General features: G+C 67.3%; 100 protein-coding genes and 1 riboswitch (1 of these 101 cut by a window edge). Of the genes, 42 read left to right on the top strand and 58 right to left on the bottom strand.

Annotated features, from left to right (window positions below):
- A protein-coding gene (mprF, locus tag AC5P8R_RS15675) for a bifunctional lysylphosphatidylglycerol flippase/synthetase MprF (protein WP_180834825.1) crosses the window boundary here: on the top strand, positions 1–510 show its 3' end. The gene continues 2,055 nt to the left of window position 1, outside the view; the window shows 510 of its 2,565 coding nt (coding positions 2,056–2,565); its start codon lies beyond the left edge, outside the window; the stop codon is at positions 508–510.
- Positions 511–634: 124 nt separating this feature from the next.
- On the opposite strand, the gene AC5P8R_RS15670 is transcribed toward mprF, so the two are convergent.
- The 4 genes from AC5P8R_RS15670 to AC5P8R_RS15655 all read right to left on the bottom strand — a co-directional run bounded on the left by AC5P8R_RS15670 (position 635) and on the right by AC5P8R_RS15655 (position 3,499).
- On the bottom strand, positions 635–1,981 hold the full coding sequence (locus AC5P8R_RS15670; RefSeq protein ID WP_032958666.1) for a virulence factor family protein: 1,347 nt from the start codon (positions 1,979–1,981) through the stop codon (positions 635–637).
- A gap of 78 nt (positions 1,982–2,059) precedes the next feature.
- Positions 2,060–2,677 carry a DUF998 domain-containing protein gene (locus AC5P8R_RS15665; RefSeq protein ID WP_014647965.1) on the bottom strand — a complete coding sequence of 206 codons (618 nt, stop codon included), beginning with the start codon at positions 2,675–2,677 and terminating at the stop codon, positions 2,060–2,062.
- Positions 2,674–2,847 carry an oxidoreductase-like domain-containing protein gene (locus tag AC5P8R_RS15660; RefSeq protein ID WP_032958663.1) on the bottom strand — a complete coding sequence of 58 codons (174 nt, stop codon included), beginning with the start codon at positions 2,845–2,847 and terminating at the stop codon, positions 2,674–2,676. The genes AC5P8R_RS15665 and AC5P8R_RS15660 overlap by 4 nt, the downstream gene beginning before the upstream one ends.
- 49 nt (positions 2,848–2,896) lie before the next feature.
- The gene (locus tag AC5P8R_RS15655) at positions 2,897–3,499 is read right to left on the bottom strand and encodes an HD domain-containing protein (RefSeq protein WP_014647966.1); all 603 of its coding nucleotides are present in this window, start codon (positions 3,497–3,499) and stop codon (positions 2,897–2,899) included.
- 229 nt (positions 3,500–3,728) lie between these two features.
- On the opposite strand from AC5P8R_RS15655, the gene AC5P8R_RS15650 reads away from it, so the two are divergent.
- Positions 3,729–4,880 (top strand): tetratricopeptide repeat protein, encoded by a 1,152-nt coding sequence (locus AC5P8R_RS15650; protein WP_014647967.1) that lies wholly within the window; start codon positions 3,729–3,731, stop codon positions 4,878–4,880.
- A 7-nt stretch (positions 4,881–4,887) separates the two neighbouring features.
- On the opposite strand, the gene AC5P8R_RS15645 is transcribed toward AC5P8R_RS15650, so the two are convergent.
- Entirely contained in the window at positions 4,888–5,223 is a 336-nt protein-coding gene (locus AC5P8R_RS15645; RefSeq protein WP_010482882.1) for a zinc ribbon domain-containing protein YjdM, read from the bottom strand.
- 192 nt (positions 5,224–5,415) lie between these two features.
- Between AC5P8R_RS15645 and AC5P8R_RS15640 the strand changes: the two genes are divergently transcribed.
- The 3 genes from AC5P8R_RS15640 to AC5P8R_RS15630 all read left to right on the top strand — a co-directional run bounded on the left by AC5P8R_RS15640 (position 5,416) and on the right by AC5P8R_RS15630 (position 7,494).
- A complete protein-coding gene (locus tag AC5P8R_RS15640; RefSeq protein WP_164077475.1) occupies positions 5,416–6,777 on the top strand; it encodes an Hsp70 family protein in 1,362 nt (453 codons plus the stop codon).
- A gap of 229 nt (positions 6,778–7,006) precedes the next feature.
- Complete coding sequence (locus AC5P8R_RS15635) at positions 7,007–7,300, top strand: YkgJ family cysteine cluster protein (RefSeq protein ID WP_053462562.1); 294 nt, start codon at positions 7,007–7,009, stop codon at positions 7,298–7,300.
- A gap of 11 nt (positions 7,301–7,311) precedes the next feature.
- Positions 7,312–7,494 (top strand): hypothetical protein, encoded by a 183-nt coding sequence (locus AC5P8R_RS15630; RefSeq protein WP_005410566.1) that lies wholly within the window; start codon positions 7,312–7,314, stop codon positions 7,492–7,494.
- Between the two features lie 49 nt (positions 7,495–7,543).
- Here the strand turns inward: AC5P8R_RS15630 and AC5P8R_RS15625 are convergent, their stop codons facing one another.
- Genes AC5P8R_RS15625 through AC5P8R_RS15615 form a run of 3 tightly spaced genes read right to left on the bottom strand, consistent with a single transcriptional unit; the run spans position 7,544 to position 9,545 of the window.
- Positions 7,544–8,425, bottom strand: coding sequence for a DUF4097 family beta strand repeat-containing protein (locus AC5P8R_RS15625; protein WP_032958651.1), 882 nt, complete (start codon positions 8,423–8,425; stop codon positions 7,544–7,546).
- 11 nt (positions 8,426–8,436) lie between these two features.
- On the bottom strand, positions 8,437–8,970 hold the full coding sequence (locus tag AC5P8R_RS15620) for a hypothetical protein (protein WP_014647970.1): 534 nt from the start codon (positions 8,968–8,970) through the stop codon (positions 8,437–8,439).
- Entirely contained in the window at positions 8,967–9,545 is a 579-nt protein-coding gene (locus AC5P8R_RS15615; RefSeq protein ID WP_032958649.1) for an RNA polymerase sigma factor, read from the bottom strand. Before AC5P8R_RS15615 ends, AC5P8R_RS15620 begins: the two co-directional genes overlap by 4 nt.
- Positions 9,546–9,671: 126 nt before the next feature.
- Here AC5P8R_RS15615 and AC5P8R_RS15610 point away from each other — a divergent pair, with 126 nt between their 5' ends.
- Complete coding sequence (locus AC5P8R_RS15610) at positions 9,672–9,851, top strand: hypothetical protein (protein WP_014647972.1); 180 nt, start codon at positions 9,672–9,674, stop codon at positions 9,849–9,851.
- A 35-nt stretch (positions 9,852–9,886) separates the two neighbouring features.
- Complete coding sequence (locus AC5P8R_RS15605) at positions 9,887–10,480, top strand: mechanosensitive ion channel family protein (protein WP_014647973.1); 594 nt, start codon at positions 9,887–9,889, stop codon at positions 10,478–10,480.
- A 428-nt stretch (positions 10,481–10,908) separates the two neighbouring features.
- Here AC5P8R_RS15605 and AC5P8R_RS15600 read toward each other — a convergent pair whose 3' ends face one another.
- Complete coding sequence (locus AC5P8R_RS15600; protein ID WP_014647974.1) at positions 10,909–11,175, bottom strand: DksA/TraR family C4-type zinc finger protein; 267 nt, start codon at positions 11,173–11,175, stop codon at positions 10,909–10,911.
- 170 nt (positions 11,176–11,345) lie between these two features.
- The gene (locus AC5P8R_RS15595; protein ID WP_014647975.1) at positions 11,346–11,903 is read right to left on the bottom strand and encodes a DUF2058 domain-containing protein; all 558 of its coding nucleotides are present in this window, start codon (positions 11,901–11,903) and stop codon (positions 11,346–11,348) included.
- A 62-nt stretch (positions 11,904–11,965) separates the two neighbouring features.
- Here AC5P8R_RS15595 and AC5P8R_RS15590 point away from each other — a divergent pair, with 62 nt between their 5' ends.
- The 3 genes from AC5P8R_RS15590 (at position 11,966) to AC5P8R_RS15580 (ending at position 14,913) form a co-directional block, all read left to right on the top strand.
- Positions 11,966–12,466, top strand: a complete 501-nt coding sequence (locus AC5P8R_RS15590; RefSeq protein WP_014647976.1) for a M48 metallopeptidase family protein — start codon at positions 11,966–11,968, stop codon at positions 12,464–12,466.
- Between the two features lie 47 nt (positions 12,467–12,513).
- Positions 12,514–13,212, top strand: a complete 699-nt coding sequence (locus tag AC5P8R_RS15585; protein ID WP_046431915.1) for an RNA pseudouridine synthase — start codon at positions 12,514–12,516, stop codon at positions 13,210–13,212.
- A 108-nt stretch (positions 13,213–13,320) separates the two neighbouring features.
- Positions 13,321–14,913, top strand: coding sequence for a phospholipase D family protein (locus AC5P8R_RS15580; RefSeq protein WP_049404698.1), 1,593 nt, complete (start codon positions 13,321–13,323; stop codon positions 14,911–14,913).
- A 3-nt stretch (positions 14,914–14,916) separates the two neighbouring features.
- Here AC5P8R_RS15580 and AC5P8R_RS15575 read toward each other — a convergent pair whose 3' ends face one another.
- Entirely contained in the window at positions 14,917–15,993 is a 1,077-nt protein-coding gene (locus AC5P8R_RS15575) for an HDOD domain-containing protein (protein WP_262088033.1), read from the bottom strand.
- Positions 15,994–16,271: 278 nt separating this feature from the next.
- On the opposite strand from AC5P8R_RS15575, the gene AC5P8R_RS15570 reads away from it, so the two are divergent.
- Positions 16,272–17,369 (top strand): Glu/Leu/Phe/Val dehydrogenase dimerization domain-containing protein, encoded by a 1,098-nt coding sequence (locus AC5P8R_RS15570; protein WP_008264553.1) that lies wholly within the window; start codon positions 16,272–16,274, stop codon positions 17,367–17,369.
- Between the two features lie 47 nt (positions 17,370–17,416).
- Here AC5P8R_RS15570 and AC5P8R_RS15565 read toward each other — a convergent pair whose 3' ends face one another.
- Complete coding sequence (locus AC5P8R_RS15565) at positions 17,417–20,260, bottom strand: autotransporter serine protease (RefSeq protein WP_049404702.1); 2,844 nt, start codon at positions 20,258–20,260, stop codon at positions 17,417–17,419.
- A gap of 182 nt (positions 20,261–20,442) precedes the next feature.
- Here AC5P8R_RS15565 and AC5P8R_RS15560 point away from each other — a divergent pair, with 182 nt between their 5' ends.
- The 3 genes from AC5P8R_RS15560 to AC5P8R_RS15550 all read left to right on the top strand — a co-directional run bounded on the left by AC5P8R_RS15560 (position 20,443) and on the right by AC5P8R_RS15550 (position 22,651).
- Complete coding sequence (locus tag AC5P8R_RS15560; protein ID WP_014647981.1) at positions 20,443–21,618, top strand: thiolase family protein; 1,176 nt, start codon at positions 20,443–20,445, stop codon at positions 21,616–21,618.
- 124 nt (positions 21,619–21,742) lie between these two features.
- On the top strand, positions 21,743–22,084 hold the full coding sequence (locus tag AC5P8R_RS15555; RefSeq protein ID WP_005418203.1) for a hypothetical protein: 342 nt from the start codon (positions 21,743–21,745) through the stop codon (positions 22,082–22,084).
- Positions 22,085–22,240: 156 nt separating this feature from the next.
- On the top strand, positions 22,241–22,651 hold the full coding sequence (locus AC5P8R_RS15550; protein WP_014647982.1) for a hypothetical protein: 411 nt from the start codon (positions 22,241–22,243) through the stop codon (positions 22,649–22,651).
- A 112-nt stretch (positions 22,652–22,763) separates the two neighbouring features.
- On the opposite strand, the gene AC5P8R_RS15545 is transcribed toward AC5P8R_RS15550, so the two are convergent.
- A complete protein-coding gene (locus AC5P8R_RS15545) occupies positions 22,764–24,401 on the bottom strand; it encodes an acyl-CoA dehydrogenase family protein (protein WP_049442339.1) in 1,638 nt (545 codons plus the stop codon).
- 113 nt (positions 24,402–24,514) lie between these two features.
- On the opposite strand from AC5P8R_RS15545, the gene AC5P8R_RS15540 reads away from it, so the two are divergent.
- From AC5P8R_RS15540 to pdeM, 4 genes are read left to right on the top strand one after another with little or no spacing between them, the layout of a single operon-like run.
- Positions 24,515–25,513 (top strand): ligase-associated DNA damage response exonuclease, encoded by a 999-nt coding sequence (locus AC5P8R_RS15540; protein ID WP_014647984.1) that lies wholly within the window; start codon positions 24,515–24,517, stop codon positions 25,511–25,513.
- Positions 25,510–27,117, top strand: coding sequence for an ATP-dependent DNA ligase (locus AC5P8R_RS15535; RefSeq protein ID WP_046431931.1), 1,608 nt, complete (start codon positions 25,510–25,512; stop codon positions 27,115–27,117). Before AC5P8R_RS15540 ends, AC5P8R_RS15535 begins: the two co-directional genes overlap by 4 nt.
- A complete protein-coding gene (locus tag AC5P8R_RS15530) occupies positions 27,114–29,573 on the top strand; it encodes a ligase-associated DNA damage response DEXH box helicase (protein WP_197606545.1) in 2,460 nt (819 codons plus the stop codon). The genes AC5P8R_RS15535 and AC5P8R_RS15530 overlap by 4 nt, the downstream gene beginning before the upstream one ends.
- Entirely contained in the window at positions 29,563–30,204 is a 642-nt protein-coding gene (gene pdeM, locus AC5P8R_RS15525) for a ligase-associated DNA damage response endonuclease PdeM (RefSeq protein ID WP_069116204.1), read from the top strand. The genes AC5P8R_RS15530 and pdeM overlap by 11 nt, the downstream gene beginning before the upstream one ends.
- 1 nt (position 30,205) lies before the next feature.
- Here the strand turns inward: pdeM and AC5P8R_RS15520 are convergent, their stop codons facing one another.
- The 9 genes from AC5P8R_RS15520 to rlmD all read right to left on the bottom strand — a co-directional run bounded on the left by AC5P8R_RS15520 (position 30,206) and on the right by rlmD (position 37,562).
- Positions 30,206–30,475 carry a hypothetical protein gene (locus tag AC5P8R_RS15520; RefSeq protein ID WP_014647988.1) on the bottom strand — a complete coding sequence of 90 codons (270 nt, stop codon included), beginning with the start codon at positions 30,473–30,475 and terminating at the stop codon, positions 30,206–30,208.
- A 180-nt stretch (positions 30,476–30,655) separates the two neighbouring features.
- Positions 30,656–31,924, bottom strand: a complete 1,269-nt coding sequence (locus AC5P8R_RS15515) for an FAD-dependent oxidoreductase (protein ID WP_180834815.1) — start codon at positions 31,922–31,924, stop codon at positions 30,656–30,658.
- Positions 31,925–32,049: 125 nt separating this feature from the next.
- Complete coding sequence (locus AC5P8R_RS15510; RefSeq protein ID WP_005410590.1) at positions 32,050–32,256, bottom strand: cold-shock protein; 207 nt, start codon at positions 32,254–32,256, stop codon at positions 32,050–32,052.
- Between the two features lie 88 nt (positions 32,257–32,344).
- Entirely contained in the window at positions 32,345–33,091 is a 747-nt protein-coding gene (locus AC5P8R_RS15505; RefSeq protein ID WP_006461208.1) for an S-methyl-5'-thioinosine phosphorylase, read from the bottom strand.
- An 82-nt stretch (positions 33,092–33,173) separates the two neighbouring features.
- Positions 33,174–33,728 carry a hypoxanthine-guanine phosphoribosyltransferase gene (locus tag AC5P8R_RS15500; RefSeq protein WP_014038078.1) on the bottom strand — a complete coding sequence of 185 codons (555 nt, stop codon included), beginning with the start codon at positions 33,726–33,728 and terminating at the stop codon, positions 33,174–33,176.
- Positions 33,728–34,735, bottom strand: coding sequence for a beta-N-acetylhexosaminidase (nagZ, locus tag AC5P8R_RS15495; protein WP_014647990.1), 1,008 nt, complete (start codon positions 34,733–34,735; stop codon positions 33,728–33,730). The genes AC5P8R_RS15500 and nagZ overlap by 1 nt, the downstream gene beginning before the upstream one ends.
- A gap of 160 nt (positions 34,736–34,895) precedes the next feature.
- A complete protein-coding gene (locus AC5P8R_RS15490) occupies positions 34,896–35,591 on the bottom strand; it encodes a DsbA family oxidoreductase (protein ID WP_014647991.1) in 696 nt (231 codons plus the stop codon).
- 116 nt (positions 35,592–35,707) lie between these two features.
- Positions 35,708–36,193, bottom strand: coding sequence for a CYTH domain-containing protein (locus tag AC5P8R_RS15485; RefSeq protein WP_227864120.1), 486 nt, complete (start codon positions 36,191–36,193; stop codon positions 35,708–35,710).
- A gap of 34 nt (positions 36,194–36,227) precedes the next feature.
- Positions 36,228–37,562, bottom strand: coding sequence for a 23S rRNA (uracil(1939)-C(5))-methyltransferase RlmD (gene rlmD, locus AC5P8R_RS15480; protein ID WP_032959001.1), 1,335 nt, complete (start codon positions 37,560–37,562; stop codon positions 36,228–36,230).
- A 127-nt stretch (positions 37,563–37,689) separates the two neighbouring features.
- Here rlmD and AC5P8R_RS15475 point away from each other — a divergent pair, with 127 nt between their 5' ends.
- Entirely contained in the window at positions 37,690–38,418 is a 729-nt protein-coding gene (locus AC5P8R_RS15475) for a response regulator (protein ID WP_014647994.1), read from the top strand.
- A gap of 522 nt (positions 38,419–38,940) precedes the next feature.
- Here the strand turns inward: AC5P8R_RS15475 and recO are convergent.
- From recO to rpoE, 9 genes are all read right to left on the bottom strand, one after another.
- Entirely contained in the window at positions 38,941–39,660 is a 720-nt protein-coding gene (gene recO / locus AC5P8R_RS15470) for a DNA repair protein RecO (protein ID WP_495223600.1), read from the bottom strand.
- 18 nt (positions 39,661–39,678) lie between these two features.
- Positions 39,679–40,575: a GTPase Era gene (gene era / locus AC5P8R_RS15465; RefSeq protein WP_014647996.1), complete on the bottom strand. Its 897-nt coding sequence runs from the start codon at positions 40,573–40,575 to the stop codon at positions 39,679–39,681.
- A complete protein-coding gene (gene rnc, locus AC5P8R_RS15460) occupies positions 40,572–41,252 on the bottom strand; it encodes a ribonuclease III (RefSeq protein ID WP_032958999.1) in 681 nt (226 codons plus the stop codon). Before rnc ends, era begins: the two co-directional genes overlap by 4 nt.
- A complete protein-coding gene (locus AC5P8R_RS15455; RefSeq protein ID WP_014647998.1) occupies positions 41,242–41,625 on the bottom strand; it encodes a DUF4845 domain-containing protein in 384 nt (127 codons plus the stop codon). Before AC5P8R_RS15455 ends, rnc begins: the two co-directional genes overlap by 11 nt.
- A gap of 52 nt (positions 41,626–41,677) precedes the next feature.
- Positions 41,678–42,472: a signal peptidase I gene (lepB, locus tag AC5P8R_RS15450; protein ID WP_014038087.1), complete on the bottom strand. Its 795-nt coding sequence runs from the start codon at positions 42,470–42,472 to the stop codon at positions 41,678–41,680.
- A gap of 55 nt (positions 42,473–42,527) precedes the next feature.
- The gene (gene lepA, locus AC5P8R_RS15445) at positions 42,528–44,321 is read right to left on the bottom strand and encodes a translation elongation factor 4 (RefSeq protein WP_495223611.1); all 1,794 of its coding nucleotides are present in this window, start codon (positions 44,319–44,321) and stop codon (positions 42,528–42,530) included.
- A 180-nt stretch (positions 44,322–44,501) separates the two neighbouring features.
- On the bottom strand, positions 44,502–46,034 hold the full coding sequence (locus AC5P8R_RS15440; RefSeq protein ID WP_049420101.1) for a DegQ family serine endoprotease: 1,533 nt from the start codon (positions 46,032–46,034) through the stop codon (positions 44,502–44,504).
- A gap of 74 nt (positions 46,035–46,108) precedes the next feature.
- Positions 46,109–46,984, bottom strand: coding sequence for a sigma-E factor negative regulatory protein (locus AC5P8R_RS15435; RefSeq protein ID WP_126411249.1), 876 nt, complete (start codon positions 46,982–46,984; stop codon positions 46,109–46,111).
- Complete coding sequence (rpoE, locus tag AC5P8R_RS15430; RefSeq protein ID WP_014038091.1) at positions 46,981–47,601, bottom strand: RNA polymerase sigma factor RpoE; 621 nt, start codon at positions 47,599–47,601, stop codon at positions 46,981–46,983. The genes AC5P8R_RS15435 and rpoE overlap by 4 nt, the downstream gene beginning before the upstream one ends.
- A 235-nt stretch (positions 47,602–47,836) precedes the next feature.
- Between rpoE and AC5P8R_RS15425 the strand changes: the two genes are divergently transcribed.
- The 4 genes from AC5P8R_RS15425 (at position 47,837) to AC5P8R_RS15410 (ending at position 52,862) form a co-directional block, all read left to right on the top strand.
- Positions 47,837–49,900 (top strand): 3-hydroxyacyl-CoA dehydrogenase NAD-binding domain-containing protein, encoded by a 2,064-nt coding sequence (locus AC5P8R_RS15425; RefSeq protein WP_069116210.1) that lies wholly within the window; start codon positions 47,837–47,839, stop codon positions 49,898–49,900.
- A gap of 601 nt (positions 49,901–50,501) precedes the next feature.
- Entirely contained in the window at positions 50,502–51,365 is an 864-nt protein-coding gene (locus AC5P8R_RS15420; RefSeq protein ID WP_005410608.1) for a pirin family protein, read from the top strand.
- A 121-nt stretch (positions 51,366–51,486) separates the two neighbouring features.
- Positions 51,487–52,206 carry an aquaporin Z gene (gene aqpZ / locus AC5P8R_RS15415; protein WP_014648003.1) on the top strand — a complete coding sequence of 240 codons (720 nt, stop codon included), beginning with the start codon at positions 51,487–51,489 and terminating at the stop codon, positions 52,204–52,206.
- A gap of 197 nt (positions 52,207–52,403) precedes the next feature.
- A complete protein-coding gene (locus AC5P8R_RS15410; protein WP_014648004.1) occupies positions 52,404–52,862 on the top strand; it encodes a hypothetical protein in 459 nt (152 codons plus the stop codon).
- A gap of 128 nt (positions 52,863–52,990) precedes the next feature.
- Here the strand turns inward: AC5P8R_RS15410 and AC5P8R_RS15405 are convergent, their stop codons facing one another.
- A complete protein-coding gene (locus AC5P8R_RS15405) occupies positions 52,991–53,842 on the bottom strand; it encodes a pirin family protein (protein WP_014648005.1) in 852 nt (283 codons plus the stop codon).
- A gap of 215 nt (positions 53,843–54,057) precedes the next feature.
- Here AC5P8R_RS15405 and AC5P8R_RS15400 point away from each other — a divergent pair, with 215 nt between their 5' ends.
- Together AC5P8R_RS15400 and AC5P8R_RS15395 are read left to right on the top strand one after the other, a co-directional pair.
- Entirely contained in the window at positions 54,058–56,139 is a 2,082-nt protein-coding gene (locus AC5P8R_RS15400; RefSeq protein WP_014648006.1) for a carbon starvation CstA family protein, read from the top strand.
- The gene (locus AC5P8R_RS15395) at positions 56,139–56,363 is read left to right on the top strand and encodes a YbdD/YjiX family protein (protein WP_032958992.1); all 225 of its coding nucleotides are present in this window, start codon (positions 56,139–56,141) and stop codon (positions 56,361–56,363) included. Before AC5P8R_RS15400 ends, AC5P8R_RS15395 begins: the two co-directional genes overlap by 1 nt.
- Positions 56,364–56,480: 117 nt before the next feature.
- Here the strand turns inward: AC5P8R_RS15395 and AC5P8R_RS15390 are convergent, their stop codons facing one another.
- Positions 56,481–57,731, bottom strand: a complete 1,251-nt coding sequence (locus AC5P8R_RS15390; protein WP_053496043.1) for a DUF819 family protein — start codon at positions 57,729–57,731, stop codon at positions 56,481–56,483.
- Between the two features lie 142 nt (positions 57,732–57,873).
- On the opposite strand from AC5P8R_RS15390, the gene AC5P8R_RS15385 reads away from it, so the two are divergent.
- Positions 57,874–58,278: a VOC family protein gene (locus tag AC5P8R_RS15385; protein ID WP_164077722.1), complete on the top strand. Its 405-nt coding sequence runs from the start codon at positions 57,874–57,876 to the stop codon at positions 58,276–58,278.
- Positions 58,279–58,364: 86 nt separating this feature from the next.
- Here the strand turns inward: AC5P8R_RS15385 and AC5P8R_RS15380 are convergent, their stop codons facing one another.
- Entirely contained in the window at positions 58,365–59,651 is a 1,287-nt protein-coding gene (locus AC5P8R_RS15380; protein ID WP_014648010.1) for a sensor histidine kinase, read from the bottom strand.
- Positions 59,638–60,351, bottom strand: a complete 714-nt coding sequence (locus AC5P8R_RS15375; protein WP_014648011.1) for a response regulator transcription factor — start codon at positions 60,349–60,351, stop codon at positions 59,638–59,640. Before AC5P8R_RS15375 ends, AC5P8R_RS15380 begins: the two co-directional genes overlap by 14 nt.
- Before the next feature lie 131 nt (positions 60,352–60,482).
- On the opposite strand from AC5P8R_RS15375, the gene AC5P8R_RS15370 reads away from it, so the two are divergent.
- The 4 genes from AC5P8R_RS15370 (at position 60,483) to AC5P8R_RS15355 (ending at position 67,273) form a co-directional block, all read left to right on the top strand.
- The gene (locus AC5P8R_RS15370) at positions 60,483–62,186 is read left to right on the top strand and encodes an ArnT family glycosyltransferase (protein ID WP_495223599.1); all 1,704 of its coding nucleotides are present in this window, start codon (positions 60,483–60,485) and stop codon (positions 62,184–62,186) included.
- 111 nt (positions 62,187–62,297) lie between these two features.
- On the top strand, positions 62,298–63,065 hold the full coding sequence (locus tag AC5P8R_RS15365; protein WP_041863683.1) for a phosphatase PAP2 family protein: 768 nt from the start codon (positions 62,298–62,300) through the stop codon (positions 63,063–63,065).
- Positions 63,062–64,711, top strand: a complete 1,650-nt coding sequence (locus AC5P8R_RS15360) for a phosphoethanolamine transferase (protein ID WP_495223598.1) — start codon at positions 63,062–63,064, stop codon at positions 64,709–64,711. The genes AC5P8R_RS15365 and AC5P8R_RS15360 overlap by 4 nt, the downstream gene beginning before the upstream one ends.
- A gap of 597 nt (positions 64,712–65,308) precedes the next feature.
- Positions 65,309–67,273, top strand: coding sequence for a M2 family metallopeptidase (locus AC5P8R_RS15355; protein WP_014648015.1), 1,965 nt, complete (start codon positions 65,309–65,311; stop codon positions 67,271–67,273).
- Between the two features lie 120 nt (positions 67,274–67,393).
- On the opposite strand, the gene AC5P8R_RS15350 is transcribed toward AC5P8R_RS15355, so the two are convergent.
- From AC5P8R_RS15350 to AC5P8R_RS15340, 3 genes are all read right to left on the bottom strand, one after another.
- Positions 67,394–67,786: a hypothetical protein gene (locus tag AC5P8R_RS15350; RefSeq protein ID WP_014648016.1), complete on the bottom strand. Its 393-nt coding sequence runs from the start codon at positions 67,784–67,786 to the stop codon at positions 67,394–67,396.
- A gap of 68 nt (positions 67,787–67,854) precedes the next feature.
- Entirely contained in the window at positions 67,855–68,748 is an 894-nt protein-coding gene (locus AC5P8R_RS15345) for a siderophore-interacting protein (protein ID WP_014648017.1), read from the bottom strand.
- 140 nt (positions 68,749–68,888) lie between these two features.
- Positions 68,889–70,115 (bottom strand): multidrug effflux MFS transporter, encoded by a 1,227-nt coding sequence (locus AC5P8R_RS15340; protein ID WP_032960036.1) that lies wholly within the window; start codon positions 70,113–70,115, stop codon positions 68,889–68,891.
- Positions 70,116–70,414: 299 nt separating this feature from the next.
- Positions 70,415–70,517, top strand: a riboswitch (glycine riboswitch).
- Positions 70,518–70,579: 62 nt separating this feature from the next.
- On the opposite strand from AC5P8R_RS15340, the gene gcvP reads away from it, so the two are divergent.
- Positions 70,580–73,447: an aminomethyl-transferring glycine dehydrogenase gene (gcvP, locus tag AC5P8R_RS15335; protein WP_014648019.1), complete on the top strand. Its 2,868-nt coding sequence runs from the start codon at positions 70,580–70,582 to the stop codon at positions 73,445–73,447.
- A gap of 91 nt (positions 73,448–73,538) precedes the next feature.
- Here the strand turns inward: gcvP and AC5P8R_RS15330 are convergent, their stop codons facing one another.
- The 3 genes from AC5P8R_RS15330 to AC5P8R_RS15320 all read right to left on the bottom strand — a co-directional run bounded on the left by AC5P8R_RS15330 (position 73,539) and on the right by AC5P8R_RS15320 (position 76,260).
- The gene (locus AC5P8R_RS15330; protein ID WP_005418291.1) at positions 73,539–73,949 is read right to left on the bottom strand and encodes a VOC family protein; all 411 of its coding nucleotides are present in this window, start codon (positions 73,947–73,949) and stop codon (positions 73,539–73,541) included.
- A gap of 138 nt (positions 73,950–74,087) precedes the next feature.
- Entirely contained in the window at positions 74,088–75,455 is a 1,368-nt protein-coding gene (locus AC5P8R_RS15325) for an amino acid permease (RefSeq protein WP_014648020.1), read from the bottom strand.
- 82 nt (positions 75,456–75,537) lie between these two features.
- Positions 75,538–76,260 (bottom strand): AraC family transcriptional regulator, encoded by a 723-nt coding sequence (locus AC5P8R_RS15320; RefSeq protein WP_014038112.1) that lies wholly within the window; start codon positions 76,258–76,260, stop codon positions 75,538–75,540.
- A gap of 114 nt (positions 76,261–76,374) precedes the next feature.
- On the opposite strand from AC5P8R_RS15320, the gene AC5P8R_RS15315 reads away from it, so the two are divergent.
- Positions 76,375–78,465: a catalase gene (locus AC5P8R_RS15315; protein ID WP_049441934.1), complete on the top strand. Its 2,091-nt coding sequence runs from the start codon at positions 76,375–76,377 to the stop codon at positions 78,463–78,465.
- Between the two features lie 22 nt (positions 78,466–78,487).
- Positions 78,488–78,976 (top strand): hypothetical protein, encoded by a 489-nt coding sequence (locus tag AC5P8R_RS15310; protein WP_495223610.1) that lies wholly within the window; start codon positions 78,488–78,490, stop codon positions 78,974–78,976.
- Positions 78,977–78,984: 8 nt separating this feature from the next.
- On the opposite strand, the gene AC5P8R_RS15305 is transcribed toward AC5P8R_RS15310, so the two are convergent.
- Positions 78,985–79,686, bottom strand: a complete 702-nt coding sequence (locus tag AC5P8R_RS15305) for an alpha/beta fold hydrolase (protein WP_046431979.1) — start codon at positions 79,684–79,686, stop codon at positions 78,985–78,987.
- A 133-nt stretch (positions 79,687–79,819) separates the two neighbouring features.
- Between AC5P8R_RS15305 and AC5P8R_RS15300 the strand changes: the two genes are divergently transcribed.
- A complete protein-coding gene (locus tag AC5P8R_RS15300) occupies positions 79,820–80,107 on the top strand; it encodes a hypothetical protein (RefSeq protein ID WP_032960023.1) in 288 nt (95 codons plus the stop codon).
- Positions 80,108–80,193: 86 nt separating this feature from the next.
- Here the strand turns inward: AC5P8R_RS15300 and AC5P8R_RS15295 are convergent, their stop codons facing one another.
- Positions 80,194–82,317 carry a methyl-accepting chemotaxis protein gene (locus AC5P8R_RS15295; protein WP_046431981.1) on the bottom strand — a complete coding sequence of 708 codons (2,124 nt, stop codon included), beginning with the start codon at positions 82,315–82,317 and terminating at the stop codon, positions 80,194–80,196.
- Between the two features lie 233 nt (positions 82,318–82,550).
- Here AC5P8R_RS15295 and AC5P8R_RS15290 point away from each other — a divergent pair, with 233 nt between their 5' ends.
- The 3 genes from AC5P8R_RS15290 to AC5P8R_RS15280 all read left to right on the top strand — a co-directional run bounded on the left by AC5P8R_RS15290 (position 82,551) and on the right by AC5P8R_RS15280 (position 86,363).
- Positions 82,551–84,548 carry a CARDB domain-containing protein gene (locus AC5P8R_RS15290; protein WP_495223597.1) on the top strand — a complete coding sequence of 666 codons (1,998 nt, stop codon included), beginning with the start codon at positions 82,551–82,553 and terminating at the stop codon, positions 84,546–84,548.
- A 170-nt stretch (positions 84,549–84,718) separates the two neighbouring features.
- Complete coding sequence (locus AC5P8R_RS15285) at positions 84,719–85,681, top strand: L,D-transpeptidase family protein (protein WP_481440819.1); 963 nt, start codon at positions 84,719–84,721, stop codon at positions 85,679–85,681.
- A gap of 4 nt (positions 85,682–85,685) precedes the next feature.
- Positions 85,686–86,363 (top strand): M23 family metallopeptidase, encoded by a 678-nt coding sequence (locus AC5P8R_RS15280; protein ID WP_111206450.1) that lies wholly within the window; start codon positions 85,686–85,688, stop codon positions 86,361–86,363.
- Here AC5P8R_RS15280 and AC5P8R_RS15275 read toward each other — a convergent pair.
- From AC5P8R_RS15275 to hflK, 5 genes are all read right to left on the bottom strand, one after another.
- Positions 86,293–86,955 (bottom strand): hypothetical protein, encoded by a 663-nt coding sequence (locus AC5P8R_RS15275; protein WP_495223609.1) that lies wholly within the window; start codon positions 86,953–86,955, stop codon positions 86,293–86,295. The two genes, AC5P8R_RS15280 and AC5P8R_RS15275, sit on opposite strands and share 71 nt — an antisense overlap.
- Before the next feature lie 116 nt (positions 86,956–87,071).
- Positions 87,072–88,364, bottom strand: coding sequence for an adenylosuccinate synthase (locus AC5P8R_RS15270; protein ID WP_014648029.1), 1,293 nt, complete (start codon positions 88,362–88,364; stop codon positions 87,072–87,074).
- A gap of 879 nt (positions 88,365–89,243) precedes the next feature.
- A complete protein-coding gene (locus AC5P8R_RS15265) occupies positions 89,244–89,429 on the bottom strand; it encodes a DUF2065 domain-containing protein (RefSeq protein ID WP_005414170.1) in 186 nt (61 codons plus the stop codon).
- A gap of 66 nt (positions 89,430–89,495) precedes the next feature.
- Positions 89,496–90,359: a protease modulator HflC gene (gene hflC / locus AC5P8R_RS15260; protein ID WP_014648031.1), complete on the bottom strand. Its 864-nt coding sequence runs from the start codon at positions 90,357–90,359 to the stop codon at positions 89,496–89,498.
- On the bottom strand, positions 90,356–91,489 hold the full coding sequence (gene hflK / locus AC5P8R_RS15255) for an FtsH protease activity modulator HflK (protein WP_005418335.1): 1,134 nt from the start codon (positions 91,487–91,489) through the stop codon (positions 90,356–90,358). Before hflK ends, hflC begins: the two co-directional genes overlap by 4 nt.
- Positions 91,490–91,642: 153 nt before the next feature.
- Between hflK and AC5P8R_RS15250 the strand changes: the two genes are divergently transcribed.
- Together AC5P8R_RS15250 and pilH are read left to right on the top strand one after the other, a co-directional pair.
- Positions 91,643–92,638, top strand: a complete 996-nt coding sequence (locus AC5P8R_RS15250; protein WP_053495211.1) for a YhdH/YhfP family quinone oxidoreductase — start codon at positions 91,643–91,645, stop codon at positions 92,636–92,638.
- A gap of 88 nt (positions 92,639–92,726) precedes the next feature.
- Positions 92,727–93,098 (top strand): twitching motility response regulator PilH, encoded by a 372-nt coding sequence (gene pilH, locus AC5P8R_RS15245; protein WP_014648033.1) that lies wholly within the window; start codon positions 92,727–92,729, stop codon positions 93,096–93,098.
- 98 nt (positions 93,099–93,196) lie between these two features.
- Here the strand turns inward: pilH and AC5P8R_RS15240 are convergent, their stop codons facing one another.
- Positions 93,197–94,084: a DnaJ C-terminal domain-containing protein gene (locus AC5P8R_RS15240; RefSeq protein WP_012511838.1), complete on the bottom strand. Its 888-nt coding sequence runs from the start codon at positions 94,082–94,084 to the stop codon at positions 93,197–93,199.
- 261 nt (positions 94,085–94,345) lie between these two features.
- Here AC5P8R_RS15240 and AC5P8R_RS15235 point away from each other — a divergent pair, with 261 nt between their 5' ends.
- Both AC5P8R_RS15235 and AC5P8R_RS15230 read left to right on the top strand, forming a co-directional pair.
- Positions 94,346–94,828, top strand: coding sequence for a peroxiredoxin (locus tag AC5P8R_RS15235; RefSeq protein ID WP_111206448.1), 483 nt, complete (start codon positions 94,346–94,348; stop codon positions 94,826–94,828).
- Between the two features lie 29 nt (positions 94,829–94,857).
- Positions 94,858–95,433 carry a ferritin-like domain-containing protein gene (locus tag AC5P8R_RS15230; RefSeq protein ID WP_014648036.1) on the top strand — a complete coding sequence of 192 codons (576 nt, stop codon included), beginning with the start codon at positions 94,858–94,860 and terminating at the stop codon, positions 95,431–95,433.
- A 117-nt stretch (positions 95,434–95,550) separates the two neighbouring features.
- Here AC5P8R_RS15230 and pbpC read toward each other — a convergent pair whose 3' ends face one another.
- The 9 genes from pbpC to prpB all read right to left on the bottom strand — a co-directional run bounded on the left by pbpC (position 95,551) and on the right by prpB (position 111,925).
- A complete protein-coding gene (gene pbpC / locus AC5P8R_RS15225; RefSeq protein ID WP_495223596.1) occupies positions 95,551–97,932 on the bottom strand; it encodes a penicillin-binding protein 1C in 2,382 nt (793 codons plus the stop codon).
- A 49-nt stretch (positions 97,933–97,981) separates the two neighbouring features.
- On the bottom strand, positions 97,982–102,889 hold the full coding sequence (locus AC5P8R_RS15220; RefSeq protein WP_495223595.1) for an alpha-2-macroglobulin family protein: 4,908 nt from the start codon (positions 102,887–102,889) through the stop codon (positions 97,982–97,984).
- 228 nt (positions 102,890–103,117) lie between these two features.
- Positions 103,118–104,578 carry a bifunctional 2-methylcitrate dehydratase/aconitate hydratase gene (locus tag AC5P8R_RS15215; protein ID WP_014648039.1) on the bottom strand — a complete coding sequence of 487 codons (1,461 nt, stop codon included), beginning with the start codon at positions 104,576–104,578 and terminating at the stop codon, positions 103,118–103,120.
- 146 nt (positions 104,579–104,724) lie between these two features.
- Complete coding sequence (prpF, locus tag AC5P8R_RS15210) at positions 104,725–105,903, bottom strand: 2-methylaconitate cis-trans isomerase PrpF (protein ID WP_046431995.1); 1,179 nt, start codon at positions 105,901–105,903, stop codon at positions 104,725–104,727.
- A gap of 77 nt (positions 105,904–105,980) precedes the next feature.
- The gene (locus AC5P8R_RS15205) at positions 105,981–106,223 is read right to left on the bottom strand and encodes a type II toxin-antitoxin system ParD family antitoxin (RefSeq protein WP_046432026.1); all 243 of its coding nucleotides are present in this window, start codon (positions 106,221–106,223) and stop codon (positions 105,981–105,983) included.
- A 100-nt stretch (positions 106,224–106,323) separates the two neighbouring features.
- The gene (locus tag AC5P8R_RS15200; protein WP_046431997.1) at positions 106,324–107,028 is read right to left on the bottom strand and encodes a hypothetical protein; all 705 of its coding nucleotides are present in this window, start codon (positions 107,026–107,028) and stop codon (positions 106,324–106,326) included.
- 94 nt (positions 107,029–107,122) lie between these two features.
- Entirely contained in the window at positions 107,123–109,741 is a 2,619-nt protein-coding gene (gene acnD / locus AC5P8R_RS15195; RefSeq protein ID WP_197621462.1) for a Fe/S-dependent 2-methylisocitrate dehydratase AcnD, read from the bottom strand.
- A gap of 97 nt (positions 109,742–109,838) precedes the next feature.
- Positions 109,839–110,996 (bottom strand): bifunctional 2-methylcitrate synthase/citrate synthase, encoded by a 1,158-nt coding sequence (gene prpC, locus AC5P8R_RS15190; RefSeq protein ID WP_005418357.1) that lies wholly within the window; start codon positions 110,994–110,996, stop codon positions 109,839–109,841.
- A 35-nt stretch (positions 110,997–111,031) separates the two neighbouring features.
- Complete coding sequence (gene prpB, locus AC5P8R_RS15185; RefSeq protein ID WP_005418360.1) at positions 111,032–111,925, bottom strand: methylisocitrate lyase; 894 nt, start codon at positions 111,923–111,925, stop codon at positions 111,032–111,034.
- 153 nt (positions 111,926–112,078) lie between these two features.
- Between prpB and prpR the strand changes: the two genes are divergently transcribed.
- Positions 112,079–113,662, top strand: a complete 1,584-nt coding sequence (gene prpR / locus AC5P8R_RS15180) for a propionate catabolism operon regulatory protein PrpR (protein WP_495223594.1) — start codon at positions 112,079–112,081, stop codon at positions 113,660–113,662.
- Positions 113,663–113,721: the final 59 nt, after the last annotated feature.

The raw sequence follows: 113,721 nt of genomic DNA, 5'->3' as shown, positions 1-113,721 counted from the left end.
AACGCGTGGCTGGAAGACAAGGCCGGCGACGAAAAGGGCTTTTCGCTGGGCAGCTACGACCCGGATTACCTGGTGCGGTTCCCGGTGGCACTGGTGGAGGCCGAAGGCCAGATCGTGGCGTTTGCCAACCTGTGGCAGGCACCGGCCGGTGCCGAGCTGTCGGTGGACCTGATGCGCCACGTCAACGAGGCGCCGAAGGGGACGATGGACTTCCTCTTCATCGAACTGTTCCTGTGGGGGCGCGCGCAGGGCTATGCACGCTTCTCGCTGGGCATGGCGCCACTGTCCGGGCTGGCACAGCATCGCCTGGCCGGCCGCTGGAACCGCCTGGCCGGCCTGCTGGCGCGGCATGGCGAACGCTTCTACGGCTTCAGTGGCCTGCGCCGCTTCAAGTCGAAGTTCGACCCGCAGTGGCGGCCACGCTATCTCGCTGCGCCGGGCGGCATGCACCTGCCGGCCGCACTGCTGGATGCCACGCGCCTGATCTCGCTGGACCCGCGGCGCAACTGAAGCCCCGTACCACCAGGCATACCCGGCGCCACCTGCCGCCCGGTAGGTGTCGACCTTGGTCGACACGCTCATCCCCAAGGCGCCCTCAGCCCCAGCGCCGACCAAGGTCGGCGTCTACCAAGCGCTACATACCGCCCTTGAGGATCACCTCGGCCAGCCGATCATAGTCACCACCGAAATGGTGGTCACCCGGCAGCTTCACCTTCTTCACACCGTCATTGGCCGGCAGGTCCGGGCACAGTGCGTCCTCATCCTTGTCGCCGTACACGCACAGCGTTTTCTCCGCCGGCAGTCTGGCCACTTCCGGCGCGATCGGCAGGCCGTCGCCGCCGCCGCCCAGCCAGTTGCTGACGTGGAACTCGAAGTCGGCCTTCTTGCCTACCGACAGCAGCACGATGCGATCCAGCGCTGCACGGGTATCGGCATCGAGCTGGTTGATGGTCGCCGGCAGCACGTCGGCCCCCTGCGAGAAACCGATCAGCATCACCTTGTCGCGGTGCCACTGCTGGCGGTAGTGATCGATGATCTTCTGCAGGTCAGCAGCGAAGCCCTTCGGCGTGCGCTCGCTCCAGAAGTAGCGCAGCGAGTCGATGCCGACCACGGCCACGCCGTGCTCGTTGAGCGACGACGCCACGTCCTTGTCCAGGCCGGCCCAGCCACCATCACCGGAGACGAACACGGCCAGCGTGTCGCCGTTGCCGGTCGACGGTACTTCCACCACCGGCAGGCCCTTCAGCGCGGCCGGCGGCGGTGCCAGGCTGACGCCTGCCTGCGCACCCATCACCCGCGCTGCAGCCACCAGGCCCGGTGAGGCATCACCACGCGCCGTGCGCTTGAACTCGCGCGCCATCGCCACCTGCTGCACGAAACCGCTGGCCTCGCCCGCCTTGCAGCCGTGATCACCGGCTGCACTCAACCACGGGAAGTTCAGTTCGGCGGGTTGCAGCGTGTTGCGCTTCACGCCATCGCCGCAGACCATGCGCTCGTGGTTGTGGTCCGGGCAGAAACCAGTGGTGAGCAGGCCGGCGAACACCTGCGTATCGGCCTGCGCAGCCAGCGCATAGGCCATTTCAGCGCCTTCGCCATCGCCGCCGACCAGCGGCAGGTGGTACCCGGGCAGATGCAGCGAGGCCTGCAGCCAGCGCGAGAAATTCTCGACATCGCCGGAACCGAACGAACAGGTCGGGTTGCCTTCGCGCTTGAGCACGCCGCGCAGGTGCGCGATGTCCACGGCGGCGACCATCGCACCGTCGGCACGCAGGGCCTCGATCGGCAGACGGCTGGTATCGCCACCGGGAGTCGGTTCGTGGAACCAGATCACCACCCGCTGCGGGGTACCGGCCGGCATATGCACCGGAATCTGTTCGAACCGCCCGTGGCTGAACTGCTGCACGGTCGCTGCCGCGGTTGCCGGCAGTGCGGCCAGCGCCAGCACCACGCCCATTACCCTGCCCAGCCCTGCACGCTTCATATCGCAGCCCCGATGGAATGCGCACACGATACGCTGCCTCCACGTGCACGGCACGTACCGGTGCAGGCCGTTGGGGTTTCAGCAGGCTGCGGCGCGACGACTGCGCCGATACAGCGCCAGCGCCAGATACAGCAGCCAGCCCACGATCACCACGATCACCACTTTCTGCCCCAGCCCGCGCGGCGGCCCGCCACGCCACAGCACGTGCAGCCACAGCAGCACGAAGGCCAGCCAGGCCCAGCCCCAGAGCAGGCCGGCGGCGGATTGCCAGCCCGGTTCGCGGCGCAGGTACCAGGCCTGCAGCAGCATGCCGACGCTGGCACACAGGAACGCAGTGTTGGCCGCCAACCCGTGGATGAACGGTGCCAGCAGCGGGGTTGCTTCGGGCAGCCAGCTGTCACCGATGGCGACCGTGGCCAGGCCCAGCGCCGAGACCGTGAACAGCAGCGGCGCCGCCGCGCTGCGCCGCGGGCCGATGCTGCCGCGGTAAAGGGCGATGCCGAGCAGGGTGATCGCCAGTGCCAGCAGGCAGTACGCCGCACGCAACGCCAGCCCCCACGGCCCGTGCAGATAGAGGCTGAGCGTGGCCCGCACCCAGTCCAGGTCGGTGCGTGCGAACTGGGTCCACAGCGCGGTAACCAGGAACAGAACCAGGGCGGCCAGCGCCAGCAGCGCCGCCGGACGCGCGCGGCTCATGCGGAGGCTTCCGGGTGCCGCGCCTGCCATTCGGCCAACGCCTTGCGATAGCGCTGCAGCTCGTCGGCATACAGGTCCAGCACGCACAGCGGGCAACCGCTGCCACAGCATTCGTTGGGACCGGGCTCTTCCGGCGGCAGCGGACGGGGATCGGGATCAGGGACGGACACGGTTGGAAGCGGCAATCGGTGGAAACGGGCCCCAGTGTAGCGGGCTTGCTCAGCGCCCCAGCTGCCGCCGCAGGTTGTCGCGCGCGGCCGCGTCGAGGCGCTGGTGGAAGAACTCGCTGAGGAAGATGCGCGGTGCGCGCAGCAGGCCCTGCAGGAAACGGCGGCGGCCAGCGCGATACAGGAAGCCCGGCACCACGCCCTTGTACTCTTCGGCCACGCCCCGGTCATAGGCGGTGAACACCGGTTCCGGCGCGGCCAGGATCGCCATGTCGCAGTCCAGGAACAGCGCGGCCTCGGCATCGACATCGTCCGGGCCGAGCGCGCCATGGCGGGCGGTCAGCAGGATCAGCTGCTCGACCCGGGCGGCATCGACAGCGGCGAGTTCCGGCGCCTGCGTGATCGCCTGCAGGGCCATCTGCGCCGAACGTGCTTCGTTGTCCTTTCGCCCCGCCACGTAGATCGCATCGTGGTAGAGCACGGCCAGGTAGACCTCGGCCGGCTGCTGCCAGCCGGGGCCGTCGGCAACCTCCTGGCAGTGCTGCAGCACCGCGCGCACGTGGCCGAAGTGATGGTAGGCGCGTGGTGGCGTTGCATAGCTGTCCTGCAGCGCCTGCCACTGCGCCGGAGCGAGCGTCAGCGGGGAAAAGTCCATGCCCGGATCATCCCGCCTGCGCGGTTGACGGGCAAGCTGTCGCTTTTTTCACCACGTCCTCACAACGCCCTTCGCACTAGGCCGCAACGCGGTTGTCCACAGCTTTCCCGAGCGCTGGTCCACACCGGTTGTGGATGAACGTGCGGACCGACCAACGGTCGCTGCAGCGGTGCGCGCACAGGTCTACACTCGCCTCAGGCGGGAGCGCCCGCCGCTGCCGGGAGCCGTCATGTACCGTCCTGCCGCCCGATTCGTTCTGCTCGCACTGGCCGCATTGGCAGCGCCGTCCGCGATCGCACAGGATCATCCGGGAACGGCCGCGCCGCTGGCCGTTGCCAGCACCACCACTCCGGCGATGCCGACGCCGCAGCAGGTGTTCGCGATTCCACCGGCGATGCGCGACATGCTGCGCACGCAGGTGATCAATCACGGTTACTCCCGCGAGCAGCGCCTGCAGGCGCTGGTGGAGATGATCTTCGACCGCCACGGCCTGGACCTGCAGTACGACGCCGATGCGACCTTCACCGTCAGCGAGATCTGGCAGCAGCGGCGCGCCAACTGCCTGGCCTTTACCCTGATGTTCGTCGCGCTGGCACGCGAAGCCGGCATCAAGGCACGCGTGCAGGAAGTCGGCCAGGTCGTGTCGTGGTACCAGGACCAGGCCCAGGGCCTGGTCTACAGCGTCGGCCACGTCAATGCCGGGGTCGGCTTCGCCGGCCGCTTCGCCACCGTCGATCTGGATCGCAACGTGCTGTACGACCGCCGCGGGCCGCTGCCGATCAGCCAGGCACGGGCATTGGCACACTTCTACAACAACCGCGGCGCCGAACGCATGGCCAGCGGCGATCTGGTGGGTGCACGCACCTTCTTCAATGCCGCGCTGGCACAGGACAACAGCTTCGCCGCCACCTGGAACAACCTGGGCGTGCTGGAAAACCGTACGGGCGATACCGCCGCCGCGCGCCGGGCATTGGAAACGGCGCTGCGACTGGACGGCCGCCAGGACGCTGCACTGACCAACGCCAGCGCGCTGTACCGGAAGCTGGGCATGGTCATGCAGGCGCAGGCGCTGGAGCAGCGCCTGCAGTCGGTGCAGCGCGAGGATCCGTTCGCGCAGTACATGCTCGGCGCCGAGGCCGAACGCGCCGGCCGACTGGATCAGGCGATCCGCTATTACCGGCAGGCCGTGCGCCTGTACGACACCGCACACCAGTTCCACTTCGGGCTGGCGCGGGCCTATTTCCTGGCCGGCCAGCTCAGGCGCGCCGATCGTGAACTGCTGCGCGCGCAGGCGCTGGGCGGTGCCCCGCAGCAGGCGCGCTACCAGGCCAAGCTGGACAGCCTGGCCCGCTGGCGCGCACAGCAGCAGGCCAGGCGCTGAAGGCCGGTCAGGCCTTCTTGAGGAAGCAGGTCTTCAGGACCAGGCCCTTGATCTTGTCCGAGTTGCCTTCGATGTGCTCGGCATCGTCCTCGACCAGGCGGATGTTGCGGATCACGGTGCCCTGCTTGAGCGGGATCGAGGAACCCTTCACCTTCAGGTCCTTGATCACGGTGACGGTGTCACCGGCCTGCAGGGTATTGCCGTTGCTGTCACGCACGACCAGGGTCGAACCGGCACTTTCCTCGGCGGTCCATTCGAAGCCGCAGTCGGCGCAGATCCACAGCGCGCCATCGGCATAGGTGTTTTCCAGGGTGCACTGCGGGCAGGCGGGGGCAGAAGACATCAGCAAGTACCTCAAAGTGAATCAACAGCCGCCATTGTAACCGCCCGGCTCGCCTGCCCTTTTCCGGGCGGCGCCCGGCTCCCGGCTTGACCCGATCCGGCCTCCCGATACGGAATGGGAGGCCGCAGGAACTTGCAGTCGGCGGCGAACTGCAGCAGAGTGCGCGGCCCCTGATCGCCCCCGGAACTCCCCATGCGCCTCGGCATCGACTTCGGTACCAGCAACTCCGCCGCCGCCATCGTGCATGAGGGAACACTGCTGCCGATCCGCTTCGGCGACGCCGAGCAGTTCCGCACCAGTGTGTACTTCCCCGGCGTGGTGCCCGACCCGGACGACTTCCAGCTCGACGACGGCCAGGAACACCAGCTGCAGCAGATGATCGACAGCGCCGCGCGCGCGGCGCGTGCCGCCGGCCAGGAACGCGCGCCGCAGGCGCTGCGCCGCGAAGCCCTGCGCGCGCTGCGCCGGGAATGGATGGAAGCCCGCGCCGGCAAGGAACGCAGCGCCAACGACCTGCTGCAGAACGCGGTCTACGGCGACGAAGCGCTGGAAGCCTATTTCGAGGAACACGAAGGCAACCTGGTGCAGAGCCCGAAGTCGATGCTCGGCTACAACCTGCACCCGCGCGCGAAGCAGACCATCACCGGCATCGCCGCGCACATCCTCGAACACATCCGCCTGACCGCCAGTGCCCAGCTCGGCCGGCCGCTGCGCGCCGCCCTGCTCGGGCGCCCGGTGCAGTTCCGCAGTTCGATCGGCGCAGCCGGCAACGACCAGGCGCTGGACATCCTGCGTGAAGCGGCCACCCAGGCCGGCTTCGACCAGGTTGATTTCCTCGAGGAGCCAGCCGCGGCGGCCATGCATTACCACGCCGAAAGCCGCGAGCGGCACCAGGCGGTAATCGTCGATATCGGCGGCGGCACCACCGACATCGCCCATGCCGAAGTCGGCGGCGACGACGCCCCGCGCATCCACCGCGCCTGGGGTATCGCCCGCGGCGGTACCGACATCGACCTGGCGCTGAGCCTGTCCAGCTACATGCCGCTGTTCGGCCGCGGCATCACCCGCGTGCCGGCCCACCACTACGTGGAAGCGGCCACCGTGCAGGACATGACCCGCCAGCGCGAATTCCGCCTGCACAAGTACGACCATGTCGACGCGCCCTGGGGCGACCGCCTGCAGGCCCTGCAGGACACCGGCAACACCGCCCGCCTGTACCGTGACGTCGAACGCGCCAAGATCGCCCTCAGCGCTGCCAGCGAGCACCGCAGCACGCTGGACTACATCGCCCGCGACCTGCATGCCGACAGCAGCGCCGACGGCCTGGCCGCCGCCGCCCATGGCTACCTGGAGCAGATCCGCGAGCTGCTGGCCCAGGTCCGCAGCGACATCGGCGGCGACCCGGATGCCGTGTTCCTGACCGGTGGCATGTCCCGCGCCGGCTACCTGCGCCAGGCGGTGGCGGCCGCCTTCCCGGGCGCCCGCATGGTCCACGGCGAGCCCTCGCTGGGCGTGGTCCAGGGCCTTGCGCTGGCGGCAGCCAGCCAGGATTAACAAAACGTTACGCGGTCTAAGTTACTCTTGGTCGGCTAGAACCCTGCTGCCCCTTCCACCGGCCATGCCGGTGTGTGTCCACGGTGCAGCCTGGCCCGCCCAGCGGGCCTAGCGGCCATGCCTTCCTGGCTCGTTCATGGTCCGCGCAGCACCTGAGCCGCCATTGAGACCCGCTTTGGGCACCCGCCAGGCCCCTGAGGCCTTACAACCTGACGCAGCACCTGCACCCATCGACTGCCGCCGTTGTGACGCGGTCTGTTGCCGGTTGCCCGTGCTGCTGCAGCCCGGCGACCACGTGCCCGGCCAGTTCCTGTCACGCGACACCCACGGCCGTGCCGTGATGGCGCGCAACGAGGAAGGCTGGTGCGCGGCGATCGATCCCTATCACCTGCGCTGCACGATCTATTCGCAGCGCCCGGCGATCTGCCGCCAGTTCTCGATGGGCGGCGATGACTGCCGCCGCGAGCGGCAGGACTACCTGCGCCAGGCCGATGCCTGGGCGCTTTCCTCCCCTTCCACCTGACAGGAGCAACCATGCCCCGCAAGGCAAAGACCCCCGCGAAGGCCAGCAACAGCATCCGCAGCGAACGCAAGGGCGCGGCCGCCAGCACCGTGGTCAGCAGCGATTCGATCGCTTCGGACCTGGCAGCGTTCCGCAAGGCCGGTGGCAAGATCGAAGTCCTCGGCACTACCTGGGCGCTGAAGAAAGCCAGCTGACCCAGCTCCGACCGCGGCGGCGCTGCCGCCGCGGCCTGCCGGACCGCGCTCAGCGATCCAGGCGTACCCGCACACTGCCCGAATGCGACTGGATGCGGATGTCACCGTCGCCATTGCCGAGCCGAGTATCGAGATGGCTGCCCGGGCCGTAGCGCGGCCGTTCCACCTGGCCGGCGTCGCTGTTGATCGACCCGCTGAAGCTGTTCACCGACAGCTGCGCCGAAACCGTGCGTGGCAGGCGCAGGTTGACCGACGCGCTCACCGATTCGACATTGATACGGCCCCCCGGCGCCAGCCCGGCCGCCGACAGGTCGATGCTGCCCGACACGGTTTCCACCGCCAGCCGCTGCACCCGCCCGGCATCGACCTCGACCCGGCCGGATACCGTCTGTGCACCGATGTCACCGGACACGCCGCCGCCGGCTTCGATGCGGCCACTGACCGTGTTCACGTCCAGCTTCGGCGTCTGCAGGCGCGCGATGACACCGCCGCTGACCGTATTGAGCTTGCTGTCGCCGCTGCGACCGGAGGCGCTCAGGCTGCCGCTGACCGTGTCGGCCTGCAGGCGGCGCACATCGATGCCGCTGATGTCCTGGCTGGCACTGACCGTACTCAGCAGCAGTTCCACCGAGCGCGGCACGTTCAGCACCAGCGTCGCGCCGCCGTTGTTGTTGCGACGCGGATACTCGATCTCCCAGCGCACGCGGTTGGCACTCTTCTCCTGGCGCAGCTGCAGGCCATCGCTTAGCGTACCGGTGAGCTGCACGTCGTTGCGGTCCCAGCCACGCACGCTCACTTTGCCGGCCACGTTGCTCAGTTCGATGCGGCCGCCGGCGGCCAGGTTGTGGCGCTCGTCGATCCGGGTGTCAGCCAGGGCCACCGCGGGCAGCAGCAACAGCGCGGCGCAGCAGGTCATCAGGGTTCGTGTCATCGGGGGTCTCCTCAGGTCGTCAGGCCGGACTCGGCGGCATAGGCCGCCTGCCGGGTCAATTCCAGCCGCAACGCATAGGTGCGCTTGAGCTGGCCAAGCAGATGCGGCGCGCGTGGATCCTGCGCCAGCGCGGCCCGGATCTGTGCCGCGCTTTCATCGAGTTCGTGCAGCGCCGGCTGCCATTCCGGCGCCCGGCCTGCGGGCAACGAGGCCACTGCCTGCTGGTACTGCTCGGTCATCGCCGCGGCCTGCAGTTGCAGGGTAGACGGCACCGGCGCGTCCGGTTGCGCATGGCGCCACGGCGCCACCGCGTAGAGCGCCAGGCTTGCGGCCAGTGCGGCCCCCACCGGCAACCACCAGCGCCTGCGCGAACGCCCCGGCAGCACCACCACGTTGCCGGTCGGCGCAGGCGCCGCCTGTGGTTCACGCGGCGGCAGCTGCGCCGACAACCGCGTCCAGCCATCGGCGGGCAGGCCGCGTTCGGAAGGCAGCGCGCGCAGTCGGGCCACCAGATCGTGGTCGGAATCGTGTTCGTGTGTACTCATGTCATGTCTCCCAGCCGTGCGCGCAACAGGCCGCGCGCACGATGCAACTGTGCCTTGGAGCTGCCGACGGCCATCTGCAGCTGCGCGGCGATCTCCTGGTGTTTCCAGCCCTCGATGTCATGCAGCACCAGTACCGCGCGCGCCCTCGGCGGCAGCGTCGCCAGCGCGCGCTCCAGGTCGCGCTCGGTACCGGCGCAGCGGTCGTGTACGGCCAGCTCCTGCAGTCCTCCGTCCACATCATCAAGACTGTCGTGATCCTGCCCGGCGGCGCGCCCACGCAGTTCCATCAGCGCAGCGTTGACGCCCAGGCGATGCAGCCAGGTCGACAGGCTGCTCTCGAAACGGAACCCCGGCAGCGCCTTCCACGCCTGCAGGAAGGCTTCCTGCAAGGCGTCTTCGGCACGCGCCTGCTGGCCCCCGCACAGCCGCCACAGCACGGCGAACACGCGCGGTGCATGCCGCCGGTACAGCAGTTCATAGGCCGAGGTATCGCCGGCGGCGGCCGCCCGCACCAGGGCGGGTTCATCGACGGCGTCGTGGGCGGCAGGCGGCGCGGGCATGGTGGTGTCGAGCATATCGCTTGGATGCGGCGGCCCGGGAAAAGGTTTAGAGCCGGACGACGATCACTGCCGTGCAACCTTTTCGACACCTGCTGCATCCATGGAAGGTCCTTCGCGAAATTGCCGTCCAGGAGTCCTGCCATGTCCAGCCCAACCTGCGCCGCCCTGCTGGTGATCGCCGCCTGCGTCGTGCTGCAGGCACTGGGCCTGTCGCTGCAGCTGCACCCCGGTAACGGCCGTGCCTGCCTGCAACAGCACCGCCAGGCGCTGGTGTGCCTGGCCTGGGCCCCGGCGGTCGAATCCCCGGCACGCGCCGGGTAACATCGAAGGTCGTTATTGCCACCTGTTGTCGCCCCATGATGTTGTCGCTGAAGGATCACCTGCCGCCCTGGACCCACCCGTGGTTGAACTACGCCGGCGTCGCCCTGCAGATCGTAGGGGTGCTTCTGGTCGCGTGGCTCCTGCGCGTGCTCGCCCGGCGCCTGATCCGCCGCTTCGCCGAGCACTACACGTTGCCGCCCGAGATGGTGATGGGCGCGCGCCGGATCACCAGTTTCGTGGTCTATTTCAGTGCCCTGCTGTACATCCTCAGTCTGCTCGGCGCGAAGCCCTCGGTGCTGTGGACCGCGTTCACCGGCTTCGCGGCCGTGGGCGCGGTGGCCTTCTTCGCGGCCTGGAGCGTGCTGTCCAACATCTTCTGCACGCTGCTGATCTTCACCACCCGCCCGTTCCGCCTGCACGACTACATCGAGGTGCTGGAGAACGGCGAGAAGCCGGGCCTGAAGGGCCGGGTGATCGACGTGAACCTGATCTACACCACGCTGCAGGAGACCGGCGAGGGCCACGAGGGCACGGTGCTGCAACTGCCGAACAACCTGTTCTTCCAGCGCACGGTACGGCGCTGGCGTGACCCGGCGCAGGCCCCCGGCGGCATCCAGGGCGACGGTTGAGGGTGGAGTTTTCGGCAGGGCTGCGCCCTGCACCTGCAGAGGCCGAAGCCGAAGCCGAAGCAAGATCAAGAGCGGCATTCCGTGGGATGGCGGGGCGGTGTGGGTGGTCAGGACCGTTGGCGCCATCCATGGCGCCAACGCTCCTAACCACCCCCCCCACCTCTGACAGATTCCGCGCGCTGTTGGTGGGTGCCGACCGTTGGTCGGCACATCTGTCAGATATCGATAGTCAAAATTGGATCCGACCCCGTGCCGACCAACGGTCGGCATCCACCATCAGCAGCAGGTTCCAACAGATCGCGGAAATCTGTCGAAGGCGGGGTGGGTCCGGTTGAGGGGGGCCAGATCAGTGAGCGCCATGGATGGCGCCTTTGATGTTGACGTTGCTTCTGCAGGTGCAGGGCGCAGCCCTGCAATAAAACACCCCTTTACCTCAGCTGGCTGTCCTTGCTGCCACGCCGGTTGTACCCGGCATGCGCCTGGTCTTCGTCGTCCCGCGCCTGCTGGCACGCAACGCACAACCGCACACCAGGCACAGCCTGGCGCCGCGCCAACGGGATCGGCGCGTCGCATTCCTCACAGTGTTCCAGACCGGGTCCCTCGCGCAGCTGGCGCCGCGCGCGGGCGATCGCGTCGTCGACGGTGGCGTCGATCTGGTCCTGGACCGCGCCGTCTCCTGCCCAACCGGTGGCCATGGCTATCCTCCGCAGGTGTGTCGCCCGATATGGGGACGATACACCCCGGCAGAAAGGAAGGCCTTCATGTAGAGCCGAGCCATGCTCGGCTGCTCTTCAGGATGCCAAACAGAATGCCGACGGATCCGATCAGGCCGATTGCGGCTTAATCCCCTCCGTCCCCTTTTTGCTTACCAGACCAGGTCGTCGGGCACCTGGAACTGCGCGTAATAGGCGTCGTCTTCTGCGTTGCCGGTGGAGATCTCGGCGGTCGAGCCCGGCTGGCCGTGGTCGACGATGATTGCTTCGGGTGCGCGTTCACGCACCTTTTCGGCGGCGGCGCGGGGCAGCAACGCATAGCCCTCGCCGTGGGCGACGATGACCAGCACGCCCACCGACAGCGCCTTGCGCAGCTTGGGGTCGATCAGCAGGGTACGGATCGCTGCGCCATCGCTGAAGCGGTACTCGTCGTCGCCCTTGTGGGGTACGGCATGGGCCGTGATGATCTGCCTGGCCTGGGCCTTCTGTTCAGCCTGCCTGGCCTGGGCATTGCGTTCGGCGGCCAGTGCGCGGTCGCGCTCGACCTTCTCGGCGCGGGCACGTTCAGCCTCGCGCTGGACCTCGGCCGAGGTCGATTCGGCCTTGCCCTGGCGGGCCTTGGCCTGCTCGCGTGCGGCGGCGCTGGCCTGCGACTTCTTGGCCAGACCGGCCTTGAGCAATTGTTCCTGCAGCGCGTTGGGCTTTGCCATGGTCGGTGCGTACCGCGTGTAATCTTGGATGCCCCATTCTACCGACGCCCCGCCGGCCCTGCATGGCAGTCCTGAAGTACCTCACCGGTTATCCCGAACCCCTGGTTGCCCAGGTCAGCGAGCTGCTGGCGCAGGGCAGGCTCGGCCCCTGGCTGCAGCAGCGCTACCCCGACCCGCACGAGGTGCGCAGCGACCGCCAGCTGTACGACTACACCCAGGAGCTGAAGGACCGTTACCTGCGCAAGTCGGTGCCGCTCAACAAGGTCTGCTACGACAATACGCTGGAAGTGATCAAGCACGCGCTGGGCACCCACACCGCCATCTCCCGCGTGCACGGCGGCCGCCTCAAGGCCAGCCGCGAGATCCGCATCGCGACCGTGTTCCGCCAGGCACCCGCGGCGTTCCTGCGCATGATCGTGGTGCATGAGCTGGCCCACCTGAAGGAAGCCGACCACAACAAGGCCTTCTACCAGCTGTGCCAGCACATGGAGCCGGACTACCTGCAGCTGGAGTTCGATACCCGCCTGTACCTGACCGAGCTGGCCAACCGCGGCCAGCGCTGACCGGCCGCAGCAGCTACACTGCGCGCCCCCTGCCCGACCTGCCTGCCATGGAACCGATCCGTCTCGACAAACGCCTGTCCGCCCTGCTCGGCATCCCGCGCGGCGAAGCGCGGCGCTACATCGAGGGCGGCTGGGTCACGGTCAACGGCGACGTGGTGGAACAGCCGCAGCGCCCGGTCGATGGCAGCGCGGTGATCGTGGTGGCCGAACAGGCCAGCGATGAAAAGGCCGAGCGGGTCAGCATGCTGCTGCACAAGCCGGCCGGTGTCGCCGCCGAAACCCTGTGTGCCCTGGTCAGCAGTGACAGCCGCAGCGAACTTGATGCCAGCGACATCCGCCCGTTGCAGCGTCACTTCCACGGCCTGCAGCTGGCCGCCTCGCTGCCGGCCAGCGACAGCGGGCTGGTGGTGGTCAGCCAGGATCCGGCCACGCTGGCCCACCTGCAGCGCAACCTGGGCCGTACCGAGCAGGAATACCTGATCGAAGTGGCCGAAGGCGGTCCCGAGCGCGGGCCGTGGCTGATGGCGCGGCTGCAGCAGGAATCGGGCGGCGCCAAGGTCAGCTGGCAGAGCGAGCAGCGCCTGCGCTTCGCCGGCAAGGGCCTGACGGCCAAGGGGCTGCGTGTGGCGGTCAGCGCCGCCGGCCTGCAGGTCACGGCCGTGCGCCGCCTGCGTATCGGACGCGTGGCGCTGGGGCCGCTGCCGCCGGGGCAGTGGCGCTACCTGGGCAGCGACGAGCGGTTCTGAGGTGTGCGGGTCAGGGCCCTTTCCCGTGGAGAGGGATCCGGGGGTCGGATCCCGTGCCGAAGGCAGGGGCTCTGACCCCCTGTCGATCCTGCAGGCATTCCTTCACGCATGGCGTGGCTCTACCATCGGGGCATGAGCCTGCCCAAGCCGCTGTGGCGACGCCTGCTGCGTGTTGCCGCGATCATCCTCGCCGTGCTGGTGCTGCTGGTCCTGTCCGGGCTGCTGCTGGCCGACCATCTCACGCCGCAGGCGCATGGCGCGCCTTCGCACGTGCTGCCGCTGCAGCCGGCACAGACCCGCATCGACCAGCAGATCGTGCCGCTGCAGGCGGCCCATCCCGGCCAGTCGGGCGTGGCCTTCCTCAGCGATGGCATGGATGCCTTCGCCGCCCGCGCGATGATCACCACCCAGGCCGGCCGCAGCCTGGACCTGCAGTACTACATCTGGCACGACGACCTGATCGGCCACCTGATGGCCAAGGCGCTGTACGACGCCGCCGAGCGCGGCGTGCGCGTGCGCATCCTGCTCGATGACATGAATGCCAAGGACAAGGACGCGCTGATGATGGCGCTCGATGCCCATCCGAACATCGAGATCCGCCTGTACAACCCGTTCCGCAACCGGACCGGCATCCTGCGCATGGTGGAGATGGTGCAGCGCTTCTTCAGCGTGAACCACCGCATGCACAACAAGAGCTGGATCGCCGATGGCCGCGTCGCAATCGTCGGTGGCCGCAACATCGGCGAGGAGTACTTCAGCGCGCGCACCGACGTGAACTTCCAGGATCTGGACCTGCTGGTCGCCGGCCCCGCCGTGGAGCAGGCCAACCGGATCTTCGACGACTACTGGAACAGCGAAACCGCCATCCCGGTATCCGCGCTTGCCTTCCATACCGACGCACAACTGCGCCTGCTGGTGCGCGAATCGGACCACGAGGCGCAGCGGGACGTGGCCCGCCCCTACCTTGCGCGCGTGGCCGAATCACGCCAGCGGCAGCGCCCGAGCCCCGAGCCGTTGCACTGGAGCGGTGCCGTGCGCATCGTGTCGGACCCGCCGATGAAGCACCGCAGGGATGATCGCGCCACCTGGCTGGTGTCGACCCTGATCAGCGAGCTGCAGGCCGCCCGGCACAAGGCCCTGTTGATCTCGCCCTACTTCGTGCCCGGCAACGAGGGCCTCGATGGCTTTTCGGCAATGGCCGGGCGGGGCGTGCAGGTGGGCGTGGTCACCAACTCGCTGGCCGCCAACGACGTCGCCGCCGTGCACGGGGGCTACATGGGCTACCGCGTGCCACTGCTGGAAGCCGGCGTCCACCTGTACGAGCTGAAGGCACAGGGTCAGTCGGGCGATGCCGGCGTGTTCGGCAGCAGCGGCGCGAGCCTGCACACCAAGGCATTCCTGATCGATGACCGCCGCGGTTTCGTCGGCTCCTTCAACCTGGACCCGCGCTCGGCCTACCTGAACACTGAAATGGGTGTGCTGTTCGACGATCCGGTGCTGGGTACACAGCTGCGGGACGAATACCTGCGCCTGGCTGACCCCAGGCACAGCTGGTGGCTGGCACTGGACGACCGCCGCCGGTTGCGCTGGCTGGAGCGCGAACCGCCACCGCACTGGGTGGAGGCCGAGCCAGGGGCAACGGCGCGCAAGCGCTGGTTGTCGCGGGTGATCAGCTGGCTGCCGGTGGAATCGCAGCTGTAGCGCTCAGGACGCCGGAGTGGCCTCATCCTGTCCGGCCTCGTCCAGCGTTTCCACGTTGCGCCCATGCAGGCGCCGCCAGATCCAGCGCAATGCATGCGGCGGTGCCGAAGGCAGCTGCTCCAGCAGGGCCAGCATGCGGCTCTGGCTGGCATGCCCATGGCGACACAACAGGCTGGCCGCTGCGGCCGCGCTGGCCAGGCGCAGGCTGTCGGCCAACGGTCCTTCCGCATCCACCGCCAAGGCCTGGTGAACCGGCTCAGGCAACTCCCATGCGGCAGCGACCCGCTGCGCCAGCGGCAACGACCACTGCTGCAACAGCTGCAGGGCCAACGCCGGCTCCACGGGCTCGCCACGGGCCTGTGCCTCCTGCAGCAGCTGGCGCATCACCAGCGCCGCACCCAGCCCCTGCACCAGGCCCAGCCACTGCGCGGCGAAGGCATCGCCGAAGGTGACCGTGCGTGCGTGGTCGGCCGCTGCACGCGATGCCAGCAGTGCGTGCTCCCAGATGATCGCGCTGAACTGCGGGAACACCTCGCATTGCACCTGCATCACCGGCTGCACCAGTACCGCACTGATGATCTGGCGCACGCCCTCGGTGCCGACCAGGGTCACCGCCCGCTGCAGGCTCTCTACCGGGCGCTCGTGGACCTTGTAGGCCGGGCTGTTGGCGATGCGCAGCAGGTTGCCGGTCAGCACCGGGTCCTGGCCGATGATCGCGGCCATCACCCGGGCCGAGGCGGCATCGTCGTTGACGGTCTGGATCAGCTGCGGCAGCAGCTGCGGCCGGCGGGGCAACTGCCTGGCCGCCCAGTCGCGGTCCTGCAGCGCGCGCGCCACCGCCTCGCCCAGGCCTGGGTCCTGCACCGGCGTTGGCTCGCCGGCCAGCCGTGGGTACAACGCAAGCGCATGCAGCCCACGTTGCAGGTGAGCGGCGATCTCCGGCGACGGCAGCGCCTCGCCCTGCAGGCTTGCGGCTGCGGCGGCCACCGCCTGGCGGGATGCGGCAACCAGCCGCGCCGGTGCCGCCCCGGTCGAACGTGTCAGCCAGCCGCGCAGCGATCGCCACCATGCCGCTGTCATCGCCGCCCGCCCTGTCGTTGTGATGCCCCTGCCGTCACTGACCGCCCTGCCTCTTCACGCCCATCCGGCCACCCGCCGTCGTCGCAGCATCGGCCGCACTTTCATCTTCTTTAACCTGGCGGCCGCCGACGTCGACGGCAACGGCCGGGCGAATGGACTAGAATGGCGCCGCGCGACCCGTCCCCCAGCCATGACGACGTCGCTTTTTTTGTTTTGGGACCCTACCGTTCACTGGCCGTTCGCTGCAGTTCGCCGCTGTTCGCGCCATCGGAGACGCCATGCTATTCGAAACCCTCGCCACCACCGGCCACGAACAAGTGGTGTTCTGCCACAACCACGATGCCGGCCTGAAGGCGATCATCGCCATTCACAACACCACCCTGGGCCCGGCCCTGGGCGGCGTGCGCATGCGCCCCTACGCCAGCACCGACGAGGCACTGGCCGACGTGCTGCGGCTGAGCCGGACGATGACCTACAAGAATGCGCTGGCCGGCCTCAACGTCGGTGGCGGCAAGGCGGTGATCATCGGCGACCCGAAGGTGGACAAGACCGAGGTGCTGTTCCGCGCCTTCGGCCGTTACGTCGACTCGCTGGGCGGCCGCTACATCACCGCCGAAGACGTCGGCACCGACGTCAACGACATGGAGAACATCTACCTGGAGAGCCAGTTCGTGACCGGCGTGCACCAAGTCCATGGCGGCTCCGGCGATCCGGCCCCGTTCACCGCCTACGGTGCGCTGCAGGCGCTGATGGCGGCGATGCGCTTCAAGTTCGGCCACGAGGAAGTGGGCAAGACCAGCATCGCGGTGCAGGGCCTGGGCCACATCGGCATGGAGCTGGTGAAACTGCTGCGCGACCGCGGTGCCAAGCTGTATGTCACCGACCTGGACAGCGCACTGGTTGATCGCGCGGTCAGCGATTTCGGCGCCGAAGCGGTCAAGCCCGACGAGATCCACGAAGTGAACGCCGACGTGTTCGCACCGTGCGCGCTGGAAGGCGCCATCAACGCCGACACCCTGCCGCGGATCAAGGCCAAGATCATCTGCGGTACCGCCAACAACCAGCTGTCGAGCCTGGAAATCGGCGATGAACTGCATGCGCGCGGCATCCTGTATGCGCCGGACTATGCGGTCAACGCTGGCGGCGTGATGAACGTGTCGCTGGAGATCGATGGCTACAACCGCGAACGCGCGATGCGCCTGATCCGCAGCATCTATCACAACCTCACCCGCATCTTCGAACTGTCGCAGCGCGAGAACATCGCGCCGCAGCGTGCGGCCGACCGCATCGCCGAAAGCCGCATCCTGTCGATCGGCAAGCTGAAGATGCCGCTGGGCCGCAGCACCCCGCGCCTGGGCAACCTGCGCGGCGGCTGAGCCTGCCGATGTCGCGCCGGAGCTGACGTCCCGGCGCGACCTCCCGCTCAGAACCCGGTGCTGTAGCGCAGCGCCGCCTGGCGCGCGCCCTCGCCACCGACGCGCTGGTCGAAGCCCAGGCTCAGGCGGCCATTGCGGCCCCACCACGACTCCAGCGCCACGCCGAACAGCGCACTGCCACGCGGTGCGTCCCATCCCGCCAGGGGTGCCCAGGCATCGACACCAACGAAGCTGGCCTGCCAGTCCGCATCGGCACCGTCGAGCCGTTGCTGCCACTCGGCGTGCCCGCGCAGCGTCCAGCGCCCCCAGCCGCGCTCGCCGCGGATACCGGCCAGCATCTGGCTGCGCTGCACGCGGTTGGCGTCGCCACGCAGGCCGAAGCCGAAACCACCCAGCTCATTGAAGGCATCGGTATCCACGCGCGTGGTGCTGGCACCCAGATACGGTGTCAACGACGCGCCCGCGCGGCCAAAACGATAGCCGCCTTCGACGCTGGCACTGCTGAAGCGTCCGCCGTAACGTGCGGAAACACCATAGGCACCGGCGCCCAGCAGCAACTGGCGATCCAGCGCACGGGTGAACTGGCCGCTGCCGACCTGCGCCAGCGCATAGCCCCGGCCCAGGTTCCAACCGGCGTACAACTGTGCCTGCGCCTGGCGATCACGCCCACGATCGCCGCCGAAGCTGCTGCCACCATTGCTGCGGGTCTCGCCAAAGGCCACGCCCATCAGCCCATTGCTGCCCAGCGGCAGGTCCTGGCCGGCCATCCAGCCACGGCTGTCGGCGGCATTGCCGGCAAAACTGCCCTGCCCGGCCTCACCGAGCGCGCTCTGCCAGGCCCCGCGCAGGCGCGGCGCCGCCTGCACGCGATCGAAGCGCTCGGCGATCGCACGGCGCGACATGTCGATGCTGTCGAAGGTGGCCGACTCGGCCCGCGCATGCGCCTGCCCGGACAGGCTCTGCAGGCTGGCTGCCAGGCCCTCGCTGCCACCGCCGGTCCACTGCAGCGCACCGGCCGCCGTGCCGAAGGCCGAGCCCTGCAGCGCAGGACTGCCATCGAGGGCGCTGAACGCACCTTCCAGTCGTTGCGCCGCGGACTGCGCCGAGGCCGCGAGCCCGGTCGCCGCCGCCGTCACGCTCACCTGGGTCAGGTTCAACCAGGCAGTGTTGCTGTCATAGCCATAGCTGCTCTGCAGCAGCGACAGGCCCTGCAGGCCGCTGGAGGAGGCCGGGCTGCTGAAGGTGCCGCTCAGGCCACCGGCCGCATGGACCAGGTCCTGGCGGCTGCCGTTCTGCGGCACGTAGCCGGAGACGAAGCCATGCACGCGCACGCCACCATTGATCGAGGCCGTGCCGGTCACCTGCAGCGCATTGGCACCGAGCGCGATCATCAACTGGCCACCCGCCTGCTGCGTGTAGTTGCCCTCGATGGTGCCGGTGGTGCTGCCGGTGGTCAGGAACACGCTGCTGCCGTTGACCACGTTGCCGATCACGCGCGGCGTGCCGCCATTGAACTGCAGGCCGGTCGAATCCGGGTCGGGCTGGCCAAGGATGGTCACGTTGGAACGGATGACACCGCCGTTCTGCAGCGACAGGATGCCGCGTTCGATGCGGGTGGCGCCGCTGTAGCTGTTGTTGCCTGCGAGCACCAGGGTGCCCCCGCCCTGCTTGACCAGGCCGCCGCTGCCGACGATGTCGTTGCTCCACAGCGAGCCGCTCGATGGCGCATCGACATTGGCCACTACATCACCCCAGTCGAAGCGGCCCGGGCCCTTGATCGCCCGCGAGATGTCGAGCAGGCCGTAGCCGAACACCGCATCCACGCCGGGCGCGCCGATGTCCTTGGCCGTGCCCAGCAGGGTCTGCCGCACCAGGTTGTTGTCGAAGTACGGGTAGCGCTGCCAGACCAGCGCGGCGGCGCCGGAGATCAACGGGGCGGCGAAGGACGTCCCGTAGTTCCAGTAGTAGGTGCTGCCATTGGCATCGGGATAGACCGCGCTGCCCGGCGCCGCCAGGCAATAGCGCGCCGCCTGCCCGCAGGCATTGGCGTAGCTGGCCAGCGTGCCCGGTGCATAGGGATCCACTGCGGTCGCCACCAGCCAACCGCGCTCCAGGTCGGCCGCCGGCAGCGAGCCGGCAACGCCCAGCTGGCTGGGCAGGGCGGCCAGGCTGCTCGGTTCGGTGCGCGCATCGTTGCCGGCCGCGAACACCACCAGGCCGCCATGGTTGATGACGAACGGACGGTACTCGGCCGCCACCTGCGCGGTGGTCGGCAGGTCGGTCCAGTACAGGCCGCCCCACGAGTTGTTCATCACCTTCACGTTGTAGCTGATCAGGTCCTGGTGGACCTGCGCCACGCCCAGCGGACCGCTGAAGGAATTGCCCTTGCCGCTGCCGTCATCGACCGGCGGCTTGTCGGCGATGATCCGCGCCGAAACGATCTGCGCACCGGGGGCGATGCCGCCCGGCCAGGTTCCCACCGGCGCGCCGGCGGCCAGGCTGGCTACCGCCGTGCCGTGGCCCACCACGTCGTCCACCAGCAGGTTGTTGCGCGCCGGATCGATGTAGTTGAGGTTGCCCACCACCCGCCCGTTCAATGCCGCTGCGTTGCGCTGCACGCCCGAGTCGACGATGCCGATGCGCACGCCCTGCCCGGTCAGGCCGACGGCCTGTGCGGCACGCGCATTGGTCACTGACAGGTGCGCGTCGAAGGCCGGTTCCTGCGGCTTGGCCGGAGGCGGTGCCGTCGGAGGGGGCGTCGTTGGGGGTGTGGGGGTGGTCGGAGGGGGATCGATGCGGACATTGCCGCCGCCTCCGCCGCCGCCACATGCCGTCATTGCCATCGCCAGCGCCGTTGCCAGCGCGGACCTAACCATCGTCGTGCGTTCCATCGATTCCTTCCCATGAACGTTGACCTGCCTACATCCCGGCAGGCGTGCGGTGCCGCCCAGCGGCGGCCCTCCCCGACCCTCTATACTTGGGCCGACCCCCACGCAGTCTGCCGGGAAACCGGGGCGCTTCCAACGTCCGCGGTCTCCTTTCCGAACATTGCTTACGCATCAACGAGATTGCCATGTCCAACATCGTCATCGCCGCCGCCAAGCGCACCGCCATCGGCTCCTTCCTCGGCCAGTTCAACGGCGTGCCGACCCCCACCCTCGGCGCGGCCGCCATCGCTGCCGCCCTGGAACAGTCGGGCGTACCGGCCAGCGACGTCTCCGAGGTCCTCATGGGCTGCGTGCTGCCGGCCAACCTCGGCCAGGCGCCCGCCCGCCAGGCGGCGATCGCCGCCGGCATTCCGCTGTCGACCGGCGCCACCACCCTCAACAAGGTGTGCGGCTCGGGCATGAAGACCATCATGCTCGGCCATGACCTGATCAAGGCCGGTTCGGCCAGCATCGTGGTCGCCGGTGGCATGGAATCGATGTCCAACGCCCCGCACCTGCTGCCGAACTCCCGTACCGGCAACCGCTTCGGCAACTTCCAGGCGGTCGACCACATGGCCCACGACGGCCTGGTCAACGCCTATGACGGCAAGGCCATGGGCGAATTCGCCGAATGCGCCGTGGACAAGTACCAGTTCAGCCGCGAGGAGCAGGACGCCTACGCGATCGAATCGGTCAAGCGCGCGCAGGCCGCACAGGCCAACGGTGCGTTCGCCGACGAGATCGTCGCGGTGAAGGTAGCCACCCGCAAGGGTGACGTCGAGGTCGCCACCGACGAGCAGCCGGGGCGCTCGGATATCGCCAAGATCCCGACCCTGCGTCCGGCCTTCAAGAAGGACGGCAGCGTCACCGCCGCCAGTTCCTCCAGCATCTCCGACGGCGCCGCCGCGGTGGTCCTGCTGACCGAGGAAGACGCGGCCGCCCGTGGCATCACTCCGCTGGCCCGCATCGTCGGCCACGCCACCCATTCGCAGGAACCGGAGTGGTTCACCACCGCCCCGATCGGCGCGATCCACACGCTGCTGGCCAAGACCGGCTGGTCGCTGGACCAGATCGACCTGTTCGAGATCAACGAGGCCTTTGCCGTGGTGGCAATGGCGCCGATGCGTGAGCTGGGCATCCCGCACGACAAGCTGAACGTGAATGGCGGTGCCTGCGCGCTGGGTCATCCCATCGGTGCCTCCGGTGCACGCCTGGTGGTGACCCTGGTCAACGCCCTGCGCACGCGCGGTGGCAAGCGCGGCATTGCCACCCTGTGCATCGGTGGCGGCGAAGCAACGGCAATCGCCATCGAATTGATTTAAAAAGATTTAACGATGATTTCGCAAAAATGAATGCGGGATCGCTTGACACCCAATCTTGGCTTGTCATCATGTTGTCGGCGCGCAGCATGCGCGTTGCCTAATTCTAACGACGAGGATTTACACAATGAGCATCAACAAGCTGCTGGTCGCGATGTCCCTGGCTCTGGCCCTGGCCGCCTGCTCGAAGCAGGAAGCTGCCCAGGACGCCGCTGCTTCGGCCAACGAAGCCGCCACCGAAGCCCAGGCTGCTGCCGACCAGGCCGCCGCTGCCGGCGCCCAGACCGCCGACGCTGCCCAGCAGGCTGCCAACACCGCCGCCACCGCTGCTGACGCTGCGACCGACGCTGCTGCCAACACCGCTGCTGCCGCGACCGACGCTGCTGCTGGCGAAGCCAAGGACGCTGCCAAGGCTGCCGAAGCTACCGCTGAGCAGGCCAAGGACGCTGCTGAAGAAGCCAAGAAGTAATAACTTCTTTCTTCACGCTGTTCCGGAAAAGCCGCTGGTTCGCCAGCGGCTTTTTCTTTGCGCCACTGCCACCTCGCGGCGCGGGCATCGCGACCCCGCCTTCACAACGGCATGAATAGGCTGGCGTCCCCATCCATTGCAGTACCGGAGACCGCCATGAAGATTCGCCCGATCACCACCACCCTGCTGGCCGCCTCCCTGCTGCTGGCCCTGGCCGCCTGCAAGGGCCCGGAAGCCGAACAGGCCAAGCAGGACGCGCAGCAGGCCGCTGACAGCGCCGGCGCGGCTGCCCGCGATGCCGTCGACAAGGCGGCAGAAGCTACCCGTGACGCCGCCGACAAGACCGCTGCAGCCTCCGAGCAGGCCGCCGCCGATACCCAGCAGGCGCTGGACAAGGCTGCAGACGCCACCGCCAACGCTGCCGACAAGGCCAAGGACGCCGCAACCGACGCCGCCGCACACGCCAGCGACGCGACTGCCAACGCCGCACAGAAGGTGGCCGACAAGGCCCGCGATGTCGCCAATGACGCGAAGGCGAACGCCGCCAAGGAAGAAGCCAAGCACTGAGGCGTACCGGCAGCCAGGCATGGGCCCGGCGCTACAGGAAAAGCCGCGGCACTGCCGCGGCTTTTCTGCTTTTCGCTTTGCGTTTTTTCCGTTGATTCCGTGGTGGGCGCTCCTACGGCAGCGCGCGCACCAGCATCGCCGACAGATCCACGCCCGTCGGCAGGGTCCCGAACACCAGCCCATGCTCCGCTTGCAGCCGGCTGCGCACGAACGCCTCTGCCATCGGACTTTGCGCACGCAACAGCAGCGCGGCCTGCAACAACAGCACTGTGCGCTCGCAGAACAGCCGCGCCTGCGACTCATCCGGTGGCGGTGCTGCTGCCCACCGCTGCAAAGCCGCTGCGTAGCGCGCATCACGATCGGCCACCGCCGCCAGTTCAGCGCGCAGCGCCGCCAGCGCCTCCGGTTCGCGCGCCAGCGCGCGCAGCACGTCCAGACACTGGATGTTGCCGCTTCCTTCCCAGATCGAATTCAACGGTGCCTGCCGGTACAGCCGCGGCAGCATCGATTCCTCCACATAGCCCGCGCCGCCCAGGCATTCCTGTGCTTCATTGACGAAGGCCGGCGCGCGCTTGCACAACCAGTACTTGCCCAGCGCCGTCCCCACACGCGCCAACGCGGCTTCGTTGGCATCCACGCCGGCCCGGTCCACCGCACGCGCGATGCGCATCGACAGCACTGTGGCCGCTTCCGACTCCAGTGCCAGGTCGGCCAGCACATTGGTCATCAACGGGTGCTCGACCAGCAGCTTGCCGAACGTGCGGCGATGACGTGCGTGATGCAGCGCCTGCGCCAGCGCCATGCGCATTTCCGCCGCCGCGCCCAGCATGCAGTCCAGGCGGGTCATCATCACCATGCCGATGATGGTGGCCACGCCCCGTCCCTCCTCGCCCACGCGCCACGCCTGCGCCCCGCAGAACTCGACTTCGCTGGAGGCATTGGCCCAATCGCCAAGCTTGTCCTTCAAGCGCATCAACCGGAATGCGTTGCGGTCGCCGTCGGCCAGCCGGCGCGGCATCAGCAGGCAGGTCAGTCCTCCCGGCGCCTGCGCCAGCACCAGGAAGCCATCGCACATCGGTGCGGAAAAGAACCACTTGTGACCGACCAGGCGATAGCGCTCGCCATCGATCGGTTCAGCGCGCGTGCTGTTGGCACGCACATCCGAGCCTCCCTGCTTCTCGGTCATGCCCATGCCCAGCGTGATGCCGGCCTTGTCCGCCACCGGTACATCGCGCGGGTCATAGACCGGCGCTGCGGCCTTGCGCGCCCACTCGGCCAGGTGCGGCTGCGTGTGCAGCACTGCAACTGCCGCATGGGTCATCGTCAACGGGCAACTGGTGCCAGCCTCGGCCTGGTGGTGCAGGTAGCTCAACACCGCGCGCGCGACATGCCCGCCCGGTTGCGGCTCGTGCCAGGACAACCCGGCGACCCCGTGCGATTTCGCTGTGCCCATCAACTGGTGATAGGCCGGATGGAACTCCACCGTATCGATGCGATGGCCCTGCGCATCATGCGTGCGCAGGCGCGGCCGATCGCGGTTGGCATCGAAGCCGAGCCCGTACAGTTCGTCACCCGCCAGCGCACCATAGACCGCCAGCCGCGGCGCGAAGCCGCCAGCGCCTTCGCGCTGCACCGCCTCCATCAGCGCCACGTCATCGGTCCACAACTGGCGCCCCGCGAACGACGGCGGCTGGTTCAGCACCACATGGGTTTCGTAGGGCGCATTGCTGCTGAAGCTGGGTCCACTCATCCGGTCCGTCCTGGCGGCAAGAGATCTGCGGTCCGATTGTGCCGCATCGCCTGCCAAGCCCGTGTTCAGGCCGATTCTCACCCTGTGCACGAGCGGCCGGCCACAGTGACCGCATGGCAGTCAATGACGATCTGGTGGTCCTGCGCCCCGAAGGGCTGTACTGCGCCGCCGGTGATTTCCACATCGATCCCTGGCGACCGGTCCCGCGCGCGGTCATCACCCATGGCCACGGCGATCACGCACGCCCGGGCATGGGCGAATACCACTGCAGCGACGGCAGCCTGCCGATCCTGCGCTGGCGCCTGGGCGATGTGCCGGTGCAGGCGCATGCCGAGGGCGTGCCGTTCCGCCTGGGCCGGGTGCAGGTATCGCTGCATCCCGCCGGCCATGTACTGGGGTCTTCGCAGGTGCGCATCGACGACGGGCAGCAGGTCTGGGTGGCGTCCGGCGACTACAAGCGCCAGCCTGATCCAACCTGTGCGCCGTTCGAAGTGGTGCCCTGCGATGCCTTCATCACCGAGGCCACCTTTGCCCTGCCGATCTATCGTTGGCCGGACACGCCCACCGTCGCTGCGGAGATCGTGGCGTGGCGCCGCGAATGCGAACAGCGCGGCGAAGCTGCCATCCTGCTGTGCTATGCACTGGGCAAGGCGCAACGGGTACTGGCCGAACTGCTGCCGCTGGACGATCGCCCGGCCTGGCTGCACGGTGCCATCGCCAATGGTGTGGAGGTGTATCGGCAGGCCAACGTGCCAATGCTGGAGACGCTGGCGGTGGCCGAGCAGGGTCGCCAGCCGGATGCCGCCGGCCAGTTGATCCTCGCCCCGCCCTCGGCCGCCGGCACGCCGTGGATGCGCCGCTTCGGCCGCTACCAGCTGGGCTTCGCCTCGGGCTGGATGCAGCTGCGCGGCAACCGGCGTCGCCGCAACGTCGATCGTGGCTTCGTCATTTCCGATCACGCCGATTGGCCCGCACTGCTGCAGACCATCGAACAGACCGGCGCGCAGCGGGTGATCGCCACCCATGGCAATACCGATGCGTTGATTCCCTTCCTGCGCGAGCGCGGCGTAGCGGCTGAAGCCTTCCGTACCGATTTCGGGAGCGAGGAATGAAGGCCTTCGCGGCGCTCTACCAGCGCCTGGACCGCAGCACCGCCACGCTGGACAAGCGTGCGGCATTGATCGATTACTTCCGCCAGGCAGGCGCGCACGATGCGGCGTGGGCGTTGTACCTGCTCAGCGGTGGCAAGGTGGGCGGCGCACGCCGCAAGATCGCCGCCAGTGGCGAACTGCGCGCCTGGATTGCCGAAGAATCCGGCTTGCCGCCATGGCTGGTGGAAGACAGCTATGCGCAGGTCGGTGACCTGGCCGAAACGTTGACCCTGCTGCTGGATGATCCATCCCAGCCCGCCGCCGACCGTGCGTTGGCGGATTGGATCGAACAGCATCTGCTGGCGGTGGCCAACCAGCCCGAAGCGGTACGCCGTGCGGCGGTCGTCGCGGGCTGGCAGCAGCTGTGCAGCAGCGAACGCCTGGTGTTCAACAAGCTGCTGACCGGCGCCCTGCGCGTTGGCGTCTCGCAGCGGCTGGTGCAGCAGGCACTGGCGGAGTGGTCCGGGCTGGACATCGCGCGCATCGCCCAGCGCATGCTTGGCGAGTGGGTGCCCTCGCCCGCACTGCTGGGCCAGCTGCTGTCGCCGGATGAGCTGCCACTGGACCGGCAGCAACCCTACCCGTTCTTCCTCGCCTCGCCACTGGAAGGCGATCCTGCCGAACGCCTTGGCCCCATCGAAGATTGGCTGCTGGAATGGAAGTGGGATGGCATCCGCCTGCAGCTGCTGCGCCGGCGCGGCGAGGTCGCATTGTGGTCACGCGGCGAAGAGCGGCTGGATGGTCGCTTCCCCGAAATCGAACAGGCGGCGATGGCGCTTCCCGATGGCTGCGTGCTGGACGGAGAGCTGCTGGCCTGGGACGAAGCCACGGACCTGCCGCGTGCATTCACCGCGCTGCAGACCCGCATCCAGCGCCGCAAGCCCGGTGCGGCTACCCTGCGCAACACGCCGGTGCGCGTGCTCGCCTATGACCTGCTGGAACACGATGGCGCGGACCTGCGTGAGTTGCCGTTGCGGGAACGGCGTGCACGGCTTGCCGACGTCGTCGGTGCCCTGGGTGATGCACGGATCCAGCTCTCACCCGACGTTGCCGCCGAAGACTGGCCGCAGGCAGCGGCGATGCGCGATGTGGCACGCGAACGTGGCGTGGAAGGGCTGATGCTGAAACGTCGTGCCTCGCCCTACCAGGCCGGGCGACGCCGCGGTGACTGGTGGAAATGGAAGGTCGATCCGCTCACCATCGATGCAGTGCTCCTGTACGCGCAGGCAGGCCATGGGCGGCGCAGCACGTTGTACACCGACTACACCTTCGGCGTCTGGGACGGCGACACGCTGGTACCGGTGGCCAAGGCCTATTCGGGCCTGGATGACAAGGAGATCCTCGCGCTTGATCGCTGGATCCGCGCCAATACCCGCGAGCGCTTTGGCCCGGTGCGCAGCGTACGCCCCGAACACGTCTTCGAACTGGGCTTCGAGGCGGTCAACCGCAGCAGCCGGCACAAGTCCGGTATCGCCGTACGCTTTCCACGCATCCTGCGCTGGCGCCACGACAAGCCAGCCAGCGAGGCCGATCAGCTGGCTACCCTGCAGGCGCTGGCGCGATGAACCGCAGCCAGGCACTACGCCGGCTGGAAGACTGGTTCGCGTCGAAAGGCTGGCGCTCGTTGCCGTTCCAGCGCGCGATGTGGCGGCACTATCTCGCCGGCGGATCCGGGTTGCTGCACACGCCCACAGGCAGCGGCAAGACACTGGCGATGTTCGGGGGACCGCTGCTGCAGGCCATGATCGACCCACCGCCTTCGCCCCGCCGCGCCAGTGCGGTACGCCCGCTGCAGGTGCTGTGGGTGACGCCCTTGCGCGCGTTGGCCAGCGACACCACGCGTGCACTGCAGGCCGTGGTCGATGGGCTGGGGCTTGGATGGCGTGTCGGCCTGCGCAGCGGTGACGCCAGCAACCGCGAACGACGACAGGCACGCGAGGGCCGCATCGACGTACTGGTCACGACGCCGGAATCGCTGGCGCTGCTGTTGAGCTATCCGGATACGCTGCCGCGCATGCGCCAGCTGCGCTGCGTGGTGGTGGACGAATGGCACGAACTGCTGGGCAACAAGCGCGGTGTCCTGCTGCAGTTGAATCTGGCCGTGCTGCGCGATGCCGCGCCTGCATTGCAGCTGTGGGGGCTGTCGGCCACGCTGGGCAATCTGGATGAGGCGCGCGACGTGCTGCTGCCCGGACAGCCCGACGCGCCGATCGTGCAGGGCGTGCGCCCGCGTGCGACCACGGTGCGCAGCCTGCTGCCCGAACCCGGTGAACGCTTTCCCTGGGCCGGGCACCTGGGCCTGGCCCAACTGCCGCGGGTGCTGGACGCATTGATGCAGGCACGCAGCAGCCTGCTCTTCACCAACACCCGTGCACAGGCAGAACTGTGGCATCAGGCGCTGGCGTCGGTTTGGCCCGAGGAACACGACACGCTCGCGCTGCACCACGGTTCGCTGGATCCGGCGCTGCGCCAGCAGGTGGAGGACGGGCTGCGTGCAGGAACGCTGCGCTGCGTGGTCGCCACCTCCAGCCTCGACCTCGGCGTGGACTTTCCCGAGGTCGAACAGGTACTGCAGCTGGGCAGCCCGAAGGGCGTCGCCCGCCTGCGCCAGCGCGCCGGACGTGCGCGCCATCGTCCCGGTGCCAGTGGCGCGATCCTCTGCGTGCCGAGCCATGCGCTGGAACTGGCCGAGTACGCAGCCGTGCGTCGCGCACTGGCCGAAGGCGTGGTCGAAGCACGCAGGCCGCCGATGCTGTCGCTGGACGTTCTGGCCCAGCATGCGGTCAGCCGTGCCCTGGCCGGTGGCTTCCACGGTGATGCGCTGCTGGCGCAGGTCCGGCGCACCCATGCGTTCGCATCCCTGGCCGAGGACCAGTGGCAGGCCGTGCTGACTTTCATCGTGCAGGGGGGCCAGGCCCTGGCCCAGTACCCTGACTTCCACAAGGTCGTGCAGGACGCCGATGGCCGCTACCGGATGCACGACCGGCGCCAGGCACTACGCCACCGGCTGTCGATCGGCACCATCAGCAGCGATGGCAGCGTGCGCGTGCAGTTCCTGCGCGGGGCCGGCCTCGGCGCCGTGGAGGAACAGTTCGCCAGCCGCCTGCGCCGCGGAGACCGCTTCCAGTTCGCCGGACGCCTGCTGGAGCTGGTGCAGCTGCGCGACATGACCGCCTTCGTGCGGCTGGCACGAGGGCGCGGTGAAGGTGTCGTGCCCCGCTGGCAGGGAGGCCAGCTGCCGCTGTCGATGGCACTCGGCAGCGAACTGGAGTCGGTGCTGTCAGGCGCCGACGACAGTGCGGAAGCGCGCTGGCTGGCACCGCTGCTGGCACTTCAGCAGCAGGTGTCGGCGCTTCCCGGCCCGGACCACGTGCTGCTGGAGGACGTACGCCGCCGCGAAGGCCAGTTCCTCTTCGTCTATCCCTTCGCCGGACGCCACGTGCACGAGGCGCTGGCCGCCCTGTTGGCACTGCGCTGCACCCGCCAGCAACGCAACAGCATCGGCTATGCCGTGAATGATCACGGCCTGGTGCTGGCACCGGCGCAGGCGATCGACCTGGACGCGGCGCAATGGCATGCGTTGTTCACCACCGATCAACTGCTGGACGATCTGCGTGCGGCGGTGAACCTGGGCGAGCTTGCGCGGCGCCAGTTCCGTGGCATCGCGCGCGTCGCAGGCCTGCTGGTACCCAGCCTGCCGGGGGGTATGCCGCGATCGCTGCGCCAGCTGCAGGCCTCGGCGGGCCTGCTGTATGACGTATTGCGCGAGCATGACCCCGAGCACCTGCTGCTGGCGCTGGCCGAACGCGAAGTGCTGCATGACAGCCTTGACCTGCCGGGGCTACGCCAGGTGCTGGTCCGGATCGGCGCGCGACGCATGTCGATGCAGCGCCCTGCATCGCTGACGCCCCTGGGCTTTCCACTGTGGGCCGAACGCCTGCGCGGACAGTTCAGCAACGAGGACTGGCGTACCCGCGTGCAACGCGCGGCCCAGCAGCTGGAACGTCGCCATGGCCGATGAAATACCGCTGCTGCTTGCCGGCGAACCGGTGACCCTGGCGGGGGCACGCGCACTCTACTGGCCGGCGCGGCAGGCGCTGCTGATCGCGGACCTGCACCTGGGCAAGGCCGATGTGTTCCGCCGCGCCGGCATCGCGCTGCCCAGCGGCGGAACCGGCGAAGACCTGCAACGCCTGCAGGGTCTGCTGGACAGGCACGCCTGCCGCGAACTGTGGATCCTGGGCGACATCCTGCATGGGCCGGCGCATCGCGCCGCCTGGTACCAGCAATGGCTCGGCTGGCGCGAACGCAACACCGCACTGGACGTGCATGTCCTGCGCGGAAATCATGACCGGCAGCTACCGCATGCCCAGCTGCAGGTGCATATCCACGAGGAGGTGCGGCTGGCGCCCTTCCTGCTGCGCCATGAACCGTGCGCAGACCCGGCGTGGCACGTGGTCGCAGGCCACCTGCATCCGCAGGTCGCACTGCCCGCATTGCGCCGGCGCTTCCCGGCCTTCTGGCTGCGCGAGCGGATGACGGTCCTGCCGGCCTTTTCCGCGTTCACCGCCGGAATCGTTCCTGCTCCCGCCAGCGGCGAACAGATGATCGCCTGCGTGGAAAACGGCCTGGTGGAACTGCCAGTGGCTTGAATCAGGCCGGACGAATGTCCAGCTGCGGCATCAACTGGAACTCAGGCGTGTCAACTTCACGTCGCCGCGGCAAGGCCTGGATTGCCGCCAGCATCTCCTGTGCGCAGGCGCGGATGCGTCCGTGGTGCTCCGGCGATGCATGACTGATCAAGCTGCCCACATGGAATTCGAACACGTCCTCCAGTACGTCGGGCTGGTCCTCGTGCAGCATCTGCAACAGTCCGCGCAGCTTGCAGATTTCCGATTCCAGCTCCTCGACCGCGAACCACATGGCGTCCTCCTCTTCAACAACAGGCGGCACGTCCGGGCCGCGACAGGCCGCAACGGCAACGCCGCCCGGGCCACGCGCGATGTCAATCACGGAAAGGAAAACGGGCGACGCGCAATCGCGTGCAACCTACTTCTCGCATATACACGGTGAGGCAACCGTTAATTCGCGTGACAGCGCGCTTCACGCATTCGCAGTGATCGCGCTGATGCCAGGCATCTGCGCCCCTGCAGCCAACGCGTCGACAAATGCCGGATCCAGCGCAAGCGAACCGAACCAGCCATGCTGGGTACCGCTGAGCACGCGCAGCATGTGGCCACGCCCACCCGGCAGGCGCCCCATCGGCCCGAGCAGCACGTCGCGCGCCTTTGCCCAGGCATCGCGATCAGACTGGAACAGCGGCGTCAGCCAACGGCTCCAGCGCTGGTAGACCGCAACGTGCGCCCTGCGCTGCGCCTGGTAGGCCTGCAATGCAGCGCCTCCCCCGCCATGTGCGCGCACGGCATCGCGCAATGCCAGCGCATCGAGCAGCGCCATGTTCACGCCCTGCCCCAGCTGCGGGCTCATCGCATGTGCGGCATCGCCGGCCAGCACCATGCGGCCGCAATGCCAGCGCGTCATCACGGCGTCACGGTAGACCGCGCGCGCCAGCTGGCCGGCATCATGCAGATGCGCAAAGCGCGCGCTGGCCTGCGGCCACAGCGCGTGCAGCTCGTCCAGCCAGGGCGTCATGCCATCGGCCTGCCATCGTTCGAAGTCGGCGCGTGGCAGGCTCCAGAAGAAGCTCAGGCGCGGCGTGTCATCACCTGGCCGCGTACCGACCGGCAGCAGCCCGATCATCTTGCGCGCGGCCACGTAGCGCTGCCGCAGCTCCTGCAGGTGCGGCCAGTCCTCGGCCGGCAGCAGGCACCACAGTGCGCCCCAGGGATACACGCGGTCCAGCCTGGTGCCGCCTTCGATCGAGCCGCGCAGCGTCGAAGCCGCACCATCGGCGGCCACCACCAGGTCGAACGGCCCATGCATGCGGCCCTCACTGTCATGCAGGCGGCCCTGTGCGGCATCCACTGCGGCGATGGTGACGCCGGCATGCAGCTGGCCCGCACCCGCACGCGCCCCGTCCAGCAGCGAGAACAGCGCCCCACGCTGCATGCCGAGGCCGTGCAGGCGCGCGTCCAGGCCGTCATAGCGCATGTCCATCACCGTGCGCTCGCACGGTGTATCGCCATACAGACGGTGCACCGGCGCCGCATGCGCGCGCACGGCATCAAGCAGGCCCATCTGCCACAGCACCTGCAGGCCGCTGGGCTGCAGCAGGAAGCCGGCGCCAACCGGCCCCGGCGAGGGCACGCGTTCGAAGATCTCCACCTCGTGACCATCACGAGAGAGCAGGATGGACAATGCCTGTCCAGCGGTGCCGTAGCCGATCACGGCGATGCGCAGTCGTTCCTTCATCGGCGCATTGTGCCCGAGCGCAAATCCGGATGGCCACCTGGAACCCTGCCCACAGCGCCGCAATCCCCGTCGCGACGCAAAAAAAACCCCGCCGGAGCGGGGTTTTCAACGCACTGTCGAGTGGATCACTCGGCCGGCGTGATGTTCGAAGCCTGGGCACCCTTCGGGCCCTGGGTCACGTCATAGGTGACACGCTGGCCTTCCTGCAGGCTGCGGAAGCCCTTGGAGTTGATGGCGGAGAAGTGCGCGAACACGTCGGCGCTGCCATCCTCCGGCGAGATGAAGCCAAATCCCTTGGCGTCGTTGAACCACTTGACGGTACCGTTCGGCATGGTGATGCGAGACCTTATGCAATGAATGGGTGGTGTACGCTGAACCCGCGCACAAGCTGAGTATGCAAAGCTTGCTCGGGGAAGACAATCACCCCCGCGCCAATTCGCCCACCAGTTCCGGAAGTCCGTTGCTGGCCGCCTGCACGTTCGCCAGTACTTCGGCCATCGTAATCTCCTCGCCATCACCGCAGCCGGCGGCCCAGTTGGCGATGATTGCCAGGCAGGCGTAATCCAGCCCCAGCTCGCGTGCCAGCGCGGCCTCCGGCATGCCGGTCATGCCTACCAGGTCGCAGCCGTCACGGCGCATGCGGGCGATCTCGGCGATGGTCTCCAGGCGCGGGCCCTGCGTCGCGCCGTAGCAGCCACCGTCATGGACCGTGACGCCGGTCACTTTCGCTGCCGCCAGGATCTTGCTGCGCAGCATCGGCGTATAGGGGTGGCCGAAATCGACGTGGACCACGTCGGTGCCTTCTTCTTCACAGATCGTGCTGATGCGGCCCCAGGTGTAGTCGATGATCTGGTCCGGGCAGGCCAGCACGCGCGGGCCGAAGTCTTCGGTGATGCCACCCACCGTGTTCAATGCCAGCACGCGCTGCGCGCCCAGCTGCTGCAGTGCGGCCAGGTTGGCGCGGTAGTTGATCTTGTGCGGCGGCAGTGAGTGCCCCTCGCCATGCCGCGCCAGGAACGCCACGCGATGACCGAGCAGCGTGCCCACGCGCACCGGGCCGGACGGGCGGCCAAAGCGGGTGTCGACCTCGTGGGTCTGCACGTCGTCGAGCTTGGCCAGGTTGTAGACACCGGTACCGCCGATCACGGCCAGGGCGATCTGTTGCATTCAAAGCACTCCATGGAAAGACGAACGCCGGCATCCGAGGATGCCGGCGGTGGAAGAAGACGCGCCGCAGGCAGCTGCGCCGTTACTCCTTCATTGCGTAGATCGCCGGCACGCAGCGCAGGGTCTCGTTGACGTCCATGCCGAAGCCGAACACGTAGCGGTCCGGCAGCTCGATGCCGGCGTAGTCGGCGGTCACGTCCGGCAGTGCGCGGTCGTGCTTCTTCACGGTCATCGCGGCGATGCGCACGTCGGTCGCGCCCTGCTCCAGGCACCAGGTGCGGACGCCCTGCAGGGTGTAGCCCTCGTCGAGGATGTCGTCGATCAGCAGCACGCGGCGGCCGAACAGCGAGGTGGCCGGCTTGTGCTTCCAGACCAGGTCTCCGCCGGTGGTTTCACCGCGGTAGCGGGTCGCGTGCAGGTAATCGAACTGCACGTCCTGGCCGCGCGCGCCCAGTTCCAGCGCCAGCTGGCCGGCGAACGGCAGCGCACCATGCATGATGGACAGGAACAGCGGCACCTCGCCCTTGTAATCGCGCGCGATGGCGTCGGCGATACCAGCGATGGCCTTGTCGATGGTGGGGCGGTCGACCAGCAGGTCAGCCTGGGCCAGGGCCTGGGAAATGGTGAGGTTGGGCATCAGACGGTTCTTCCAAGGGTTTCAAGCAGACGGGATTGGGTGTCGCCATGGCGGGCGTCGGCCAGCAGGCCGTCCCAGCCGAGCGCGCCGCGGCCAAGCAGGCCCAGCAGCGCAGCAGTATTGAGGGAGCGTCCCTGCACCGCGTGCAGGGCTTCATCGACCAGTTCCGGGTGGCAGACCAGCACCACGTCGCAGCCGGCATCCAGGTGCGCGTGCACGCGTGCCGGCACGCCACCGGCACTGTGCGAGGCGGCCATGCCGATGTCATCGGAGAACACCACGCCACGGAAGCCGAGCTCGCCACGCAGGATGTCCTGGATCCAGCGCGGGGAATAGCCGGCCGGCTCCGGCGCCACCTGCGGATAGATCACGTGCGCCATCATCACCGCATCGGCACCGGCGGCGATGCCGGCCTGGAACGGCACCAGGTCCTGGGCGCGCAGTTCGTCCAGCGCGCGCGGGTCGATCGCGGTATCGACGTGGGTGTCTTCCAGCACGGTGCCGTGGCCGGGGAAATGCTTGAGCGTGGCGGCCATGCCGACCGCATGCATGCCGCGCACATAGGCGGCGGTGAACGCGGCCACCACCTGCGGGTCTTCACTGAAGGCACGGTTGCCGATGGCGCGGTTGCCGCGGCCAAGGTCGACCACCGGCGCGAAACTCAGGTCGAGGCCGCTGGCACGTACTTCGCTGGCCATCAGCCAGGCATGCTGCTCGGCCAGGGCCAGCGCCTGCTGCGGGTCGGCGGCGTACAGCGCGCCGATGTCCTGCAGCGGCGGCAGCGCGCTGTAGCCCTCGCGGAAACGCTGCACACGGCCGCCTTCCTGGTCCACGCAGATCAGCTGCGGGCGCGGGGCGGCGGCACGGATCGCCGCACTCAGATCGGTCACCTGCTGGCGCGAGGCGAAGTTGCGCTTGAACAGCACCACCCCGGCCACGGCGTCGTGCTGCAGCCAGTCACGTTCCTGGGCGGTCAGTTCGGTGCCGGCAACGCCGATCAGCAGCATGGTCGATCTCCACAACGCGCGCCCGCATGGCGCAGTGCCGCATTGTCGCAGAACCGGCCGACAGGCGCAGGGGTCAGACGAAGGGGAGTGTGGGGTCAGAGCTCCTGCGGGGATCTGACCCCGGGGTCGGATCCCCGCAGGGGCTCTGACCCCGATCTGCTCAGACTTTGCAGCCGTCCGGGCCGCAGGCCTCGTCGCCGTCAGCCGAAGCTGCCGGGGCGCCCTGTTCGGCTGCGATCTGGCGAAGGGCGTTGGCGAAGGCCTCTGGCGGCTGGGCCCCGGAAATGGCCCACTTCCCATCGATGACGAAAGTCGGCACCGAGGAAATGCCCAGTGCATGGGCCTGCGCCAGCCTGGCTTCGACCTCGGCCAGGCCGCGGTCGGAGCCCAGCATCTGCGCGATTTCAGCACCGTCCAGGCCGCCAGCCACGCCGGCCTTCACCAGCACTGCAGTATCGGCCAGATTCTGGCCATGCTCGAAGTGGGCACGGAAAAGTGCTTCGCCGACCGCATCCTGCACGCCGTGCTGGCCGGCCAGCCACAACACCCGATGGGCCGGCAGCGTGGTCACCCGCACCTGGCCCTGGCTGAAATCCATCGGCAGGCCCTCGGCCCGCGCGGTGGTCTGGGTCTGGCCGAGGATCTGCTCGGTGCGCTCGACGCCACCGAACTTGCGCACATAGGCCTCGCGCAGCGGCACCGGGGTGGCGTCCGCGTCCGGGTCCAGCTGGAACGGCTGCCAGTGGATATCGAGTTCAGGCGCATTGGCGCCGAGCAACTGCACACCCTGCTGGAAGCGATGCTTGCCGATCCAGCACCAGGGGCAGACCACGTCGGAGTAGATGTCGATTCTCATCCCCACCACATGGGGCCCGCCTCCCTCGAAAAAAGGGGACGGAGGGGATTAAGTCGTTTCCAGCACAGCTGGGGTAAAGACGACTTAATCCCCTCCGTCCCCTTTTCTTGGGGGCTTCACCACTGTGAATAGGGGTGACTGGCCAGTGCGACGTTGTAGTAGCGCGCGTCGTCGGTGACTTCGGCACCCACCCAGTCCGGCAGGTCGATCGCCTGGTCGGCGCTGTCCAGCTCGACTTCGGCCACGACCAGGCCGGCGTTGTCGCCGAAGAACTCGTCCACCTCCCAGGTCAGGCCGGCGTGTTCGACCAGGTGGCGGCGCTTGTCGATCAGGCCACCGACGCACAGCGCCAACAGGGCGCGCGCATCCTCCACCGGGATCGGGTAGTCGAACTCCTGGCGGGTATGGCCGATGGTGCGCGACTTCAGGTTCAGCGCGGCGTGGTCGCCTTCGATGCGCACGCGCACCGAGGCGTTCTGGGTGCCGCGGTCGAGCGCGCCCATGTCGTTGATGTAGCCCTGCGCCATCGGGATCACCCGATGCGCGGCGGTGCGCCAGCCATCACTGCTGACGAGGAATTTGCGTTCGATTTCGATGCCCATCGCGCCATTATGCGCGATGGGTGATGACAACCTGTCAGCGCTTCTCGAACACCGCGATGCTTTCCACGTGCGCGGTATGCGGGAACATGTCCATGGCACCGGCGCTGACCAGGGTGAAGCCCTGTTCGTTGACCAGATAGCCGGCATCGCGCGCCAGCGAGCCCGGGTGGCAGCTGACGTAGACAATGCGCTTGAACTGCTTCAGCGGCAGCTGCTGCAGCACTTCGATCGCACCCGAGCGCGGCGGGTCCAGCAGCAGCTTGTCAAAGCCCTGGCGCATCCACGGGGTGCTGCGCTGGTCCTGGGTCAGGTCGGCGCTGAAGAACTGCGCGTTGGCCAGGCCGTTGCGCTCGGCGTTCTCACGCGCACGCGCCACCAGGCCGGCATCGCCTTCCACGCCAACCACCTCGCGCACGCGGCGCGCCAGCGGCAGGGTGAAGTTGCCCAGGCCGCAGAACAGGTCCAGTACACGCTCGTCCTCACCCGGTTCCAGCAGGTCCAGGGCGTGGGCGATCATCTTCTCGTTGAGCTTGGCATTGACCTGGATGAAGTCCAGCGGGCGGAACGCCAGCTCGACATCCCACGGCGCCAGACGGAACGACAGCGGCACACCCTGCCCGTCCAGCGGCTGCACGGTATCCACGCCGCCGGACTGCAGGTAGATCACGAAGCCATGCTGCTGGCCGAAGGCCGCCCAGGCCGCGCGGTCGGCATCGCTGAGCGGCTGCAGATGGCGAACGGTCAGGACCACGGCCTGGTCACCGGCGATGAATTCGATCTGCGGGATGTCACGCTTGCCATCGAGTGACTCGATGAAGGTGGACAGCGCCTCGACCTTGGTACCGATCTCGGGGATCACGGTCAGGCACTGGCTGAGGTCGGCAACGAAGCGCGGATCCTGTTCACGGAAGCCGACCAGGGTCTTGTCCTTCTTTTCGACCCGGCGCACCGAGAAGCGGCCCTTGCGGCGATAGCCCCAGCTCTCACCGACCAGCGGCGCCAGCACGGTGCCCGGCTTCACATGGCCGATCCGCTCCAGGTTGTCCATCAGCACGCGCTGCTTGGCCACGATCTGCTGGTCCTCGTCCAGGTGCTGCAGCACGCAGCCGGCGCAGGTACCGAAATGGGGGCACTTGGGGGTCACCCGCTGCGGCGAGGCCTGCAGCACCTCCAGGGTGCGCGCCTCGTCGAAATGGCGGCTGCGGGCAGTCTGCTCAGCCATCACCACCTCGCCGGGCAGCGCGCCGCTGACGAAGGTGACCTTGCCGCCCTCGCCTTCACGGCGGGCGACACCGCGACCATCATGGCTGAGGTCGAGGATCTCGGTCTGGAATGGGGTACGGTCAGTGCGGGAACGGGATCGGGCCACGTGGCAACAGGCTGCGGGCAAAAATGGGGGCGTATTGTCGCAGATCCTGACCGACGGGGCCTGGACCCGCTTGCGCCCGTGGCCGTCGTGCTTGATGATTGGGCCAGCTGACATGGAGGCAGCCCTGATGCAGATGACCCCGCGGGCCGCACGGCCCCGCTTCCTGCTTGTCGAGGACGACATCATCAGCCGCGGTTTTTTCAAGGCGGCGTTGGAAACGTTACCGGCGGATGTGGATACCGCAGATTCCCTGGCCAGTGCCCTGGCCAGTGCCGAACCCGGCGCGCATGATCTGTGGCTGATCGACGTCAACCTGCCGGATGGCAATGGCGCGCAACTGCTGCGTGAGCTACGCCGCTCACATCCCGACACACCGGCGCTGGCACATACGGCCGACGGCGATACCTCCATCCACGCCCGCCTGCGCGAAGCCGGTTTCAGCGACACCCTGGTCAAGCCGCTGGGCCGCGACCAGCTGCTGAAGGCCGTGCGCCGTGCGCTGGTCAACAGCCCGGCGGGAATCTTCGTGGCACAGGCCCCGGCCGCGGTCGAGCTGGCCGTTCAGGACTGGGACGAGACTGCGGCATTGGCCGCGCTCAATGGCCAGCGCAACCACCTGATCGCACTGCGCGAGCTGTTCCTGGCCGAGTTGCCCGGTGTGCGCGACGCGGTCGAGCAGGCGGTGGACCAGCACGACGAGCGCCAGCTGCGCAGCCAGCTGCACCGGTTGCAGGCGAGCTGTGGCTTCGTGGGGGCGGCACGGTTGGGCCGGGCGGTGCGCCAGCTGCATCATGCACCCGAGTCCGGGCAGGCCCAGGACGGGTTCCGCGCCGCGGTAGCTGCCCTGCTGCATTGAGGGTTTTTCGGCAAGGCTGCGCCCTGCACCCGCAGAGGCTTCAAGCCAAGCCAAGGCAACAGCAACAGCAACGGCATGCATTCCGTGGGTTGGCGGTGCGGTATCGGAGGGCGGGGACGCCGTAAACCCGTCCTTGGGGGCTTGGCAGCCGCATCCATGCGGCTGACACCCCGCCCTCCGATACCGCCCCACCTCTTACAGTTTTCCGCGATCGGGTAGATCCACGCCATGCGTGGATGAATTTCTGTCAGATATCGAAATCAATCTGGGGTCGGATCCGTTTTCCTGCGGAAAACGGATCCGACCCCACGCCGTTCCGACAGTTCGCGGAACACTGTCGAAGGCGGGGTGGGTCCGGTTGCGGGAGTGTCCGCGGCATGGATGCCGCGGCCAAGCCCCCAGGGACGGGTTTACGGCGTCTCCCGCAACCGGACCCACCCCGCCTACCCACGGATAGCCAGCTTTTGCCGTTGACGTTGATTCGGCAGGTGCAGGGCTGCAAGCCCTGCCGCCCCCCCCCCCCTACTTGCGCGGCGCGAGCTGCTCGAGCATTTCCCAGGACTTCAGCCCGCGCGCGCCCAGGTGATGGGCCAGCACCCGCCGGATCGGCAGGCGCAGGCTGGCCAGATCGGCGGCATCCGGTTCTTCGTCGGCCGCAAGGGCCAGCAGCGCCGAGCCAGTGGCCGCCGCCCGGCGCTCCCCGCCACGCTCGCTCAGCAGGCGCTGCGCCCCTTCCTGCGGGTCCAGCTCGTAGCGCGCCGCCGGGTCGATCGGCTGGCCATCACTGGCACTGTCCAGCTCGAAACCCAGGCCCAGCGCGGACAGCAGTTCGCGCTCGAAACGGCGCAGGGTCCAGGCCAGGCCGGCACCGACCGCCAGCCGCGCGCGTGCCTCACCGTAGGCAAGGTACAGCTCCGGCAGCGGGTCCTGGCGCGGGGCCAGGCGCAGGGTCAGTTCACTCAGGTAGAAGCCGGCCAACATCGCCTGGCCGACCAGGCGTGGCGCGGCATCCAGCGCCTCGGCACCCCGCAGCTGGGCCAGTTCACCCCGCTGCTGGGCACTGAAGCGGATCCACTGCAACGGCTGCAGGGCGGCGCGCAGCACCTGGCCCTTGGCGGTGGACACGCCACGCGCCAGCAGGCCGATACGGCCATGCTGCGCGCTCAACACTTCGACCAGCAGGCTGGTCTCGCGGTAGGCCCGTGCGTGCAGCACGAAGCCGGTGTCGTCCTCGATCATCATCGAAGCGACCGTCGCGGCTTATTCGTAGCCGAAGGCCTTCAGCGCGGCCTCGTCGTCGGACCAGCCTTCACGCACGCGCACCCAGGTTTCCAGGAACACCTTGGCCCCGAACAGACGCTCCATCTGCAGGCGGGACTTGGCGCCGATCTCCTTCAGGCGGGCGCCGCCCTTGCCGATCACGATGGCCTTCTGGCCCTCGCGCTCGACCCAGATCACCGCACCGATGCGCAGCAGGTTGCCATCCTCGGTGAAGCGCTCGATCTCGACGGTGGTTGCGTACGGCAGTTCCTCGCCGAGCTGGCGCATCAACTGCTCGCGCACCAGTTCACCGGCCAGGAAACGCTGGCTGCGATCGGTGATCTCGTCCTCGCCGAACATCGGCGGGGCTTCCGGCAGCAGCTTCAGCACGTCGCGCACCAGCGCTTCCAGGCCGTTGCGCTTCTGCGCCGAGATCGGGTGCACGGCGGCGAAATCACGCCCTTCGGTCACCTGCTGCAGGAACGGCAGCAGCGCGCCCTTTTCCTTCAGGCGATCGATCTTGTTGACCACCAGCACCACCGGGATGCCGGCGTCGCGCAGCACGTTGAACGCCAGGCTGTCCTCTTCATCCCAGCGACCGGCTTCGATCACCAGCAGGCCGGCATCGACGCCTTCCAGCGAGCCACGCGCGGCGCGGTTCATCACCCGGTTCATCGCCCGCTTCTGCACCTTGTGCAGGCCGGGGGTGTCGACCAGGATCAGCTGGCCTTCCGGATAGGTGGCGATGCCCAGCAGGCGATGGCGCGTGGTCTGCGGACGGTTGGAGACGATGCTGACCTTGGCGCCGACCAGGGCATTGGTCAGGGTCGACTTGCCCACGTTCGGGCGGCCGATGACGGCCACGCTGCCGCAATGATGGGGAGTTTGTTCGCTCACTTGGAATCCAGTTGTGCTAGGACGGCCGCAGCCGCCTGTTGTTCGGCAAGCCGCCGCGAGGCGCCTTCGCCCTCGGTGCTGGCGGCCGGGTCGGCTACGTTGCAGCGTACCCGGAAGTGCTTGGCGTGGTCGTCACCGGATTCTGACACCAGTTCATACTGCGGCAACGCCTTCTGTCGGGCCTGCAGCCATTCCTGCAGGCGGGTCTTGGGGTCCTTCTCGGGCCGGCCGGAGGCCGGCAGTGCCTCGATCGAAGCGCTGAACCAGGGCAGTACCACCGCCCGGCAGGCCTCGAAGCCGGCATCCAGGTAGATCGCAGCCACCACGGCTTCCACCGCGTCGGCCAGGATCGAATCACGACGGTGGCCGCCGGACTTCATTTCGCCCGGACCCAGGATCAGTCGATCGCCCAGTTCCAGGGTGCGCCCGATCACCGCCAGCGCGCCTTCACGCACCAGCTCGGCGCGGGCACGGGTCATCGCGCCTTCGTCAGCCTTGGGCCAGCGCTGGTACAACGCCTCGGCCGCCATCATGTTGACGATGCTGTCGCCCAGGAACTCCAGGCGCTCGTTGTGTGGCGCACCGGCACTGCGATGCGTCAGCGCCTGCTTCAGCAGCGCCGGGTCGCGGAAGGGATGACCGATCAGGTCACCACGTTGGAAAGGTTTATTCGGCACCGCTTCGGGTCAGGTCCTGGGATGAATCGAATTTGCCAACCACGTCCAGGTTGCCGACCAGCGGACGGCGCACTTCGTAGTTGACCTTGAGGGTCCAGCCATTGTCGCGGCGGTCGAACTTCACGTTGGCCGGCTTCACGTTTTCCGAGTAGTTGATGTACAGCCGCTTGAAGAACAGATCCTGGATCCGGGCCGGTTCCATGCTGCCCACACCCGGCTCGTTGGCCAGGCTCTTCATCGCCGAGCGCACCGCGTAATACTCCTGGTACATCGGGAACAGCTTCATGCCGATGTAAAGGAAGAAACCGACCACGATCAGGACCGCCAGGAACGAGGTCAGGGTCATGCCACGCTGCGTGTTCATCGTCTTCATTGCGTTCTCCCCAGATACGCGTTGGATGTGAAAATACTCGGTTGATGCCCGATCAGTTGATGCTCGAGCCGATCCGCGACGGCTCGAAGCCATCCTTGCAGAACCAGCCCTGGCAGTTCAGCCAGATCAGGAAGGCCTTGCCGCGCAGGTTTTCTTCCGGCAGCAGGCCCCAGAAACGGCCATCGTCGCTGTTGTCACGGTTGTCGCCCATCACCAGGTACTTGCCGGCCGGCACGGTCCACTGGCCCTGGCCACGCGGATAGTCGGTCTCCAGCACGGTGTGGGTACGACCCGGCAGGTGTTCGACCAGCAGGTTGGCACCCTCGCCCTGGCCCTTGTGGCCTGCATAGATGCCCTTGTTGTCGTACTTCAGCGGTTCGCCGTTGAGGATCACGCCGTCGCCTTCGAAGACCACGGTGTCGCCCGGCACGCCGATGACGCGCTTGATGAAGTTCTCACCCTTGGCCGGATCGTTGTCGCTGTGGCCGGGGAAGTGGAACACCACCACGTCGCCGCGCGACGGCTCGCCAAACGGCACGATCTTGGTGTTGCTGATCGGCAGGCGCAGGCCGTAGGAGAACTTGTTGACCAGGATGAAGTCGCCGATCAGCAGGTTCGGCATCATCGAGCTGGACGGGATCTTGTACGGCTCGGCGATGAAACTGCGCACGATCAGCACGATCGCCAGCACCGGGAAGAACGCACGCGAGTAATCCACCAGCACCGGCTCGGAGTCGAGCAGGCCCGCGCGCTGGGCGCGACGCTTGGCGAGGTACAGCTTGTCCGCGAGCAGGATCAGGCCCGAGGCCAGGGTCAGCACGACCAGGAGGATCTCAAACAGTTTCATTCAGGGTCCTTTGCAACGTCACCAGACGACCGGCCCCGCAGGGCTGGTGCGGGCCTTACTTGTTGTCCATCTGCAGGACGGCCAGGAACGCTTCCTGCGGAATCTCCACGCGTCCGACCTGCTTCATGCGCTTCTTGCCTTCCTTCTGCTTTTCCAGAAGCTTCTTCTTGCGCGAAACGTCGCCACCATAGCACTTGGCCAGCACGTTCTTGCGCATGGCCTTGACCGTGGTGCGGGCGATGATCTGCGAACCGACGGCAGCCTGGATGGCCACGTCGAACATCTGGCGCGGGATCAGGTCCTTCATCTTCTCGCACAGCTCGCGGCCACGTCGGTCAGCGTGGCTGCGGTGCACGATCAACGACAGCGCATCGACCTTGTCACCATTGATCAGCACGTCCACGCGCACGAACGGGCCTGCGTCGAAGCGCACGAAGTGGTAATCGAGCGAGGCATAGCCGCGGCTGACCGACTTCAGCTTGTCGAAGAAGTCCAGCACCACCTCGGCCATCGGCAGCTCGTAGCTGATCTGCACCTGGCTGCCCAGGTAGTTGATGCCGATCTGGCTGCCGCGCTTTTCTTCGCACAGCTTGATGATGTTGCCGATGTACTCCTCGGGGGTGAGCACGTTGGCGCGGATGATCGGTTCGCGGATTTCCTCGACCTGGTTCACCGCCGGCAGCTTGGCCGGGTTGTCCATGTTGATGATCGAGCCATCGGTCTTCAGGACCTCATACACTACCGTCGGCGCGGTGCTGATCAGGTCCAGGTTGTATTCGCGCTCCAGGCGCTCCTGCACGATTTCCATGTGCAGCATGCCCAGGAAGCCGCAGCGGAAGCCGAAGCCCATCGCCTCGGAGCTTTCCGGCTCGAAACGCAGCGCGGCATCGTTCAGGCGCAGCTTGTCCAGCGCTTCGCGCAGGTCCGGGTAGTCTTCGGCATCGACCGGGAACAGGCCGGCGAACACGCGCGGCTGCATTTCCTGGAAGCCCGGCAGCGGCTTCGGCGCCGGGTCGCCGGCCAGGGTGAGGGTGTCGCCGACCGGCGCACCATGCACGTCCTTGATGCTGGCGGTGACCCAGCCCACTTCACCGGCACGCAGCGCCGGCAGCACCTTGCGCTTCGGCGTGAACACGCCGACGTTGTCGACCTGGTAGTTGCGGCCGGTCGACATCACCTGCAGCTTGTCACCGGCCTTGATCTCGCCCTGCATCACGCGCACCAGCGACACCACGCCGAGGTAGTTGTCGAACCACGAGTCGATGATCAGCGCCTGCAGCTTGTCGGTGTCGCGCGGCGCCGGCGGCGGAATGCGGTGCACGATCGCTTCCAGCACGTCCTGCACGTTGAGGCCGGTCTTGGCACTGACCGGCACGGCTTCGGAGGCATCGATGCCGATCACGGCCTCGATCTCGGCCTTGGCGCGCTCGATGTCGGCGGTGGGCAGGTCGATCTTGTTGATCACCGGCACCACTTCCAGGCCCTGCTCCACGGCGGTGTAGCAGTTGGCCACCGACTGGGCTTCCACGCCCTGCGCCGCATCGACCACCAGCAGCGCGCCTTCGCAGGCGGCCAGCGAGCGGCTGACTTCATAGGAGAAGTCGACGTGGCCGGGGGTGTCGATGAAGTTCAGGTGGTAGGTCTGCCCGTCCTTGGCCAGGTACGGCAGTGACACCGACTGCGCCTTGATCGTGATGCCACGCTCGCGCTCGATCGGATTGGAATCGAGCACCTGCGCTTCCATCTCGCGGGCCTGCAGGCCACCGCAGAGCTGGATGATGCGGTCGGCCAGCGTGGACTTGCCGTGGTCGACATGGGCGATGATGGAAAAGTTGCGGATGTTCCGCATCGAATCAGAAGACATAGGTGGCGGCGGCGCGCGGCGTCGTCAGGGTAACGGTCGATTATCGCACGCCCAGCGCCCGGCCGCGAAAACCGGCTGCCGGGCACCGGCCCGGAACGACCGAAGCCCCGCCGGGGCGGGGCTTCGGGGGAGGCCCAGGGGCCGCCGGAGCGGCCCCGGCAGGCCCTACTGGCCGGCCTTGACCGCCACGAAGGCGCTGTTGCCGTTGGCCGTGCGGACCAGCAGCATGACCACGTCGTCCTTCTTGAAGCTGGACAGCGCCCGGTTCAGGGCATCCACACTGCCGACCGCGACGCGGCCGACCTGCAGGATCACCATGCCCGGCGACAGGCCGGCATCACGCGCCGCCTGGCCCTTGACCCCGGTGATGCGCACGCCTTCGTTGCCGTTGAGCCCGAACTGCTTGCGCTGAGCTGCGCTCAGGTCGCTCACGTCCAGCCCCAGCAGGGCATTGGCCCCGGTCTGCGGCGCCGCCTCGGCACCGCCGGCCGACGGCCCGCGGGCACTGGCCTGCCCGTCTTCACTCAGGGCGGTCAACGTGGCACTGAGGTCATGCGGCTTGCCGTCGCGGTACACCACCAGGTTCACCTTGCTGCCCGGCGCCATCGCACCGATCAGCGGCGGCAGGTCGGACCAGCTGTTGACCGGGCTGCCGTTGACCGAGCGGATGACGTCGCCCACCTGCACGCCGGCCTTGGCGGCCGCACTGCCGGCCACGATCTGGTTGACCAGGGCGCCACGGCTGTCCGGCAGGCCCAGGCCCTGCGCCTTCAGCGAATCGATCGGCTCCACGACCGCGCCGAGCTGGCCGCGGGTGACCTTGCCGCTCTTCTTGATCTGCTCGACCGCGCTCATCGCCAGGTCGATCGGGATCGCGAAGCTGATGCCCATGTAGCCGCCGGACGCGGAGAAGATCTGCGAGTTGATGCCGACCACTTCGCCGCGGGTGTTCAGAAGAGGGCCACCGGAATTGCCCTGGTTGATCGCCACGTCGGTCTGGATGAACGGCACATAGCGCTGGTCGGGGCCGCCCGTACTGCGGCCGACGGCGCTGACCACGCCGGCGGTGACAGAATGGTCGAGGCCGAACGGCGAGCCGATCGCGACAACCCACTGCCCCGGCTTCAGGCTGTTGGAGTCACCCACGCGCACGGTTGGCAGGTTCTTCCCGTCGATCTTCAGCAGGGCGACGTCGTACTGCTGGTCGCTGCCCACCACCTTGGCGGTGAACTCACGGCTGTCGCCCAGCTTGACCTTCACGTCACTGGCGTCGGCCACCACGTGGTAATTGGTCAGCACATAGCCATCGGGCGAGATGATGAAGCCCGAGCCCATGCCACGGCCCTTGATGCTGGGGCCACCGTCTGGCCCACCCGGCCCCTGCCCCGGCATCGGGAAGTCGGGACCAAAGAAGCGGCGGAAGAACTCCGGCATGTCATCGTCGCCCATCGGGCCGCGCGCGGCCTGGCGGTTGTTGCGGACGATGGTGGTATCGACGTTGACCACGCCCGGGCCGACCTGTTCGACCAGGTTGGTGAAGTCGGGCAGGCCACTGACCAGCGGCTGCGCCGGTGCCCGCGCGGCCGCGGCTGGCACGGGCTGGGTCTGCGCGACGGGCGCCGGCGCCTGTGCGCAGGCCACCAGGGGAAGGGTCAGGGCCAGCAGGCCAATGGCCTGCGTGCGGAGTCGGGGAGTCATCGGACGGCAACCTCCGGGTCGGGTGGAAAGAGGAATACGGGCCCCGCCGACGGCGGGGCGTGAAGGCGCCCGGCTCAGTCGCGCGGGCGCGGCGGCACCGGCAGGTCATCCTGCAGGCGCGGCTCGAACGGATAGAACGCGGCACTACCGGCGTGGGCCGGGAAGCTGGCATTGAGCGCGCCGCCAGCGGCGGGCGCCAGGCTGGAGCGCGGCCATGGCCGGGCCTGCAGCCCGCTGACCTCGCCGAACGGCAGGTTGCGGTTGGCGTTGGCCGGCACGGTCGGGGTCAACGGTGCCTGCACGGCCGCGATGGCGCGCTGCGAAGTGTCGTCGCGCTGGGCGGCACGCGCGGCCTGCTGGCTGCGCGTAGCGCTGGCACGGCGGGCGTCCTGGCGGCGGCCCGCCGCGGCCATCGCTACGGCCGGCGCAGCAGCCACGGCCACCGCGGCCGTGTCCACCGAAGCCTCGGTGACTGGGGTGGGCGCGGCCGGTGCCAGTTCCGCCTGGCTGGCGATCACCTGCGGCGCCAGCGGTTCACCCGGCGTCGCCTCCTTCAATTTCTCGCCGCCGATGAACAGGGCGACCGCGGCGACCGATGCGGCCAGCGCAGCACCGCCGCCCCAGGCGCGCCAGCCACTGCGACGCACCTGGCGACGCGGCTCGGCCTGCGGCGTCGGCTCTGCCGCAATGGCGGCCGCAACGGCGGCACTGAAGCCGGCCGGTGCCAACGCCGGGGCCTGCCCGCGCATCACGTCGCCCAGCAGCTGCCAGCGCTCCTGGCAGCCGGCCAGTTCGGGGTCGTGTTCCATCCGGCGCAGCAGGAAGCGCGCTTCATCGGCACCCAGCTCGCCATCGACCAGGGCCGACAGCTGCTCGCGATGGCGCTGGTCCAGGCGCTGCCCGGCGGGCGATTGATGGTTCTGCGATTCGTTGAACGGGTTACTGGTCATACGCGGCTCTTCTCACGGGTGGCGCTGCCGATGTCCAACAGCGGCCGGAGTTCGGTGTCGATCGCCTCGCGCGCCCGGAAGATCCGGGAACGCACGGTGCCGATCGGGCACCCCATCTTCTGCGCGATATCCTCGTAGCTCAGGCCTTCCACCTCGCGCAGGGTGATCGCCGACCGGAGTTCCTCCGGCAGCGCGTTGACGGCCTTCATGACCGTCTGTTCCAGCTCCTGGCGCATCAACTCGCGCTCGGGCGTGTCGGTGTCCCGCAGGCGGGTACCGCTGTCGAACTGCTCGGCGTCACCGATGTCGATGTCATCGGTCGGCGGACGACGATTGTGTGAAGCCAGGTAGTTTTTGGCGGTATTCACGGCGATTCGATGCAACCAGGTTGAGAACTGGGCATCGCCACGGAAACTCCCGATCGCGCGGTAGGCACGGATGAAAGTGTCCTGGGCGACGTCCTGACATTCGCTCCAGTCGGCGATGTAGCGACCGACCAGGGCCACGACCCGATGCTGGTACTTGCGCACCAGGACATCGAACGCGGCACTCTCGCCGTGCTGCACGCGCCGGACCAGCTCCAGATCCAGCTCCTGAGGTGTATCAACATCGGCCATGAGGGGCCGCACTCCTGTCAGCCCAACCGACGTCGGGCAATGAGACTGCCAATCCCGGGAAAAGTTCAGTCGCCGATCACCTGGCGCCGCACCAGCTTTTAACCACCATTCGGTTAGCGTCCCGATCCACGGCCATGGATCCGGGGGCGCCACTCCCCTGCTATTGGGATTTGACGCGGGGGAAACAACCTCTGGATCATAGCCGCTTCTCCATACACAACCGGATGGAACGTCCATGCTCTCAGGCTTCGATGGTCTCCGCTTCAGCCACTGGCACCCCGAGATCCGCGACGACGGCGTGGTGGTTCTCTCCCTGGATCGCCAGGACAGCAGCGTCAATGCGATGTCGCAGGACGTGCTGCTGGAACTGGGCGACCTGCTTGAGCGCATTGCCCTGGACCCGCCCAAGGGCGTGGTCATCCAGTCGCTGAAGAAGGCCGGCTTCATTGCCGGTGCCGACCTGAAGGAGTTCCAGGAATTCGACCGTCGCGGCACCGTCAACGACGCGATCCGGCGTGGCCAGGCCACCTACCAGAAGCTGGCCGAGCTGCCCTGCCCGACCGTGGCGGCCATCCACGGCCACTGCCTGGGCGGTGGCACCGAGCTTGCCCTGGCCTGCCGCTATCGCGTGGCCTCCAATGACAGCAGCACCCGCATCGGCCTGCCGGAAACCCAGCTGGGCATCTTCCCGGGGTGGGGTGGCAGCGCCCGCCTGCCGCACCTGGTGGGCGCCCCGGCAGCGATGGACATGATGCTGACCGGCCGCACCCTGTCGGCCTCGGCCGCGCGTGGCATCGGCCTGGTCGACAAGGTGGTGGCACCGGCGGTGGTGCTCGACACGGCCGTTGCACTGGCGCTGTCCGGCACCACCCGCCCGTTCAAGCAGCGCGCCACGGCCTGGGCCACCAACACCTGGCTGGCACGCACGCTGCTGGCACCACAGATGGTCAAGCAGGTCGCCCGCAAGGCGAAGAAGGACCAGTACCCGGCGCCGTACGCGCTGATCAGCACCTGGCAGCGCAGTGGCGGCAAGCCGATCCAGGCCCGCCTGGACGCCGAGCGGCGTGCCGTGGTGAAGCTGGCCAGTACTCCGACCGCGCGCAACCTGATCCGTATCTTCTTCCTGACCGAACGCCTGAAGGGCCTCGGTGGCGGTGATTCCGGCATCCGCCACGTGCACGTGGTCGGCGCCGGCGTGATGGGCGGCGACATCGCCGCGTGGGCCGCCTACAAGGGCTTCGAGGTAACCCTGCAGGACCGCGAGCAGCGCTTCATCGACCCGGCCATGGAACGCGCGCAGGCGCTGTTCGCCAAGAAGGTGCGCGACGAGAGCAAGCGCCCGGCCGTGGCCGCGCGCCTGCGTGCCGACCTGGAAGGCAACGGCGTGGCCGAGGCCGACCTGGTGATCGAGGCAATCATCGAGAACCCCGAAGCCAAGCGTGCGCTGTACCAGACGCTTGAGCCGAAGATGAAGCAGGACGCCCTGCTGACCACCAACACCTCGTCGATTCCGCTGGTGGAACTGCGCGACCACATCCAGCGCCCTGCGCAGTTCGCGGGCCTGCACTACTTCAACCCGGTAGCGCAGATGCCGTTGGTGGAGATCATCCATCACGACGGCATGGCGCCGGAGACCGAGCGCCGCCTGGCCGCGTTCTGCAAGGCGCTGGGCAAGTTCCCGGTGCCGGTGGCCGGCAGCCCGGGCTTCTTGGTCAACCGCGTGCTGTTCCCGTACATGCTGGAAGCGGCCACCGCGTATGCCGAGGGCATTCCGGGCCCGGTGATCGACAAGGCCGCGGTGAAGTTCGGCATGCCGATGGGCCCGATCGAACTGATCGATACCGTGGGCCTGGACGTGGCCGCCGGCGTCGGCCGCGAACTGGCGCCGTTCCTGGGCCTGCAGATCCCGGCCGCACTGCAGACGGTGGAACCGGACAAGCGCGGCAAGAAGGATGGCCAGGGCATCTACACCTGGGAGAACGGCAAGCCGAAGAAGCCGGACGTGGCCAGCGACTACCAGGCCCCGGCCGATCTGGAGGACCGCCTGATCCTGCCGCTGTTGAACGAGGCGGTGGCCTGCCTTCACGAGGGCGTGGTGGCCGACGCGGACCTGCTGGATGCCGGCGTGATCTTCGGCACCGGTTTCGCACCGTTCCGCGGCGGTCCGATCCAGCACATCCGTGCGGTCGGTGCCGATGCGATCGTCGAGCGGTTGAAGGCGCTGCAGCAGCGCCATGGCGACCGTTTCGCGCCGCGCCCCGGCTGGGACAACCCCGTCCTGCGCGAACCGGTGGTCTGAGTTCATCGGCCGGGCCTGCGGCCCGGCACCCGCAGAGGCAACCGCCGAAGCCAGAGCCGGAGCAACAGCCGGCTCTGGCTTTTCTGTTAGGCGGGCGGGGCGGTGTGGGCTTGCAGGACACGCCGTAAACCCATCCATGGGGGCTCGATGGCGCCATCCATGGCGCCAACGGTCCTGCAAGCCCACACCGCCCCACCCAGACAGTTTCCCGGTGACGGTTGCTGAACTGCGATGGCTGGTAGGTGTCGACCTTGGTCGACACCAGGAGCGAAGCGACCGGCGTCTGATTTTGATTTTCTTTTTTCTTCTCCGTGGCTGGACGCACACGGAAACTGTCAGAGGTCGGGCGGGTGGGTTGCGCAGGACCGTTGGCGCCATGGATGGCGCCATCGAGCCCCCATGGACGGGTTTACGGCGTGTCCTGCGCAACCCACCCGCCCGGCCAAGCGCGGCTTTTGATCTTGCTTCCGCCTTCAGCGCCCCCCACAGCCACGAGGGGCTGCGCCGTTGGCTGGAACACCCTGTTACCCATACGGGGCATGTGCCCGTCACAGCTGCATGCGATGCTCACCACCTGATCCCTGCCAGTGAGAACGCCCGCATGACCACCATCATCGCCCCGCGCGTGCACGACATCGGCGGCCTGGAAGTCCGTCGCGCCGTCCCCACCCTGCAGGCGCGCAGCATCGGCTCGTTCGTGTTCGTCGACCAGATGGGCCCGGCACTCATGCACCCCGGCACCGCCATCGACGTGCGCCCGCATCCGCATATCGGCCTGGCCACCGTCACCTACCTGTGGTCGGGCGCGATCGGCCACCGCGACACGCTGGGTTCGGATCAGGTGATCCGTCCCGGTGACGTCAACTGGATGACCGCCGGCCGCGGTATCGCCCATTCCGAGCGCACGCCGCAGCCGGACCGCGATCACGACAACCCGATCCACGGCATGCAGACCTGGGTCGCGCTGCCGAAGTCGCACGAGGAAATCGAGCCGGCGTTCTACCACCATGCCGCTGCCACCCTGCCCGAGCAGCGTCGCAACGGCGCGTGGCTGCGGGTGATCGCCGGCCGTGCGTACGGCGAGGAATCGCCGGTGAAGGTGTTCGCCGACACCCTCAACGTGGCAATCGATCTCGACCCCGATGCGGAAATCGATATCGACGACGGCCACCGCGAGCGCGCGTTGTACATCCTCGAGGGCGACGCGCAGCTGGATGGCGTGGATATTCCCGCGCAGCACCTGGTGATCCCCGAAGCCGGTGCACGCGGCCGCCTGCGCGCGAAGACGCCGGTGAAGGCGATGCTGTTCGGTGGCGAGCCGCTGGATGGCCCGCGCCACCTGTGGTGGAACTTCGTGTCGAGCTCGAAGGAGCGCATCGAGCAGGCCAAGCACGACTGGGAAGCCGGCCGCTTCGGCACCATTCCGGGCGACGACAAGGAATTCATCCCACTTCCGCAGTACTGAACATCGCGTGTTGCACACATCTGAAGGTGTATCCCTGCACCCGGCGTTGACGCTACAGTCACCCGCTGATCATTGAAATGTGACATAAATCACACTTTCGACCGTCAAAGGAGTGCAACACATGAGCATGGGTAAACGCTTGTCCGCCGAGTTCCTCGGCACGTTCTGGCTGGTTCTGGGTGGCTGTGGCAGTGCGGTGCTGGCCGCCAAGTTCGGTGGCGACGGCAATCCGCTGGGTATCGGTTTCCTCGGCGTGGCGCTGGCCTTCGGCCTGACCGTGGTGACCGGCGCCTATGCGTTCGGCCATATCTCCGGCGCGCACTTCAACCCGGCAGTCAGCGTCGGGCTGTGGGCCGGTGGTCGTTTCCCGACCAGGGATCTGGTGCCCTACATCATCGCCCAGGTTGCCGGCGGCCTGCTGGCCGGCTTCATCCTGCTGCAGATCGCCTCCGGCGCCACTGGCTTCGCCATCGATGGCAGCCAGGCGGGTGCGTTCGCCAGCAATGGCTATGGCACGCTGTCGCCCGGCGGCTACAGCGTGGCAGCCGCCTTCCTGTGCGAAGTGGTGCTGACGGCGGTGTTCCTGATCGTGATCATGGGTTCCACCCACGGCAAGGCACCGGCCGGTTTCGCCCCGCTGGCGATCGGCCTGTCGCTGACCCTGATCCACCTGATCAGCATTCCGGTCACCAACACCTCGGTGAACCCGGCCCGCTCCACCGCCGTGGCCTTCTTTGCCGGCAGCGGAGCAGTCAGCCAGCTGTGGCTATTCTGGGTCGCTCCCCTGCTGGGCGGCGCGATCGGCGGCCTGATCTACAAGTGGATCGGCAGCGACCGCTGATCCACGCGGCTCCCATTGCGGCCCACCCTCGGCCGCAATGGTTACTTCTGCAACCGCGAATTGTGCGATTGCTCACGTTCCGTTAAGGTTGAGTTGACCGTCCGTGCACATGCCGGATGGGGCGGCATCCGGGGATGGGATGCCACGGCCGCCGGCCCTGCTGGCGGAGCCAAACAACTCATCACCTTGGGGGATGCATGAAGTTCGTGCCTGTCATCTTGTCGAGCCTGCTGTTCGCTGCGGCCCAGGCCGCCGCGCAGGCGCCGTCCGAATGTCCTTCGCTGCCAGCCAGCAGTGGCCTGCAGTGGCAGCAGCAGGTGCAGGCCGATTTCCTGGTCTGCCGCGCCAGCACCCCTGATGGCCGCGAAGTACTGAGCCTGATGCTCAGCGCGCGTGACCCCGCCATTCCGCTGAGCCGCTCGCTGCGCCAGGAAAAAGGCAGCTTCGGCGGTGAATCGCTGTACTGGTACCAGCCCGACCTGGGCGGCCAGCAACCGCCGGGATATGCCGAACGGCGCATCAGCGTGGTCAAGATCGACAAAGGGCGTTATGCGCAGATTGCGCTGTATCCGGACAGCGCGCAGGAACTGAGCTCACTGCAGCAGCTGGCGCAGGGCATGAGCCTGACCCCTTCGGCCGTGGCCGCCGGGCGCTGAAGGTGACGGGGATGACTGCCTGGCAGCATCCCCGCAATGCACCTCGATCGGCAGGTAGTGCCGGCCGCCGGCCGGCAAACCCTTCGGTCCTGATCAAAAGCAGGTGCCGGCCGGCGGCCGGCACTACCTCAGAACCTGCCTTCCTGGAAATCGACGAAGGCCTGCATCAGTTCCTGCCGCGTGTTCATCACGAACGGGCCGTGCCGCATCACCGGCTCGCGCAACGGACGGCCGGCCACCAGGATCAGCCGCGCGCCTTCGCTGCCAGCCGAAACATGCAGCTGTTCGCCGCCGCCCAGCACCGCCAGCTCCTGGCGCGCAACATCACGGGCGGCGTCCTGTTCACCCACCGTCAGTCCGCCTTCAAATACATAGGCAAAGGCGTTGTGGCCTTCCGGCAGCGTGTAAGTCCAGGCCCGGTCGGGCGCCAACGTGATGTCGAGATACAGCGGCTCGGTGGCCGGCTGCACGATCGGGCCGCGGGTGCCGTCGACCGAGCCGGCGATCACCTTCACTTCCACGCCGGCTGCCGGCTGCACCACGGGAATGCGCTCGGGCGCGAACTCCTGGTACTTCGGCTCGGTCATCTTCTCCTTCGCCGGCAGGTTCACCCACAGCTGGAATCCACGCATCTGCCCGCTTTCCTGCTCGGGCATCTCCGAGTGCACCAGGCCGCGGCCAGCGGTCATCCACTGCACGCTGCCCGGGGTCAACAGGCCTTCGTTGCCATGGTTGTCGCGATGCCGCATGCGTCCGTCGAGCATGTAGGTGACGGTCTCGAAACCGCGGTGCGGGTGTTCCGGGAAGCCGGCGATGTAGTCCTCGGCCCGGTCGGTGCCGAATTCATCGAGCAGCAGGAACGGGTCCAGGTCCGGCAGCGTCGGGCCGCCGATGACGCGGGTCAGGCGCACGCCGGCACCGTCGGAGGTGGGCATGCCACGGATGGTGCGCAGCACGCGGACCGGTTCGGGAAGGCTCATGGCGACTCCTGTGGGATGGATGCCCCTGAAGATGGACGCCACATGGCCGTACGCCAATGGATGGCACCGCAACCAATTGTTCCATCCCTGATGTTGGCTGCACGTCAGCGCCACCGTCGTACGACCAAAGTACTACCGCCGATTCGTCCTGTGCCAATTGACCCTGTCGTGGGCAAGCAGGACTCTTTGACTGTCTTTCCGGGAGAGAGCACCTCATGAAAGGGTTTTCCAAACTGGGCTGGGCGGCACTCGCCCTGCTCGGCGCATTCTGTCTGGGCACCGTCGCCCTGCGCCGCGGCGAGCACATCAACGCACTGTGGATCGTGGTGGCCGCGGTCTCGCTGTACCTGGTCGCCTACCGCTTCTACAGCCTGTTCATCGCCAACAAGGTGATGCAGCTGGATCCGACCCGGGCCACCCCGGCGGTGATCAACAACGATGGCCTGGACTACGTGCCGACCAACAAGCACGTGCTGTTCGGCCACCACTTCGCCGCCATTGCCGGCGCCGGCCCGCTGGTCGGCCCGGTGCTGGCCGCGCAGATGGGCTACCTGCCCGGCCTGCTGTGGCTGGTGGTGGGCGTGGTGCTGGCCGGCGCAGTGCAGGACTTCATGGTGCTGTTCCTGTCCAGCCGTCGCAACGGCCGCTCGCTGGGTGACCTGGTGCGCGAGGAGATGGGCCAGGTACCCGGCACCATCGCCCTGTTCGGTGCGTTCCTGATCATGATCATCATCCTGGCGGTGCTGGCGATGGTGGTGGTCAAGGCGCTGGCCGAAAGCCCGTGGGGCATGTTCACGGTGATCGCGACGATGCCCATCGCGATCCTGATGGGCGTGTACATGCGCTACATCCGCCCCGGCAGGATCGGCGAGATTTCGGTGGTTGGCCTGATCCTGCTGCTGGCCGCGATCTGGTACGGCGGCAAGGTCGCCGCCGACCCGGTGTGGGGGCCGGCGTTCACCTTCACCGGCACCCAGATCACCTGGATGCTGATCGGCTACGGCTTCGTCGCCTCGGTGCTGCCGGTGTGGCTGCTGCTGGCCCCGCGTGACTACCTGTCGACCTTCCTCAAGATCGGCACCATCATCGCGCTGGCCATCGGCATCCTGGTGGTGATGCCGGAACTGAAGATGCCGGCGCTGACCCAGTTCGCCGCCAGCGGTGATGGCCCGGTGTGGAAGGGCGGCATGTTCCCCTTCCTGTTCATCACCATCGCCTGCGGTGCGGTCTCCGGTTTCCACGCACTGATCTCCTCCGGCACCACGCCGAAGCTGCTGGCCAATGAAGCGCACATGCGCTACATCGGCTACGGCGGCATGCTGATGGAATCGTTCGTGGCGGTGATGGCGCTGGTGGCGGCCTCGATCATCGATCCGGGCATCTACTTCGCGATGAACAGCCCGGCCGCCGTGATCGGTGCCGATGCAGCCTCGGCGGCGCACTACATCACCAACACCTGGGGCTTCACCATTACCCCCGAGCAGTTGACCGCGACCGCGGCCGCCATTGGTGAACCGACCATCCTGCACCGCGCCGGTGGTGCACCGACGCTGGCGGTAGGCATCGCGCAGATCCTGCACGAAGCGATTCCCAGTGGCAGCGACGCGATGATGGCGTTCTGGTACCACTTCGCGATCCTGTTCGAAGCCTTGTTCATCCTGACCGCGGTGGACGCCGGTACCCGCGCCGGGCGCTTCATGCTGCAGGACCTGCTGGGCAACTTCGTGCCGGCCCTGAAGAAGACCGAGTCGTGGACCGCCAACATCATCGGTACCGCCGGCTGCGTGGCGCTATGGGGCTACCTGCTCTACACCGGCGTGGTCGATCCGTTCGGCGGCATCCAGACGCTGTGGCCGCTGTTCGGCATCTCCAACCAGATGCTGGCTGGCATCGCGCTGATGCTGGGCACGGTGGTGCTGTTCAAGATGAAGCGTGACCGCTATGCGTGGGTCACTGCGGTACCGGCGGTGTGGCTGCTGATCTGCACCACCTACGCCGGCTTCATCAAGATCTTCGACAGCAACCCGGCGCAGGGTTTCCTGGCGCAGGCACACAAGTTCCAGGCCGCGCTCGCCAGCGATACGATCACTGCACCGGCCAAGTCGGTGGCGCAGATGAAGCAGATCGTGGTCAACGCCTACGTCAACACCGGCCTGACCGCGCTGTTCCTGCTGGTGGTCGGCGCGGTGCTGGTGTATTCGATCAAGACCATCCTGGCGGCACGCCGCAACCCGCAGCGCAGCGACCGCGAGACCCCGTACGTGGCGCTGAAGCCGCATGAAATGGTGGATCTGTGATGAGCACGCAACTGGTTCCCGCCGGCCAGTACCAGGCGCACCGCCGCATCTGGCGGCGCCTGGTGCAGACCGCACGACTGTGCTGTGGCATTCCTGACTACGACAACTACGTCCGGCACATGCTGGATAAGCACCCGGACCAGGAGCCGATGGACTACAAGACGTTCTTCCGCGAGCGCCAGGAAGCGCGTTACGGCGGGCGCAACGGCGGGCGCTGCTGCTGAAGGCCAGGCCTGCCTTTCAGCAGGCAAAAGAAAGCCGAGCGCGGGCTCGGCTCTACACGGGCAGAGCGGGTTCGCGGCGCACGCCGCGAACCCGCAACAGGATCGTCCGGCCAGGACTCAGGCGCCGGCCATCCACTTCAGGATCAGGCCGGTGACATACGCCAGCCCGGTGCCGGTGGCATAGCCCACCGTACCCAGCAGCACGCCCACCGGCGCCAGCGTCGGATGGAAGGCTGCGGCCACCACGGGGGCCGAGGCGGCCGCGCCGATGTTGCCCTGCGAACCGATCGCGAAGAAGAACAGCGGCGCGCGCAGCAGCTTGGCTACCCCCCACAGCACCAGCACGTGCGTGGCCATCCAGATCGCGCCAAGCAGGAACAGCCACGGCCGATCCAGCAGCGACAGCAGGTTCATCTGCATGCCGATGCAGGCGATCAGGAAGTACAGGAACACCGTGCCCAGCCGCGAAGCGCCTGCGGCTTCCAGCCGGCGCGCACGGGTGAAGCTCAGGCCCAGGCCCATCGCCGTGGACAGCAGGATCACCCAGACGAACTGGCTGTCGAGGCTGAACTGGCTGGCCCAGCTGACATTGGCCTTGAACCAGCCCGACAACGGCGCGGCGATGGCATGGGCCAGGCCGACGCCACCCAATGCCACGCCAACGATCACCATCAGGTCGGTCATGCTGGGAATGCGCGCGTTCTGTGCCTCGTAGGCGCTGATGCGTGCCTTCATCTCGTCGATGGCGCGGGTGTCGGCACCGTTGCGGGTATCGATCTGCTGCGCGCGGTTGGCCAAAAACAGCAGGATCGCCATCCACAGGCTGGCGCAGGCCACGTCGACCACCGCGAACTGGCCAAAGGTGGTGGCATCGGTGCCGAACACCTCGCGCATGGCCACCATGTTGGCGCCGCCACCGATCCAGCTGCCGGCCAGCGCGGCCATGCCGGCCCAGGTATCACCGGCCACCGTTTCCGGATGGATCAGCTTCATCAGCTGGAACGAGACGATGGCGCCGAGCATGATGCCGGCGGTACCGGCACAGAACACGATCAGCAGCTTTGGGCCGAGCTTGATGACGCCTTTCAGGTCGATCGACAGTGTCAGCAGGACCAGCGCAGCGGGCAGCAGCACGTCGCGCGCGACCGGGTTGTAGAGCGAGGTGTTGTGGCCATCGATGACACCGGCGGTGTTGTAGATGGCGGGGATGAAGTAGCACAGCAGCAGTGCCGGCACCCAGGCGAAGATCTTCTTCAACAACGGGGTCGGACCACTGGCGGCCCAGAAGATCAGGGCCAGGGTGGCGGCAATCAGGCCCAGTCCAACGATGTCGTTGCTGATCAGGGCGGTAGCGGGTTCGGTCGGCATGGGATCCTCTGTCGATCGAAAGAGCGGAGAAAAAAAAGCGCCGCATGAAGCGGCGCAGGTCGAGATTAACATTGTCTTCACGCCTGGTCATGCTGCGCTGCTTGTCGCCTTCCCCTGCATTGACGACATTGCGGCATCACCGTTGTGGAGCAGGCCCAAGCAGCTTGGTGCGTTCTCTGTCAGCCTGTCCGTGAAGGACCTGGCCGCCTCCCGCGCGTTCCACGAAGCCCTCGGGTTCTCGGTCACCGGTGGCGATCCCACGCAGAACTGGCTGGTAATGCGCAGCAACGGCACGGTCATCGGGCTGTTCCAGGGCATGTTCGAGGGCAACCTGCTGACCTTCAACCCCGGCTGGGACCAGCACAGGCAGGAGCTGCCCCACTTCCAGGATGTGCGTGAACTGCAGGCGGAACTGGATGCCAAGGGCATCGAACTGGCAGTCCGCACTGACCCCGATGGCCAGGGGACCGGCTACCTGCAGCTGGCCGATCCCGACGGCAACGTGATCCTGATCGACCAGCACGTGGCGCGGCCGAACGGGCGGTAATGCGAACAGCCATTGCGTGGGTAGGCGTCGACCTTGGTCGACGGGCCGCATGCCAACCAAGGTTGGCATCTACCAGGACGGCCGGATCAGGCCGGGCGCGAGGCACTGAAATCGAGCGTGACACGCGTTCCGCGCGGCTCGCAGGGCTGCAGCTGCAGGGTCCAGCCCAGGTGCTCGCACAACCGCGCGATCAGGTCCAGGCCGATGCCGCCGCCACGATCGGCGCGTCCGCCACGGGCCATGCGCGCGTGGATGGCGGCAATCTCCTCCGGGCTCATGCCATGCCCTGGGTCCTGCAGCGTCAGCACCGCCGACGCACTCAACTGCAGCTCGATATGGCCGCGGCCGCTGTTCTCGATGGCATTGCGCAGCAGGTTGCCGATCGCCGCCTGCACCACTGCCATCGGCGCAACGATATCCACCGGCGCCGCCTGGATGCCGATGCTCAGGTCCTTGTCACCGAGCAGGTGGCGATGGTCGTCGACGATCTCCGGCAGCAGCTGGTCCAGGGCGATGCGCTCGGCACGCGCGGCCAGGCGTGCCGGATCACGCGCCAGCACCAGCAGCAGCTCGATCAGCTGCTCCACGCTCTGCGCTGTGCGCAACACCCGCTGCATCTGCTGGCGGGCGCGCTCGGGCAGGCCCGGTTGCTCCAGCGCGAGCTCGGCAGCACCGGTCATCACCGCGATCGGCGTGCGCAGTTCGTGGCTGGCGGTGCTGATGAAGACCCGCTCGCGCTCGACGAACTGCTCGTTGCGGTCCAGGTAGTCGTTCAACGCACCGGCGATGGTATGCAGCTCAGCGCTGCCGCGCGGATCGACTTCGATACGCTGGCCCTGCACGCCCGGCCGCAGCCCGGCAATGTGCTGTGCCAGCAGGCTCAACGGACGCACCATCCGCTCCATGCCGAACGACGCCATCAGCACTGTGACGAAGATCATGATCACCCCGGCCAGCATCACCCAGCGCGTGGCGAACTGTTCCAGGTCATGGAAATCGGAGATGTCAAGCGCCAGCGCCACCCGTCCCATCGACTGCGTTTCACGGACCATCACCGCCGTCTCGCGGCCCTTGACCATCACTCCGTCATGCAACCCAGGATGCAGGGAGCGCAGGCTCTCTGGCAGATTGACTGCGTCAAAGCGGTACAGGCTCAGCGTGTCCGAGTCCTGCCAGCGATAGTGAGGTTCGTGCTCGACATGCTCGACGATGCTGTCCAGTTCGGAATTGAGCAGCGCGCGCCACGCGGCGTGCTCGGCGTGTTCGTGCACGTAGTTGCCGACACTGAATACTGCAATCGACAGCAGTGCCAGGTACCCGAGCAACCACCACACCACCCGCCGGTACAGCGGCCCCGGCTTACGCGCCCTCATCAGCATTCCTGCCTGCGTCGGCAGCGTCCATCAGCGCCAACCGATAGCCCACCCGCGGCAGCGTATGGATCAGCTTGTCGGCAAACGGGCCGTCGACGCTGCGGCGCAGCTCGTAGACATGCGAGCGCAGCAGATCGCCATCCGGTGGCTCGTCGCCCCACAGGGCGAACTCCAGCTGCTGGCGGGTGACCGCACCGGGGCTGGCGCGCATCAGCACTTCCAGCAGCTTGCGGCAGGCCGGGTACAGGTGCAGCACCTGGCCACCACGCTGGGCTTCCAGGGTCGCCAGGTCCAGCACCAGGTCGCCCACCTGCAGGCGCTTGCGCGGATTGCGGCCCTGCGCGCGCAGCAGCAGCGCCTCCAGCCGCACTTCCAGCTCGGGCAGGGCGAACGGCTTGGTCAGGTAGTCGTCGGCACCGGCGCGGAAGCCGGCGATCTTGTCCGGCAGCTCGTCGCGCGCGGTCAGCATGATCACCGGCACCTCCGACGCGTGCTCGGCGCGCAGGCGACGCAGCACCTCCGGCCCCTCCATGCGCGGCAGCATCCAGTCCAGGATCACCGCATCGTAGGGGTGGCTGCCTGCCAGGTGCAGGCCGGTGATGCCATCCGGGGCCACGTCGAGCACGTGCCCGCGCGACTCGAAATAGTCGAACAGGTTGGCCACCAGCTGGCGGTTGTCCTCGATCACCAACAGACGCATGCACGAAAGATCCACGGAAGTTCGTACCATGGTAGCGCCGACCATGTCGGAATGCGGTCGCCCTGCGCCCGCTCCGACGCCTTTCCTACCCCAGCCACGTCAGAGTGGCGGTTTTGCTCCCGGAGCCTGCCGTGCCCGTAGCCCTGCCCCGCCGTTGGCGCCTGCCCCTGTTGTGGCTGCTGATCATCGCCGCGTTGGCCGCCGGTATCGGCCTGCGCCAGCCGCAGCCGCCGGACGAGCCGCGCTTCGTGCTGGCGGCCCGTACCATGGTCGAAAGTGGGGAATGGCTGCTGCCGCACCGGGGCGTGGAGCTGTACGCGGAGAAGCCGCCGGTCTTCATGTGGCTGCAGGCGGCCGCTTACGAGGTGGTCGGCAGCTGGCAATGGTCGTTCCTGCTGCCGTCGCTGCTGGGCGCCCTGCTCAGCCTGTGGCTGGTGTCGGACCTGGCACGGCGGCTGTGGTCACCCCGGCATTCCCTGTACGCCCTCGCGGCGCTGTTCTGCACCCTGCAGTTCGGCCTGATGGCCAAGCGCGCGCAGATCGACATGGTGCTGGTCGGCATGACCACGGTGGCCCTGTGGGGATTGATGCGCCACCTGTGCGAGCGCCGCAACCTGCCCGCGCTGTGGCTGGCCGGTTTCGCCGCTGGCCTCGGCACGGTGACCAAGGGCGTGGGGTTCCTGCCGCTGCTGATGGTGCTGCCGTGGTTCGGCTGGTGGCTGTACCAGCGCCGCCGCGGGCGCAGCGTGGACGGTCCGCACCCGGCAACGCTGCTGTGGCTGATCCCGGCCTTCCTGCTGGGCGTGGCGGTGTGGCTTGCCCCGCTGGGCTGGGCATTGCTGCATGAGCCCAGCGCGTCCCTGCAGTCCTACGCCCACGAACTGCTGTTCAAGCAGACCGGCACCCGCTACGCCAACGCCTGGCACCACCGCCAGCCGGTCTGGTACTACCTGCAGGTGATCCTGACCTTGTGGCTGCCGGGCAGCCTGTTGCTGCCGATGCTGTTCAAACCCTGGTGGCGCCGCATCCGCCGTGGTGACTGCCGGCAATGGCTGCTGTTGGGCTGGGCGCTGCTGGTGCTGGTGTTCTTCAGTGCCAGCCCCGGCAAGCGCGAGGTCTATGTGCTGCCAATGCTGCCGGCGATGGCGCTGGCGGTGGCCCCGCTGTTGCCTGGCCTGCTGCGACGGCTTTGCGTGCGGCGCTACCTGTTCGGCTACACCGTGGTGCTGATGCTGGCCACCGGCGTGCTCGGCGTGATGCTGATGACCGAACATCCGTGGGCCCTGGCGCAGCTGGAACGGCGGGCGATGCCCGATTCGCTGCTGCCGGTGCTGGGAGATGGCCTGCTGACCTTTGCCATTGCCCTGGCCACGTTGATCGTGTGGCTGCGGGTGCGACGTGCCGCAACGCTGGTGTTGCTGACCCACGGCATGCTGTGGATGCTCTACGGCCTGGTGCTGATCCCGGCGCTGGATCCGTACGCATCAGCGTCGGCGGTGATGCGCCGGGTGGGCGCGCGGATCGGCCCGGATGCGGAGCTGGCACTGGTCGCCTGGCGCGAACAGAACCTGCTGCAGGCAGATCGGCCGGTGCGCGAGTTCGGCTTCAAGCGCCCGTGGGCCGAACAATGGCATGACGCCGGCCCGTGGCTGGCCGAGGCGCCGGGCAAGCGCTGGGTGCTGGTGCTGGACGATGCGATGAGCCCCTGCGTGGACCGGGCCAAGGTGATCGACATCGGCATTGCCAACAGGAATCGTTGGCAACTGCTTCCCGGTACGGCCTGGGACCCGAAGTGCCACGCCGAGCGCACCGGATCGACCGCCGAAGAAGACTGAACGGTGACGCGCGCCGGGGACTCATTAACCCGGCGCGAACGGGCGTCCGACCCTTCTCCGACATCGAGGTGACGAGCATGAGCGCGGATTCCCGAACCGCCCCTTCCCAGCATGCCCGTTCGTCCCATTGATGCGGCAGCGCCGCTTGCGACATCACCACTGGCGTCAAGATTCGCCGTAACTCACTTCTGGCTGCCTGTCGCAATCGGTCTGCCCGTGTTTACGCTGCTGATGGGTTTCGGCGGTGATCAATGGGTGGCCGATCACCTGTTCCGCCTCGAAGGTGGCCACTGGGCGTTGCAGGACGCCTGGGTCACCCGCACGGTGGTGCACAAGGCCGGCAAGTGGCTGAGCACGTCGGCGGCGCTGGTCGCGATCCTGTTGTGCGTGCACCACTGGCGCAAGGGGGGCGATCGCACCCTGCGATGGGCGCTGCTTTATGTCGTAATTGCCATGGCGCTGGGTACGGGCGTGATCTCCCTGCTGAAGACCCTGGTGCCGATGGAATGTCCCTGGGACCTGCTGCGCTACGGTGGCCATCAGCCCTATATCGGGCTTTTCACGCAGCGCCCGGCCGGCATGGCCGCACAGGCCTGCTTCCCTGCCGGCCACGCCAGCGCAGGCTATGCGTGGCTGTGCCTGTACTATTTCGCCCTGCTGTGGCGCCCGTCATGGCGCTGGGCAGGCTTGTGGATCGGCCTCGGCACCGGCCTGGTGTTCGGCATCAGCCAGCAGCTCCGGGGCGCGCATTTCCTTTCGCATGATGTTGCCACCGCGTTGATATGTTGGCTGCTGTCACTCGGCCTGTACCTGATCGTCAAAGGCATCCTGATCCGCCGTCAGCTGGACCGTCCCAACCGCCAGGAGGCAAACGCATGAGTGCATCGGTCCAACGCCCCGCCCGCCCTTCCGCGCTGGCGGGTCTTCGCCACTGGCGGCCACAGCTGTCCACCGAAGCACTGATCGCCTTCACCAGCCTGTTCTTCGCGGTGGCCGGCAACGGCCTGTTCTGGCACAGCGCGATGGCCAGCCATCCGGGCAGCCTGCGCTACGCGCTGTCGCTGCTGCTGTTGCTGCTGGGTGCGCACGGCGTGCTGCTGGGCATCCTGGTCTGGCGCTGGAACGCCAAAGTGGTGATCAGCCTGCTGCTGCTGGTGACCGCATTCGCCGCACACTACATGAGCCGCTACCACATCTACCTGGATGCGGACATGCTGCGCAACGTGCTGGCGACCGACCCCAAGGAAAGCCGCGAGCTGATGACGGTATCGCTGCTGTGGCCGGTACTGCTGCTGGCAGTGCTGCCGATGGTGGTGCTGTGGCGCGTGCAGCTGCGCCGCCGCAGCTGGGGCCGCAGCCTGCTCTGGCGCGTCGGCTTCCTGGTGGTGGCGGCAGTGACGGCTGTCGGCGGCGCGTTGATCTCGTTCCAGGATGTCTCGGCACTGATGCGCAACCAGCGTGAAGTGCGCTATCTCGCGACACCGGCCAATGTCCTGTTGGGCATGCCGCGTGCATTGCGTGGCGACAATCCGGTGCAGCGCGCGCCGAAGCTGCCGATCGGCACCGATGCCAAGGCCACCCCGCGCGCGCCGGCCAGCAAGCCGCGCCTGCTGGTGATCGTCATGGGCGAGACCGTGCGTGCGCAGAACTGGGGGCTCAACGGTGGCCGCAACACCACCCCGGAACTGGCGCAGGCCAGCGTGATCAATTTCCCGGACATGCATTCGTGCGGCACCAGCACCGAGGTTTCGTTGCCGTGCCTGTTCTCGCCGTGGGGCCGCCATGACTACGACGAGAAGAAGATCCGCGCGCACCAGTCGCTGCTGCACGTATTGAACCGTGCCGGCATCGCACCGTTGTGGCGTGACAACCAGTCCGGCTGCAAGGGCGTGTGCGAAGGCCTGGACTTCCAGTCGCTGTCCGATGCCACCACGCCGGGCCTGTGCGCCGATGGCCGCTGCATGGACGAGATCCTGCTGCAGGACCTGGCCACCCAGGTACGCGCCAGGCCCGGCGACCGGGTGGTGGTGCTGCACCAGCTGGGCAACCACGGTCCGGCCTACTTCGAGCGCTATCCGCCCGCATTCCGCCGTTTCACCCCGACCTGCGATACCCGTGACATTGGCCGTTGCTCGCGCGAAGAGATCACCAACAGCTACGACAATGCCGTGCTGTACAGCGATCACTTCCTGACAAAGACCATCGGCACGCTGCAGGGCATGCAGGATTACGACACGGCGATGATCTACCTGTCCGACCACGGCGAGTCGCTGGGCGAGAAGGGCCTGTTCCTGCACGGCGTGCCCTACGCCATCGCCCCGGCCGAGCAGACCCGGGTACCGATGACGATGTGGTTCTCGCCAGGCTTCGCCAGCAGCCGTGGGCTGGACCTGCAGTGCGTGCGCAAGCGTTCGGCGGCGTATACCGACCATGACAACCTGTTCCCGTCGGTGCTGGGCCTGATGCAGGTGAAGACCTCGCTGTACGAACGCGACCGCGACGTGTTCGCCAACTGCGAGAGTTGAGGGGTGTTCGGCAGGGCTTGCAGCCCTGCACCTGCAGGGGCAACGGCCGAAGCAACAGCAACAGCGTGCATTCCGTGGGATGGTGGGGTGGGTCCGGTGGCGGGAGACGCCGTAAACCCATCCTTGGGGGCTTGGCCGCGGCATCCATGCCGCGGACGCTCCCGCCACCGGACCCACCCCGCCTTCGACAGTTTTCCGCGATCTGTTGGAACGATCTTGTGGTCAGATCCGTTTTCCGGAGGAAAACGGATCTGACCCCATTTTGATTGTCGATACCTGACAGATGTGTCGACCAAGGTCGACACCTACCAACAGCCGCCACGATCTGTCAGAGGTGGGGCGGTGTGGGCTTGCAGGACCGTTGGCGCCATGGATGGCGCCATCGAGCCCCCATGGATGGGTTTACGGCGTGTCCTGCAAGCCCACACCGCCGCGCCATCCCACGGATACCCCGCTGTTGCGGTTGCTTCGGCGGTTGCTGTTGCTTGTGCTCTGGCCTCTGCGGGTGCCGGGCGCCGCCCGGCCGACTTCCGCCACTTGCGGAGGCAGCGGCTGCCCACTAGCCTTCGGCCGTCGTTCACCACCCAAGGACCGCCCGTGAAACACCGTCATCTCCTGCTGGCCTCGGCAATCGCCGCCGCCACGCTGGCCCTGGCCGCCTGCAAGAAGGAAGCTGCCCCAGGCACCGATACCGCCAGCAGCAGCGCCCCGGCCGGCGAAACCGCCGACCAGTTCGTGGCCCGCATCAATGCCGAGTTCAAGGCCGCCTACCCGGAGATGACCTCGGCGCAGTGGCTGTCCTCCACCTACATCAACAGTGATTCGGAACGCATCGCAGCCAAGGCCAACGAGCGCTCGCTGACCCAGCTCAACAGCTGGATCGAACAGGCTGCGAAGTTCGACGGCAAGCCGATGAGCGAGGACAGCAAGCGCGCGATCCACCTGCTGAAGCTGATGTCGTCGATGCCGGCACCGCGCGACCCGGCCAAGCTGGCCGAGCTGACCCAGATCGCCACCCGCATGGAAGGCAGCTATGGCGCCGGCAAGTACTGCACCGATGCCAACGATCCGAACTCCTGCCGCCAGCTGGGCGAGCTGGAGCAGGTGCTGGCACGCAGCCGCGACTATGACAAGCAGCTCGACGCCTGGCAGGGCTGGCACAGCACCACCAAGAACATGCGCGGCGACTACCAGAAGTTCGTCGGCCTGGTGAACGAAGGCGCCAAGGGCATGGGCTTCACCGATGCCGGCGAGATGTGGCGCAGCGGCTATGACATGCCGCCGGAGCAGATCGGCCCGGAAACCGACCGCCTGTGGGAACAGGTCAAGCCGATGTACGAGCAGCTGCACTGCTACGCACGCGGCAAGCTGGACAAGACCTACGGCAAGGACAAGGCCGAAGTGGGCAACGGCCTGATCGCCGCGCACCTGCTGGGCAACATGTGGCAGCAGGACTGGTCGAACCTGTGGGACCAGCTGGAACCGTACCCGGGCGCCGGCAGCCTGGACATCACCGCGGCGCTGGAGAAGCAGTACCAGACCAACCTGAGCGCGGCGCTGGCCAAGGCCGGCAAGGATGCCAACGTGGCCGCGCAGTACAAGGCGCAGCGCGAGGCCGAACTGCGCACCGCCAAGCAGATGACCGAACGCGCGCAGGACTTCTACGTATCGCTGGGCATGCCGTCGCTGCCGCAGTCGTACTGGGAACGCACCCAGTTCATCAAGCCCGATGACCGCGATGTGGTCTGCCACGCCAGCGCCTGGGACATGAACATGGAAGGCGACGTGCGCACCAAGATGTGCATCAAGCCGAACGAAGAGAACTTCACCACCATCTACCACGAGCTGGGCCACATCTATTACGACCTGGCCTACAACCCGCTGCCGCCGCTGTTCCAGGGCGGTGCCAACGATGGGTTCCATGAAGCGATCGGCGACACCATCGTGCTGGCGATGACCCCCAAGTACCTCAGCTCGATCGGCCTGGTCGATGCGCCGACCGAAAGCCGCGAAGCGGTCATCAACAACCAGATGCGCATGGCGCTGTCGGGCGTGTCGTTCCTGCCGTTCGGGCTGATGATCGACCGCTGGCGCTGGGGTGTGTTCGATGGTTCGATCACCGCCGACAACTACAACAAGGCATGGTGGGACCTGAAGGCCAAGTACCAGGGCGTGGCGCCTGCCAGTACCCGTGGCGAGGAGTTCTTCGATCCGGGCGCGAAGTACCACGTGCCAGGCAACACCCCGTACACCCGCTACTTCCTGGCGCGCATCCTGCAGTTCCAGTTCTACAAGGGCCTGTGCGACGCGGCCGGCTACAAGGGCCCGCTGCATGAGTGCACCTTCTACGGCAACAAGGAAGCCGGCCAGAAATACTGGGCGATGCTGAGCAAGGGTGCCAGCCAGCCGTGGCAGGCCACGCTGAAGGAGCTGACCGGCACCGACAAGCTCGATGCCGGCCCGATGATCGAGTACTTCACGCCGGTCAACGAGTGGCTGAAGCAGCAGAACGAAGGCCAGATGTGCGGCTGGCAGGCCAACGCGGCACCGGCGGCGAAATGAGAAAAGGGGCGGGTCCGCAAGGATCCGCCCCTTCCTGGTAGTGCCAGGCCGCTGGCCGGCAACCACGCGATGAAGACCCCGCGGGCAGCCGGCCAGCGCCCGGCTCTACCGGAATGCCTGTCAGCTGTCCTTCTTCGCCGCCATCGCCGCGGCCAGGTCCGCCTTGAACTCCTCGAAGGTCTGGCCCTTTTCCTTCGCTTCGGCCTGTGCGGCGTCGCGCAGCGCATCGGAGTACATCAGGCGCACCGGCGTGCCGTTGCGCTCGTGCAGTTCACCGGCCTGCATGATCAGCGCCAGTACCTGCGCGGCGGAGTCACTGTGGCCGGCGATACGGCCGTCCATGCCCAGCACCCATTCGCCATCGCGGCGCACGACACCGGCCAGCAGGGTGCGCTGCGCGTCGCGCAGTTCCGCATGCGGCTCCACCGGCGAGGCCTGGGCAGCGGCCTTGTTGGCGGCCTGCTTTTCCTGGCGACGGCGCTGGTCGCGGCGGGTCTTGGAGCTGGTGGACATGGTGCGGTACCGCTGCGAGGGGGGCGCAAGGATAGCGCACCCCGCCCGCCACACCGCTTCACACCCCCTCAGTCCAACACTTTCCCGTGCCGCCAGTAACCCATGAAGGTGATCGTGCGGCGGTCCAGCCCGCACTCGCGGACCAGATGGCGACGGATCGCCATCACCGCTCCCGCCTCGCCTGCCACCCAGGCATACAGCGGCCCGGCCACGCTGGCATCGGCCTGTTCCCAGAGGATCTGCGCGTCGACGTCGATCTCTTCCAGTTCTTCGCCAGCGACCACGCTCGAGGCGGCCAGGCGCGCCTGCACCGCCTGCAACAGAGGCGCCCCGTACGCCGCCCGCCCGCGCGGCAACCAGACCAGCTCGGCCGTGGCCGGCGCCTTCAGGCGAACCGCATCACCGGCCTGCGCCACTTCCAGCAGGGCCAGCGTACGCGGCGGATCCACCCTGGCCGCCAGTTCCTCGAGAATCCCGGCCACTGCCGGCAGCGCGGTCTCGTCAGCCACCAGCAGCACCTGGCCAACGCCGGCCGGCGGCTTCCATTCCCAGCCCTCGCTGCTGTCGGCGCAGTCGGCATCCGGGGCCAGCAGCACCACGCGGTCGCCCGGCCGTGCATGGATGGCCCATCGCGAGGCCGGCCCGGTCTCGCCATGCAGCACGAAATCAACATCGACCTCGCCCTGCTCTGCACGCAGCTGGCGGAGGGTGTAGGTGCGCATCGGCGGGCGCTGATCGTCCGGCAGGGCCCGATAGCGTGGGTACCAGTCCTCGCCGCTGGGGACCTGCGGCGCCTCCTGGCCGGGCAAGGGGAAGAACACCTTGATGCGCTGGTCCGGCCCTCCGGTCGTCATCCGCGCCACGTCGGCACCGGTGAACACCATGCGGTCCAGGGAAGGGGAAAGAACGCGGCGCTCCTTCAGCGCCACCTCGAACAGGCGGTAGGTCTGCTGCGCAGCCATGGGGAACCTCATGCAACGACAGTGGATCGGCTGGCTGTCGTGCACCTGTGCACCGGCTGGCTGGAGTGCCCAGCCTAGTCCGGCGGTTTCCCGCCGCAAGCGTTGCGGGCGCCACGGCCCGCCCTACCCCTGCGCGCTGCTCAGTGACCCGTGCAGGCTGCCTGCGCCGCGCGTTCGCGCCGGTGTTCCCAGTACCAGAACACGAAGCCGGCGCCGAAGAACCCGGCCTGGCCCAACGCCAGGTGCAGCGGGCTGGCGCTGAGCAGCGGCGACACCACGCCGGCCACCACGGTGCTGATCATCAGCTGCACGAAGGCCTGCAGCGACGAGGCCAGGCCGCGCTGGTGCGGGTACATGTCCAGCACCGCCAGCGCCAGGATCGGGAAGATCAGCGCCATGCCCATGCCACCCAGGAAGATCGGCAGCACCGCCCACGGCAGCACGAACTGCGGCGCCAGCGCCACGTAGCCGACGTTCAGCAGCACCGACAGCGCGCACAGGCCGAAACCAATGGATACCTGGCGGGTGGGCGTGGTGTGCCCGGCCATGCGCCCGGACAGGAACGAGCCGGTGGTCATGCCGCCGATGGTGGGGATGAACAGCCAGGCGAAACCGCCCTCGCCCAGGTGCAGGTGCTGCATCACGAACACCGGTGCCGAGGAGATGTACAGGAAGATGCCACCGAAACCGATGCTGCCGGCCAGCGCCAGGCGCAGGAAGCGCGGATTGAAACCGATGCGCACGTAATCACGCATCAGCACCCGCGGCGACAACGGAACGCGCGCTTCGAGCGGATGGGTCTCCGGCAGGTAGCGGGCGGTGGCTGCCAGCAGAACCAGTGCGAACACCACCAGGAACCAGAAGATCAGCGGCCAGCCAGCACCGCTGAGCAGGATCCAGCCACCGATGATCGGCGCGATCGCCGGGGCGATGCCGAACAGCATCGACACCTGGCTCATCAGCCGCTGCGCGTCGTGACCGTGGTACAGGTCGCGGATCACCGCGCGGCCGACGATCATGCCGACGCCTGCGGACAGGCCCTGCAGGGCGCGGAACCCCAGCAGCGTGGTCAGATCGGTGGACAGCGCACAGCCGACCGAGGCGCCGACGAACACCACCAGGCCGCCGAGGATCACCCGCTTGCGGCCCCAGGCATCGGACAGCGGGCCGTGTGCCAGGCTCATCAGGCCGTAGAACAGCAGGTACACGCTGATGGTCTGCTGCACCGCCACCTCGTCCACCGCCAGGCGCTGGGCCAGCTGCGGGAACGCGGGGAAGATGGTGTCGATCGAGAACGGACCGAACATGGCCAGGCCGGCGAGCAGCAGGGCCATGCGGCGGGTGGAAGGAGCAACAGCGGCGGTCATGGAGAAGGCGTCCGGCAGGGCCATGCGCGGCACGCACGGCGGGCGCCAGTCCCCTGCAGCAGGGACGGCGCCAGATGAATTCGGGTATCCGCCCATCATAGGTGGGGATTGCGCCTGACGCCATGCAGCAGTGCACAAAACGCACGGGCGGGCCATCGGCCATTCAGGCGCCGCGGCCGGGCCCGCAGGCGGCTGGCGCGCCCCCAACGGGCTATAATCGGCGGGCAACACGGTGGGAGAAGCGGAACACCGCTGCCGAAGGCGCAACGCCCGTAATCGCTCAGGCCCGATACCACCCGTAACACAACTCTGGAGAGACCGGTTCGATCCGGCGCCGAAGGGGCACGAAGCCGCGGTTTTCCGCGCTTCCAAACTCTCAGGCAAAAGGACAGAGGGGCGCCCCGCAGACCGCCGACCGGCGGCTTGTGCCCGTGCGTGTGCCCTTTCCTGACGGATCCTTCGCCATGTCCCAGAACACCCCTTCCCTGCGTGAGCTCGAGCACCACAATGCGTTCGTCGAGCGCCACATCGGCCCCAACGATGCCGAGATCGCGCAGATGCTCGACGTCGTCGGCCACGCGTCGCTGGATGCGATGACCGATGCCATCGTACCGGCCAAGATCAAGTCGCCGGCGCCGCTGGCACTGCCGGAATCGATGACCGAAGTGCAGGCACTGGCGAAGATCCGTGCGATCGCCGACAAGAACACCGTGCTGCGCAGCTTCATCGGCCAGGGCTACTACGGTACCCACACGCCGAACGTGATCCTGCGCAACATCCTGGAAAACCCGGCCTGGTACACCGCCTACACCCCGTACCAGGCCGAGATCTCGCAGGGCCGCATGGAAGCGCTGATCAACTTCCAGACCCTGTGCGCCGACCTCACCGGCATGGAAATCGCCAACGCCTCGCTGCTGGACGAAGCCACCGCCGCAGCTGAAGCGATGACCCTGGCCAAGCGTTCGGCCAAGTCGAAGTCGGACACCTTCTTCGTGCACGACGCCGTGCACCCGCAGACCCTGGAACTGCTGCGCACCCGCGCCGAGCCCATGGGCATCGTGCTGCGCGTCGGCACCCCGGCCGAGGCACTGGAAGCAGAAGCCTTCGGCCTGCTGCTGCAGTACCCGGACACCTTCGGCCAGATCGGCGACTACAAGGCGCTGGTCGAGGCCGTGCACGCGCGCGGCGGCCTGGTGGCCGTGGCCACCGACCTGCTGGCGCTGACCCTGCTGGCCGCCCCGGGCGAATGGGGTGCGGACATCGTGGTCGGCAACAGCCAGCGTTTCGGCGTGCCGTTCGGCTTCGGCGGCCCGCACGCCGCATTCATGGCCTGCCGCGACGCCTACAAGCGCTCGATGCCGGGCCGCCTGATCGGCGTCTCGGTCGATGCCCAGGGCAACCCGGCCTACCGCCTGACCCTGCAGACCCGCGAGCAGCACATCCGCCGCGAGAAGGCCACCTCCAACATCTGTACCGCACAGGTGCTGCTGGCGGTGATGGCCTCGATGTATGCCGTGTACCACGGCCCGGAAGGCCTGACCCGCATCGCCCGGCGTACCCACCGCCTGGCCTCGATCCTGGCCGCCGCGCTGCGCGAGGCCGGCGTGCAGGTCGGTGGCGACTTCTTCGATACGCTGCACATCACCGGCGTGCATGCCGATGAGATCCACGCCAAGGCACGCGCCGCCGGTTACAACCTGCGCGCGATCGACAGCGACTCGGTCGGCATCAGCCTGGACGAGACCGCCACCCGCGGCGACGTGGTCGCGCTGGCCGCCGTGTTCGGCGCGCAGGCCGACATCGATGCGCTGGATGCCAGCACCGCCGACGCACTGCCGGCCGGCCTGCTGCGCCAGTCCGCGTTCCTGACCCATCCGGTGTTCAACACCCACCACAGCGAGCACGAACTGCTGCGCTACCTGCGCTCGCTGGCCGACAAGGACCTGGCGATGGACCGCACGATGATCCCGCTGGGCTCGTGCACCATGAAGCTCAACGCCACCGCCGAGATGATCCCGGTGACCTGGCCGGAGTTCTCGCAGATCCACCCGCTGGTGCCGGCCGACCAGGCGCTGGGCTACAAGGAACTCATCGACACGCTGGAAGCGATGCTGGTCGAATGCACCGGCTATGACGCGGTCAGCCTGCAGCCGAACTCCGGCGCGCAGGGCGAGTACGCCGGCCTGCTGGCGATCCGCGCCTACCACCGCTCGCGCGGCGAAGGCCACCGCGACATCTGCCTGATCCCGGATTCGGCGCACGGCACCAACCCGGCCTCGGCGCAGATGTGCGGCATGAAGGTGGTGGTGACCAAGACCGATGCCAACGGCAACGTCGACGTCGAGGACATCCGCCTCAACGCCGAGAAGTACAGCGACCGCCTGGCCGCGATCATGATGACCTACCCGTCCACGCACGGCGTGTTCGAGGAAGAGGTGGTGGAGATCTGCGAGATCATCCACAAGCACGGCGGCCAGGTGTACACCGACGGTGCCAACATGAATGCCCTGGTCGGCGTGGCCAAGCCGGGCAAGTGGGGGTCGGACGTTTCGCACCTGAATCTGCACAAGACCTTCTGCATCCCGCACGGCGGTGGCGGCCCGGGCGTCGGCCCGTGCGCGGTCAAGGAGCACCTGGCCCCGTTCCTGCCGGGCAAGCTGGGTGACAACGGCCCGGTCGGCATGGTCAGCGCGGCCAGCTTCGGCAGCGCCTCGATCCTGCCGATCAGCTGGATGTACATCGCGATGATGGGCCGCGACGGCCTGCGCAAGGCCACCCAGGTCGCGCAGCTCAACGCCAACTACATCGCCAAGCGCCTGGCCCCGCACTTCAAGACCCTGTACACCGGCCGCAACGGCCTGGTGGCGCACGAGTGCATCCTGGACGTGCGCCCGCTGGAGAAGACCAGCGGCATCGGTGCCGAGGACGTGGCCAAGCGCCTGATCGACTTCGGCTTCCATGCCCCGACCCTGAGCTTCCCGGTGGCCGGCACGCTGATGGTGGAGCCGACCGAAAGCGAATCGCTGCACGAACTGGATCGCTTCATCAACGCGATGATCCAGATCCGCGAGGAGATCACCGCGATCGAAGACGGCCGCCTGGACCGCGAGGACAACCCGCTGAAGAACGCGCCGCACACTGCCACCGCAGTGACCGCCAGCGAGTGGACCCACGCCTACCCGCGTGAACTGGCCGCCTTCCCGCTGGCCAGCCTGAAGCAGAGCAAATACTGGCCGCCGGTGGCGCGTGTCGACAACGTGTACGGCGACAAGAACGTGATGTGCGCCTGCATCCCGGTCGATGCCTACAAGGATGATGAAGTCGAGGCGTGATTCCTCACTGCATCGGTAAAGAAAGCGGCCCGCGCAAGCGGGCCTTTTTCATGGGGCGTGTGGACCAAGGCCCACACCCACAAGCATCCGATCACGGGTCCGGCATCTGCCCCAGGCTCAACTGCCACGACACGCCAAAGCGGTCCTGCACCCAGCCGTAGCGATTGCTGAAGTCATAGTCGCCCACCGGCATCAACCAATGGCCGCCCTCACCCAGCACGCGTGCCGCGCGCTCGAACTGCTCGGCACCGGAACACTCGACGAACAGCGAGATCGACGGCGAGAAGGTGAAATCGTGCACGTCCAGGCTGTCGAAGCACAGGTAGTGGGTGCCACCGAGCAGGAAGATGGCCTGGCGGACCTGCCCCGGCACGCCGGCGCCGGCCCCCTCGGGATGGCGTTGCAGGGCCAGCAGCCGGAAATCGGCAAAGGCTTCGGCGTACAGGGCCAGCGCGGCCTCGGCCTGGCCGGTGAACATCAGGAAGGGACGGCTGCGCAGCATGCGGTACTCCTGGTCGACGGGCCGATGACGGCCTGCCTGCACAGTGCCACGCGGAGTGTGTTCCTGTTGTAGAGCCGAGCCCATGCTCGGCTGGCGATCGCGCAAACAGCAGCCGACCGCAGGGTCGGCTCTACAGAATCACGCCTGGCGCATGCGCCGCGCGATGGCACTGCTGGCGGCGATCGTGGCGGTCAACGCCACCATCGACAGGAACTGCAGGCGGGTGTGCGACTCACTCAGCAGCAGGCCGAAGATCAGCGCAAGGATCGCCAGTGCACAGCAGGTCAGCCACGGGAAACCGGCCATGCGGAACGGCAGTCGGGTACCCAGACGATCCGCGCGACGACGCAGCACCAGCTGCGAGACCAGCGACAGCGTCCACACCAGCAGGCAGGTGGAACCGACGATGTTCAGCAGCACCGGCAGCACCCGGTCCGGGAACAGCAGTTCCATCACCGTGGCGGCAAAGCCGAACAGCACGCTGGCCAGCACGGCGATCACCGGCACCTGGCGCGGGTCGGTCCAGCCAAGCACGGCCGGCGCTTCGCGACGCTGCGCCAGCGAATACATCATGCGCGAGGCGCCGTAGAGGTTGGCATTGAGCGCCGACAGCAGCGCGATCACGGCGATCAGCGTGATGGCGGTACCAGCGCCCGGGATGCGGGCGATGTCCAGCACGGCGGCGAACGGCGACTTCAGCGCCTCGCTGGTCCACGGCACCACGGCGATGATCACGCTCAGCGAGCCGATGTAGAACACCAGGATGCGCCAGGCCACGGTGCGGATGGCACGGGCAATGCTGCGCTCGGGGTCTTCGGTTTCGGCCGCCGCCACGGCCACGATCTCGGTGCCGCCGAAGGCGAACACCACCACCAGCAGCGCCGCGCCGATCCCGGCCAGGCCCTTCGGCGCAAAACCACCGTGTTCGGTGAAGTTGCTCAGGCCCGGGGAGGTCACCTGCGGCAGCCATCCCATCAGCAGCGCCACGCCAATGGCGATGAACGCCAGGATCGCCGCGACCTTGAGGATGGCGAACCAGAATTCGAACTCGCCGAAGTTCTTCACTCCGAGCAGGTTGATCGCGGTGAAGAACAGCATGAACGCCAACGCCGCCATCGGTACCGGTATCGCCGGCCAGACCGTGGCCAGCAGCCCGGCCGCACCCACTGCTTCGGCGGCGATCACGATCACCAGCTGCACCCACCACAGCCAGCCCACGGTGGCACCGGCGGTAGCGCCCATGGCGTCGGCTGCATACACCGAGAACGCGCCGCTGGTGGGCTTGGCCGCCGCCATCTCGCCCAGCGCGTTCATCACGATGATCACCAGGGCGCCAGCCACAAGATACGAAACCAGCACCGCCGGACCGGCCGCCTGCACACCCACGCCCGAGCCGAGGAAGAGGCCGGCGCCGATGGCGCTGCCCAGGCCCATCATGATCAGCTGGCGGGGCTTGAGCGAATGTCCGAGGCGGGACGGCGAAGCGGTCGGAATCGAGTTGGGCATCGGCGGGGCTGGCGGCGGGCTACAGGGGCGACACCTTACCCTGTCCCGTGCCCACGGGGATAGGCACAGCGCAGCAGGCCGCTCAGGCCAGCGCCGGCTCGCCGACGTTCCCACCGATACGGGCACGATAGGCACGCGGCGAGAAACCGGTTTCAGCCTTGAACTTGCGGGTGAAGGCACTCTGGTCGCTGAAACCGCAGGCCTGGCCGATGCAGGCGATGCTGTCGTCGCCATGCAGCAGATGCATGGCCATCTGGATCCGCAGCCGGGTCAGCACCTGCTGCGGGGTCATCTGGAACACCTTGCGGAAGCTGCGCTCCAGCTTGGACAGCGAAAAGCCGGTGATGTCCAGCAGGGTCTGCATGCGCACGTTCTCGGCGTAGTGCGCGTTGAGGTGGGCCAGCGCCAGCCGCAGCTGCTCGTACTGGGTGCCGAGGCTGTCCTTCTGGCCAAGGTCGCGCGAAATGCCGATCAGGCCCTCGATGGCCCCGTCGACCACCAGCGGGCGCTTGCAGGTCAGGCACCAGCCCGGTTCGCGGTTGGCGAACAGGTGCAGCTCCATCAGGTTCTCGATCACCTCACCGGACAGCACACGGGCGTCCTGGTCAACGTAGTCCGCACTGAGGCCGGTCGGGTAGATTTCGGCCGCCGTACGCCCGATCACGTCCTTGCGCGCGCGCAGACCCAGCCGCCGCAGCATGGTCTGGTTGACGTGGGTGTAACGCCCCTGGCGGTCCTTGATGAAGAACAGCACATCCGGGATGGCGTCGAACAGGGCTTCGATGTCGGCGGGCTCGACTCGCATGCGGCAAGCATACCCGAGCCTGCTTTTGCCCGTACGTTCACCTTTGCCGGACCGTGGTTTAACGGGGCTGGTTCCAGTGTCGTGGTTCCTTTTGATGATCCGGAGCCAACGTCCATGGCCGCCAGCAAGCCGACCGGCAAGCGCGCAACCGTCCCTGCCGAAAGCCACCGCCGGGGCGATGGCGATGAACTGCACCAGCAGGCCGGGGGCAGCCATCCGGCAATGACCACCGACCAGGGCATTCCGGTGGCGGACAACCAGAACTCCCTGCGGCAGGGACCTCGGGGGCCCACGCTGCTGGAGGACTTCATCCTGCGCGAGAAGATCACCCACTTCGATCACGAACGCATTCCCGAGCGCATCGTGCACGCACGTGGCAGCGCAGCACACGGCTACTTCGAGCTGACCCGATCACTGGCAGCCCATACCCGCGCACGCATCCTGACCGAGGTCGGCGTGAAGACGCCGGTATTCACCCGCTTCTCGACCGTGGCCGGTGGCGCAGGCTCGGTGGATACCCCGCGCGACGTGCGCGGCTTTGCGGTCAAGTTCTACACCAAGGAGGGCAACTGGGATCTGGTCGGCAACAACATCCCGGTGTTCTTCATCCAGGACGCGATGAAGTTTCCGGATCTGGTGCACGCAGTGAAGATGGAGCCGGACCGCGCCTTCCCGCAGGCCGCGTCTGCCCATGACACGTTCTGGGACTTCATTTCGCTGATGCCCGAATCGATGCACATGATCATGTGGGCGATGAGCGACCGCGCCATCCCGCGTTCGCTGCGGATGATCGAAGGCTTCGGTGTGCACAGCTTCCGCCTGCTGAACGAGGCTGGCGAGTCGACGTTCGTCAAGTTCCACTGGCGGCCCAAGCTGGGCATTCAGTCCACGGTCTGGGACGAAGCGTTGAAACTGCAATCGGCCGACAATGACTTCCATCGCCGCGACCTGTTCGAGGCCATCCAGCGCGGCGACTTTCCCGAATGGGAGCTGGCGGTGCAGCTGTTCACCGAAGAAGACGCCGACGCATTCCCGTTCGACCACCTGGATCCAACCAAGATCATTCCCGAATCGCTGGTGCCGTTGCAGGTGATCGGGCGCATGGTACTGGACCGCTGGCCCGACAACTTCTTCGCAGAGACCGAGCAGGTGGCGTTCTGCCCGGCCAACGTGCCGCCCGGCATCGACTTCAGCAACGACCCGCTGCTGCAGGGCCGCCTGTTCTCCTACCTGGACACCCAGCTGCTGCGCCTGGGCGGTCCGAACTTCCACCAGATCCCGGTGAATGCACCGAAGTGTCCGTTTGCCAATCATCAGCGCGACGGCCACATGCAGATGCAGGTGCCCAAGGGCCGCGTCGCCTACGATCCCAGCTCGCTGCAGGACGACACCCCGCGCGAGACGCCTGCCGGATTCCGCAGCCATGCCAGCGCCGACGATGGCCGCAAGGGCCGCACCCGCGCGGAGAGTTTCGCCGACCACTACAGCCAGGCCCGGATGTTCTTCCGCAGCCTGGAAAAGCCGGAGCAGGCGCACCTGGCATCGGCGCTGGTGTTCGAGTTGTCCAAGGTGGAAACGCTGAAGGTGCGGGTGCGCACCGTCAGCCACCTGCGCAACATCGATGACGCGCTGGCGCAGCGCGTGGCCGATGGCCTGGCCCTGCCTGCGCTGCCCGACCCGGCCCCAACCGCCACGCCGGTGCGGGACATGCCGCCCGCTCCCGAGGTGCGCGTGATCGGGCGTAACAAGCCCACCCTGCAGGGTCGCTGCATCGGCATCCTGTTCGACGAAGGCTCCGACGCGCGCGTGATTGCCAGCCTGAGCAAGGCCGCCCGGAAGGCAGGTGCAGACGTGAAGCTGGTCGCGCCAAAAGTGGGAGGCGCCACGCTGAGCGATGGCGCATTGCAGGCGGCAGATGGGCAGCTGGCGGGCACCCCGTCAGCCGTGTTCGATGCAGTAGCCGTGGTGCTCAGCCTTGAAGCCGCGAAGGCCTTGTCGAAAGAGAGTGCAGCCGTCGAATTCGTCAGCCAGGCGTGGGCACACCTGAAGGCCATCGCCAGCGACGCGGGCGGCCAGGTGCTGCTGAAGGCGGCGCGCGTCGGCAACGACCCCGGCATCGTCGAAGCAGAAGACGCCAAGGCATTCCTGGCGGCGGCCGCCACCCGCCAGTGGGCGCGCGAGCCCAAGCTGCGCCTGCTGGCCTGACCACAACAACAGGAGAATCGTCATCCCCCGTGGTGACAAATCCGCATACACCGAAAAGCAGAAGCGCCAGGCCGAGCACATCGAGCAAAGCGAACGTGATCGCGGCGCGAGTGAAGGCACCGCCGAGCGCATTGCCTGGGCCACCGTGAACAAGCAGGACGGCGGCGGCAAGCGCGCCGGCAGTGGCCGCAAGGGCGCGAAGAAGGCGACCAGCAAGAAGGCTGCCAAGAAGGCGCCTGCCAGGAAATCGGCCACAAAGAAGGCCGCAACCAAGAGGACGGCGGCGAAGAAGGCACCTGCGAAGAAGGCGGTGGCGAAGAAGGCACCGGCTCGCAAGACCGCGACAAAGAAGGCCGCAAAGAAGACGGCGAAGAAGGCAGCGGTAAAGAAGGCGGGTACGGCCGCCGCGCGGAGCGCCGCCGCGAAGAAGGCAGCCAAGACGCGGGCCGCGAAGAAGACCGTGCGCAAGGCGGCGGCGAAGAAAGCCGCGCGCACGCGTGCACGCGGCTGAGTCTTCGATCAGGAGGGGAGCGCCCTCATCCATGCGGCAACTTCGGCTGCGGCTGCCTCGGCACGGGCCTGCAGCAGTAGATGCGGCCCTTCCAGCGATACGTGCCGGGCATCGGGCAACAAGACCTGCAGCTCGGCCACGCTGGGCGGCCACAACAGGTGGTCCTGTCGTGCATGCAGGCATAACGTCGGCAGCATGAGCTTCGGCAACTGCGCGCGGACATCGATCTGCAGTGTCGCCGCAGCGCGCTGCCGCAGGATCGCGGTCGGTACCGCAGCGATCGCATGCCGCAGCTCGCGAAGGTTCATGCGTGTCCGCCAATGCCCCAGCAGAAGCCGGGCCAGCAACGCCAGCGGCGGCGGTGGCCATGCAGGGGCAAGCAAGCGTGCGCTCGCCGCTGGCAGCGGCACCGGTCGCCGCGCGAAGGTCGTACTCAGTATCAATCCGCGCAACCCCGGCGGTGAAGCCACCGCCAGTTCGATAGCCAGCGGCCCGGCAAACGATTCAGCCAGCAGCACAAAGGGAGAGATGGGAAGCTGCGGGCGCAGGATCGACGCCAATGTAACGTAGTCCTGTGGCCCGTGCATGGGCAGCGGCAGCACCTGCACGGTAACCCCCTGGTCCTGCATCGCTTCCACGAAGCATGTCGACAGCAGGCCGCTGCCATCCAGCCCGGGCAGCATCACGATCGGGAGCATCACGGCGTTCATCACATTGCTCACTTCTCAGGTCCCTTCGCACGACTCGCTGCCGCGCAGCTTCGCTTATCGGCTCGACCCAGGGAAGTGCACGCCGCTGGTCGCGGCGCTACCCTGATGGCCCCGGACAGACGAGGAAGGCGGCATGCGCAAGCCACGCTGGCTCAGCTGGACCGGCATTGCCCTATGCGCGCTCTATCTCGCGCTTACCACCTGGCTGGTGCTCGATGCCCGGTCCAACAGCGACCCCAAGAGCGCCTACATCCTCATGCAACTGCCGGTGATGCTGCAGACCGCAGCACTCAACGTCATCGGCGTGGGACGCTGGCTTTCCGGAATGACCTGGATCACCGTCTACCTTCTGGTGATTCCTCCCACGCTTGGCGTGCTGTACGTGCTTGGGGCCATGCTCGGCAGCGTCCTGGAGCAATGAGGGCGATCCTCCCTGCTGCCTGAGCGGGCGATGCAAATACGGCCGCTCAAGGCGGCCGTATTCCTGTCACGGGGTCAGCAGCCTGCTCAGGCTGCACGGCGCGGCACGGCCGAAGCCACTGCGCCTTCCACCTTGAATACCGCTACCGACGTGGTCAGCGCATGCGCCTGTTCTTCCAGCGCGCGGCTCGCCGCAGTGGCTTCTTCCACCAGGGCCGCGTTCTGCTGTGTCACCTGGTCCATCTGCACCACCACCTGGTTGACCTGCTCGATACCGGCGGCCTGTTCCTTGCTGGCCGCTGCGATGTCGCTCATCAGCTGGGTGGTGCGCGAACTGGCCTGGGCGACGCGTGCGATCGCTGCTTCCGATTCAACGGTCACCGCCAGGCCACTCTTCACCTTGGCAGCGGCGTCTTCGATCAGCTCCTTGATTTCCTTGGCGGCGACGCCGGCACGCTGCGCGAGCGTGCGCACCTCGCTGGCGACCACGGCAAAACCACGGCCCTGCTCGCCCGCGCGCGCGGCTTCCACCGCAGCGTTCAGCGCCAGGATGTTGGTCTGGAACGCGATGCCGTCGATAACGGTGGAGATTTCCGAGATGCGTGCCGAGGACTGATCGATCTCACCCATCACCGAGGCCATCTGCGCCATCGCCTGCTCGGTCTCGCGTACGGCGGCACCGGCGGCATGCGCTTCGCTGTCGGCCTGACGCGCCAGCTCGGCGTTCTGGCGCACGGTGGAGGTCAGCTCCTCCATCGACGCGGCAGCTTCCTCCAGGTTGGCCGCCTGCTGCTCCGTGCGGCGCGACAGGTCGTTGTTGCCGGCGGCCAGTTCCTGGGCCGCGTTGTTGATGCTGTCGGCAGCCACCTGGATGCCCCGCACAATGCCCGTCAGCTGCGCGGTGGTGGTATTGGCGTCGTCGCGCATGCGTGCGAACACGCCGTCGTACTCACCGTCCATGCGTGCGGTCAGGTCACCGTGCGAGATCGCGCGCAGCACGTCGGAAACATCGGCAATGCTGGCCTGCGAACTGGCCATCATGCCGTTGAGGTGTTCGACCATCGCCTTGAACTGATACTGGAACGCAGCAGCATCGCCACGCATGCTGAAGTCGCCGGCGCGAGCCGCACGGGCCAGTTCATCGATCTGCGCGTTGATCGCCATCAGGCTCTGCTTTACCGCGGCCAGAGTGCGGGTCAGCGTGCCCTTCTCGCCCGGGTAGTCCGGCAGGTCACGGCTGAGGTCGCCGATCGCGTAACGCTGCATCACTTCGGCCATCAGCAGCTCCACCTGCACGTGCGATTCGACCAGGCTGTTGGTGGCCTGCACCATGCGGCCGAAATCACCGGGGAAGGCACTGTCGTCCATGCGATAGCGGATCGCACCCGCTTCGTGCTGCTCAGCCATCTGCAGCTGCGCGCCGATCGCCGCCTGCACGCTCTGCCGCACGCTGGCCATGGCCTCGCCCAGCTGGGTCAGCTCATCCCGGCCACCGAGGCGGAACTCCTGGTCAAGCTGGCCCTTGGACAGCCGCTCGGCCAGGTTCACCGCGCGCGCCAGCGGGCCGGTCAGGCTGCGGCCGATCATCACCGAGGCGCCGATGCCGGCAAGCAGCGCGACGCCGCCCAGCACCAGCAGCTGCAGCAGGCTGCGTTCGCCCAGGCGGATCGCTTCGGCGGCAGCTTCACGGCTTTCCTTCTCCTCGAAGTCCACGCCATCGGACAGCGCCTTGTTCCAGCCGTTGGCCGCTTCCTGCACCGCGCCCAGGGTCAGCGCCACGGCGCCGGGATAATCGCCCTGCTCCATCAGTTCGCTGGTCTGCTTGTTGAGCGGGCGCGCAACGGCACGCTTGGCCGCGATGGTTTCCGCGATGGTCTTGCCCTGGGCATCGCTGGGCAGCGCCTGGTAGGCGGTCCAGCTGGCCTCATAGCGCTTGACCAGGTCGGCGATGCGCTTCTCGTCGCTGCCGCGGTCTTCGCCCTGACGGATCAGCATTTCGCGGCGCACGACCATCATCTGGTTGTTGGCATCGAGCATCTGCGACAGCAGGCGCACCTTGGCCACGCTGACGTCCACCACCTGCTGCATCGCGCGCTTCTGCACGACACTGGCAGTGGCGCCGGTGGCCACCACGGCGGCGACCAGCAGCAGCAACAGGCCAAAGCCCAGCCCAAGACGCCAGGCAACCCTGACGTTCCTCAAGTAGTTCATGGGGGTATCCAATACGGGGGGATGTGGCCTTATCGGCGGCCTCATGCTGGGTCTTGACCCGTAAATTCTGAACGCTTCGGGCGCGGTTCACGTTTGCATCGCCATTGCCAGCAACGAATGCGCAGCATCTCCGTAGGCGGTCTGATCCACGCAGTTGTTGCCGTTATGCTGGGCCACCGCTGATCTGCAAGATGCCAGACCTCGGCCACCCTCGCCATCGTACAAGGACGACCATGAGGCATTATCTCAGTGCACTTCCGCTCCTGCTTGCCTGCATGACACAGTCCGCGCACGCCCAGGACGCATACACCGGAAGCAACTTCAAGTTCCTCTACGCGTACAACATCATCGGCAATGCTGACCCCGCAGTCCGCTCCCAGCTGACCGAGCTGCACAATGCCGGCGCGAATGTGATTCCCGTGACAGGATGGAATACGGGTGAACTCAGCTCCCGTTTGCAGGCGCTGCGGCAGGACCCGCTGTTATCCAGATTCAAAGTGCTGCTCCAGTTCAACGGACCCGTTCGCGACGCCTGGTACGCAGATCCCGGCAGTGCCTGCTCTCCTGGCAACGAGCGTCTACCAGACTGGCTTCAACAGGAGCTTGACGCTGTTGCTGCACTTGCCCTGCAGAACTCAGACATCGTAGTTGGTTACTACACTTTTGACGAACCAGCTCTGCCACAGACACCACAGAACCTTGGTATCTGCAAGCGCTTCCAGGAACTGGTCTACGAAAGGCTTCGGCAAGCGGATCCCGATGCATCCGCGCGCCCGGTGATCATCGCCAATCTGATGGGCACGTTGAGCGATGTCCAGATCCAGTACGCAATGAGCCCACACGCACAGGATGTCGTCTTCGTTGACCAGTATCAGAACACCGTCAACGAACAGGTCGCTCAGTACCAGAAATGGAAACGGCACGGATTGCTGGGAGGTGGAATGGTTCCGGTCCTTCCTGCTTTCAACTACACCAGCTGCAATGACCCCGGACTGCGCACCAGCTTCCGGGTGAAACTCGAAGCTTCATTGCAAGCCGTGTATGGAGCGGACCGCCCTCGCAACCTAGGCAGCGCCTACTTTGCGTTCTGGCCGGGTGCACGCCCTGATTTTCAGTTCGACGGGCAGAATTGCCCTGCCATCTTCAACTCAATGATCGATGACCTCACGCATCAACCGGACCTTCAGGTCACGCGGATCGACACGATTCCAAGCCAGTTCCGGGCAGGGGAGCCAGTCCGTTTCCGGGCAACCATCCGAAATGCCGGCAATGCTCCGTCTCCCATGAATCACCACAGTGTCCTCGTCCATGAGGAGGGACAGTGTTTCGAGGGAGGATGCCAATGGGGAATCTTGACCATCAGTCTGGCCCCTGGTCAACAGGCCACCATAGATCTGAACCAGGGACCCAGCTGGACACCTTCGGCAGGGCTGCATGCGATGACCGTGTTCGCTGATGACGCGGACCGCATCAAGGAACTCGACGAACACAACAACGAGTTGACCCGGGAAATCATGGTGGGGGATCTGCCCGATCTGCAGCCATACCTGATCGAAACGATTCCAGCCAGTTTCAAGCCAGGCGATGCAGTGACATTCCGCACGGCAGTAACCAACCGCGGATCAATGCCCGCACCTGCGGGTTGGCTCGGAGCGGTCTATCTGGTAAACGGCGCGTGCCCAGCCAGTGGCTGCCCCTGGAGTGGCCTGACAACGGCCTTGGCGCCGGGCGAATCCGTATGGTTGAGCCCCGCAGGCCCCGTTTGGCCAGCCGCGGGTGGCCAGCAACAGATCACCTCCATTGTTGACGACCAAGGGCTGATCCAGGAGTCGAATGAGGGCAACAACCAGCTGGCTCGAATCATCCAGGTCTCGGACAAGCCAGACCTTCGGATCACCAGCGCCCATTCACAGCCGCTGCGTCCGAAATCCGGCGATGCAACCTCGTTCACCGCAACCATCGAGAATGTCGGCTCGGTCGCCGCCAGCGCGCCTTGGATTGGGCTGATGGCCATGAAGAACGGGCAGTGTTTCATTGAAGGTTGCGTATGGGGCGGCCTCCAGAACTACACCCTGGCACCCGGCGCCAGCGTCAATGTCAGGACTTACAACGACGTCTGGCGCCCGACCCCAGGGGTGCACTCCATCCAGCTGCTGGTTGACGATCAGAACACCGTGAGCGAGTCACGGGAGGACAACAACAGCATCGACATCATGGTTACTGTGGATTGAACATCAGGGCAGGCGGCGACGGATCCGTGGTCGCCTGCCCTCGTTGCTTTCCATGTGCAGACGCGGCCCCACAAGGGATGGTCACGTTGGCACCACTCATCCCGGCGTCAGATTCTTTTCACATCAGTCCTGCATTGCGCACAGGCATGGTAGTTCCGTGAATGCCGGAGATGCCCATGCGTGTACCCCATCCTGTACTGTTCGTCCTGTCGCTACTGATATCACCCGCCTTCGCGCAGTCCCCTGCGCCCAACCTGCCCGCCCCCATTGCCGAGAAGGCCGGCCCGGACACCGCAGTGCGCTCCGCACTGCATGCCCAGGTGCTGCTGGATCGCGCGAATTTCTCGCCTGGCCAGATCGATGGCGAAGTGGGCAGCAACCAGCGACGCGCGGTGGCGGGCTTCCAGGCCGCGCATGGGCTGACCGTGACGGGTGAGCTGGACGACGCCACCTGGAAGGCCCTGCAGGCTGATACGGTGGGGCCGCTGGCCAGCTACACGCTGACTGCCGAGGATGTTGCCGGCCCGTTCCAGGCCACACCGAAAGGACCTGCCGCACAGGCCAAACTGAAATCGCTGGGTTTCAGCAGCGTGGAAGAAGCCCTGGGCGAGCGCTTCCACGCCTCGCCGGAGTTGCTGAAGGTGCTCAATCCCGGCGTGGATCTGACCAAGGCTGGCAGCCGCATCCAAGTGCCCAACATCGCACCAGCGGCATTGCCGAAGGCGGCGAAGATCGTGGTCGACAAATCCGACTCCACCCTGCAGTTGCTGGATGCGCAGGGCAAGCTGATCGCGCAGGTGCCGGTGTCGTCGGGCAGCCAGCACGACCCGTTGCCGATCGGCGAATGGAAGATCCTGGGCGTGTATCGCGACCCGCCGTTCCACTACAACCCGAAGTTGTTCTGGGATGCGCGCAAGGGCGAAAAGAAGGCGACGCTGCCGCCGGGCCCGAACAATCCGGTCGGCCGGGTCTGGATCGACCTGTCCAAGCCGCACTACGGCCTGCATGGCACACCCGAACCCAGCCACGTGGGCAAGACCGAATCGCATGGCTGCGTACGCATGACCAACTGGGATGCGGTGCGTGTGGCCGACGCAGTGGATACTTCGGTGCCCGTGGTGATGCAGGAGTAAGCCCATGCGTCTTTCGCAGCTGATCGTATTGGGCGTACTGCTGGGACTGGGGGCAGGTTGGTGGCTGCGTCGCGATGGGAGTGAGCCGGTAGCCGCCTCGCTGCCGGCAGCGCCATCGGCGGTGTCCGCCGCGCCGGTGGTCGAACCAGCGCCACGCGCAACGGCCCCACCCGCCACCACCGCGCCGCCGGCCGCGCAGGCTGCGGATGCACCGTCCGGCCTGCTGCTGCCGGTGCAGGGCATCCTGGCCTCGCAGCTGCGCGATACCTTCACCGATGCACGCAGCGAAGGCCGCGTACACGATGCCATCGACATCATGGCCGATGCAGGTACTCCCGTACTCGCGGTGGCTGATGGCACGGTGGAAAAACTGTTCGACAGCGAACGCGGCGGACTGACGATCTACCAGTTCGAGCCCAGCGGACGCTGGTGCTACTACTACGCGCACCTGCAGCGCTATGCCGATGGCCTGGCCGAGAAACAGGCGATCAAGCGCGGGGATGTGATCGGCTACGTCGGCAGCACCGGCAATGCCAGCGCCGAGGCCCCGCACCTGCACTTCGAAGTGCATGTCTTGGGGCCGGAGAAGCAGTGGTGGAAGGGAGAGTCGATCAATCCCTATCCCTTGCTGAAGTCGGCGGCACCGATGCCCGGCGCTGCTGGCGCCGCAACGCCACAGTGAAGACAGTCAACGCAGCCCCCGGAATCAGCAGGAACAGCGCCGCCATCTTCCAGAAAAAGAACGGCCACAGCCAGAGGTAGTCCAGGTCGGTCAGCTTCAGCAGACCCAGCGGCGGCTGCAGCTCGATGTCTGCAGTGCGTCCCGCCAGCGCCGGATCCACCTCCAGCACGGTTACCCGCAGCCATGAGCGGCCGCGTGGCAATGCGTCGCCGCGACCGTAACCAAAGTAGGAGGCCATGAGGCCGCTGGACTCAACCGATACCAGCGCGCGGTCGATGCCCTGCCCGGCCACTCCCCAACGCTCCCCTGCGCGGAAGTCTCCATGTTCGGTGGGAGTCTCGATGCGCAGCAGCACTTCAGGGTCAGCCTCTGTACCGTCCGCGGCATAACGCAGGTGCAGCCGCAGTTGATCATCGATGAGGCGGTAGACCGTCACCTCGGCCGTCGCACCCGGGCTCAGCAGCAGAGGCAGGGTCTGGGTACGCGAGGCCAGGCAGTTGGCGATGGCGCCAAGCGCCAGAACCAGGCCGGCCATGCACCACAGGCTCCACAACACCCACAGGGTGACCCGCACTACCGTCTCGCCTTTCACGTTGACATCCTGGTCATCGCGTCGCTTCCCCGCTGGCCTGGCCACACAGTAACGAAAAAGCCCCGCGTGCGCGGGGCTTTTCCTGTCACCAACGCCGGGCATGGCCCGGCGCCACCTCAGGCGAACGGATCCTGCAGGACCATGGTGTGGTCGCGGTCCGGGCCGGTGGAGACGATGCTGATCGGGCAGCCGGCCAGCTCTTCCAGCGAACGCAGGTAGGCGCGTGCGGCCGGCGGCAGGTCGTCCCACTGGGTGATGCCGTGGGTGTTCTCGCTCCAGCCCGGGAACTCCAGGTACACCGGGGTGCATTCTTCCCAGCCCTGCGCGTCCAGCGGCGCGTACTCGGTGCGCTTGCCGTTGTATTCGTAGGCGATGCAGACCTTCAGCTTTTCCATGCCGTCCAGCACGTCCAGCTTGGTGATGCACAGGCCGCTGATGCCGTTGATGGCCACGGCGCGCTTCAGCGCGACGATGTCCATCCAGCCACAACGACGCGGACGGCCGGTCGACGCACCGTACTCGGCGCCGCGGTCACGAATGCCCTGGCCGACTTCGTCGTCCAGCTCGGTCGGGAACGGGCCACCGCCTACGCGGGTGGCGTAGGCCTTGGCGATGCCCAGCACGTAGTCGATCGAATCAGCGCCGACGCCGGAACCGGCCAGCGCACCACCGACGGTGGTGTTGGAGCTGGTGACGTACGGGTAGGTGCCGTGGTCGATGTCCAGCAGCGCACCCTGCGCACCTTCGAACAGCACGCGCTTACCCTGCTTGCGCAGGTCGTGCAGGATGCCGGCCACGTCGGACTTCATCGGCTGCACGTATTCGCCGAAGGCCAGTGCTTCGTCGAAGGTCTTCTGGAAGTCGACCGCATCGGTGTTCAGGTACTTGGTCAGCACGAAGTTGTGGTAATCCAGCGCGGTGCGCAGCAGTTCTTCCAGCTGCTTCGGGTAATGCAAGTCGGCGATGCGGATGCCGCGACGCGCCACCTTGTCTTCGTAGGCCGGGCCGATGCCACGGCCGGTGGTGCCGATCGCCTTGCCACCGGCTGCGCGCTCGCGCGCCTGGTCCAGGGCGATGTGGTACGGCATGATCAGCGGCGCGGCCGGGGAGATCTTCAGGCGCGAACGCACTTCCACGCCGGAGGCTTCCAGCTCGGCGATTTCCTTCTGCAGCGCGGCCGGCGAGATCACCACGCCGTTGCCGATCAGGCACAGCGCATCGTCACGCAGGATGCCCGATGGGATCAGGTGCAGGACGGTCTTCTTACCGTTGATGACCAGGGTGTGGCCGGCATTGTGGCCGCCCTGGAAGCGCACGACGGCGCCGATTTCCTCAGTGAGCAGATCGACGATCTTGCCCTTGCCTTCATCGCCCCACTGGGCACCCAACACTACGACAGACTGACCCATGACGGGCTCCTCGGTTTGTTGCGGCCATCGGGGCCGCGGACGGGTAAACCGTGGCGGGGCTGGCCAGCACCTGGAGGGCGGCTCCAAACGGGGAGCGGCCGGCGATGGAGGGCCCAGACACGGAAAAAGCCGAACGGGGAGGCCCGTCCGGCTTTTGTGCATTATCCGGGTTTCCGGGGTCCGCTGCCACCTTTCCGACGGACGGCTTCACCGGCCGGTCAGCCGCCCCGCCCGGTCGTGCCGGCCGCTGGCCGGCAATGCCAACCAAGGTTGGCAGCTACCAGAGCCTGGCCACGCAGGTGCAGGCCGGTCAGCCGCCCCGCCCGGTCGTGCCGGCCGCTGGCCGGCAATGCCAACCAGGGTTGGCATCTACCAGAGCCTGGCCACGCAGGTGCAGGTCGGTCAGCTGCCCCGCCCGGTCGTGCCGGCCGCTGGCCGGCAATGCCAACCAAGGTTGGCATCTACCAGGGCCTGGCCACGCAGGTGCAGGCCGGTCAGCTGCCCCGCCCGGTCGTGCCGGCCGCTGGCCGGCAATGCCAACCAAGGTTGGCAGCTACCAGGGCCTGGCCACGCAGGTGCAGGGCGGTCCGCTGCCCCACCCGGTAGTGCCGGCCGCTGGCCGGCAATGCCAACCAAGGTTGGCATCTACCAGAGCCTGGCCACGCAAGTGCAGGCCGGTCAGCCGCCCCGCCCGGTCGTGCCGGCCGCTGGCCGGCAATGCCAACCAAGGTTGGCAGCTACCAGGGCCAAGCCACGCAGGTGCAGGTCGGTCAGCCGCCCCGCCCGGTCGTGCCGGCCGCTGGCCGGCAATGCCAACCAAGGTTGGCAGCTACCAAGGCCAGGCCACGCCCGTAAACGCAGGCGGCCGCGCCGGGGCGTCTAGTGCCGCACCCACCACAGCAGGCTCAGGCCGGCCAGCAGCACCAGTCCGCCGAAGCTGCGCAGGGCCGGGCTGGGCAGGTCCAGCAGGCGTTCGGCCATGCGCTTCCAGGCGAACGGCGCGACGAACAGGAACAGGCCTTCCAGCACCGCGACCAGGCAGACGGCGGCGAACAGATCTTTCATCGGAACTCCGGAAAAAGCACGGGGCCCGGCAGTTGGCCGGGCCCCGTGGGGTAATGCCCTGCGACCTCAGCGGTCGTTCTTCAGGTACTGCAGGAACGGGTCGTTCTTGTCGAGCACGATCACGCCGTTGCCGTCGGTCATGGAGCCGCGGTACGCCTCCAGGCTACGGTAGAACGCGTAGAACGATGGGTCAGCCGAACCGGCCTTGCCGTAGATGCGGGTGGCTTCCGCATCACCTTCACCGCGCAGGCGCTGTGCATCGCGCTCGGCCTCGGCGATCAGCACGGTGCTGTCACGGTCGGCCTGGGCGCGGATGGTCAGCGACTGTTCCTCGCCTTCCGCGCGCAGCTTGGCGGCTTCCTGCTTGCGCTGGGCGCGCATGCGCTCGTACACGTCGTTGATCACCTGGCTGTCGGTGGGCAGGTCCACCTGCTTGATGCGCAGGTCGATCATCTGCATGCCAAGGCCGGCCACGGCCTCGTTGATTCCCTTCAACTGCTCGGCGATCAGCTCACTGCGGTCGCCGGACACCAGCTGCTGCAGGGTGCGCGAGTTGATCTGGTTGCGCAGCGAATCGGTGATGATCGGCGCCAGGCGGGCGTTGGCCACGCGCGGGTCGCCGCCGGTGGCACGGAAGTAGTCACCCACGTTGGAGATGTAGCCGATGGCGAAGAAGTCGACGCTGACGTCCTTCTGCTCGGCGGTGAAGTAGCGCGCCGGCGCGGTGTCGAGCACCTGGAAGCGGCGGTCGAAGACCTTCACCGTTTCCACCACCGGCACCTTGAAGTGCAGGCCTGGCTTGATGTCCGACCGCACCACCTTGCCCAGGTTCAGCACCATGGCGGTCTGGTCCTCACGGACCACATACACCGAGCCGAGCAGGCCCAGCACCACCGCCACGATCACGGCGATCCAGATAGGACTCTTCATCGGCTGCCCTCCTCACGGCCGCTCGGTCGCCCGGTCGGGCGGCCCACCGGCCGGCCCGGATCACGGGAAGCTTCCACCGCTGCGCCCGGCAGCGACGGCATGACCACGTCCGGGTTTGCCACTGCGGCCGGGGCCGACGTGGTGGGACGGGTGTCGCCGGTCATCGGCACGTAGATCAGCTGGCGGCCATCGCCGCCGATCACCTTGCGGTTCTCGCTCAGCACCTGCTGCACGGTCTCCAGCCACAGGCGCTTGCGGGTCACTTCCGGCGCGTCCTTGTACTGGGCCTGCAACAGGCTGAAGCGCTGCGCATCACCCTCGGCCTTGGACACCACCGCCTGCTTGTAGCCTTCGGCGGTGGTACGGGCGCGCGAGGCCTGGCCTCGGGCTTCCGGCACGACCTTGGCGGCGTAGGCCTGGGCTTCGTTGATCAGGCGTTCCTTGACCTGCTGGGCACCATTGACCTCGTCGAAGGCCGGCTTCACTTCCTCCGGCGGACGGGCGTCCTGCAGGGTCAGGCCGGTCACGGTCAGGCCGGTCTTGAACGCCTTCAGCAGCGCCTGCAGGCGCTCCTCGGCGGCCACGGCCAGCGGGCCACGGTTGTTCAGCACGGCATTGAGGTCGGCGCGGCCGACTTCCTCGCGCACCGCGCTCTGCGCCGACTGCTCCAGCACCTGGTTGGCATCGACCGTGCCGAACAGGTACTGCTGCGGATCGTCGATGCGGTACTGGACGTTCAGCGAGACGTTGACGATGTTCTCGTCACGGGTCAGGACCGGCACCTGGATCGAGAAGGTCTTGATCTCGGTGGCGTTGACCTTGGTGACCGACTCGATCGGCCACGGCAGCTTGAAGTTCGGGCCGGGCTGCAGGATGCGCGAGAACTGGCCGAAGCGCAGGACCACGCCACGCTGCTGCTCACCGATCAGCTGGAAGCTGGAGAACAGCACCAGCAGCACCACGGCCGCCACCACCCAACGCACGATGCCGCCGTCGAACAGGTCCTTCAGCGGCCCGGGCAGTCCGCCCCAGCCACCACCATTGCCACCGCCGCGCGACCCGAACGGCCCGCGTCGATTGTCCTCGGGGCCTTGTCCGCCCTTGTTGCCGCCGGGTGTATTCCAGGCCATGCACGCTCCATCAAGATGTGGGCTGCGGCGCGGGCCCTTCCCGCGGCGCCAGCCGTGAAACCATTACCGATCATACAAGATGGGGCGGATCGGCAGGATCGAAAGGGCGACGACGGGGTAAGGTGGCGTTTTCCTCGAAGTCAGGCAACGCCGATGGCCCCCACCACCCCGTTCACCGCCTTCCGCATCGAAAACGACGACGCCGGCTATCGCAGCGGCCTGACCCGGCTCGGTGTCGACGACCTCAACCCCGGGCAGGTGCTGATCCGCGCCCACTGGTCCTCGGTCAACTACAAGGATGCCCTGGCCGGCACCGGCAAGGGGAAGATCCTGCGCCGCTTCCCGCTGGTCGGCGGCATCGACGTCGCCGGCACCGTGGTCGCCAGCACCGACCCGGCCTGGCGTGAAGGCGACGCGGTGCTGGCCACCGGCTGCGGCCTCAGCGAGACCCGTGACGGCGGCTACAGCCAGTATGTGCGGCTGGAGTCGCGTGCGGTGATTGCACAGCCGGCCGGGCTGAGCCCGCGCGAGGCGATGGTGCTGGGCACCGCCGGCTTCACGGCGGCGCTGGCGCTGCTGCGCATGCAGGACAACCGCCAGACCCCGGAGCTCGGCCCGCTGGCGGTCACCGGCGCCAGCGGCGGCGTCGGTGCGCTGGCGCTGTCGATCTTCAGCCGTGCCGGCTACACCGTGCACGCGGTCAGTGGCAAGCCGGACCAGACCGACTTCCTGCGCGACATCGGTGCCAGCGAGGTGCTGCCGCGCGAGGCGCTGGCCGACACCGGCCCGCTGCAGTCGGCGCGCTTCGGCGGGGGCCTGGACAATGCCGGCGGCGCCATGCTCGCCAGCCTGCTGGCGCAGACCGTGCCCTACGGCAGCGTGGTCAGTGCCGGCCTGGCGGCCAGCCCGACGCTGGACATGACGGTGATGCCCTTCATCCTGCGCGGTGTGTCGCTGCTCGGCGTGTCTTCGGCCAATGCGCCGCGCCGGCTGCGCGAAGAGGTGTGGTCGCGCCTGGGCGGTGAGTGGAAGCCGCAGCACCTGGACCGCATCTGCACCGCCGAGGTCGGCCTTGATGGCCTCCGGGCAGTGTTCGAGCGGATGCTGGCGGGTGGATCGCTGGGCCGCACGGTGGTGCGGATCGACTGAACGTCGCAGGCAGGCGACGGACGGCAGGTGCCCCCCTCCCGCCGGTAATGAGCCCGCACTACACTGCGGGCATTACATGGGGAACAACATGGCACGCATTCTGATCGTCGACGACTCACCGTCGCAGCTGTTGGGGATACAGCGCATCGTCGAGAAGCTCGGGCACCAGATCCTGACCGCCACCGATGGCGCCGCCGGGGTCGAAACCGCCAGGGCCGAGCTGCCCGACCTGGTCCTGATGGACGTGGTGATGCCCAATCTCAACGGCTTCCAGGCCACCCGTACCCTCGCCCGCGACGAGGCGACCCGGCATATCCCGGTGATCCTGGTGACCACCAAGGACCAGGACACCGATCGCATGTGGGGCATGCGCCAGGGCGCCAAGGCCTACATCACCAAGCCGTTCTCGGAAGACGAGCTGTCCGAGGTGCTGGAGCGGGTGTTCGCCGGCCAGGGCTGAGACGCGCGTGGTCGTGCCGGCCGCTGGCCGGCAACCACGCGTCACCGTCCCAGGTCATGAAATTGCCGGCCAGCGGCCGGCACGACCGCAAGGCGTGCTCAGATCGACTCGCCGAAGGCCTTGGCCAGATTGCGGTAGGCCTTCTTCTGCGCCTCGTCGGTCGCGGCCGGGGCCACGATCTCGATTTCAACGATCTGGTCGCCGTCCGGGCTGCCCGGCAGGCCGCGGCCACGCAGGCGCAGTTTGCGGCCGGCATCGGAGTCGGCGGGGATCTTCAGCTCCACCGCACCGCCCAGGGTCGGCACGCTGATGCTGGTACCCAACGCGGCCTGCCAGGGCGTGACCGGCAACGTATAGAGGATGTTGCGGCCGTCGACCTCGAACTGCGGATGCGCGGCGTACTCCACTTCCAGCAGCAGGTTGCCGCCATGGTTGCCCTGCCCTGCCAGGCGGATCACCTGGCCCGGACGGATGCCCTTGGGCACGCGCACGTCCAGCTGCTTGCCGTTGACGGTGATGCGCAGGCTGTCGCCGCTGTAGGCCGCTTCCAGCGGGACCGACAGCTTGGCGCGGGTGTCGCGGTTGGGTGCGTGGCCCTGGCTGCTGAAGCCCGGGCCCGGACCGGCACCGCCACGCTGGCGCGCGAACAGGCTTTCGAAGAAGTCGCTGAAGCCGCCGTTGGGGCCACCACCGCCGAATACTTCCTCGAAATTGAAACCGCCGGCGCCGCCGTAGTTCGGCGGCACGTTGAACTCCTCGCCCGGGCGATAGCCCTGCGCGCGCAGCTGGTCGTAGGCTGCGCGCTTTTCCGGATCGCGCAGCGCCTCGTAGGCCTCGTTGACCGCCTTGAACTTGTCTTCGGCCCCGGCCTCCTTGCTGACGTCCGGGTGGTACTTGCGTGCCAACCGGCGGTAGGCGGTCTTGATCTCCGCCTCGCCCGCGCTCGGTTCCACCCCCAGGGTGGCGTAGTAATCCTTGAATTCCATCCAGCTACCTCGATCTGCTTCGGCCGCGCCGGTGGCGCCGCCCCGGGTTCATTCTACGCGCCGGCGATGCTACGCCGCCCCTCGTGCGGCCCCGGTGAGGCCGACTGATCCTGCGCAATGCCGCTGCCATCCCGATGCCCCAGGCTGTGGCTGGAAGCCCCCGCCGCAACGCCTGAAGATGGGGCCTGCACACGGGTTTTCCAATGTCTTGACGCCCCTGTCCCATCCGGCCCACTAGCCTGCCCCAGCAAGGAGTTCCCCATGACCATCCATGTCGGCGACCGCATTCCGGAAGTGACCCTCAAGCGCATCCGCGAGGGCATCGAAACGCTTGATACGCATTCGCTGTTCGACGCCCGCAAGGTCGTCCTGTTTGCGGTGCCCGGCGCGTTCACCCCCACCTGCTCGGCCCGCCACCTGCCCGGCTACGTCGAGAAATTCGAGGCCTTCCGCCAGCGCGGCATCGATGTCTACTGCATGGCGGTCAACGACCCGTTCGTGATGAAAGCCTGGGCCGCCGACCAGAAGGTGCCCGACGGCCTGCTGATGCTGTCCGACGGCAATGCCGAGCTGACCCGCGCGCTCGGCCTGGAGCTGGATGCCAGCGCCTCGGGCATGGGCATGCGCTCGCGCCGCTTCGCGCTGTACGTGGTCGATGGCGTGGTGCGCGCGGCCTGGATCGAGCAGCCGGGCCAGTTTGAGGTGTCTTCCGCCGAGTACGTGCTGGAGCACCTGCCTACCTGATTCCCCACCGCAGAAGGAAACGGCCAGCAATGTCCAGCAAGCCAGCCAAAGCCAGCAAGCCCGCCGCCGGGATTCCCGGCATCAGTGACCGTCAGACCCTGCGCGAGCGTGCCCGGCACAACATCGAAGACGGCGCGATCACCGACAGCTACAGCGCCGACCGCAAGGTGGTGATCAAGCTGCTCAACGATGCCCTCGCCACCGAGTACGTGTGCGTGCTGCGCTACTACCGGCACTATTTCATGGCCAAGGGCATGCTGGCCGACGCGGTCAAGGCCGAGTTCCTCGAGCATGCGCAGCAGGAACAGGCGCACGCCGGCAAGCTGGCCGAGCGCATCGTCCAGCTTGGCGGCGAGCCGGACCTGAACCCGGATACGCTGACCACGCGCTCGCATGCCGAATACAAGGAAGGCAGCGACCTGCGCGACATGGTGCGCGAGAACCTGGTGGCTGAACGGATCGCCATCGACAGCTACCGCGAGATGATCAACTTCATCGGCGACCGCGATACCACCACCAAGCGCATCCTTGAAGAGATCCTGGCGCAGGAGGAAGAACACGCCGACGAGTTCGCCGACCTGCTGGACGGGTGGATCGGGGAATAGCGGCCCCGCAAACGCCTTGGTAGATGCCCACCTTGGTGGGCGCATTTATCGCGCGCCAACCAAGGTTGGCACCTACCAGAGCATGGATGCGTCGGGTCGACGGGCCATTCCCAGCACCTATCGCAGGACGTTGAACCGCACCTGCGTCCACGCGCCATCTGCTGCCAGCGCGGTCAGGGTGTGTGCGCCCGGATCGGCGAACTCGCGCTGCATCAGCTGCGCGCCGTGGGTCTGTGCAATCCAGCGTCCATCCAGCAACCAGTCCACCGCCTGCTCGCTGCCCAGCGCGCGCAGCTGCAGGCGCACGCCGTGCTCGGAATTCGGCGCGCGCGCCAGCGTGGCGCCGTCATTGAGCCCGTCCACGTGCAGCGCGACGCTGGCCTCACGCCCGTCGTCGCGGCAGTCCGGCGACAGCGCCGGCAGCTGCGAAGCCTCGCGCGTGGCCTTCGGCAGCCACGGCGACAACAACGCCGGCCAACGCGCGATCTCCCGCGCGACTTCCTGATGCGGCAAACGGCAATCAGCGGATACACGCAGACCGGTCCGCGCGTCGGCCAGGTAACGCTGCCGCCCCGGCTGCCAGCGCCGCGCCTCGCGCTCGGGGAAGGTCGGCGGTGCCGCACCGTCCAGCAGATAGGCCGACATCCGCCGCTGGCACAGCGCCGCTGGCAGGCCCTCGGCACGTTCGCCGGTGGGCCAGCAGACGTCCTCCTGGCTGACACTGGCCGGCATCGGTGCAGCAGCTGAATCACCGCGCTGGCGAGGCAGGCTGTCCACCACCTCGAACATCAGCGGCAGCGCGGTCACCGCGCCGTACTGGCCCGGCAACGGGGTACCGTCCGGCCGACCCACCCACACGCCCACGGTGTAGTGGCGGGTGCTGCCGATCGCCCACGCATCGCGGTACCCGTAACTGGTGCCGGTCTTCCACGCCACGCGCGGGCGGCCACCAACATCGAACGTCCCGACGCTATACCCCGGCCGCGGATTCGATTCCAGCATCTCGCGCACGATCCAGCTGGCGCCCGGCGAGGCCAAGCGACGCTCGATCATCGGTTCGTCATCGGTGTAGCGCACGCGCCCGGCGATGCCGTTGCGGTTGAGCGCTGCGAACGCACCCACCAGATCTTCCAGCCGCGCACCGGTGCCGCCCAGGATCAGCGACAGATTGGGTGTACTGCCCGGCGGGAAGCGCAGCTGGATGCCGGAGTGCGACAGGCGTGCGGCGAAGCGCGCCGGACCGACCCGCTGCAGCAGGTCCACCGAGGGCACGTTGAGTGACAGCCGCAGCGCGCTGGAGGCACCAATCGGCCCATTGAAAGCCATGTCGAAGTTGCCGGGGCGGTAGCTGCCGAAACTCTGCGGCGCATCGACCAGCAGGCTTTCCGAATGGATCAGGCCATCGTCCAGCGCCATGGCATACAGGAACGGTTTGAGCGTGGAGCCCGGCGACCGCCAGGCCTGCACCATGTCCACGTGGCCCAGCCGCTGCCGGTCACCGAACGCCAGCGTGCCGACATAGGCACGCGCCTGCAGGGTCTGGTTGTCGACTACCAGCAGGGCGGCCGAGGTGCGTTCCGGCAGCGTCGAGAAATAGCTGGCCACGCGTTCTTCCAGCGTGCGCTGCAGGCCGATGTCGATGCTGCTCTGGATGCGTGCCTGGCCCGGATGCGCCGAGTGCAGGCGCTGCGCCAGCAGCGCGGCGTGCAGCGGCGGGCGCAGCGAGCGCGCCACCACGTTCTCGATGCGCGCGTCTTCCACTTCGTCCGCCGTCCACACGCCCAGCTCGTTCATGCGGGACAGCACCTTGTCGCGCGCCTTCTGCGCCGCTTCCGGATGACGGTCCGGGCGCAGCCGGCTCGGCGCCTGCGGCAGCACCGCCAGCAACGCGGCCTCGGCATGCGACAGCTGCGCCGCCGGCTTGCCCAGGTAGGCCCAGCTGGCCGCTTCCACCCCCTCGATGGTGCCGCCGTAGGGCGCGCGCTCCAGATACAGGGCCAGGATCTGCTGCTTGCTCAGGTGCACTTCCAGCTGCACCGCGCGCAGCATCTGCTTGAGCTTGCCCCACGGCGTGCGCGTATGCGGATCGAGGATGCGGGCGACCTGCATGGTCAGGGTCGAGCCACCGGAAACGATGCGGCCGCCACGCAGCAGCTGGCCGCTGGCACGCAGGATCGCCAGCGGGTTGATGCCCGGATGCCGCCAGAACCAGCGGTCTTCGTAGGTCAGCAACGCCTGCAGGTACAGCGGCGAAACGCTGTCGATCGAAGCCGGATAGCGCCACACGCCCTCGGCATCGGCGAACGCACGCAGTGGCGTGCCGTCGGCAGCCACCACCAGGGTGCTGGTATCACGCTGCTTCGGCAGCGGTGGCGGGAAGGCGAAATCCAGCACCAGCAGCAGCGCCAGCGTGGCGGCCGTGCCCCAGCGCAGCCAGGGCCACAGCGGCTGCAGCCGGCGGCGCAGGGCCGCCAGCCGGATCGACATCGTGTTGTTCATTGCAGGTTGCCGGCAGGACGGGCCGCACCGTCGCGGCCCGTCCGCGCGGTCACGGCTGTACCACCGTGATCGTGGTCGGGTTGCTGCGGCCGACGCCGCGCAGCTGCGGCCGGTACATGTCCTCCACCAGCGGCGGCGGCACCGAGTAGGTTCCCGGCGTCACCGCGCGCACCAGGTAGAACACGTTGGCCTTGCTGCCACGCGAGAGCTTCAGCGCGGCCACGTAGCGGTCGTCGCGGAACTCCTCGTGCTTGGTATCGGCGGCTTCACCACGGTCGCTGATGGTGATGCCATCGACCACCACGTCGGCCCACTGCTTGGCATCGCCCAGGTTGAAGTTCTCGATCTCCAGGCCCGCCGGCAGCAGGTCGGTCAGCAGTGCATCGGGCATCGTGGTGTCAGCGGTGACGGTGACGCGCACGATCAGTGCTTCGCCTTCCTTCAGCGGGCGCGGCGACCACGGCTTGCCATCGGTGCCGTAGTAGCTGCGCTCGACGCCCAGCACGCTGTTGTCCGGTGCCGGTGCGCTGCGCGGGATGCCGGCCACGTCGATGCTGGCGAACATCGGCGGCTGCCCCTGCGGGGTGAAGCGCACGCCGCTGGCCAGCTCACTGGCGCTGAAGTTGCGGCCGAACAGCTTGCGCTCGCCGATGGCTTCGGTGTTGCCACCGATCACCAGCTCACCGGCCACCAGCGCCTTCTGGTTGGCGGCCAGCGCCTTGCCGAGACGTGCAATCGCCACCTGTTCCTGCGTGCTCAGCCACATCCAGCCGGCGTTGCGGCGCGCATCCAGGCCACGGCCGAGATCGACCGCACGCGCATCCCAGGCCGGCTTGGCCAGCTTGTTCTCGTGGGTCAGCGCGATCATCAGCGCGTCATCACGGATCGCACTGCCGTAGTCGCCGAAGTACGACGGGCGCTCGCTGCTGGACTTGGCGAAGGCCGCCGCCAGCGCGGCCTGGCCACGCTTGGCATCACCCTGCAGCGACAGCGCCACGCCCAGGTGGACCAGCGACAGGCCGCCGACCGCCTTGCTGCGCTCGTTGTCGTACAGCGTGCGCAGGGTACCCAGCGGCGCACGGTTGACCCGGGCCAGCACGTAACCCGAATACGCCTGGTTGGCGAACTTCAGCTTCTCGCGATCCTCCTGGCCATAGAACTGATTGCCGCCGGACAGCAGATCCTCGCTGAGCCGGTTGAGCGCCTTCTGCAGCACGTTGTCGGGCACGGCGAAGCCGGCGTCCTTGGCATCAAGCAGGAACTCGGTGATGTACGGGGTCAGCCACGGATTGACGTAGCCGTCGTCACCCCACATCGAGAAGTTGCCATTGGCCACCTGCATCGACGCCAGGCGACCGAACGCACCTTCCATGCGCTCTCTACGGGTCTTGGCATCCAGGCCGTCGGCACCGAGCATCGACGACGTCGCCTGGTCCAGGATCAGCGCCGCGTAACCCTTGCTGGTGGTCTGCTCGGCACAGCCATACGGGTAGTTCAGCGCGCCCTGCAGTGCACTGGCGAACGGGATCGGCGGCAGCGGGCTGACCAGCAGGCGGGCATTCACCGACTCTGCCATCAGGCCATCGGTCAGGCTGTTGTCGAGGCTGACCGCGGCCAGCGGATCGAGCGTGCGCACCTGCGAACGCAGCACCTGCGGCCACGCCGCACGCACCGGCAGGTCGTAGCGGCGATCAGCCTTGAAGCCGTTGCCGTCCACCCGCACCCGCACCTTGGCCACGCTGTGGCCCTCGCGAGCCGACAACGGGAAGCTCAGCGTGGTCTTGGCATCGGCATTCAACTGCACGCTGCGGCTGCCCTCACCCAGGTTCAGCGGCCCCTCGCTTTCCACCTTCACGTTGAACTGCCCCGGTTTTCCGGTGAAGTTCTGCACGTCCAGGGTCACGGTGCTGCGGTCGCCCGGGGCCAGCACGCGCGGCATGCTGGCTTCGGCCAGGATCGGGGCGCGCACGATGGTTTCCACGTCACGCTTGCCGTACTGGTCATCGCTGTAGACCAGCGCCGACACGCGCAGGGTGCCGTTGAAGTCCGGCACCTTCAGGCGGATGCGGGCATTGCCCTTGGCATCGAGCTGCACCGGGCCGGAGAACAGGTCCACGGTCTGCACGCGCGCGGTCGGGCGCTTGGCCTGCGGCAGTGCCTGCAGCGCCATGTCGCCGCCGAACTTCAGCTTGCCGCTGCCACCATCGAAGCTCTCGATCACCCGGCTGTAGATGTCATAGGCATCGATACCGAGGCGACGCTGGGCGAAGAAGTGCGCGCCGGCGTCGGGCACCGGGAAACGGGTGATGTTGAGGATGCCCACGTCCACCGCCGAGACGGTCACGTGCGCGGCCCTGCCGGCCAGCTGCGGTGCGCTGACCGTTACCGGCAGATCCTGTTCCGGCCGCATCTGCTTGGGCGCGACCAGCCCGACGGCCACGGTTCGGCCCTTGCGGTCCATCGGCACATGCACCACGCCCACGGCGCGGGCCGGGGTGATCTTGCTCGGCGCACTGCCGCCGCGGAACACCAGCGCGGTGATGTAGACGTCGTGGCGTTCCCAGTCGGCGGTGACCGGGATCTTGAAGGTCGAGCCCGGCTTGGCCTCGATGTCCTGCACATACAGCATGCGGTCGGTCTCGACCATCAGGATGCCCTTGCCGGCGTGCGGCGGGGTCACCGTCACTTCCAGGGTGTCACCGGCCTTGTAGCCGGTCTTGTCCAGGCCCAGCTTGACCTTGTCCGGGCGTGCATCCAGGCCACGGTTGTCATCGCCCCAGCTCCAGCCCGCACGGAACGGGTAGCGGCTGGTCAGTCCGGTGGACGGATCGAACACGTCCACCCGGTACTCGCCCCACTCCACCGGGAAATCGAAGGCAACCGCACTGCTGCCGGCATCGACGGTGCGGGTTTCCTTGTTCTCGAAACGGCGGGTGAAATCGTAATCCCAGCGGTTGTCGTTGAAGGTCCAGTGGTAGTCGCGCAGTTCCCGCACCAGGGTGATCTTCAGGCCCTTGGCTGGCTGCGGTGTGCCGGCGGCATCCACGCGCATCAGTTCGAAGCGTGCGTTGCCGTTGGAATCAGCACCATCGTCGGGGTTGAACAGCGGCCGCACGCCGACCAGCGCGTTGGCCGGCCACATCACCCGCTTCAGGGTACGGGTGACCGTGCGGCCACCGGTTTCATACAGGCTGCCGGACAACACCACGGCGATCGGTGCCTTGGCCTTGGCCGCCTCTTCCGGCAACGCCACATCCTCACGCAGCTGGCCATTGGCCGGCAGCGTGGTATCGATCACGTCCTTGGCCTCGCGCGGCAGCTGCAGGGTCGGGTCACCGAAGAAATAGCCCGGCAGGCCCTCCACCGGCTGCTGCTCGGCAGCCACCGCCATGCGCGCAGTGAAGCGGTTGCCATCGGCCGGCGCGCCGTACAGATAGGCGCCGTTGGCCTGCAGGCGCAGGTCCTCGCCCGGCTTCAGCGTCTTCTGCGCGCTGTCCAGGTCCAGCTTCATGCGCTCGGGCAGGAACTCCTCGATGCGCAGGGTCATGCCCTGGATCGCTTCCTTGCTGGCCGGGTCGGTGCGGAACTCGACCTGCCAGCGCCCGGTCGGCGCCTCGGCGGGGATCACCTGCTCGAAGTTGATGTAGCCCTGGTCGCCCGGCTGCAGGCGGGTCTCGCGGAAGGTCTTGCCGTCGGGCTGCTTCAGGCGCAGGAACACCGGTTGTGCCTTGACCGGCTTGCCGTCGTTGTCGCGCAGCAGCGCGGACAGGCGCACGGTCTCGCCCGGGCGGTACAGGTCGCGGCCGGACCAGGCGTAGACGTCGAACCAGGCGTTGTCACGACCAGCCACGGCGAACTCACTCAGGTCCAGCGCCGGCTGGTTGAACGGCAGGAAGCTGGTGTCCTTGCCACTGCTGGCGACCAGCACGTGGGTGGCATCCAGGGTGTAGTTCAGCAGCGCATTGCCGTTGCCGTCGGTGCTGCCCTTCAGCACCACCTCACCCTTGGCGTCGAGCACGCGCAGGTCGATGCCCTTCAGCGGCGCACCGTCCTTGAGGCCGGCGGTGTGCACGAACAGCTTGTCCTTGTAGGCACGGGTATGCAGGCCGATGTCGCTGACCGAGAAGAACGCGGTATCGAACTCGCCCTCGTAGTCACCGGTGCGCTTGAGCAGGGCGAAGTACAGGCCCGGCTCCTGCAGTTCCTTGATGTCCTGGGTCGGCAGGTAGGTCAGCACCCGCTCGTTCTGTTTGCCACCCAGGATGAAGCGGTTGACGTAGACCGGCTCGGCCAGCTTGTTGATCGGGCTGCGCTCGTAGTCGCTGCTGAGCTCCCAGCTGCCACGGCGGCCGCCGCGCTGGTACTGGCTGAAGAAGGTCGGCAGGTCCTTCTCGCGCACGCGCAGGAACTCGACGTCGACCTCCGGCACGTTCACCGAGACCACCGGCAGGCCGCGGCTGTCCTTGGCCGGCAGCACGCTGCCCTGCGAGGCGAAACCGACCACCGGCTTCAGCTCGCCGCTGAACACCTTCTGCTTCAGTTCCTTGCCCAGCCGGCTGCCGTCGGCGGCCAGCAGGTCCGGCAAGACCACCAGGCTGAACTCCTTGCCGGCCTCGACGAACGGGTAACGCAGGGTCAGGCCGTCATCGGACAGGGTCCAGCTGCTGTCCTCGGTGCCGACCTTCTCTTCGAAGCGAACCAGTTTGTCGAAATCCTGGGTGCCGACCAGCGGGCGCGAGAACTCCAGCGCCAGCGACAGGCCGTCATTCTTCTGGTCCGGGTAGGCACGCAGCAGGGTGAATTCCTTCACCTGCTCGGCCTTGGTGGTGATGGCTTCACCACTGGCCTTGGGCAGCTGCCCGCTGTCATTGCGGCAGCCGGCCAGCCCCAGCAACAGGCCTCCTGCCAGTACGGCCGCCGCCCACCCCCACCGCTTCCGCCGTGCCGGACCGCTCATGTCGTCACTCCTTGATCGAGGCGGCCATTATAGGCAGGCCACGTCAAGGTGTTGACGCAAATCCGGCAATTGCCCCAGGCGCGGGTAGTGCCGGCCGCTGGCCGGCAGTCTCGGTAGCCGCCAACCTTGGTTGGCATTGGCCGTGCCAACCAGGGTTGGCACCTACCCAAGCGGGTCGAGCCACGTGCCCGGCAAGCAGGCGCGGTGTCAGATCCGGTGAAGCGTCCCCTACCCCGGCAGGTACAGGTCCACGTAGTCGGTCACCGGCATCGCCGCCAGCGCCACCGGATCCAGCGATGCGGCCAGGATGCGCTGCTGCTGGGTGGTCGGGAAGCGATGGGCCAGGTGCCGGCGGAACTTGTCCATCAGCAACGGGATGCCCTCCTCGCGTCGGCGCGCGTGGCCCAGCGGGTATTCCACCAGTACCTCGGGCAGCTCAGTGCCGTCGCTGAAGCGCACGCTCAGGCCGTTGGCGATGCTGCGCTTGTCCGGGTCCAGGTAGTCGGCGCTGAGCTGCGGATCCTCATGACAGGCCATCTTCGCGCGCAGTGCGTCGATGCGCGGGTCGGCGGCAACGTCGTCCTCGTAGTCCTGGGCCACCAGCCGCCCATGCAGCAGCGCGATGGCGACCATGTACTGCACGCAGTGGTCGCGGTCGGCCGGGTTGTGCAGCGGCCCCTGCTTGTCGATGATGCGGATGCAGGCTTCCTGGGTGCGGATGGCGATGTGCGCGATGTCCTCGACCCGACGCCCCATCGCACGCAGCTGCTGATGCAGCGTGATCGCCGCCTCCACCGCGGTCTGGCCATGGAACTCGGCCGGGTAGCTGATCTTGAACAGCACGTTTTCCATCACGTAGCTGCCCAGCGGTCGCTCCAGCGTCAGCGCCTTGCCCTGCATCGATACCGCTTCAAAACCCCAGGTCGGCGCGCTCAACACACTGGGATAGCCCATCTCGCCACTGGCCGCCATCAGCGCCAGGCGCACGCCACGGCTGGTCGCATCGCCGGCCGCCCAGCTCTTGCGCGAGCCGGTGTTGGGCGCGTGCCGGTAGGTGCGCAGCGCCTGGCCATCGACCCAGGCCAGCGACAGTGCATTGAGCATGCGTTCGCGATCCAGGCCGAGCAGCTGCGCAACCACCGCGGTGGTGGCCACCTTGACCAGCACCACGTGGTCCAGCCCGACCCGGTTGAAGGAATTCTGCAGGGCCAGCACGCCCTGGATCTCGTGTGCCTTGATCATCGCCAGCAGCACGTCATGCAGGGTCGGCGCTGGGCGATGCAGGGCCTGCGCGTTGCGCCCCAGCCAATCGCAGACAGACAGGATGCCGCCCAGGTTGTCCGACGGGTGGCCCCATTCGGCGGCCAGCCAGGTGTCGTTGAAATCCAGCCAGCGCACCATCGCGCCCAGGTTGAAGGCGGCCTGCACCGGGTCCAGCACGTAGTGCGTACCCGGCACGCGCGCCCCGTTGACCACGCTGATACCCGGCACCAGCGGACCGAGCAGCTTGCTGCAGGCCGGGAAGGACAGCGCTTCCAGCCCGCAGCCCAGCGTGTCGAGCAGGCAGTAGTGCGCGGTCTGGAAGGCCAGGGGGGAGTCGATGCGCGCGTCGCGTACGTAATCGACGATGTCCACCAGCAGCGCATCCCACGCTGCACGCTCGTTGGATGGGGTGTGGCTGTCAGACATCGTCGATCTCCTCTTCAGAGCTCAGGCCGCGCCTCCCGGTAGTCGCCAACCTTGGTTGGCGCTGGACGTTGCCCGGGCGGTGCCAATGCCATGCCAACCAAGGTTGGCATCTACCGAAGCATGTGATGCCAGCGCCGACCGGCTGGTTATTCGGCCGGCACCCGCACCTTGCCTTCCATCAATACGCGGGCGCTGCGGCTCATGATGGCCTTGGTCACTGTCCACTGGCCGTCAACGAGGCCGGCCTGCGCGCCCACGCGCAGCGTGCCGGAAGGGTGGCCGAAGGTCACCGCTTCGCGTTCACCACCACCGGCCGCGCGATTGACCAGCGTGCCCGGAATCGCCGCCGCAGTGCCGATCGCCACGGCGGCGGTGCCCATCATCGCGTGGTGCAGCTTGCCCATCGACAACGCCCGCGCGTGCAGGTCGATGGCCGAGGCCGGAATGGCCTTGCCGCTGGAGGACACGTAGTCCCGTGCCGGCGCCACGAAGGCCACCTTCGGCGTGTGCTGGCGGGTGGCCGCATCTTCCAGGTTCCTGATCAGACCCATGCGCAAGGCGCCGTAGGCGCGGATCTTCTCGAAGCGCTCCAGCGCCCCCTTGTCCTCGTTGATCGCAGGCTGCAGTTCGGTGCCGGTGTAGCCCAGGTCGGCCGCATTGAGGAAGATGGTCGGAATGCCGGCGGTGATCATGGTCACCTCAAAACTGCCGACGCCCGGCACGTCCAGGGTGTCGACCAGGTTGCCGGTCGGGAACATCGCGCCCGCATCGCCGTCATCGGACGGATCGATGAACTCCAGCTGGATCTCGGCGGCCGGGAAGGTCACGCCATCCAGCTCGAAATCGCCGATCTCCTGCACTTCGCCATCGCGCATCGGCACGTGGGCGATGATGGTCTTGCCGATGTTGGCCTGCCAGATGCGCACGGTGCACAGGCCATCGCGCGGCACCCGGGCCGGATCGATCAGCCCATTGGCGATCGCGAACGGACCCACTGCCGTACTGAGGTTGCCGCAGTTGCCGCTCCAATCGACGAAGGCGGTGTCGATCGAGACCTGGCCGTACAGGTAGTCCACATCGTGGTCCGGCACCGAGGCGGTGGAGATGATCACGCACTTGCTGGTGCTGGAGGTGGCACCGCCCATGCCGTCGGTCTGCTTGCCATACGGATCGGGCGAGCCGATCACGCGCATCAGCAGCGCATCGCGCGCGGCGCCCGGCACCTGAGCGGCTTCGGGCAGGTCCTGCAGGCGGAAGAACACGCCCTTGCTGGTGCCGCCGCGCATGTAGGTGGCGGGAATACGAAGTTGCGGGAGGAAGGTCATGGATCGGATTCCTGTGTGCAGTGGAACAATTCTCGGGGAGCCGCGCACCGCCCTGGGGTTGGAGGGATGTACTGGCTTCATTCTCGATTCGACGCGCGCTCAAGCAGTCTCTGGAAGTACCCCGGAGGCAGGGGGGCCGGAGGCCCCGAAGCAAGGCCTTCCGCGATTAACTGGCGTAGCAGGTCTTCAGCCTTGCTTTGCCGACTCTGACGGAGAAGGTCGCGAACGTACTCGGAAGCGCTGGCGTAGTCGCCTTCTCGAACTTCCTGGTCCACGAATTGTTTGAGCTCATCAGTCAGCACCACCTTGATATTGACCATACGGACCTCCATCGTGGGACTGTCACACGACAGTCTGCGAGGCACCAAAGACAACGACAAGGGTAGAAAGCGCCAGCCTTTGCAAAAGAGGTCCTCGCCGTCACGCAGACGCCCCAGCATGACTTCGCCGCGCCCGCGCGGACATTCCTTGCTGCCAATGGAAGAGGTAAAGGATGACCAGTTTGGTACTGCCACTCACCACTGCCAGCAGCAGCAACGGCCATCCCATCCGCATGCCCATGGCGAAGGCAAACACAATCGTGGATAGATCCATCAGCAGGATCAGCTGACTCATCCGCAACGACACCGCACCGGTGTGGCCATTGCGCAGGATCAGCAGGATCTGGTGCGCGTAACCCTGCGCCAGCAAGGCAGTGATGCCCACGATCATCGCGCTGGCCACTACCCTGCCCTCATCCACATGACGGTCGCCCCAAGCCAGGCCAGCCAGTGCGCAGGCCAGCAGCAGCACGGCCGTCACCAGGCTGGTCGTGGCAGAGCGATTCCGTCGGTCGCGCCAGATCTCCACCAGGATGGCCATGACCAGCACCGACGCGAGCAAGCGAGGCCAGACAATAAAGTGATTGAACGGCGTGACGCTGTAGCCATAGACGAAAAAGGACAGGTAGGCCAGGAAGCTGACCGTGAACTGATTCAGCGACAGCACGGCAGTGGCGCTTTCAGTCGCATCCGCTCGTTCCCGACGGTCGCGCACCAAGCGCAACTGCGCGCCCACACCCAACAGGCTCAGCAGGATGAAGGCGGTGTTGACCGTGCCTGCGATTGTGTAGAACGCCGTTCCCATGCAGATGGGGCAACGCCCCTCTCCTTCGTGACCACCGCCATGCGGGCCGAAGCCAGCATGGCGACAACTCGACACAAGGCAGCTATCTGCTGCCTTACGCCACCTTGGCGCCTTCCAGGAAGTCCTGGGCGAAACGCTGCAGCACGCCACCGGCTTCGTAGATCGCCACTTCCTCGTCGCTGTCCAGGCGGCAGGTCACTGGCACGATCACGTCCTGCCCGTCGCGGCGGTGGATGACCAAGGTCAGGTCGGCGCGCGGGGTGCGCTCGCCGATCACGTCGAAGGTCTCGGTACCGTCGATGCCCAGGGTCAGGCGGGTGGTGCCCGGCTTGAACTCCAGCGGCAGCACGCCCATGCCGATCAGGTTGGTGCGGTGGATGCGTTCGAAGCCTTCGGCCACGATCGCTTCCACACCGGCCAGGCGCACGCCCTTGGCGGCCCAGTCACGCGAGCTGCCCTGGCCATAGTCGGCACCGGCGATGATGATCAGCGGCTGCTTGCGGTCCATGTAGGTCTCGATCGCTTCCCACATGCGCATCACCTTGCCTTCCGGCTCCACGCGCGCCAGCGAACCCTGCTTCACGCTGCCATCGTCGTTGCGCACCATTTCATTGAACAGCTTCGGGTTGGCGAAGGTGGCGCGCTGTGCGGTCAGGTGGTCACCGCGGTGGGTGGCGTAGGAATTGAAGTCCTCTTCCGGCAGGCCCATCTTCGCCAGGTATTCGCCGGCGGCACTGGACGCCAGGATCGCGTTGGACGGCGACAGGTGGTCGGTGGTGATGTTGTCCGGCAGCACCGCCAGCGCACGCATGCCCGACAGTGTGCGCTCACCGGCCAGTGCGCCCTCCCAGTACGGCGGACGGCGGATGTAGGTGCTCTGCGGGCGCCAGTCGTACAGCGGGCTGACCGCCGCGCCATGCTCCACGCGCACGTTGAACATCGGGTTGTAGACGCGGCGGAACTGCTCGGGCTTCACCGAGGCCTTCACCACCGCGTCGATCTCGGCATCGCTCGGCCAGATGTCCTTCAGGCGCACCTCGTTGCCCTCGGCATCCACGCCCAGCACGTCCTTTTCGATGTCGAAGCGCACGGTGCCGGCGATGGCATAGGCGATCACCAGCGGCGGCGACGCCAGGAAGGCCTGCTTCGCATACGGGTGGATGCGGCCATCGAAGTTGCGGTTGCCCGACAGCACGGCCGTGGCGTACAGGTCGCGATCGATGATCTCCTGCTGGATGGCCGGATCCAGCGCGCCGCTCATGCCGTTGCAGGTGGTGCAGGCGAAGGCGACGATGCCGAAGCCGAGCTTTTCCAGGTCCGGCAGCAGGCCGGATTCTTCCAGGTACAGCTGCACCGCCTTCGAGCCCGGCGCCAGCGACGACTTTACCCACGGCTTGCGCAGCAGGCCACGTTCGTTGGCCTTGCGCGCCAGCAGTGCGGCAGCGATCACGTTGCGCGGGTTGGAGGTGTTGGTGCAGCTGGTGATGGCGGCGATGATCACCGCGCCGTCGGGCATCAGGCCCTGCGCCTGCTCGGCCCTGCCCGCTGCCAGCTTGGCTTTGTCGGCGATGCCGCGCTCGGCCAGCTCGGCAGTGGCCACGCGCTTGTGCGGGTTGGACGGGCCAGCCATGTTGCGCACCACGCTGGACAAGTCGAAGCGCAGCACGCGCTCGTACTGCGCGGTGGCCAGGTCATCGGCCCACAGGCCGGTGGTGCGCGCATAGTTCTCCACCAGCGCCACCTGCGATTCCTCGCGGCCGGTCAGGCGCAGGTAATCGATGGTCTGCCCGTCGATATAGAACATCGCGGCGGTGGCGCCGTATTCGGGGCACATGTTGGAGATGGTGGCGCGGTCACCGATGGTCAGTGCCGACGCCCCCTCGCCGAAGAATTCAAGATACGCACCCACCACGCGTTCCTTGCGCAGGAACTCGGTCAGTGCCAGCACCACGTCGGTGGCGGTGATGCCCGGCTGCGGCCTGCCGGTCAGCTCGACGCCGATGATATCCGGCAGGCGCATCCACGACGCGCGGCCCAGCATCACGTTCTCCGCTTCCAGGCCGCCAACACCAATCGCGATCACGCCCAGCGCGTCGACGTGCGGGGTGTGGCTATCGGTGCCCACGCAGGTATCCGGGAAGGCTACGCCGTCCTGCACGTAGATCACCGGCGACATCTTCTCCAGGTTGATCTGGTGCATGATGCCGTTGCCCGGCGGAATCACGTCCACGTTCTGGAACGCCTGCTTGGTCCAGTCGATGAAGTGGAAACGGTCTTCGTTGCGGCGATCCTCGATGGCGCGGTTCTTCTCGAACGCCTGCGGATCGTAGCCACCGCATTCCACCGCCAGCGAGTGATCGACGATCAACTGCACCGGCACCACCGGATTGACCTTGGCCGGGTCGCCGCCCTTGTCGGCGATCGCATCACGCAGGCCGGCCAGGTCCACCAGCGCGGTCTGGCCGAGGATGTCGTGGCACACCACGCGTGCCGGGAACCACGGGAAGTCGAGGTCGCGACGGCGCTCGATCAGCTGCTTCAGCGAATCGCCGAGCGTGGTCGGATCGCAGCGGCGCACCAGGTTCTCGGCCAGCACGCGCGAGGTGTACGGCAGGGTGGCATAGGCGCCGGGCTGGATCGCATCGACAGCGGCGCGCGCGTCGAAATAGTCCAGCGCGCTGCCGGGAAGGTTCTTGCGGTAATCGGTATTCATGGGCTGGCGGAGTGCTTGGGGCGGGCCGGGTGCCGGCGGTGCGGCGGCGAAAGCACCCGGCCGGCATGCGGCCGGCCGGATGGGTACAGCAGGGGGATCAGACGCGCTTGTCGATGGCAACGAAGTCGCGGTCTTCCGGACCGATGTAATTGGCGCTCGGGCGGATGATCTTGCCGTCGATGCGCTGCTCGATGATGTGCGCGCTCCAGCCGGCGGTGCGCGCGATCACGAACAGCGGGGTGAACATCGCGGTCGGCACGCCCATCATGTGGTAGCTGACCGCACTGAACCAGTCCAGGTTCGGGAACATCTTCTTGATGTCCCACATCACCGACTCCAGGCGCTCGGCGATGTCGTACATCTTCATGCTCGACTGTTCCTCGGACAGCTCGCGGGCCACGTCCTTGATCACCTTGTTGCGCGGATCGGAGACGGTATAGACCGGGTGGCCGAAACCGATCACCACTTCCTTGCGCTCGACGCGCGCCTTGATGTCCTCCTCGGCCTCATCCGGGTTGTCGTAGCGCTTCTGCACTTCGAACGCCACTTCGTTGGCGCCGCCATGCTTCGGGCCACGCAGCGCACCGATGCCACCGCAGATCGCGCTGTACATGTCGCTGCCGGTACCGGCGATGACACGGCAGGTGAAGGTCGAGGCGTTGAACTCGTGCTCGGCGTACAGGATCAGCGAGGTGTGCATCGCCTTCACCCACGAATCCTGCGGCTTTTCGCCATGCAGCAGGTGCAGGAAGTGGCCGCCGATCGAATCATCGTCGGTTTCCACATCGATGGCGCGGCCGTTGTGGCTCCAGTGGTACCAGTACAGCAGCATCGAACCGAGGCAGGCCATCAGCTTGTCGGCGATGTCGCGCGCGCCCGGGTGGTTGTGGTCGTCCTTCTCCGGTGCCACGCAGCCGAGCACGGACACGCCGGTGCGCATCACGTCCATCGGGTGCGCCGACGGCGGCAGCTCTTCCAGCGCGGCCTTCACCGCGGCGGGGATCCCACGCAGCGACTTCAGCTTGGCCTTGTACGAAACCAGCTCGGCGCGGGTCGGCAGCTTGCCGTGCACCAGCAGGTAGGCGATTTCCTCGAACTCGCTGGTGTTGGCCAGGTCCAGGATGTCATAGCCGCGGTAGTGCAGGTCGTTGCCGCTGCGGCCCACGCTGCACAGCGCGGTGTTGCCGGCCGCGGTGCCGGACAGGGCGACGGACTTCTTCGGCTTGAAGGTCGGGGTTGCGGTCGTATCGTTCATGTTTCCCTCCGAAACTTGATGGTGCAGGGTACTGCTTATTTCTTGGCGGCGAACAGCGCATCGAGCTGCTGCTCGAAGGCGTGATAGCCGATGCGGTCGTAGAGTTCCTCGCGGGTCTGCATGGTTTCCACCACGTTGCGCTGGTGGCCATCGCGGCGCACCGCCTGGTAGACGTTCTCGGCGGCCTTGTTGGCGGCACGGAACGCCGACAGCGGGAACAGCTGGATGGCGACGCCGGCCGAGGCCAGTTCATCGCGGCTGAACAGCGGGGTGGCGCCGAATTCGGTGATGTTGGCCAGCACCGGCACCTTCACCGCGTCGACGAAGCGGCGGTAGGTATCCAGATCGTAGGCGGCCTCGGCGAAGATGCCGTCGGCACCGGCCTCGACACAGGCGATGGCGCGCTCGATCGCCTTGTCCACGCCGTCCACCTGGATGGCATCGGTGCGCGCGATCAGGAAGAAGTCCGGATCGGTCTTGGCATCGGCAGCGGCCTTCACACGGTCGACCATTTCACCCTGCGAGACGATCTCCTTGCCCGGACGATGGCCGCAACGCTTGGCACCGACCTGATCCTCGATGTGGCAGGCGGCCGCGCCGGCCTTGATCAGCGACTTCACGGTGCGCGCGATATTGAACGCGCTCGGGCCGAAGCCGGTGTCGATGTCGACCATCAAGGGCAGGTCGCAGACATCGGTGATGCGGCGCACGTCCACCAGCACGTCTTCCAGGGTGTTGATGCCCAGGTCCGGCAGGCCCAGCGAGCCTGCGGCAACGCCGCCGCCAGACAGGTAAATGGCACGGAAGCCGGCGCGCTTGGCCAGCAGGGCGTGGTTGGCGTTGATCGCACCGATCACCTGCAGCGGCGATTCGGCAGCCAGCGCCTCACGGAAGCGGGCACCGGCGGAGAAAGGGGCAGAAGCGGTCATGCGACGATCCAGGTTGAAGTACGGATAAGGAAGCGCAAGCACCATGCCAAGCTGCAAGCGGTTGATTTCACGGGAATGACCGGCATGCAGCAGTGGAACATATGAAACATTGAAACGGATGTATCATGAAACATCCTCCCCGAACCGGCTGCCATGTATCTGCCCCGCTCCCCGCTTCGCCATGCCGATGCCGACCCGGGCCGTCCGGTGATCTGGACGGTCAGCGTCTCGCGGCTGACCGGCCTGCTCGGCGACGTGATCCCCGAGTTCGACCGCCGCGCGCGTATCGAACAGATCAACCTCGGCTTCGAGGAAGCGGTGGAGGTGATCGGCCAACGCCTGCGCCGCGAGCACTGCGACGTGGTCATCGCTGGCGGCTCCAACGCGGCCTGGCTGCGCGGCCGGCTGGAGCTGCCGCTGGTGCCGATCCAGGCCAACGGCTTCGACCTGATGGAAGCGCTGGCCCGGGCACGGCGTATCGCCAGCCGCATCGGCCTGGTCACCCACGCCAGCGACGTACCGGTGTTCAGCAACTTCCAGCAGAGTTTCGGCCTGAATATCGAGCATCGCCGTTTCGTCACCCGCGAGGATGCGCGCGACTGCATCGCCGACCTGCGCGCCAACGGCATCGAGGTGATCGTCGGCACCGGCATGGCCATCGACCATGCCGAGCAGGCCGGCCTGCCCGGGGTGCTGCTGTATTCGGCCGACTCGGTGCGGCAGGCGTTCGAACATGCGCTGGAACTGACCCAGACCCTGGCACGTTCCGGCAGCAACCGCGCTGCACCGCGCCGGCGCCCGGCAGCGCGTGCCGATGCGCATGAACTGCTCGGCGACAGCGACGCGATGGCGCAGGTGCGCGCGCAGATCGCGCTGTATGCCCCACATGACAGCACCGTGCTGGTCAGCGGCGAAACCGGCACCGGCAAGGAACTGGTGGCGCGCCAGCTGCACGCCGCCAGCGGGCGCCGTGGCCGCTTCGTCGCGCTGAACTGTGGCGCGATCAGCGAATCGCTGCTGGAAGCGGAGCTGTTCGGCTACAGCGATGGCGCCTTCACCGGCGCACGGCGTGGCGGCCGCGTTGGCCTGGTGGAAGCTGCAGATGGCGGCACCCTGTTCCTGGACGAAATCGGCGAACTGCCGCTGCCGCTGCAGACCCGCCTGCTGCGGGTGCTGGAGGAACGTGAAGTGCTGCGCGTGGGTGCCACCGAACCGACGCCGGTGGACCTGCGCGTGGTCGCCGCCACCCTGCAATCGCTGGAGCAGCGCGCGGCGGCCGGCAGCTTCCGCCGCGACCTGTATTACCGCCTGGCCGCGCTGCGGATTGCCCTGCCCTCGCTGCGCGCCCGACGCGGTGACATCCCGTTGCTGGCGCAGCATTTCTTCCGCCAGCTGCGTGGCATCGACGCGCCATTGGATGAGGCGGCGCTGGCGGTGCTGTGCGCGGCCGAGTGGCCGGGAAACGTGCGCGAGCTGCGCAATCTGGTCGATCGCCTGCGCATCCACTGGCAGCCCGGTGAAGGGCTGATCGATACGGCGCGGCTGCTGCAGCTGGCACCCGAGCTGGTGCATGAAGGTGTCGCGGCGTTGCCGCTGGAAAGCAACGGCAGGCGCCCACCGCGGGCCAAGCTGGAAGCACTGTTGCGGGAACACCGGCATGATCGCGAGGGCATGGCGCAGGCGCTGGGCGTGTCACGCACCACGCTGTGGCGCTGGCTGCGCGCGGAGGACCTGTAAAGCCGAGCCCATGCCCGGCTGATGTTCCCGCGTAAGCAGCCGAGCATGGGCTCGGCTCT

It is taken from the genome of Stenotrophomonas sp. YJH_SMC_73, from assembly GCF_059370155.1.
Note: the sequence above shows the minus strand (reverse complement) of the source record. Positions and strands in the feature narration are given on the sequence as shown.

Excerpts from the sequence above, each read along its gene's own strand:
- AC5P8R_RS15540 (WP_014647984.1), top strand. The coding sequence starts at position 24,515 with ATGGCAGTCAATGACGATCTGGTGGTCCTGCGCCCCGAAGGGCTGTAC.
- AC5P8R_RS15565 (WP_049404702.1), bottom strand. The coding sequence starts at position 20,260 with ATGGAACGCACGACGATGGTTAGGTCCGCGCTGGCAACGGCGCTGGCG.
- aqpZ (WP_014648003.1), top strand. The coding sequence starts at position 51,487 with ATGAGCATGGGTAAACGCTTGTCCGCCGAGTTCCTCGGCACGTTCTGG.
- AC5P8R_RS15600 (WP_014647974.1), bottom strand. The coding sequence starts at position 11,175 with ATGGCCACCGGTTGGGCAGGAGACGGCGCGGTCCAGGACCAGATCGAC.
- AC5P8R_RS15235 (WP_111206448.1), top strand. The coding sequence starts at position 94,346 with ATGACCATCCATGTCGGCGACCGCATTCCGGAAGTGACCCTCAAGCGC.
- prpF (WP_046431995.1), bottom strand. The coding sequence starts at position 105,903 with ATGACCTTCCTCCCGCAACTTCGTATTCCCGCCACCTACATGCGCGGC.
- hflC (WP_014648031.1), bottom strand. The coding sequence starts at position 90,359 with ATGAAGAGTCCTATCTGGATCGCCGTGATCGTGGCGGTGGTGCTGGGC.
- AC5P8R_RS15290 (WP_495223597.1), top strand. The coding sequence starts at position 82,551 with ATGAGGCATTATCTCAGTGCACTTCCGCTCCTGCTTGCCTGCATGACA.
- AC5P8R_RS15205 (WP_046432026.1), bottom strand. The coding sequence starts at position 106,223 with ATGGTCAATATCAAGGTGGTGCTGACTGATGAGCTCAAACAATTCGTG.
- AC5P8R_RS15250 (WP_053495211.1), top strand. The coding sequence starts at position 91,643 with ATGGCCCCCACCACCCCGTTCACCGCCTTCCGCATCGAAAACGACGAC.
- pbpC (WP_495223596.1), bottom strand. The coding sequence starts at position 97,932 with ATGAACAACACGATGTCGATCCGGCTGGCGGCCCTGCGCCGCCGGCTG.
- AC5P8R_RS15340 (WP_032960036.1), bottom strand. The coding sequence starts at position 70,115 with ATGACCGCCGCTGTTGCTCCTTCCACCCGCCGCATGGCCCTGCTGCTC.
- AC5P8R_RS15325 (WP_014648020.1), bottom strand. The coding sequence starts at position 75,455 with ATGCCCAACTCGATTCCGACCGCTTCGCCGTCCCGCCTCGGACATTCG.
- AC5P8R_RS15570 (WP_008264553.1), top strand. The coding sequence starts at position 16,272 with ATGCTATTCGAAACCCTCGCCACCACCGGCCACGAACAAGTGGTGTTC.
- AC5P8R_RS15390 (WP_053496043.1), bottom strand. The coding sequence starts at position 57,731 with ATGCCGACCGAACCCGCTACCGCCCTGATCAGCAACGACATCGTTGGA.
- AC5P8R_RS15475 (WP_014647994.1), top strand. The coding sequence starts at position 37,690 with ATGCAGATGACCCCGCGGGCCGCACGGCCCCGCTTCCTGCTTGTCGAG.
- AC5P8R_RS15240 (WP_012511838.1), bottom strand. The coding sequence starts at position 94,084 with ATGGAATTCAAGGATTACTACGCCACCCTGGGGGTGGAACCGAGCGCG.
- AC5P8R_RS15300 (WP_032960023.1), top strand. The coding sequence starts at position 79,820 with ATGCGCAAGCCACGCTGGCTCAGCTGGACCGGCATTGCCCTATGCGCG.
- AC5P8R_RS15500 (WP_014038078.1), bottom strand. The coding sequence starts at position 33,728 with ATGCCCAACCTCACCATTTCCCAGGCCCTGGCCCAGGCTGACCTGCTG.
- AC5P8R_RS15670 (WP_032958666.1), bottom strand. The coding sequence starts at position 1,981 with ATGAAGCGTGCAGGGCTGGGCAGGGTAATGGGCGTGGTGCTGGCGCTG.
- AC5P8R_RS15630 (WP_005410566.1), top strand. The coding sequence starts at position 7,312 with ATGCCCCGCAAGGCAAAGACCCCCGCGAAGGCCAGCAACAGCATCCGC.
- prpR (WP_495223594.1), top strand. The coding sequence starts at position 112,079 with ATGTATCTGCCCCGCTCCCCGCTTCGCCATGCCGATGCCGACCCGGGC.
- AC5P8R_RS15315 (WP_049441934.1), top strand. The coding sequence starts at position 76,375 with ATGGCCGCCAGCAAGCCGACCGGCAAGCGCGCAACCGTCCCTGCCGAA.
- prpC (WP_005418357.1), bottom strand. The coding sequence starts at position 110,996 with ATGAACGATACGACCGCAACCCCGACCTTCAAGCCGAAGAAGTCCGTC.
- AC5P8R_RS15535 (WP_046431931.1), top strand. The coding sequence starts at position 25,510 with ATGAAGGCCTTCGCGGCGCTCTACCAGCGCCTGGACCGCAGCACCGCC.
- AC5P8R_RS15625 (WP_032958651.1), bottom strand. The coding sequence starts at position 8,425 with ATGACACGAACCCTGATGACCTGCTGCGCCGCGCTGTTGCTGCTGCCC.
- AC5P8R_RS15285 (WP_481440819.1), top strand. The coding sequence starts at position 84,719 with ATGCCCATGCGTGTACCCCATCCTGTACTGTTCGTCCTGTCGCTACTG.
- AC5P8R_RS15520 (WP_014647988.1), bottom strand. The coding sequence starts at position 30,475 with ATGTGGTTCGCGGTCGAGGAGCTGGAATCGGAAATCTGCAAGCTGCGC.
- AC5P8R_RS15365 (WP_041863683.1), top strand. The coding sequence starts at position 62,298 with ATGCCCGTTCGTCCCATTGATGCGGCAGCGCCGCTTGCGACATCACCA.
- AC5P8R_RS15345 (WP_014648017.1), bottom strand. The coding sequence starts at position 68,748 with ATGGCTGCGCAGCAGACCTACCGCCTGTTCGAGGTGGCGCTGAAGGAG.
- AC5P8R_RS15270 (WP_014648029.1), bottom strand. The coding sequence starts at position 88,364 with ATGGGTCAGTCTGTCGTAGTGTTGGGTGCCCAGTGGGGCGATGAAGGC.
- AC5P8R_RS15485 (WP_227864120.1), bottom strand. The coding sequence starts at position 36,193 with ATGGGCATCGAAATCGAACGCAAATTCCTCGTCAGCAGTGATGGCTGG.
- pdeM (WP_069116204.1), top strand. The coding sequence starts at position 29,563 with ATGGCCGATGAAATACCGCTGCTGCTTGCCGGCGAACCGGTGACCCTG.
- AC5P8R_RS15395 (WP_032958992.1), top strand. The coding sequence starts at position 56,139 with ATGAGCACGCAACTGGTTCCCGCCGGCCAGTACCAGGCGCACCGCCGC.
- AC5P8R_RS15575 (WP_262088033.1), bottom strand. The coding sequence starts at position 15,993 with ATGACAGCGGCATGGTGGCGATCGCTGCGCGGCTGGCTGACACGTTCG.
- AC5P8R_RS15405 (WP_014648005.1), bottom strand. The coding sequence starts at position 53,842 with ATGAGCCTTCCCGAACCGGTCCGCGTGCTGCGCACCATCCGTGGCATG.
- AC5P8R_RS15555 (WP_005418203.1), top strand. The coding sequence starts at position 21,743 with ATGAGCATCAACAAGCTGCTGGTCGCGATGTCCCTGGCTCTGGCCCTG.
- pilH (WP_014648033.1), top strand. The coding sequence starts at position 92,727 with ATGGCACGCATTCTGATCGTCGACGACTCACCGTCGCAGCTGTTGGGG.
- lepB (WP_014038087.1), bottom strand. The coding sequence starts at position 42,472 with ATGAAACTGTTTGAGATCCTCCTGGTCGTGCTGACCCTGGCCTCGGGC.
- AC5P8R_RS15350 (WP_014648016.1), bottom strand. The coding sequence starts at position 67,786 with ATGTCCACCAGCTCCAAGACCCGCCGCGACCAGCGCCGTCGCCAGGAA.
- AC5P8R_RS15380 (WP_014648010.1), bottom strand. The coding sequence starts at position 59,651 with ATGAGGGCGCGTAAGCCGGGGCCGCTGTACCGGCGGGTGGTGTGGTGG.
- AC5P8R_RS15360 (WP_495223598.1), top strand. The coding sequence starts at position 63,062 with ATGAGTGCATCGGTCCAACGCCCCGCCCGCCCTTCCGCGCTGGCGGGT.
- lepA (WP_495223611.1), bottom strand. The coding sequence starts at position 44,321 with ATGCGGAACATCCGCAACTTTTCCATCATCGCCCATGTCGACCACGGC.
- AC5P8R_RS15665 (WP_014647965.1), bottom strand. The coding sequence starts at position 2,677 with ATGAGCCGCGCGCGTCCGGCGGCGCTGCTGGCGCTGGCCGCCCTGGTT.
- AC5P8R_RS15515 (WP_180834815.1), bottom strand. The coding sequence starts at position 31,924 with ATGAAGGAACGACTGCGCATCGCCGTGATCGGCTACGGCACCGCTGGA.
- AC5P8R_RS15455 (WP_014647998.1), bottom strand. The coding sequence starts at position 41,625 with ATGAAGACGATGAACACGCAGCGTGGCATGACCCTGACCTCGTTCCTG.
- AC5P8R_RS15330 (WP_005418291.1), bottom strand. The coding sequence starts at position 73,949 with ATGCTGCGCAGCCGTCCCTTCCTGATGTTCACCGGCCAGGCCGAGGCC.
- AC5P8R_RS15435 (WP_126411249.1), bottom strand. The coding sequence starts at position 46,984 with ATGACCAGTAACCCGTTCAACGAATCGCAGAACCATCAATCGCCCGCC.
- AC5P8R_RS15280 (WP_111206450.1), top strand. The coding sequence starts at position 85,686 with ATGCGTCTTTCGCAGCTGATCGTATTGGGCGTACTGCTGGGACTGGGG.
- nagZ (WP_014647990.1), bottom strand. The coding sequence starts at position 34,735 with ATGCTGCTGATCGGCGTTGCCGGCACCGAACTGACCGCCCAGGAACGT.
- AC5P8R_RS15605 (WP_014647973.1), top strand. The coding sequence starts at position 9,887 with ATGATGTTGTCGCTGAAGGATCACCTGCCGCCCTGGACCCACCCGTGG.
- AC5P8R_RS15650 (WP_014647967.1), top strand. The coding sequence starts at position 3,729 with ATGTACCGTCCTGCCGCCCGATTCGTTCTGCTCGCACTGGCCGCATTG.
- AC5P8R_RS15420 (WP_005410608.1), top strand. The coding sequence starts at position 50,502 with ATGACCACCATCATCGCCCCGCGCGTGCACGACATCGGCGGCCTGGAA.
- AC5P8R_RS15640 (WP_164077475.1), top strand. The coding sequence starts at position 5,416 with ATGCGCCTCGGCATCGACTTCGGTACCAGCAACTCCGCCGCCGCCATC.
- rpoE (WP_014038091.1), bottom strand. The coding sequence starts at position 47,601 with ATGGCCGATGTTGATACACCTCAGGAGCTGGATCTGGAGCTGGTCCGG.
- AC5P8R_RS15490 (WP_014647991.1), bottom strand. The coding sequence starts at position 35,591 with ATGAGAATCGACATCTACTCCGACGTGGTCTGCCCCTGGTGCTGGATC.
- AC5P8R_RS15440 (WP_049420101.1), bottom strand. The coding sequence starts at position 46,034 with ATGACTCCCCGACTCCGCACGCAGGCCATTGGCCTGCTGGCCCTGACC.
- AC5P8R_RS15400 (WP_014648006.1), top strand. The coding sequence starts at position 54,058 with ATGAAAGGGTTTTCCAAACTGGGCTGGGCGGCACTCGCCCTGCTCGGC.
- AC5P8R_RS15410 (WP_014648004.1), top strand. The coding sequence starts at position 52,404 with ATGAAGTTCGTGCCTGTCATCTTGTCGAGCCTGCTGTTCGCTGCGGCC.
- AC5P8R_RS15375 (WP_014648011.1), bottom strand. The coding sequence starts at position 60,351 with ATGCGTCTGTTGGTGATCGAGGACAACCGCCAGCTGGTGGCCAACCTG.
- AC5P8R_RS15265 (WP_005414170.1), bottom strand. The coding sequence starts at position 89,429 with ATGAAAGATCTGTTCGCCGCCGTCTGCCTGGTCGCGGTGCTGGAAGGC.
- AC5P8R_RS15215 (WP_014648039.1), bottom strand. The coding sequence starts at position 104,578 with ATGTCTGACAGCCACACCCCATCCAACGAGCGTGCAGCGTGGGATGCG.
- prpB (WP_005418360.1), bottom strand. The coding sequence starts at position 111,925 with ATGACCGCTTCTGCCCCTTTCTCCGCCGGTGCCCGCTTCCGTGAGGCG.
- AC5P8R_RS15425 (WP_069116210.1), top strand. The coding sequence starts at position 47,837 with ATGCTCTCAGGCTTCGATGGTCTCCGCTTCAGCCACTGGCACCCCGAG.
- AC5P8R_RS15220 (WP_495223595.1), bottom strand. The coding sequence starts at position 102,889 with ATGAGCGGTCCGGCACGGCGGAAGCGGTGGGGGTGGGCGGCGGCCGTA.
- AC5P8R_RS15615 (WP_032958649.1), bottom strand. The coding sequence starts at position 9,545 with ATGCTCGACACCACCATGCCCGCGCCGCCTGCCGCCCACGACGCCGTC.
- AC5P8R_RS15505 (WP_006461208.1), bottom strand. The coding sequence starts at position 33,091 with ATGCAACAGATCGCCCTGGCCGTGATCGGCGGTACCGGTGTCTACAAC.
- AC5P8R_RS15305 (WP_046431979.1), bottom strand. The coding sequence starts at position 79,686 with ATGAACGCCGTGATGCTCCCGATCGTGATGCTGCCCGGGCTGGATGGC.
- AC5P8R_RS15595 (WP_014647975.1), bottom strand. The coding sequence starts at position 11,903 with ATGGCAAAGCCCAACGCGCTGCAGGAACAATTGCTCAAGGCCGGTCTG.
- AC5P8R_RS15510 (WP_005410590.1), bottom strand. The coding sequence starts at position 32,256 with ATGCCGAACGGTACCGTCAAGTGGTTCAACGACGCCAAGGGATTTGGC.
- AC5P8R_RS15550 (WP_014647982.1), top strand. The coding sequence starts at position 22,241 with ATGAAGATTCGCCCGATCACCACCACCCTGCTGGCCGCCTCCCTGCTG.
- AC5P8R_RS15560 (WP_014647981.1), top strand. The coding sequence starts at position 20,443 with ATGTCCAACATCGTCATCGCCGCCGCCAAGCGCACCGCCATCGGCTCC.
- AC5P8R_RS15545 (WP_049442339.1), bottom strand. The coding sequence starts at position 24,401 with ATGAGTGGACCCAGCTTCAGCAGCAATGCGCCCTACGAAACCCATGTG.
- acnD (WP_197621462.1), bottom strand. The coding sequence starts at position 109,741 with ATGAATACCGATTACCGCAAGAACCTTCCCGGCAGCGCGCTGGACTAT.
- AC5P8R_RS15320 (WP_014038112.1), bottom strand. The coding sequence starts at position 76,260 with ATGCGAGTCGAGCCCGCCGACATCGAAGCCCTGTTCGACGCCATCCCG.
- AC5P8R_RS15620 (WP_014647970.1), bottom strand. The coding sequence starts at position 8,970 with ATGAGTACACACGAACACGATTCCGACCACGATCTGGTGGCCCGACTG.
- AC5P8R_RS15610 (WP_014647972.1), top strand. The coding sequence starts at position 9,672 with ATGTCCAGCCCAACCTGCGCCGCCCTGCTGGTGATCGCCGCCTGCGTC.
- recO (WP_495223600.1), bottom strand. The coding sequence starts at position 39,660 with ATGATGATCGAGGACGACACCGGCTTCGTGCTGCACGCACGGGCCTAC.
- AC5P8R_RS15200 (WP_046431997.1), bottom strand. The coding sequence starts at position 107,028 with ATGGGAACGGCGTTCTACACAATCGCAGGCACGGTCAACACCGCCTTC.
- AC5P8R_RS15580 (WP_049404698.1), top strand. The coding sequence starts at position 13,321 with ATGGCGTGGCTCTACCATCGGGGCATGAGCCTGCCCAAGCCGCTGTGG.
- AC5P8R_RS15230 (WP_014648036.1), top strand. The coding sequence starts at position 94,858 with ATGTCCAGCAAGCCAGCCAAAGCCAGCAAGCCCGCCGCCGGGATTCCC.
- AC5P8R_RS15585 (WP_046431915.1), top strand. The coding sequence starts at position 12,514 with ATGGAACCGATCCGTCTCGACAAACGCCTGTCCGCCCTGCTCGGCATC.
- AC5P8R_RS15530 (WP_197606545.1), top strand. The coding sequence starts at position 27,114 with ATGAACCGCAGCCAGGCACTACGCCGGCTGGAAGACTGGTTCGCGTCG.
- AC5P8R_RS15590 (WP_014647976.1), top strand. The coding sequence starts at position 11,966 with ATGGCAGTCCTGAAGTACCTCACCGGTTATCCCGAACCCCTGGTTGCC.
- gcvP (WP_014648019.1), top strand. The coding sequence starts at position 70,580 with ATGTCCCAGAACACCCCTTCCCTGCGTGAGCTCGAGCACCACAATGCG.
- hflK (WP_005418335.1), bottom strand. The coding sequence starts at position 91,489 with ATGGCCTGGAATACACCCGGCGGCAACAAGGGCGGACAAGGCCCCGAG.
- AC5P8R_RS15655 (WP_014647966.1), bottom strand. The coding sequence starts at position 3,499 with ATGGACTTTTCCCCGCTGACGCTCGCTCCGGCGCAGTGGCAGGCGCTG.
- AC5P8R_RS15295 (WP_046431981.1), bottom strand. The coding sequence starts at position 82,317 with ATGAACTACTTGAGGAACGTCAGGGTTGCCTGGCGTCTTGGGCTGGGC.
- AC5P8R_RS15645 (WP_010482882.1), bottom strand. The coding sequence starts at position 5,223 with ATGTCTTCTGCCCCCGCCTGCCCGCAGTGCACCCTGGAAAACACCTAT.